Origin of the sequence: Riemerella anatipestifer (genome assembly GCF_009670965.2) — a bacterium.
Lineage (GTDB): Bacteria > Bacteroidota > Bacteroidia > Flavobacteriales > Weeksellaceae > Riemerella > Riemerella anatipestifer_B.
On record NZ_CP073239.1, the window covers coordinates 461,372 to 576,714 of the forward strand.

Below are 115,343 nucleotides of genomic sequence, written 5' to 3' on the forward strand. Positions count from 1 at the left end.
GGCCTCTTTGGCTTCCTTGTAAGGCAACACGTGATAGTCTAAAAAGTTTTTCATTTCGTCAAAGACCAAATTTTGTAGATAGGGGTGCAGCTTTCTTTCGGCAATGAACTGATTAAAACTGGCTAAATAGGCATTAGCTCTAGGGTTATGATACATATTTTTAATCGCCTCTTCTATACTTAGGTTATAGGTATCTACAAAATCCTGATGCAAATCGGCAGGGAGCTTCTTCATAAAAAATCGTCTTAAAAGGTGCTTCCCTAAAGCACTGCCACTCCCCTCATCACCGATTAAAAACCCTAAGGAGGGCAAATCGCTTCTCACATTTGTCCCATCAAAATAGCAAGAGTTGGAGCCTGTACCCAAAATACAAACAATGGCAGGTACGCCTCTATAAGCGGCATAGGCTGCTGCTGTAAGGTCTTCGCTCACTACTATTTTTGCATTGGTAAATACCTTTTTTAGCTGCTGCTCTACCACCGCCTTATTCTCTGCAATGCCACACCCCGAGCCATAAAAGAATACTTGGGTAACGCTAGACTGAAGTTGGCTTAAATCCTGATTTTTCATAATTTCTTTCGGAATTAAATCAATCTGAATGATATTAGGATTAAAACCAATGGTTTCTGTCTTGAGTTTGAAACTTCCGTTGGGGTTAAGAATTACCCAATCACATTTTGTGGAACCTCCGTCTACGATAGCAATCATATTATAATAAAATTGACGGGCTAAGTTAGGAAATATATTTTAAAACGCACTGAACCTTACAAGAAATTCTGTCAAATAGAATAAATTGATATTTGACTTAGTAATAAAAATTGGTGGGATACAAAACCATCAATTACTACTCCAAAAATCAAACAAGAGATAGAAGCCCCAACCTAACTACCTGCCGCTAAGCCACACACTTGCTAACGGCTGATTTTCCCTCTGTACTCGTACGACATTTTTAACCTTTTTGTTTCTAATAAGTATCCTAAAATATGGGAATTTACCATTTATTGATAAATCTTTTCCATTGTTACCTTTTCTAAATTTAATTATTTCGAATTGCTCTGGATTAAACTTATGTAAAAATGTTATAGGTACTCCCATCCCCCCATCATAGTCCAAAGGAATATCTTCTGTTTTATCTACATTGATACCATCATAATTATCATATTTTGGATATTTATTTTCATTCCCGAAATACGTTTTTGTTAGTTTAATATCTTCGTGTCTTTTAAAATTGTCTAAATTGGTTAACCATAAACAATTATTTGGAGATACGATTCTATTTCCAAAATCATCTATTCTAGCTTCTGTACCATATAATTCATAGTGTTCTGGTACAATAAAGCCAGAGATTCCTCTGCCAAGATTTATTCCTAGCCAAGCTTTATTTTCTTTAATTAACTTAAAAATTTCCTTATAAGTGATGGCATTTATATTCCCAATAATTAGAAATTTTTTATTGTATTTAATCAATTGCTCCACAAATTCTCTAAATAGGGAAAAAGGAGGATTAGTAACAACAATATCAGCCTGTTTTAATAACTCTATACTTTCAGAGCTACGAAAGTCACCATCTCCCTTAAATGATTTTACTTCAATTGGTTTATTCTGTCCTAAATATTCAAAGAAAAATCCATTCTTCACATTGGTTGCGCTAAACAAATCTGTTTCTTGCCTCTGGTAGCAGGCCGTTATCAATCTTCTAAGTCCTAATTCTTTAAAGTTTGAAGCAAAGTATTTGTAGAAATTACTTACTCTTGGGTCATCACAATTACAATAAACCACTTTATCTTGAAAATGGCTTTTATAATGTTGTAATTCACTTTCTATATCACAAAGCTGTGTATAAAACTCATCACTTTTAGATTTTTTTGCTTTTTGTAATAATTTATTTGTTGCGTTTCTTGCCACTATTCTTTGCTTATTTATTTTTGGTAATTTGATTAAATAAATCGCTCCCTAATACCTTAAGAGAGGTTTTTGAAATTGTAAGCATAATATCAAACATCTCCTTATTATCCCACTTTTCTCCTTTTCCTTGTGTATAAATAGATGTTGCTTGGAGCATAATTGTTTTATCCTTGTGTTTAATAAATTTATTTACACATAAATTGGTGTTAATAGGCATTCCGTAATTTGCAGCAGTTAGCCTATCCAATCTGTTTAATATCCCTGAATTGTATTCAAGTCTTACTATTCTTCCATCTGGTCTTTCAATTGACACAGTTTCTGTTAAAAAATTAGAGCCTTCTAAAAACAAAACATAAGGAAAATGAGATTCTAAAAGCATAAAATTGGCTATTTCTGATATATTCTTATGCGATCTTTCTATCGCATTTCCTGCCGCCATCAAATCCTGATTATTAGCCTTACCAACCAACCTTCCTTTCCTAATATTTTCTATATCTTTACCCTGATGTTTAGCTTCTGACACTAAAATTATCCTCCAATTGCCATTATCATCTTTCACTTCAATTATTCCTCCATCGGGTTTAACGCTTGAATTTGGAACAAAGAGGGTCTGCCCTAGCTCTCCATCAATTTTTCTTAACGCCTTGTTTATTTCTTCTTTTCGTATGCTTGTTTTATATTGAAATGTTAGCTGTGGGTATTCTTCTTCAAGTTGCTTAATCACGAGATGCGATATTTCACCAAGTGTTAAATCGTGTAATTTTGCTTTTTCACCAAAAATACCAACTACTCCTTGAGACTTTTTATGTTGAACTGTCAATCTTGTTGATTGGTTCTTCTTAGCCATTATTATTTTATTTGTTATGTTCTACAAAAATACAAATTTATCTTTTATAGGAAAGGTTTAGGCTTATCAACAATCATTTACCTTACACTTTCGCCCCGAAAAATCCCAAAGGGAAGCCCACTCTCGCCTATCACCCCCAAAACGGGCTTTGATGCTAGGGGAAGGTGGGGTAAGCCCAAGGGCTTATTGAGGTTCTCGGCGGGGTCTTAGTAGAAGTGGACTTGGTGGTTGAGCTAAAACTCTTCGTAGATAACGGCAAAATTGGGGTTCGTAACGTACTCCTCTGGGTCTTTAACCTCGTACACTTCCTAAAAAACCAACACAACTTTCTAAAAGACCAACTCTAGTAGGCTAAAGACCCCGTACACTTTCTAAAAAACCAACACAACTTTCTGAAAGACCAACTCTAGTAGGCTAAAGACCCTGTACACTTTCTAAAAAACCAAGTCAGCCTCGTAATTAGCGAGGCTGACTTGATTTTTTAGGAACTCAAAATTATTCTTTAGGAGCCGCAGCTTTGTCTGCCCTTCTGCCACGACTAGCGAAAAACTGTGCCAGCTCTCTCTGCTTGGCTTCGTAGCCTGGCGCCGAAGTCCCTACCATAAAATTGGTATAGGCATAATCTACCAAGGCGTCTTGATAGTTATCATAATCGTGGAGGGTTCTGGCATTTTTAAGGTTTTGTAGCAGCGTTTCTAGCCTGTCTATAATGTTGGTGAGATGGGTACGGCTGCTAAAGTCTTTATCAAACTCTGCCCAATCTACCTGTGGTGTCTGTAAGCTAGGCATACTTTTGTGAAAATCATTCACTCGATTAACGAAGAGCTTGTTTTGCTCATTGATGCTACCGTACCTCTTGCGGTCTTCCGAGGTTAGATTTACATTTACTTCTGCCAGTTCTGCCTCTAGTTTGGCTAATGCTTCTACCACCTTAGCTACTTTGTCTTCGCTTAGATGGCTGTTTCTTAAGTTACTTAAACTCATAATTCATTAGATTTTTAGGTTAATGACTGATGGGGTCTTTCGCTGTTTGCCACCAGCTTTTACTTTTTTATACTTTGCCTTAATGGAGATAAGGCGTGGCTAATATAATAAATAATAAACATTAAAAGGAGCAAAAATGCTCCTTTTTTCTTAAACTCCCTTAATGAAATTGGCTACTAAAGACCTTGGATAAGCCCTGTATCTTCTTTTTTATCTTTATTCAAAAGGTTCGGGGTTTCTTTTGCTAGGCGGTTTTTAGTTGGGATTTTGTAGTTTATAGAAAGTCCGAAGCTACGGCTGTCCCACTTATTAAAGAGTACAACATTGGGCGTTTGTGCTAGAGAACGCACCTGCATTCTTTGTCCGTTTAAAATATCATTAGCAAATACCGAAACACTCAAACGGTCGTGCATAAACTTCTTGGAAAGTGTAAGGTCTAGCGTGTTCATAAACGGTTTATCGGCTACAAAATAGTAGTAGTTTCCGTTTGTTGTAAGGTATCCAAAATTAGCTACTAGCTTGATATCTTTCGGAAGTATAAACTGCGACATCAGGTTCAAAATCCAAAATCCTTTGGTTTTCACTTCTGGAATTTCGTGTTTTTGGTAGCCCGCATAGAGGTACATAAAGTTGATTTTATCTGGATTAAAATTCATCTTCATCACCTCGCTTAACGGTTTATGGAATAGCATAAACGGCAACGGAAGCCCTACATTAAAGTTGTGGATTCTAAATTGCGATAAATTCTCCTGACGATGAACAATCACATCTCCCTGACGAATAATCATCTGAATGAGCTGATTTTTAGCCACGCTTACATTATAGCCGATAAAGGCATAGTCAAACGCGGAAAGTTTAGCCTCATAGTTGTCAAAAATCGTCGGTTGGAGTTCGGGATTACCCGTCGTCCAAAGGTTTCCGTTAGCAAAGGTATTGTTGTTAGGGTTAAGGGCAGAAATGCTAGGCAGCGTAATTTTTTTGTTATAGTTTAAAGCAAAATAAACCTGCTTACCAAAGTTGTACTGTACGCTTGCATTGGGGAAAAACCTAAACTGATTAAAAGGGATTAGTTGTTTATTAGACTTTGTAGTTACATTGTAAGCCTCTCCTGAAATATCGTAATCTTCGGCACGAGTTCCTGCTATGAAATCAAATTTCCCTAAAGTGGCTTGTAACTCTACATAAGACGAGGCGGTTTGCCTTTGATAATCTAAATTGGTAATACCTCCAGACTGAGTATTAAAGTCTAGCTTCTCGTACAACCCACCAAAACTGATTTTACCTTCATCTAAAATATTTATCGGTTGAGAGTAATCTACCTTAAAAGTAGAAATTCTGGCATCTGATAGATTGTCTAATGTCAATTCACTTCTTCCAACGCCGTTAAATATTTGATTTTCCTGCTGGAATTTGTTATCATTCTTATTGAATGAAAATTTAAAATCTAATTTTTTATTTTTATCATCGAATTTCTTCTGATAAGTGGCGATAAACTCGTGTCTATCTCCCAATGAATTGGTTTCGTCTAATCTTTCGTAAGGCACTCCTAAAATAATACCGCTACTATTTGTTCTAGCATCATTGTTATTATGGTTAAGGTCGTAGTTTAACAATAATCTGTCTTGACCAATATCCAGAGTCATTGCCGCTTTAATAAAAGAACCACGCCCCCATCGGTCGGTAAATACAGAGGTAATATTATCGGTATTCCCTCTAAGTAGAGATTCTCTGTAATTTTGCCCCACATTAAGCTGCCAACCAAACCATTTATTTTTAGCGTTAAGTAAAACGGAGTTATTAGTTCGGCTGCGTACTTTTTCTTCATTGGTAAAAGAGTAATTGCCAGAATAAGTAGCTGTAAGGTAGTTTTTAGCTGTTTTGGAAGTGATAATATTAAGGATTGCTCCTCCAGAAGTTGCAGGAAATTCTGCCCCTGGTTGTGTGATAATCTCTATTCGTTCTATAGAATTAGCTGGCATACCTTCTAGAAAGGCATTCAGTTCGTTACTGGAAATATTCAGCGGTCTGCCGTCCATAAAGACCTCTAGCATTTTACCTTGATAAAGCATACCTGCCACATCAGATGACACAAGCCCCGGTAATTTTTTTATCCCATCTAAAGCTGTCCCTGAATTAAGTTGAGGCTGTTCCGAAAAATCAAAAATTGTTCTATCTGCTTTTTGTTCTACTGCCTTTTTGGTTTTGGTAATGGTAACTTCTTCTATCTTTTTCTCTTTTGAGCCACCTTTCTCTTGTGCCATCACATAAAATGAACTCACTAAAGACAATAGAATTAATTGTTTTTTCATTGTGTTATATTTTATAGCATGGTAGGTCGCAAAGCGTTTAGCTTTTGTTACATTTTGTAAAAAATTCTGCTAGATTTTTTACATCTTTTAATTATTAAAGTTAAATTTGCCACTTTATGAAACAGCATCTACTGAAACAAAAACAAATTCTATTCTTTATTATAGCAGGTGGTTTGAGTGCTATAGTAGAGATAGGTTCTTTTAAGTTGCTTAGTATTATTATCCCACAATGGTTGCCCTTAGAACTAGATTTTATGGGCGTGCATTACCCTTTGAGTAATATTTTGTCTACTAGTAGTGGCATTATTACCAACTATTTCTTGAGTATTTGGTTTGTATTTCAGAGGGGCAAACATTCTAAGAAGAGAGAGTTCGCTTACTTTATGGGGGTTTCTGTTTTTTCTACTTTTTTGAGTCTTATATTCTTCCAAGTTTTCTTTTGGTGGGTTTTTGAAAGTTATCTTAAACTATGGTTCTTTACCTTCAGCCGAGAAATACTTAGCAAAGTATCAGCCATCGCTCTGGTATCTATACTCAACTATAGTGTGAAAAAACGAGTGGTATTCAACGGATAAAATTTTCAAAATTATGGTGGCACTGGTTTATCTATGGCGTTTATGGTTTGTGATACTAAACATTGTTCTAGTGCTAATACTAGGACCTTGGGTTTATCTTTTTTCATTTAGAAAGGGGCACTACAAAATTTGTTATTTTTTTATTAGACTTTGGGCGTTAGGCGTATTCTATGGTATGGGCTTTAGATACGAGTTGATTAAAAAAACTTCAAAAAGTCTTAATCCTAACATACAATACATCGTAATTGCCAACCATACTTCTGTGATTGATGTTATGCTGATGGTTATCTTATTACCTAATCACCCTATTTGTTTTGTAGGAAAAAAAGAATTGGTAAAAATCCCCATTTTCGGAACCATTTACAAGAGAGTAGCGGTGATGGTGGACAGAAACAGCCCGAAAAGCAGAGCCGAAGTGTACACAAGGTCTGCCGAAAGAATGAGAAGTGGACAAAATATGGTGATTTTCCCTGAAGGTGGCGTTCCTGATGACACAAGCATTGTTCTAGACAATTTTAAGAACGGAGCCTTCTCCCTAGCGGTGGAACATAGTATGCCACTAGCTATATTTACGTTCATCGGGCTTAAGGAAATGTTCCCTTTTGATAATTCTAAAGGTTATCCTGGTAAAATAAAAGTATTCTTGAATGAGATTATTGATAATCCTATAACCTATAATGTAGAGGAACTTAAAGTAAAGGCACATCAACTTATCAAAAACACACTAGAAGAAAACACTCTGTAATATAAAATAATAAATTATCTTTGCTCTTATAATTTTTAACAATGGAACAAAATACAGCACAAACCAAATGGTCTCAATTTATATCCCTAATTATTGTATTCTTCTTTTGGGGATTTGTAGCCGCAAGTAACGATATTCTTATTCCTGTTTTTAAGAAGAGTTTTACTCTTTCTCAGGTGCAGTCTCAACTAGTCGCGTGGGCGTTCTATGCGGCCTATTTCATAGGTTCGGTTATATTTTTCATTATATCGTTGTTTAGTGATATTCTGCAAAAATTTGGTTACAAGAAGACCTTAGCCTTCGGATTGGTAATTTCCGCGATTGGTGCCTTTTTATTTGTACCAGCAGCTAGTAATCATAGTTTTGGGTTCTTTTTAACAGCTTTGTTTATTGTAGGATTAGGATTTTCTGTTCAACAGATTGTTGCCAATCCTCTCGCTATTAAAATGGGAAGCCCCGAAACTGGTGCTCACAGACTAACCTTAGCAGGAGGCATCAACTCTTTGGGAACTACCATCGGTCCTATTTTATTAGGATTAGCTCTTTTCGGAACGGGAGGCAACGGAGATACTAGCCTAAACCTCAACGATGTTAAATTGCCGTTTATCATACTTGGTATTGCTTTTATACTAGTAGCGGTATTTATGCTATTTTCTAAAATAGAAGACCCCTCTAAAGACCTCACTTCAGATGAAGTAGATAATACAGATAAAGATTCCTCCTTCAATATCTTTAATTATCCGCAACTCCTATTAGGAATGCTTGCCATTTTCATTTATGTAGGTGTTGAGGTTTCTATTATTAGTAATTTACCTGCTTTATTACACACTGCAGAATTTGGTAATGTTTTAGAACATAATATTGCTCCTTTTGTATCGCTCTATTGGGGTAGCTTGATGATTGGAAGATGGAATGGAGGCATCAATGTTTTCAACACCTCGTCTTCTACTAATTTAGCTTTAAAATTTATTGTTCCGTTCATAGCATTCGGAATTATTTTAGGTGCTAACCATCTAAGTGGAAAAGATATTTCTGCATTTTACATTTACCCTATTTGGATTTTGATTTTTATCGTTATGAGTTTCCTAGGTGGCAAAAACGCAGGAAAAACACTAATGATTTTTGGCGTAGCTGGTGCAGTAATGATGATTTTAGGTTTATTTTACCCAGACAAAGAAATTGCTAAATATTTCTTTATTTCAGGTGGATTGTTTTGCTCTATTATGTGGCCTTCTATTTTTGACTTGGCAATCGCAGGGCTTGGTAAAAACACAGGTAAAGCCTCTTCGTTCTTAGTAATGATGATTCTAGGAGGTGGTGTTATCCCTTTGATACAAGGGTGGGTTTGCGACCACGACCTCACTTCTCCAAACGGAATTTTAGGAATGACTTATACGCATTTCTCGTACATTATTCCTGTGATATGCTTCAGTTATTTGGCATTTTATGGTTTCATTACTCCTAAAATCCTTAAAAAGAAAGGAGTTATCTTATCTGAGAACTCTAATGGTGCACACTAGTGATTTACATAAAAAGAAAAGATTTTGGGCAGGCGTTTTGTTTGCCCAATTTGTTTTATTCTATATTCTATCCAAAATTACTTTAGCCGTTGAATTCTTCAACTCTCTTTTTGAACTAAAAAAAGAAATACATCAATATCTTTCATCTTTGTTTCCGTTTTCTATTGGAGATATATTGTACATCGTTTTATTTGTAATCCTCATTTATAACTTAGTTTCAATATTTAAAAAGAAAAAACAATTATTACTAAAATTATTAGTGGGAGTTAATATATTCTATTTCATATATCAAAGTTTTTGGGGAATGACTTATTTTCAACCACCAATAATAAATCTTTTACCCAAAGAAGAACCTAGTATCAACGAGGCTAAAACTCTCGCTATTAAATACCTCAACTTATGTAAAGAAAGTAGAGCACAAGTCACCGAAGATTCTAACGGTATTTTTAAGATAAAAAATTTAAGTATTATAACCTCTGAAATTCTTAACCAACAGAAGCAACTTCCTTTAGGTTTAAACTCTAAAACAACAACTGACATCTCCAACTTCAAACCTAGTATTTTTTCCTTTATAATGAATGATACAGGTATTTTAGGATATTACAATCCTTTTTCTGCCGAAGCTCAATATACCCCTAATCTTCCTGACACCTATTTGCCATTTACTTTAGCCCACGAAAGTGCTCATCAGCTAGGTTACGCAAGGGAGCAAGAAGCTAATTTCATAGGTTATCTCATAGGAATCAATAGTGATAATATTGACCTAAAATATAGCACTCAATATTTTACTCTCAAAAGTTTACTTAACTCGTTAGTAGATACAGAACCTCAATTCGTTGAAAAAATCCTTAGTGAATATTCTGACGGAATGAAACGAGACCGAGCTTATGAGAAAGATTTTATAAATAAACATACAGGACTCATTTCTGATTTTTTCGGACTAACCAACCATCTATTTCTAAAGTCTAATCAGCAAGAAGGCAGAATTACTTACTCTTATTTCATTGAACTTTTAATCAAGTACGAACGACTTTCTATCACTAATTAAAAAGAGTCATACTGTAATAGCATGACTCTCTTAAAAACACAAATGATGAAAAAAAATATTACTCAAAGGAAAATTCCCTCCCTTTTCCTTAGGTCCCCCAAATATACATTTTTTTATTTATATTACAAATGCTAACAAATCATTTATGTAATGATTTATCATCAATCATTTATTTAGCAATGCTTTATAAAAAATCAATACGACTAACTTTACCCTTTCAATGACTTTAAGAAATGGTACTGTGAGAATTTGTTTATAATCATTTATTGTTAAATTTTGAACAAGACCTCTAGCACAGCCCTCTTGTAACATTTTTTTTATAATCCCAATAGCTCTTCGCTGCAAGATAACATGCATTTCGCTATCTCCTCTATAATAGAATAAAACTTCTCTCTCTTTATATAGTTGCATCAGTGACAACATCTTTTTTAAGTTCATTTTCGTATTGGTTATACTATTGTTAACCCTTCGATAAAAATATAATGGCTCATCATGAGTATAAACAACATTAAACTCTAAACCACGGTTTCCATATAAATCATTAAACAAAAACTCATCTTCATGTAACATTTTTTCTCTAAATCTCAATTCTTTGAATAAACTATGGGAATATAGTTTATTGCAAGTAATTACATTATTGACATGGTATACCTTGTTATAAAGTGTAGCAAAGAATTCATCTCTCGTAAACACTTCAAAAGAAGTTTCTTCTTTTAGAAGTTTAGTAGCATTAAATACTCCTGATATTTCTGCATAATCTGAAAACATATAATATTTACAACAGCTAACACTAGATTTAGTTTTTTGGATAAGATTATAAAGTATTTCCAAAAACTGCGGATGTATAATATCATCACTATCTATAAACGAAAAATAAATCCCTTTGGCATTTTCTATCCCCACATTGCGAGTGTTTGACAGACCTCCATTAGATTTATGTATTACCCTAACCCTACTATCCGTCATAGCGTATCTATCACAAATAGCTCCACTATTATCCGTAGAGCCATCATTTATCACTATAATTTCAATATTTCTATAAGTTTGATTAGAGATGGATTGTAAACATTCCTCTACATAATTTTCCGCATTGTAAACAGGTACAATTACAGAAATTAACGGATTCTCACCTTGACCTACATCCATAAATTAAATTTTCTATAATAAAAAAATCTATTCTTTTTGCTCTATTAACTATTATAAACCTTACTCTTTATTTCTTCAGTAACGAAACACAAATCATCGGGCATATTTGTTCCTAGCAAATACATATTTACAGATATTTTTTCCTTTGAATAAGCTGGTTGAATATAACTTTTATCCAAAATTACAAATCCGTTACGCTGGTAAAAATTCAATCTTCTAGAAGCCAATTCTCCTAAGCTATCAGGCTCTGATTCCAAGATTACCAATGGAAATTTATTTTTTAAATAATTCAATACTTGAGAGCCTAAATTTTGATTTCTAAAAGAAGTATATATTTCAAAATGTTCTACAAATAAGCATAAAGATAAATCCCACACTATAATATAACCTACACTATCTTCTCCCCTTATAATTTCTCTTATAGGAAAAAATTCTTTTCTAGCTAAAGCCCGAAAACCCGCTTCATCTCTGCGTTCGTCTTTTGGAAAAGTATTTATATAAGATTGACAGATTTTCTTTAGCTTAGTAATATTATTACTATCCACAGGCTTTATTTGTATCTCCATCATAAATCAAATACGCTAGGCCTTCTTACAATGAACATATCTTTTATCCAAAGAAGAAATGCCAACCCTAAATAAAGAAGGAAAAATACACCTGCCGTTGCAAATGTAGAATAAATGAAAAAAACTCTTAGCTTTGATACTGGAATTCCCAGCCTAGACCCCATTCTGGTAAGTACACCAAACCATTCACGCTCAAATCTATGTCTTAAATTTTCAAACATAAAGCCTCTATCTTTTTAAAAGTTGATATCCAATGCCGCAAGTTAGACATTTTTTCTGACTGCAAAAGTTTTTATACTGAAATAAATAAGCTTGACTATCCATCGCTGTCTTAACTGAAACCCCTAACGCTTCCCACTGCTCTATAATACTATTTTTTTCTGGTTTAATATCTTGGTAAAAATCTAAAATAGTTTCAGAAATTTCTTCCTCCGAATGTTTATGATAAGTATATTTTAAAGGGAGAACCGCATTAAGAATAACTAAATCCATGAAACTCTTCGTCAGTTTTTTAACTGATTTTTTATCCGTTGGTTTTCCGAAATTATAATGATTATCCCAATACTCCGATGCTTTAATTGGTGTAAACAATTCATAAAGTTCCTCAAGGCAAGACGCTTTAATTACCTTCGAAAATAAATTTTGATGCAAATGGTAAAGATGAGCCAACTGAGACAGCCTTATTGTAGGAAAATTCGCAGGTCTTAATCTTAAAAATTTAGGTGCTACAAAAGTGTCGCTCAACTGATATTTGGCTTTCAGAAAATCAAACTCTCTTTTCCATATCTCGGTTTCCGTATCGGAAGGTGTTTCTAGCCAGCCACTCAACCCGAAAAATAAGGCTTCTAATTGATTTTGATGGTGCCTTATTTTATTTACAATAGCAAAACCTACACTTTCCGCCATTTGTTTGAAAATGGAAGCGTTGATTTTAAGTCCAAAAGCATACGCTAAATTCCGAAACAAAATTTCTTCGTAATTATTTTTAGTTTTAGTAAGTTCTGTTTCTATTTCCAAGGATTTTTGGTCAAGTTTTTTGAGTAAAATTTCCTCTGAAAACTGAAACGGAATTTTAGAAACCTCTATCAACTTCTCACACGGAATAAACTCATTTTGAGCCTTTAACCGCTGATATTTCTCTAGTGTAGAAGTCTCTAAATAATCTTTAAGCTCTAATGTTGGGACATTTTTCTCAGCCAGCTCTTCCACATCTTTATCGTGAGTATAGACCACATGCAAAATAATATTATCGTATTGTCTATTCAAATGATGTTGATGTTTTTTATAATCCGAAGATTTCAAATGCAATTCTATACTCCCTGCTAAAACAATATTTTGATATTTAATTTTAGCAAACAAAAAATCGGCTCCTTCATCAGAATTCCATTGACCAAAATCTAAGACTTCTACCTTATTACCTTTAGTATCCTTAAAATCAAAAGTTTTAAAGATTTTAAAATTCCAAAGATATTGCAGTAGTTGCTCAGTCATACGAAAAGTTAAGGTTAGCTTTTAAAAGATTCTATTGTTTCACGATACATTTGCTCGTATTGTGGAAGAATATTTTTTAAATCAAAACGCAGGGCTACTTCTTTTGCTTTTTCTTTCATTTTTTGGAGCAAAGCATCGTCTTGCAAGAGATTGATGGTCTTTTTAGCCATAGTTTCCACATCGCCCACTTCCGTCAAAAAGCCTGTTTCTCCTTGTATGTTTACCTCTGGTATCCCTCCTGCATTACTACTAATCACCGCATTCCCTGCCGCCATTGCTTCCAACGCTGCCAAACCAAAACTCTCCTGCTCAGAAGGAAGCAGAAACACATCAGTACATTTTAAAATCTGGTACAAATCATTAGTTTTACCTAAGATCCTTATTTTGTCTATAAGATGTGGGTGAGCCATAAGAAAATCGTTAATCAGCTCCATATCAGGACCTTCACCAATAATAACCAGTTTACTTGGCACTTTTTCCTGCACTCTTTTAAATACCTCTAACACATCAGGAATTCTCTTAACTTTTCTTAAATTAGAAACATGAATCAGTAGTTTTTCGTCATCTTCCGCAAATTGTCTTCTACAACACCCTACAAAACTGTTATACAAATCGTTATCAATAAAATTTGGAATAACCTGTATTTCTTTTTTAATAGTAAAGGCTTTTAAAGTATCTTTTTTAAGACTTTCCGAAACAGAAGTTACTGCATCTGAATGATTGATAGAAAACTGAACCGCTGCCTTATAACTAGGATGTTGCCCCACCAAAGTAATATCGGTACCATGTAGTGTGGTAACTATGGGAATTAAAATACCTTCATCTCTCAGCATCTGCTTTGCCACAAAGGCTGCATAAGCATACGGAATAGCATAATGAGCATGTATGAGGTCTAATTTATAAAGTTTAACTACCTGATAAATAGCCGAAGACAATGCAATATCATACGGCTGATATTTAAACAATGGATAGGTTTCAACATTTACTTTATGAAAAAAAATGTTGGGATTAGTCATATCCAACCGTGCGGGAAGGTTAGAACTAATGAAGTGTACCTCATAACCTTTTTGAGCTAAACTCATTCCTAATTCGGTAGCCACAATACCGCTTCCTCCATAAGTAGGATAGCATAAAATACCTATTTTCATTTGCCTTTTAATATTAGTTTTTAACTTTAATACTACACTCATCCCCACTATTCACTGCTTCCACATCTATTCCCTCTCCTTCTTTTAAATCTTGATTTACCACCACAGGAAGTCGCCCATGTATTTTAGTTTTACCTAAAAGTCCTTTAGCTGTAGCTTTCATAGACAATTCATTATTTTCATAAGCTACAAGTACCGTTGGATAATTCTTTATATTTATATCTCTCAAAGCGTAAGGACTACCAAATACTACTAATATCAACTGGTGCTTAGCTGCTACCTTATCCAAAATTGCCTTAGACTTCGCCGATATTTTATAAGGTTTATATGCTGTGCTATTATCCTTATGAAGCCCAACGATAATTGGAGTATTTTGAGGTAAAGTATTTAATTTATCTTCTGTAATAAGCTCTACTTCTCTTCCGTTTTGAAGTTCTTTAATAAAGTCTTGATAAGGAGCTTCCTCCAAAGGTAAATAATAGTATTTTGATGATTTTAAAGGTAGAGCTTTTGCCTCATCTTTTATCAATGTTAAAGCGTTGGCGTATAGCTTTTCCGTTAATTTTTGATGAGTATCATTATTTAAATCTCTTTCTATGTTATTGGCATCAATGGGTTTAAAATCTTGTAGTCCTAATAGATACTTGGCCTCCAAAATTTTCATAACCGACTCTTTTAGTCTATCTTGAGAAATCTCGCCAGACTGCAAAGCCTTCTTAATTAACCTTTTACCAGAAGGTACATCTTGAGAGAACAGCATAATATCATTACCAGCTTTAAAAGCCCTTAAATCTAACTCTCCTGGATTGAACCTTTTTGCAACCGCATTCATATTAAGAGCATCGGTAATAATAAGCCCTTGATAGCCGTACTTATTTTTCAGCAAATTAGTTACAATATTATACGAAATAGAAGCTGGAATTCCCTTTTGGTTTTCCAAAGACGGAACATAGAGATGAGCCACCATAACACCGCCTATTTTTTTATCCATAAGTGCTTTAAATGGAGCTAACTCCACTTTATTAAGTCTGTATAATGAATGATTAACTACAGGTAAATCCAAATGAGAATCGGTATCGGTATCCCCATGACCTGGGAAATGCTTAATACTTGCCAAAACTCCATTATCCTGCAAACCATAACTGTAAGCCAACCCTTTCTCTATCACTTTTTTCACATTAGACCCAAAAGAACGATTACCTATAATGGGATTGATAGGATTGGTATTAACATCTACTACAGGAGCAAAGTCCCAATAAATTCCCATTCTTTTACAATCTTCAGCTATTTTGGCTGCCATTTCATAAATAAGCGTATTATCCTGAATCGCCCCAAGCGTCATTGCCCAAGGGAACTTATGTGCTATTGGAAGCCTTTGGTAAAGTCCCCACTCTGCATCCATACCTATCATCAAAGGTACTTTAGATTTACCTTGAAGTTCGTTTACTAGACTTATATGCCTACGTGTATCATCTTGCATCAATATAAGCCCTCCTATATTTTCCTTCTCCACCAATGTCTTGACTTGACTGATGAAAGGTTCCCCTTTATTAGTATATAATGCGACAATAAAAAGTTGCCCTATTTTCTCGTCTTCAGAAAGTTGTTGATAAGTTTTTTCAGCATAAACTTTGGCTTCTTTTTTTAGTATTTCAGTATTATTTTTAGGTATATATTGTGCTTTATTATTCCCAAAAATAAAAAATAACATCGCACAAACTAAGACTGTTCTAACATTTATATTCATTATACTCAAAGAAATTAGTTGGACCACAACAAATATACAATTTTATTATAAGCCTACTATTAAAAAAAATAAGAGCATCTTTTTAGTAAAAAAGAGCTCTTTAACCTTATATAATTGATATTATGATTATTTATTATCTTCTAGCAGGTGTCCAAAGTAAGTTTTTTTTACTTTTAAATAATCTGCATTAACTTCATTAGATGGTATCTGTAAAGGAACTCTCTCATTAAGCTTTATTGTACTATCCTCTACAAATTTCAATTTATCTGGATTATTAGTAAGCAGATTAATTTCTTTTATACCCAAACTGGTTAACATATCAATCGCTACACCAAAATCTCTCCCATCGGCAGGTAGTCCCAAATGTAGATTTGCCTGTACAGTATCCATTCCTTGCTCTTGTAAAGCATAAGCCTTAAGCTTATTGATAATCCCTATATTTCTACCTTCTTGCCTCAAATAAAGAATAATACCACCATTCTTCTGCATGTACTGCATCGCAGCATCTAGCTGCTGTCCACACTCACACTTTTTAGAATGAAATATCTCTCCAGTAATACACTCAGAATGAAACCTCACATTGACCACCTTAGAAAAGTCTGTATTTTCTGCAATCAACGCAATATGTGGTGTCCAATCCATTTCATTATCAGAAAATGCAATCATTTTAAAAACACCAAAATCGGTAGGGATATTAGCCTCAGCCTGTATTTTCAACATAAAATCAGTATGCCTTTACTTAAAAGTTATCAGAAGATGTTTTTATTGACTCTAACATAGTAATATTGGTCTTGATTTTAACCAAATAAAAATTAAGAGCTTCATCTTCTTCCAAAGAAAGATTTTTCCTCAGCCCTTGAAGTTTTTTGTAACTCTTTTGCAAACCGTCTAGCGTTCTTACCTTTCTATTTTCGTTGTGTTCCCTAAGTGCATAAAGATACTCAGAAACATTGAACTTTATTAAATCTATATGTTTATTTATTGCCGCATCTGAAAACCTCGGAAGTTTATCTGCCGCTGTTGATAGTTCAGAAGCATACTTTACTTGGCTAACATTCACACTTGCACTCATAACTATGGTGTCAGGTGAAGTTTTTGCCTCTCCTTTAGAAACAATCCCTTGTGAAAGAGGAGACAAGTTAACTTGCTCTACAGAACAAGAAACCAGTAAAAATATAGTGAATACTAAGGGTAAGAGATTTTTAAACATTTTTCTTTTGATATAAAACTGGGTTTAGACTATCATCATTATACATTTTCATTTGCTTATAAGTCTTTATTTTGTTGTTACCGCTCTCTATATCAAATAATAATCTATCTATAGCTGTGCTCAAGTCTACCTTCTGCTCCTCAAGAACAGCCAACTTATTAGAACACTTCAGTTTATGTTTCTCGTCTGCTGTATCTCTTAAGGTTTCTATCTTCATATGATAAATCTTAAGAGCTAATATAGACAATCTGTCGATAGCCCATGCTGGACTTTCTGTATTGATTTTAGCATCTTCCTTAGGCTTCACAGATTTATATTTTTCTAGAAAATAATCATCTATATACTCTACCAAATCTGTTCTATCTTGGTTAGATGAATCTATTCTCCTTTTAATCTTTAAAGCTTTCTCAGGAGATATGTTTTCATCACGAATAATATCCTCTAAATGCCACTGAACGGTATCAATCCAATTCTTCGAATACAAAAGTCGTTCCAAAGTATTTTCAGAGAACGGATTAGACTCAACTGCATCTACATCATCTGTTTTATGATAGTCTATAATAGCTTGATTAAAAATATCCCAAGCTTTTTCAGAAAAACTCATTTAATTTAAAATCTTACTTTTTAATTATGATTTTTTATTTTCTTCCTCTGTTGAAGGTTTGTTTTTATCATCTTCCTTTACCGCGTCTTTAAACTCTTTAATACCTGAGCCTAAGCCTTTCATAAGTTCTGGAATCTTCCTTCCTCCAAAAAAAAGCAATAATACAACCACGATGGCAACAATTTGCCAAGGTCCTATTGCTCCAAGAATAGCTACTAACATATATTTATCTTTATAGTATTAAAAACAAAATTTTGGTAAAGATAGCAAAATTTATACATATAAACTAATACGCTATCCTTACCAAAATTTAACCTTCTAATAGATTTGCTCTACTTTTTCTCTTCTTCTGTTGAAGGTTTTTCTTCCTCCTTTACTGCATCTTTAAATTCCTTAATACCTGAACCTAAACCCTTCATCAGCTCCGGAATCTTTTTCCCTCCAAACAATAAGAGTAGTATAACCAACACTATAAATATATGTTGTACCGATAGTGCTAAAATAGTCGTTAACATAATTTATCTATATTTTTATTCAATTTATAGTTAGTTTGAGACCCATCCCATAGGATCAACAGGTGTACTTCCATTCCAAATTTGGAAATCTAAAGAGTAAGCTCCCTCAAAATCCTGTGCTATAGTCCCAATTGTAGTTCCCGATGAAACCTTTTGATTAGGAGAAACCGAAACATCAGATAAGTTACTATATATGGTAAAATAGCTACCATGTTTTACAATAACCGTCTTAGTCCCCCCAACAAAAGAAATTCTTGACACTTCACCAGGGAAAACACATCTTGCCTTAGTACCAGGAGAAACTGCAATTCTAATCCCATTATTCTCCTCAACTATATTTTTAAATACAGGGTGTGGCTGCCTACCAAAACGGTGCGTTACCTGCCCTCTCTCCACTGGAAAGCCTATTCGCCCTCTATTTTCAGCAAAATTAGACCCTGTTGCTGCTCCCACACCAAACGCTGTCTTCGTTTTTTCCTCTGCTTTTTTCTTTTCCTCTTCTTTTCTCTTGGCTAGTTCTGCCTCAGCATCTCTTGCAGCCTTAGCTTTTTCTTCTGCAGCCTTAACTCTAGCAGCGGCTTCTCTAGCATCTTTTTCGGCAGCTATTCGGCGTGCTTCGTTCCTTGCATTTTCTTCCGCTTTTGCAAGTTCAGCTTGTTTTCTTGCATCATCTTGCTTCTTTCTTTCAATCTCTGCCAATCTAGCAGCTTCTGCTTCCGCTTTTTTTCTTTCTCTTTCTAGAGCTTCTGCCCTAGCTTTATTCTCGGCATCTATTCTAGCTTTTTCTCTAGCGGCTGCCTCTCTTGCAAGTCTTTCTCTCTCCAGTCTAGCTTTTCTCTCAGCTTCTTCTTTTGCCTTAGCAGCTGCTATTTCTTCGTTTATTATCTTTCGGATTTCGCCTTCAATTTTCTTAGCTTGCGCTTGCTTTTGTTTAAGCTCAGCCGTAAGGGCTGCCTCATTTTTCTTGAAATCTTCTAATAATAATTCCCTTTGTTTTCTATCATTTTGAATCACTAAAAGATCTTTCTGTTGCTGAGTAAGAATATTTTCTTTCTCTTTTACTGATTTTTGTTTCAGCTTTAAAGCTTGCTGAATTTCTGCAGCTTTACCGCTAATCTCTTTAGCTTTTTTATCCTGATAATCAGAGTATTGTTTAAGATACTGTACTCTTCTTAGAGCCTCTCCCAAATTTTTAGCCGATAGAATAAATGTAACTTTATTTTGAATACCTTTATTCTTATAAGCTTTTACTAATATCTCAGCATAGTTTTTTCTTAGTATAGCCAGTTCTTTTTTATACTTATTAATTTCTTTTTGACGAAGATAAATATCATCTTCAATCAGCCTTTTCTCCTTTTGTGTATTATTATAAACCTTCTCTCTTAACTGAATTTTTTTATTAACTTCATTAAGGTGTGCTATCGAAAGCCTTGCCTCCTTCTGAGTTTTAGCAAGATTAGAGTTGATAAGTGCAATTTGTTTTTTCAGTTCAGCACTTTCTCTCTGAAGCTGCTCTTTCTTCTGAGAAAAAAACAACCCAAAGCACAATACACTCAATAAAAAACTTAACTTCCTAAATATCATTTAATTTCCTTCTTTGTATAGTTACTTGGCACCGTGTATGGTGTATCCATAGTAGAGGAGTCAAATTTCGTGTTTTCTATGAAAATCTGGTCTGTTTTTTTTGCTTTTATAATAATTTTAACATTTTTAGGCAGATAATTTCCTTCAAAATTATCCCAATTGGTATAAAAAACTTCTAGATAATCAGGTGTTTTGGCATCAGATAACTTCACCCTACTAAGATTAAACATGGTGTCATAATCTAATTCCATTTTATATTCATTCACCTTACCATCTACTGTTATTTTTTGATTTTTAGCCGATGTTAAATGATAACCTTGTGCATTTTTAGTCAAATCAAAATCACCATCTTTAATAGGAACAAAAGTCCTCCCTACCAATAAATTCTGAAGAGCTGAATAATCAATAAAGTTAACATTCAGAAGTCGATTAAGATAAGAAAAATCCGAATCTATATAAGTTTTATTATACTTCTCATAACCTTTAACGCCTTCCGGCGTAGCGACACCTCTTGCTACATTAAAGAACAACGCTGAAAGATTTATCCAAACTTTCTTTTGATTTTCTATATAAACTAATGCGTCCAACGTAGGAATTGGACTCCCATTATCTACCTTAATTTTACTGGAAATCTTTAAATTTTTAAAAGCAGATTCTCTAAGGATATTATTGAAAAAAACTTGGTCTTTTTCTATCTTTTTATTTGTACTCACAGGTGGTGTGGACGGAACATTTTGCTGCGTTTTGCACGACACTAGCATAAGCACAGCTATCCCTAATAACCAAAGTTTATTCATAATATTGAATGTTAATTATCTAGCTATAACGAAAAAATAGTTAAAAACTTATACATCTATTTAGAAAGAAAATCTAGCACCGAATAGTCTCCTAGCGAAATTTCTCTAGATACTCCAAAATATTTGGCAGAGTTACCTATCATAGAGTTACTCAAATTACCATGATTAATCAGTGTTTTTTCCTGTATTAAAGAATTATCTATATTAGAATTAACTACCTCAGTATTATTTCCTAAAGAGACATTAGGTCCTATTTTAGAATTTTTAATAACCACATTTTCTCCAATAAAGCAAGGAGGAATAATAAGGCTATTTTCTATCTTAGCAGACGACGGGAACGAAGACATCTCGTCTTTCTCATACTGTAATATCTTACTATTGGTTTCTACCGTTGCATTTTTATTTCCACAATCCATCCAATCGTTTACTTTCCCTAAAGAAAACTTTGCTCCCTTCTGTCTTAAATTTTCTAAAGCTACGGTCAACTGATACTCCCCTCCTTGCATTATATTATTATCCATAATATAATTAATTTCCTCCATCAGTTTCTCAGCAGACTTAAAGTAATAAATCCCTATAATAGCTAAATCTGAAACAAAGGTCTGTGGCTTTTCTACAAAATCTGTAATAAAGCCATAATCATCTAGCTTAACCACTCCAAAAGCCGAAGGGTCTTCTACTTTTTTCACCCAAATTACACCGTCCGAATTAGTATCTAATACAAAATCAGCACGGAAAAGAGTATCCGCAAACGCTACTACCACATCTCCCTGCATAGAAGCTTCTGCACATTTTATTGCGTGAGCCGTACCTAGAGGCTCATCTTGAGTATAAACACTCCCTTTAGCCCCTAATTTTTCTGCAATTTGGATAAGAGATACTTTTACCTCATCACCAAAATCTCCAATAATGAAAGCCACTTCCTCTATAGGTTGTCCTGCTACTTTTGCGATATCTTCCACCAATCTTTGCACAATAGGCTTACCCGCAATAGGTATAAGTGGTTTTGGAACTGTAAGAGTATGTGGTCTCAATCGGGAACCTCGCCCCGCCATAGGTACTATTATTTTCATATTTTTATGATAAATTACTAATTAAACTCCAAATATAGTATTTTAATTTTTCTTCCTCCAAAAATAAACAGATGATTAAAATTAGCCTCTATTTTTGAACCTCGCTACCATTGATAAAATTAAGTTTCTCTCAGAAAAAACAATACCAAACCCAAAGATTAAGAATAAAATATTCCCAATCCATACATTTGCTTCAAATATCTGGTAAGATAAAAATGAAAATACCGACAATACCAAAAGCACCAACATTATTTTTTTCATATTATAAGGGATTGGATAATACTTCTGTCCCAAAAAGTAAGACACTAGCATCATTAAGAAATACACCAACAAGGTTACCCAAGCTGATACCATAAACCCATAATCTTTGAGCAATAACAAATTCAGCACAATGGTAATCGCTGCTCCTAGCCAAGAAATAAGCGTCCCAACAAAGGTTCTATCCGTAACTTTATACCAAGTAGATAAATTATAATAAATGCCAAAACACAAATTACCCACCACAATAATCGGTACTATATCCATAGCGATCCAATAAGAGTTATCTGTAATAAAAATTGATTTTAACCAACTGATATTTGCCACAATACCCAACGCTGCTACAGATGCGAATAATGTGAAATACTCCGTGATTTTTGCATAAGTTTTTGGTGCATTTGCATTATTCATTTGTTTAAAAAAGAATGGCTCAATACCCATTCTGTAAGCCGTAACAAATAGCGTCATTAGAACCGCCAACTTATAACAACCCCCATAAGCCCCTGCTTCTGCCTTAGAAATAATATTATACTGTACCGTTTTATCAAAGTTTTCGTTTACAACAAATGCTAATCCTGCCAACATCAGTGGATATGAATATTTTATCATTCGTTTAAACAAGTTCATAGAAAACTTAAACCTTATCTTGCTAACTACAGGAAGTAACATCACAAACACTACCACACTAGCTATAATATTACTTACGAATGCGTAGGATACCGATGTCTCCATACCCAAGCTCTGAGAAGTTTCTTTAGGTATAAATAGAAATAATGCCAAAACACTTAATACCTGCATCAGCACCTGTGCCACTCTAATAGCAGAATATTTTATTGGTTTATTGTTAAATCTAAGCCATGCCAACGGAATTACACAAATAGTATCAAAAAAGGCAATCCAAGCAAACCATTTAATATACTCAGGGTGAGCTGCATACCCTAATGAATCTGCTATACTTTGATTAAAAATATAAACTCCACCTAAAAATAAACTTGATGTAAAAAACAGAAACCAAAACGAAGTATAGAATGCCTTGTTTTCGTTTTCTTTCTCTGCCGAATAACGAAAAAAAGAGGTTTCAAACCCAAGTGTAAGCAGTATGTTCACATAAGACATCCAAGCATAAAGATTGGTAAACTGGGCAAACTCTTCCCTAGAGATATAGTAAATGAAAAAAGGATTAAGCAGGAAATAAATAACCCTCGGTAAGATAGCCCCGATACCGTAAATGATAGTCTCGTTGAGTAATTTTTTCAAAGCAAAAATTTCTGCAAAGATATAGAAAATATAAACTTCTAGTCTATACTACAGCCGAGGTTTCTATATTGATTTTTAAACTGCTCTACCCACTTATGATATTCGTTTTTATCCACCTTATCATCAAAGAAGGTTTCTAGATAATCAATAGAAAAGTCATTAGGATAGTTTTGCATACTATCTAACTTATCATTATACCAAGCCTCATTCAAAAGATAATTGATGTAGTTTATATCCACCTTAAACCCATATTCATGATAAGAATTGGTAGCAGAGCTTTGAAAGGTCGTTTTCATAGCTTCTTTAGAAAGCCTAGCTATAAAATTAGGATTATTTTTATGTTTATTATAGTAAGCAGCGGCGTTTCTTAGTTGTTGTTTTTCGTCCACCCTGCCCTTTGCATCTTTCCAGACTTCTAGCCAATACTCTTTTTTCCATAACCCCATTAAAATAGAGTTTAGAGACCAGTATTTTATTTTGGTATAATTATCAAAAATGCCTAATCTATAAGCAATACTAAAAAACTTATAACGGTTATAGAAAAATATATCCATTAGCCATTTAGAACCTAAAAACAAATCCTTAGGTCTATTAAAATTGACATCTTCATTAATTTTACCTATTTGAAGATATTCATCATCTTTAAAGTTACTTAGCCAACCTAATTTTAAAAGATTGATATTATTTTTCTCTGCTTCTGTTAGTAAATTTTCTACATCAATTGTTTCTGTAAACCATACATCATCTTCTGTAACGATACAATAATCTGTTCCATTCTCAACTGCTTCTATCCATAAATCGGTAGGAATATTAAAACTATCTATATTCTTCCCTAAGAAAATATTTTCTTCTACACCCTTTATTTTTCGGGAATAAGATTTAGATGTTTTAATATTTATTTGAGGATACTTTTCTTTTATTTTATCTAAATATTTTTGGGGAGTACCATCATCTAAAACCGTAATAGAATAAGTTCCCTTCACATTTCTTTCAATAGACGCTAGACAACGGTCTAGATAGTATGCTCTATTGAATGATTTTACATATATATTTATCATTTGATAAACTTTCTAATTAGTTTTTTCAAAAAAGAATTTTCCTTTTCAAAAAGAAATTTTGGCAGACACTCTATTTGTTTCACAGATACCCCATATAAAGTAGTGATTTTTCTTCTTTCCGTGGCTTTATAAAGAACTTGGTGCCAATGTTTGGTTTTCATTTCCATTCTATTGCTATCATGTGATAGTCCCTTATTGTGGACTCTATAAAAAAGTAAAGGTTGGTTTATATAAAAAATTTTTCCTTTTTCGTAAAGTTTTAAATATAAATCTTGATCTTCTGCCAATTTATATTCAGGAATAATACCTTCTGTCTCTAAATATTTGTCTCTTCTAAATGTAAAAAAGTGAGCTATCTCTAAATTAATATTAAAAAAATATGGATTATCACTTCTCACTTTTTTCGTGTTTTTAAAAATATGTTTAACAGACAAATGTTCATCACAAATATAAAATCTAGAGTAAGTTGCAACAGTTTGTTTATTTTCTTCATAGACCTCTACCGATCTACCAACTGCCTCTTTAGTAAGAGCATCATCTGGATCTACAAAACCACAAATATCTCCTGTCGCCAATTCTACACATTTTCTTTTGGTATAACCTACGCCCTTATTTTCCTCATTTTTAAAAACTTTAAACCTTATATCATTTTTTACTAAATTTTGTATTTTTTCAAAAGAACCATCATTAGAACAATCATCCACAAGTATAACTTCAAAATCTTGATAAGTTTGATTGATGATGCTTTTGTAACAATCTAGAAAATAATTATAATTATTATAATGAGCTACGAGTATTGAAAATTTCATAACTAAGTTTTATAATGCTCTACCAGTAACACCCTCCTTCTACCTCATTGTATCCTTTAGGAGTTTCTCTAGGTCTAATCCAATACGTTCCATTTTCTTTCCTCAGTGAAAGATAATCATTCCAACCTTCCCACCTTGCTCCTTTTATTCCAAAAAGAAGCTGAGTTACTCCACCCAAATGTATGGACTGTTTCCCTTTATTTTTTATATATGACGCCAAAGGTAAACCATAGGCACCACAGCCTATAATTGCTACATCAAAATCGACTAAGTCTATCTTATTTTTCATATCTTCCAACGCATCAAACCATGTCAAATAATCTACTTTTTCATTTGCTATAGACTGAACAGCTTTAATTATTTTTAAATCAAATTCTGGTAAGATATTTTCATTTTTATACAAATTAGTCCTATTTACTTCATATTGATATCTTATACTGTCTTCAAAAGGATGTATCACCAAAACTTTTTTCCCTTTCAAGCTAGAAGTCCATGGATTATTGAAAAACCAAGGTTCTAATTCTCTTAATTTAAATATAGAACAGTCCAAAGGAACTTCTGGTATATATTCCTCTAAACCATTCCAAACTCCCAAACCATCTATATCTTTGGAACATTCAATCATTAGATTTACAAAATCTTTTACTAAATCTTCCTCATTTGGAAAAAAACCAGCATTAAAACACAATTTATTTAATAATTTTTCATCTTTTTTCCAAAAAACATTTAACTTTCCTCTTATATGGCGAATAATAGCTTCTATATCACTCTGTTTTTTGTTAACTTCTAAAAAGTTTACTATCGTCTCCGCTTCAATACTTCCATACCTCCCCACCATAAAAGGCACTCCATCTCTAATTTTATTAGAAATAAATCTATTAGCTAAGTCTAACCTACCTTCTCTTGTTATCACTTTCGTAAATCTATTACTCTTTTTGATAAAAGGAGTAACCCTCTTAGAGAGCCTATGTATATAATGATAATTTTGCTTTGTTACCATATACTTAATAAATCTTGTTTATTAATCACTATACTATTTGCAGGAATATCTTTATATATAGTACATCCTGCTCCTATTATCACATTATCTCCTATCGTCACCCCTTTCAATATAATGCAATTCGCTCCTGTCCAAACATTATTACCAATTTTTATAGGTGCTGTATAAAATTCTGTTTTAGATACAGAAAAAGGTTCTTTGGTATAGTTATGATTATGGTCAAAAACCTTTAACCCTTCTCCCAAAATACAGTTTTCTCCAATGGTTATCTCTTCCAAACAAGAAATAGTAGCTCTAGTAATGTAAGTTTCTTTTCCTATACTCAATTTAGCTTCTTTCTTTACTGTAATAAAATTATTTTGATTTATCATCACGTTTTCTGCTATATTGAAAACAGCCTTAGAATGAATATCCAACACATTATCTGCCCCTAGCTTAAAAGAACTATGTATTTTGGATTGAGAATTTAAGAAGAACTTTTTTCTCAATAGAGAAACTTCCGAATACTTAAGAAATTTATAAAACTTATAAAACAAAAACAATATAAAATTTTTCATTTTTATAAAACTAAAACACAAATGTAACTTTAATCTACATCACAAATAGAATAATACTTAGACAAAATAGTTCTAAGATAGTTTTCTTTATCAAGAAGTTTATTTTGTATATAATAATTTTCCACTTCAGATGAGGTACTTATAGGATAACTCGCTCCTGCCTTTACAAGATTGAGATTGAGTCTAATTTTAAAAAAAGATTCTAATATTTCTAATATTTCAACAATAGTATAGTTTTCTAAATATGCTAAATTGATAATTTTGTTTATATTTTGAGTCTCAATTAAGCTCAACACTATTGCTCTCACATCATCTGCGTCTATCAAATTTCTAGTTGCTTTTGTGTGTACATTTATAACTTCTCCATTCATCACCGAACGCACCAGATAATTCATCAGTAAATTAGGGTTTCCTCCTTTTCCCACTACATTGCTTAATCTTAAAATTAAATATCTGCTACAATTGTTTGAGACAATATTCTCCATTTTTAATTTGTGACATACATAAGGGCTATCTACCTTAGAAGAGTCATATATACTACAGGTAGAAAAATACACCATTACCTTATCAGGATAGTTGCTAATAGTTTCTCTAACAAGATTCTCCTCACGCATAAACTCTTCCATCCTGACCTCTAGCGAATTAGAAACACCTGATGCAAAAAAAATGATATCTTCTCTATCTACATTCGTAAATAATGACGCTACAAGTCCTTTTCCAACAATCATAATACAAATAAACTATATTCAAATTAACAAATATCTATAAAAACTCTTACATAGATAATAGTTATGAACCTTTATGCATTTCAATAAAACTTTCAGTCCACTTCTTCCATTTATCAGCGAAGTGTTTATTTTCATTCTCTAGCAAAATTCTGTAAATATAATCTACCGAAAAGTCCTCTGGAAAGTTCTCGTAACTATCAAATTTCCCTTCATACCAAAGCTCGTTCAAAATATAATTAAATCTTACTAAATCAAAATGTTCCTCAATATTAAAAGAGTTGAACGATGCAGAACTGCGATACGAAGTAGCCATAACCCGGTTATTAAGCAATGTATATTTATGCATTCCCAACTCGCCCTGTGCAGAAAAGTTCAAATCCCAATCGACCGCATTTATCAGTTGTAAATCTTCAACTACTCTTTTGTACTGGTCTTTCCAAAGAAACTTCAAATAATCTTTGCGATACATTCCCATTGGAATATCGTACATTGTCCAAAGTTGTTTTCGCCAACCTTCCGGCAACAGATGCAGTTTTTCCAAGAATGTTTTTAATTTAAAACTATTTTTAAGTAACATTTTATAAAACCTAGCAGACCTAATAATATATTTAGGTTTATGGAAAGATATTTTTTCTGTGAGCTTTCTATTTTCTATGTACTGAGTATCTTTGCTTAAAATACGTCCTAATTTTAGAATCTGGATACCATACTTCTCCATTTCTTGCGCATAGAAATGCATATCAAAGTCGTCTATAAACCAAACATCATCCTCCGTCATTATCAAAATCTCCGAAGATTCTGAAACCGCTGTATACCATAAATCTGTTGGAATACGAGTATCTTGGTATTTCTCTATTCCTTGCAGGTGTTTTTCTATTTTTTGTATTTTTTCTTCTCGCCAATCAGAGAATTTAAAGGAAACCCTTGGGTATTTCTCTTGTATTTTATCCAAATATTTCTGAGGTGTTCCATCATCTAAAACATTGATATCTAAATACTTTGAATCATTAACTCTTTCGTAGATGCTTCTTAAACATCGGTCTAACAAATGGGGGCGATAGTATGTTTTTATTAATATATCCATAATATATCTATAATTTAAATCTATCTTTTATTTGATTTAAAACAAGTCTTTTTAAGGCATTATATTTTCTATACAATTCTATTTTAAAATTTATTTTTAACCCATTTTGTTTTTTATACTGATAATTTCGATAAAAATCATTACACTCAGTTAGTTTACTATAAATTATGTAACTTATTTTTTCAACAAAAATGTTTTTATGGGGAGAGTTTCTCATCCAGTATGCTCCACCAAAACGAGGGTGATATTTATCATGTAAAATTATTTTTATATCATCATTTGATTTTAAATACCCATAATCCTTATAATCAACCACATCCATCACTAAACCTTCGGGCCATGCATACTGCGGAGCAACGATAAGAGGCTCTTTATCCAATAAGTATTTATTGATGTGACTTTCATCATGCCAAACAGCAACTACTCCATTTTTCAAATCTTCCTTTGTGTTTGCATCTAGAATTCTTACCATATGTAAATAATCCTTTGCTTTTCCTCCATTTAATCCCCCCATAAAGTAATATTTTCCCTCATTAGGAGGAATATATGCTACTGATTTTGGATCTGACTCATAAGAAAATTCTTCTCTTAAACGATTATATTGTAGAGGATGCCTAATAGCCATCAAGCTTTCTCTTTTAGGTAAAATTTCTTCTCCAATAGGTTTAAGAACTTCCATATTAGCATTAAAGAAATATATATAGTCCATATTTTCTAGTTCTTTCTCTACTTTTAAGAACATATCAAATCGCATTAATGTATCATAAGGCCAGCCTAACTTTTCTTGATAAATTTTAGTTACATTTTCTTCTTCTCCTAAAATTTTAGTTTTTACATCACTAAATACAAAATAATGTTTTTCATGTTCTAGAAGTAAATATTTTTCAGCACTTTTATAAAAGCTGAATTCAACTTGCAAATGCAACAGAATTCTGATTAATAATTTGTTTAAATTTTTCGTTTGGCGTGAGGTATCCAAGTCTTTTACGAGGTCGATTATTGAGTTTATTTTCAATCCACTTAATCTGTTTGTTGGTTACTTCACTAAAGTCCTTACCCTTTGGGATATACTGCCTGATAAGCCCGTTGGTGTTTTCATTGGCACCACGTTCCCATGAGTGGTATGGTTTGCAAAAATAGAATTTTATTTCCAATTTTTGCGCAATTTCCTCGTGCTTTGCAAACTCCTTTCCATTGTCAGCCGTAATTGTGTGTATTAAGTTTTTCACTTTCCGCAGTGCCCATACTGCAATCTTAGCTACCGGGATGGCTTCTTTTCCCGACAACTTGCGTATCCAGACCCTGCTTGTTGCTCTGTCGTTAATGGTAAGAATGGCACCTTTGTGGTTCTTACCAATAATTGTATCTATCTCTAAATCACCAAATCTCTCCTTCAGTTCCACTATCTCGGGACGCTCATCAATATCCACCCTGCCTGGGATAAATCCTCGCCCTGCATTTTTAGAACCACGTTTGGCATACCTGCGACCTTGTCTGCGAAGATATTTGTGCAGTTTGCCACCCCGCCGCTTATCCTCCCAAATCCAGCGATATATCGTTTCGTGAGATACCATCGCAATTCCCTCCAAGCGGCTCCTGCCGACAATCTGCTCCGGGCTGAATCCTTTCTTCAACAGCTTTATTATCCGTTTTCTCATTGCCGGTGTAAGCACTTCCTTGCGATGTTTTTGCTGCTTGCGCCTGTCTGCTTTTCGCTGGGCAAGCTCCATGCTATAGCTACCACTTCGGGCGTCGCAATTGCGCTTTATCTCCCTGTAAACAGTGCTTTTATCTACTCCGATAGCTTCCGCTATTGCTTTTTTGCTCATCGGTATTTGCAACATCATAGAAATTGCATACCTTTGTTCCTCGGTTATATGTTTGCTCATCTGCAACTTTTTTTTCTTTGGACGGACAATTAAAGCAAAGATAGCAAACTTTATCCATTCAGAGTGAGAGAAAGGGGGACATTGTCTCTCTTTCCTCTCTGAAAAATAAATGTTTTTATTGCTTATTATCCGCACCCAAAAAGTTGCATTTATAAGTTGAACTCAAGAAATACCTTCCAAAAATTGATATAACGACCTGTGGCAATATACAAAATACCTATTTTCATAATCATTTATTTTTCAAATAATTAAACAAACTCTCCCATTTTTTCATTATATTAGACATTTCGTAGCGTTTTGATACTTTCAACGCCTCTTCTGACATTTCCTTTCTTAAAACCTCGCTCTCCATTAATTTGCTTAATTTTTCTGCAAAAGTTTCTACATCATTGGGTTCTACTAAAAAATCTTTCAATTTGTTGTCTCCCAACATTTGTTTAGGTCCATTTTTACAAGCAAATGCTACGGGAACAAGCCCTGAGGCTATAGACTCTATGAGAACAAGCGGAAACCCCTCAAAGCGAGAACTTAATGCAAAAATAGAATATTGCGCATAGACCTCATTAATGCTTTTACTTGGCGGAAATATATTGATACTCTGCTCCAAACCAAGCATTTTAATTTGAGAGTGAAGTTCTTCTTCCAAGTCGCCGTGTCCGTAAATATCTAACTGCCAATCCGGAAACTTTTTACTAGCAATAGCCCAAGCATCAATAAGATAATTGAAGCCTTTCTGATAGGTAAACCGCCCCACAGCAAGAACCTTTTTTGATTTATAGTCCGTGGTGATAGCCTCTATCGTGATAGGATTGGGTATATTGGTTACATTATCAAAATAGTGACTCCATGCTTTTTCGTCTTCTTCCGTAAGCACTACAATTTTATCAAACTTGTTGAGTGTTTTTTGGAAAAACCAAGTTTGGAGTTTCATTTTCAGATTTTTCAGCGTCCAATTAGCCTTAAGTTTTTTGCTTAGAGGCGTAATATCAAAATGAAAATGGTATTCTAATATTTTTTTACTCCCATCTTTTATCAAGGGTAAAAACTTGTGTTCCGCACCAAAATACATTGAAATCGCAATATCAGTAGGATTATGGTATAGATAATCTTCCACTTTTTTTCGGTAAGTTGCCATAAAGTTTTTATACAACTTTTTTCTCTCTGAACTGGGAAAGTTTTTCAAGTCTCGCGTAGGATCTGGAATATCAAAATGAATCATTTTTATTTTCTCACTAAATTTAAAGAAAATAGGATCATCATATTGTTTATATGTGATTATAGTTATATTATACCCTAATACATCTGCTAAATAGTTTGCTTTAACATTTAACATTCTTTCGGTACCTGCAGCATCCTTCAAGTTTGGAAAAAAATAAACAATATTCATTGTTGATATTATCTATAATTTTTTAGAATAGGTAAAAGCTTTTTATCCCTCAACACATGTTTATGATATTTTAGGATAAGTGGATGAAAAATTTGAACAAGATAAAAGTACGGCACTTCAAAATCCTGATTATCGCCATATTCATAGAAATAGTCATACAATTCATCCATCCTTTTATGTACTTCCTCATACCATTCTGTTGTAATCGGAGAATAAGGCTTACTAATAAATGAACCGTTACCTATAAGTAATGGCGTATATTTCATTAAGTCTTGCTGTAAATATTTCTCTACACTCATTTGCCTTTCATAATCTGTATAAAACTTTTTTTCAGCAAAAAATCTATGCTCTGCTGGTGCTATCCCTCCGTGCAATAATTCTGGATAACCAATAACATATTTGTTTTTTTGAGAGTTAAGTTTATTAAAGGCAAATTTCCAAGAATGTTCAAAAGGTTTTACATCTGCATAGCCTCCACCATAATGATGCATAAAATAACAGCGGAGATAATCTGATTTCATCGTTAAACTTAGAAAATCAAAGCCTTTATGTAATGGAGCATCTTCTTTTATATATTCTTGTAAGTTCTTTGGAGTAATGAGTTTTACAGGAACTCCTGCATTTTTTTCTAGAGCTTCCAGTCCTTTTTTTCTATTCTCACTCATTTCATTATCCCCCGTCCAAAAGCAATAAATAACTTCTGGAGCCTTTTGCTCCCTATAATTTCCTTGATAATGATTAGATAGAAAGCTACCTGGATATCTATCTTCTGAAAAGGTATAGTTATACCTACCCTGTTTTATGTTTAAAACTTTTTGATAGAAATCAGGAAAAGCTTTTTTAAACTTTAAAGCTATAGTATTGAGTAACATCATATCATAATTTTCTATGAAAAATATCTCATAAATAGTTTCCACCAAATAGAAAAGTACCTATTATTTTCCTTAATTATTTCTTCCACAAATTCCTTTGGAGGATTTACTTCATGTATAGAATATAAATATTTATAAAATAACATTCTATCTGGCCTTTGTGATTTCCAAGGTTTAGCCGCTTCTACGAAATGATATATAAAGAACGGTAATTTTTCTTTCTTGTTTAAATTGAAAATTTTCTTTATTCGAGAAAGTAAAACCTCTTTGTATGAATAATTGAGTGGGGCTGTCCTTATGTTTGCCATAAAATTATATTTATTACTAATAAACTTCACTCCACCCCACCTCGTTAAAACAGAATTGAGTATATCTTGATCAAGTAATTTAGGATTTTTAATCTCTTCCAATAGTGCAAATAGTTTATCCTGAATACATTGTTCCCTCATCATTTTTAAGTTAAACGCAATAACACCTGTATTAAAATATTGTTCAGGATTATTCATTTTTAAAATATCATAAAAGTAATCTTTTGTATACCAATCTTCGCCTCCTGATTTTATAAAATTACAGTGTTTTGTATCTTGTACAGCAATAACAGCGTTATTCTCAAAATCTATTGTTGTAAATTCTGAGATATCTGCTTCTACCACAACATCACCGTCAAGGTATAAAACTCTATCATACTGCTTAAATATTTCAGGAATATAGAATCGATAATATGTAACAGCAGAATAATAATCTTTAACATAAAACTGTTCTTTATTTAAGTTTGTTAGTATTATGAAATCTATACAACAATTTTTATGTTTAGAAACAAATTCTTTTAATAGCCTTTGGTTATAATCACTGATGTGATCTGCAAGTATATAAAATCTATAATTAAAATTTTTATTAGCATTTGAAATTATTGATGCAATCGTAACGCTAGTATACTTTATATATTTATCATCGCTAGTAAAAACAATTGGAAAGTCTGTCATTTTTTTCATTTATAAAGATTAGTATAACTTATTTTCTCCAAATAAATGAGGTATATCTAAATATAAAATAAGGCAATATATTATAATACTCCACTAATTTGATATCCGAAAACACCTCATATTCTGGTGTTTTTTTTACAAAAGAATGCCACTCCGCCAATTCTTTTTTTGCATCAGAAAAATCTAAATGAACCAAAATTTTATAGTACATTTGGAAAAAGGCCTTAACAGAGGACAAAACAAAGTTTCTCTTTTCTTCGGTCATTTGAGATTTATGTTGCGTATATTTTTGGTAATAATACCTGATAACCGTCTCTACTCCTTTCCTGTTTTTTCTGATGGTAGCAGGAGCTACGGTTTGTCCATCTCTTCCTATCAGGTATCTGTATAGAGGACTATCTGTGTAATATAAATCTTTAGCGAAAAAAAGAGGTAAAGAAGCAAAAAGAGTATCTGTATAAAATATTTTTTCCGGAAAATCTATCTGTGCCTGTCTTACCACATCTGTTTTATACGCTAATCTATGCATAACAAACGCTCCTTCTAATTCACTAATCTCTTTATCTAAACCATAAACTTTATTAGGTTTTACTTTTGGTAAACTAAATAATTCTGACCGATTTTCAAAAACATATTCCCTTACAAAATCCGTAACCACAACATCTGTATCGATAGTCTGCAATTGCTCTACAAACCTTTCGAACGATTGATTATCATACCAATCGTCAGAGTCTAGAACTTTACAATACTTGCCTTTTCCCTCCACTATTCCTCTTTTTAATACGGAACCATAGCCTCCATTTTCCTTGTTGATTACCCTAAAAGTTTGAGGGTATTTTTCCTCATACTCTCGCGCTATTTCCAGTGCATTATCTGGGCTTCCGTCTATAATCAGAAGCACTTCCAAAAGCGACATTAAATTTTCTCTAATTATCAGCGAGTTTAAGCACTTGGGCAAATATTCTTCTGTATTGTATATAGGAACTATAAGGGTTAGTAATTTTTCCATCTTTTATTTTGTTAAATAGATGCGATCATCTCTAGTGCCTTTGCGACCACTTGATGCATATCATAGTATTTATATTCCGCCAACCTTCCGCCAAAAATTACGTTTCCACATTCATCTGCCAAGGCTTTATATTTTTGATAAACCGCTTGGTTTCTCTCATCATTGATTGGGTAATACGCTTCCTCTCCTTCAGCCATATCTTGCGGATATTCTCTCGTAACAATGGTTTTAGGCTGTGTGCCAAATTCAAAATGTTTATGTTCTATAATTCTAGTAAATGGTATTTCTCTCTCAGTATAATTTACCACTGCATTCCCCTGATAATTGGCTTCATCTAAAATTTCCGTTTCAAATCTCAAACTACGATAATCGAGTGCTCCGTATTGAAAATCAAAAAACTCATCTATTTTACCTGTATAAACAACAGTTTCAGCAATAGAATCCCAATGTTCCCGATTTTTAAAATAATCAGTATTGAGCCTTACTTCTATCCCCTCTAACATTTTTTCTACCAGCAATGTATATCCTCCGTTAGGTACTCCTTGGTAAGTATCATTAAAATAATTATTATCAAATGTAAATCTAAAAGGAAGCCTCCTAATAATAAAAGCGGGTATCTCCGTAGCAGGTCTGCCCCATTGCTTCTCTGTATAGCCTTTTATCAATTTTTCATAGATATCTTTTCCTCCCAACACCAAGGCTTGTTCTTCAAGGTTTTTAGGCTCAACAATATGCTTATATTCTGCTCTTTGTTCCTCTATTTTTGCTCGAGCTTCAGCAGGGGTTTTAACTCCCCATAACTGATAGAAAGTATTCATATTAAAAGGGAGATTGTACAATTTCCCCTTATAGTTAGCTACCGGAGAGTTGGTGTATCGGTTAAATTCCACAAAAGAATTTACATAGTCCCAGACCTCTTTATTATTTGTATGAAAAATATGAGCACCATATTTATGGACATTAATACCCTCTATATTTTCCGTATAAATATTTCCTGCGATATGTTCACGACGCTCTATAACAAGACATTTCTTGCCTTTCTTCGTCATTTCGCAAGCAAATACCGCTCCGAATAAGCCACTCCCTACTATTAGATAATCATATTGTTTACTCATACTTTGGTTTAAACTTCTTGCAATTCTACCATTTTTTTAAATCTTTCAGACTTGTTTAGTAACTCACCAAAAGTCCCATGATTAATAATCTCCCCTTTTTCCATCAGATATACTTGGTCTACATTTTTGACAGTGGATAATCTATGAGCAATAATAATCATTGTAAACTTACCTTGTAGCATATCTATACTTTCCTTAATATGTTTTTCCGTTTCGGAATCCAAGGCAGAGGTTGCCTCATCCATCACCAATAACTCAACCTCTTTATAAAGTTCTCTGGCAATAGAAATCCTTTGTTTTTGACCTCCTGAAACTAAAATACCATTATTACCCAATCTTGCATCTTCTTTATTTTCTACACCCTCCACAAAAGTCTTCATAGAAACCATTTCCATGGTACGCCAAAATCGTTCTATATTTTTAGGTGTTTTTTCTGCCCAAAAGGTAACATTATTAAAAATACTATCGTCAAATATCACAGGCTCTTGAGTGATATAGCCTACCTTATCTCTAAAACTATTTAAATTACTATTATATAAGGATATATCATCTACAAAAACCTCTCCTTCATGAGGCGGTAACAAACCACACAATACATTGGCTAAAGTGGTTTTCCCTGCACCACTCTCTCCCACCAAAGCTATAGATGACTTTGAACTAATACTAAGATTAATATTTTTCAAAATAGGAGTTCGTCCATATGTAACACTAACATTTTTCGTATCAATAGTACTAATATTTTGAATTTCTCCCTGCAATTCTGGTTCTTGGTAATGTTTAAATTCAGAAAGAATAAGCTCTACCGATTCTAAACCAGCAGAAGTTCTCATAAAACCATTCCAAGAGTTTTGCATACTCACTAAGTGAGCCAAAGCTCTATAAAATAAAAGCAAACTCACTAAAATGGAACCAAAACTACCCCCCATAATATTTACCTGAACTAAAATCACGATTGCAATGATAATAATAATCATAGGCTCTCGTAAACTCTCAGCTATAGCTCCAATTTTCCCCATCTTAAAACTAATATCTTCTGATACCCAAATATTATTTTTCAGTTTCCTCTCATAAGTTTTAAAATAGTTTGTTGCTTTTAAATACTTAAAGTTGTTTATTGCCTGAATAAGATTACCATTAAAATCGTGTCCTATAAAAGACTGCTTTCTTGAATACTCTTTGGTTTTTTTATTGATATATTTATAGAAAATATTGGTTAGCCCACCTCCTATACCTACCATAATAGCAAATTGCCAATTAGATAAGAAAGCTAAAACCACATAGGTAAGTAGCATGACTACATGCTGAATGCTCACAAAATAGGTAACCATAGCATTAACCAACTTATCAACCTCACTTATCATATTATTTTGAACTCTTCCTGCATCTAGCTTAGTAAAGCCCTCATAAGATAAATCCTTAAAGCCTGACAGTAGATTCCATCTTATTTTCCGCATGGCTACTAGGCGTATTTTGGTAAAATAAATTGTTCTAATGTAGAAGAAAATACCTTTGAGAACGAATAAACTTATCATCAACCCAAGAGCTGTAGCTAGATTCAATTCAATTCCCAATCGTTTAATTGCTATAACTAAAAATTCTAATTGACCTAAAGACTCATTGTTAGTAGCATCTCCGGTGGCAATAGATAACAAAGGAATGAACATAGCTAACCCTAAACCATCAAGTATTCCGACCAAAAAGTTTAGTAGTATATAACCATAGATATGCCACCCTATTATTCTTCTAAAATAATTAAAAAATCCAAGGCTACTTGTCGTATTATTTTTCATTTTTGTATTCTAAAATCAGACTGATATCTAGCACTAAATAATTTTGTGCTAAAACCTCATGTAAATACTATTGCAAAGTTACGAATTTATTTTCAGTCCATTAATTTTTGTTCATAAATACCAGCTATCCAAAACCTCCTTTTAGAATTCCACGCTTCATTACTCCGAAGATTTTCTTAACTTTGCTCCCATTATAGCAATATATCATGAATAACCATTTTGATAATGATGACGATGTGTTTACAGGCAAAGAGCACACACCCCTAAGAGCTGATGCCTTTGAGAAGACAACCGAAGAAAAAATTGCCATTATAGAGAAACATTTTGCCGAAATCATGCAAACTTTAGGGCTAGATATGACAGATGACTCTCTAAAAGATTCGCCTAAGCGAGTAGCCAAAATGTATGTAAATGAGATTTTTGGTGGATTACTTCCAGAAAATAAGCCAGGTATCTCTACTTTTAGCAACAAGTATAAATACAGACAAATGCTTGTGGAAAAAGACATTACAGTCTATTCTTTTTGTGAGCATCATTTTTTGCCTATCATTGGTAGAGCTCATGTGGCTTATATCTCTAACGGAGAGGTGATTGGATTATCCAAAATCAATAGAATTGTAGATTACTACGCCAAACGCCCACAAGTGCAAGAAAGACTCACCATGCAAATAGTAGACGCTCTAAAAGAAGCTCTCGGCACTAATGATGTAGCTTGTATTATTGATGCTAAGCACCTCTGTGTTAATTGTAGAGGTATCAAAGACACGGCTAGTTCCACCATTACAGCGGAACTTAGTGGTATCTTTAGAACTAATCCTATCACTAGGCAAGAGTTTCTGCACTATGTTGGTAGTCATGCAAAACTAGATTAAATCTAATCTTTTCAAAACGAAAAAGATATGCTTAAAATATATAACTCTCTCACAGGAGAAAAAGAAGTCTTTAAACCTATTTTAGACCATAATGTAGGTATGTATGTGTGTGGTCCTACGGTATATAGCAATGTACACTTAGGCAATGTGCGTACTTTTATGTCCTTTGATTTTATTTACCGTACTTTAACCTATTTAGGCTACAAAGTGCGTTATGTAAGAAATATTACTGATGCAGGACACCTTACCGATGACGGCGATGTAAACAACGACCGCTTCGTAAAACAGTCAAGGTTAGAGAAACTAGAACCAATGGAAATTGTACAAAAATACACTGTAGATTTCCATAAAGTTTTAGAACTTTTCAATCTACTTCCTCCAACCATTGAACCTACCGCTACGGGACATATTGTGGAACAAATAGAACTCACACAAAAACTAATAGACAAGGGCTTCGCTTACGAAAGTAATGGTTCGGTTTATTTTGATGTAAAGGCTTACAACGAAAAAGGATTAAACTACGGTGAACTTTCCAGAAGAAACATAGAGGAACTTTTTGCCAACACTAGAGATTTAGACGGACAAGGCGAAAAGAAAAATCCACAAGATTTCGCATTATGGAAGAAAGCCTCTCCAGCTCATATTATGAGATGGAACTCTCCTTGGGGAGAAGGTTTCCCTGGTTGGCACTTAGAATGTACTGCTATGAGCACTAAATATTTAGGTGAAAAGTTTGATATACACGGAGGTGGAATGGATTTAAAATTCCCTCACCACGAATGTGAGGTTGCTCAAGGCAAAGCATGTAATGGAACTTCACCCGTAAACTATTGGATGCACGCCAATATGTTGACAATGAACGGACAGCGAATGAGTAAATCCACAGGAAACTATATCCTCCCAATGCAGCTTATTTCTGGCGAAAATGATTTTTTTGAAAAACCATTTCATCCATCAGTAGTGCGTTTTTGCTTTATGCAAGCCCATTATCGTAGCGTGTTAGACATTTCTAACGAAGCTATGATTGCCAGCGAAAAAGGCTTCCAAAGACTTATGGAGGCTATGAGTGTTTTAGAAAATTTATCAGCTAACAGCAACAACACTGCATTTAATATTGAAGATTGGAAATCTAAATGCCACGCTGCATTGCTAGATGATTTTAACGCTCCTATACTTATTGCCCATTTATTTGAGGCAGTTAAATTTATTTTTGCATTAAAAGATGGCAAAGAAAGTATAAGTGAAACAGATTTAATCTTATTAAAAGAAACTCTAAATAGTCTAGTATTTGATGTTTTAGGGCTTCAAAAAATAGAAGAAAATAATAACGAAAAGCTAGACCAAGCTCTTCAAATCCTAATCAACCTTAGAAACGAAGCTAGAAAAGCTAAAAATTGGGAATTAAGCGACCAGATTAGGGACCAACTGCTAGAAAAAGGCATTGAACTAAAAGATGGTAAAGAAGGGACGACTTATAGTTTGAGCTAACTCAATAATAGAAAAGGGACACTTTATAAAATGTCCCTTTTTCTTTTAATTTCATTTATCTACAAATAGTTCTAGGCTCCGCTTGTGCTTTAGGATAAATACAAAGCTCCGCTATAGAAACACGCTCTGGAGCGTTAATACAATATGCTACTGCATCTGCAATATCTTCAGCTTTCAAGGCTTCGTAACCTTCATAAACGGCTTTAGCCCTTGCTTCATCTCCTTTAAATCTCACTTTAGAGAAATCGGTTTCTACCGCTCCCGGCTGAATATTAGTCACTTTAATACCAAAACTAGTAAGCTCTATCCTCATACCTTCCGAAATCACATCTACCGCCCTTTTAGAAGCACAATAGACCACTCCATTAGCATAAGTTTGGCGAGCCGCAACGGAAGATATATTGATGATATGTCCTTTCTTAGCCTCTTTCATTCTAGAAATAATCGGTTTTGAGACATAAAGTAAACCTTTCACATTAGCGTCCATCATCATATCCCAATCGGAAATATTACCATCTGACAGAGGCTCTAATCCGTGAGCATTCCCCGCATTATTGATGAGTATATCTATATCCTTGAAACTCTCAGGCAAAGATGCTATGGAGCGTTCTACCTCATCAGCGTTTCTAACATCAAAAACTAAAGCATATACCTCTGTTTTTAAAGATAATTTTTCTTTAAGCTCTTCTAGAACTTCCGCTCTTCGTCCACAAATGATAAGTCTGTATCCCTGTTGAGCCAAAAGCTCTGCCGTAGCCTTCCCTATGCCCGATGTAGCTCCTGTTATAAATACCGTTCTTCCCATAAATAAATATTGTTTATTTAAAACCTTTTCTTTTAAGTTTAATCATTTTATATTTAAGATACCTGTTTAAGTCTTTATTCTTTACCGTTCTAGTATTTAATATCAAAATTGGAAAAACAACTCCAAACGCCAACACCAAAATAGTAAATCCTGCATTTAGCCCGTTATTGATAATCTCTATCAAATTCTCCACTGTGATAGAATTTTCTTTTTTAGACGATACAATGCGTATAATCCCCATCATAAAATTATACCCCAATGTCCCCGGTATCATATTGATAACCGCAGGTATTGTAAATACAATAGGTGGCGTGTGTACTCGGTGAGCAAAATATAACCCTGACAATCCCACAGCAGATGCCCCTAAAAGCGTTGCCATTACCACTTGTCCATTCAGTACATAAACTAACAGTATCGTCTTAATTCCAAAACCTAAAGCTCCCAGCAGTGCCACCGCCCACAGAGCCCTTCTTGGAGTATTAAAAAGTACCGCAAAACCTAACGATACAAATACTGCCCAAAATACCTTTTCTAAAATATCATACGCCATAAAATAACCTGAATACAAATACTGATAAATAATAACCTACTGCTATCATAAAAACAATCATTGTTCCTAAGGCTGCTTTAGCCCACCCTGAAACAATATGCCCCTCCAACAAGTCTAAAAATCCATTGATTAAAGGCACTCCTGGTATCAACCAAAGTACACATGCCGTAAGTGCTGCATGACCTTCTGGCAAACCAAAAACCAATGCCATTTTTACTACTGATACAGACACAAACGCCGAAACTAAGCTCTGCATAAACAGATTATATTCTTTTTTAATTAAAAATAATCTTACCCAAAAGCCAATGACACTCGCTAGAAATACTACTAAAAACTCTAAATAAGTCCCTGAAAACAACTGACTAAGAGCCGCTGTTGCCATACCAATCCACAGCATTTTAACCCACACAGAATAGTGAGGCTTACTTCTTATTTCGTCTAATCTTTTTTCTACTTCATCATAAGGAAGTTTGTGTGCTGCTATATCCCAACTAAGAACGCTAATATCCGAAATAAGATTAAAGTCTATACCGTGCTTATTGATAGTTTTCACTAATGTTTCTGTGTTATTTCCATCTTTATCATACAAGGATAGAAATATCCCCGAAAAAGAGAAAAACACTTCCACATGGTAGCCATAAGCTTCTGCAATACGCACTACATTTCGTTTTGTTCTGGTAGAGTTAGCACCATTAGAAATGAGAAGCGTAGCCACCTCTGTTAAAAGCTTTGCTAGTGTAGTTATAGACTGCTTGTTATTTTCCATACTATACTCCATACTATAAAAAAACAGATTGATATAGCTACCAATCTGTCTTATAATTATTTCTTGTCCGCTACTTCTTTAGTATCTGGAAATCTGTTTTGTGTAAAATCTCGTGATATAGCGGCTTTTTCAAATTTAAGTTTACCTGCCATAGTTTCTAGTATCACACCATCTTCTGTTACTTGTGAAACTCTACCGTGTATCCCAGATGTGGTAACCACCATTCTACCAGGTTTTAGAGATTCTTGGAAGTTTTTCTCTTGCTTCTGTTTTTTCATCTGTGGACGAATCATAAAAAAGTAAAAGAAAACTATCATACCTCCTATCATAATGAAAGTCGGCATTATAGATGGCTGTGCTTGTGCTTGAAGTAAAATAAGTAAATTCATGTTTTTTTAGTTTAATTTTATTTTTAATAGAGCTATTGTACATCTGCTGTAAAGCTCAATACAATAGGTGTTTTTTCTGTGTTAGCATAAACTTCCACAAATTTTTGCTGCATTCCTTGGAAACTACCCGAGTCAAATTTAAGAGTTACCTTTGCCACTTTACCTGGTAATATAGGCTCTTTAGTATAATCAGGAACAGTACAACCACAAGTAGGCTTAACATTAGAAATAATTAGTGGATTTTTACCTGTATTTGTAATTTCATAAGTATGCTCTACAATAGAACCTGATTTAACCACACCAAAATCAAAACTTGGAGCTGATAAAGCCACCGATGTTAATGGTGAAGATTGTGCTTGTTTTACCATATCAGATTGCTCTGTGTGCAGTTGCTCCTCAACTGAAATTTGTTCTGCAACTTCCGTTTCTGGATTAAGTACTTCTGGCTTTTCATTTTTATTACAAGCCGTTAGAGATAATACACTAAATCCCAAAAGGGCAGTTATTTTTGTAATTTTTCTCATTGTATATTATTTTAAAAACGATTGATGTCTTCTGCATATTTACCTAAAAGTCCGTTGATAAACACCTGACTTTTATCCGTAGAAAACGCCTTAGAAATTTCTATATATTCGTTGATAATCACTTTAGAAGGCGTTAGTGGGAAATGGTCTAATTCTGTGATAGCCGCTATCAAAATCACTCTATCCATAAGAGAAACTCGGTCTAATTCCCAGTTTTTAAGGCGTTCTTTTAGCTTTATTTCCGTATCTTCCCAATGGCTTAGACTGTATTGCAATAACTTTTGTGCAAAACTTCTGTCTTCCTCATCTTTAATAATTTTGATAAGTGTATGGCTTGGCTCACCTTCTCTTATAAAACCAATAGTCTTTTGTATCATCGTGTTAGAAATATGTAGGTCATCTACCCAGCTAATTTCTTTCTCTTCCATCAACTCATGGAATGCCTCATTCTCTGCCACATACCTCAAAAATAATTTCCCAAGGAATTTTTGGTCGTCTTCAAAAGACACTTCGTCATTCTGCATAAAATCTTGGTAACGCTTCCCTGCCTTCATCCTTTGGAAAGTCTTTACCAACAAATCGTCATCTAAGTCCCACTTTAGGTTTTGATGTTTTGAGGTAAACGAAAGTCGCTCCTGATTATTCTCTATATTTTCTAGAACTTGGTTTCTAATGAACTTCTGATTAGGATTAAGGTCTTCCTCGGTCTTTAAAAACTTACCTTTGCTTATTTCCATTTGGTGTTCTGCCAAATGCTTTAGACCAACTAAAAAATTAAGCTGATAAACATACAAATGATAAATCTTCTCTATTTCTGAGAACATTTTTCTTTGCAACGCATCTTGGCTAAGCGGATTTTGCTGGTAAGCATAAAGGGTTTGTACTACTTTTTCTCGTATTTGTCTTCTTCCTAACATTTCAAAGGTCTTTTTCGGTGGCAAAGATACGGATAAATGCCCAACCAACGAAAACTTGAAATCAAAAAAAGCACCACCTTAGTCAGATGATGCTTCTTTATTTTTAATTCTAAAAAGGATTATTTATTGTAGTTTTCTTCTACTTTATCCCAGTTAATCACTTCAAAGAAAGCCGTTACATAGTCTGGTCTTCTGTTTTGGTAATTAAGGTAATAAGCGTGTTCCCACACATCTAATCCCAAGATAGGTGTACCACCACAGCCTACATTTGGCATCAATGGGTTATCTTGATTAGCCGAAGAACATACTTCTAAAGACCCATCTGGCATTTTGCAAAGCCACGCCCAACCAGAACCAAATCTTGTTTTTGCCGCTTCCGAAAAATCTGTTTTGAATTTATCAAAACCTCCCATTTTCTCAATCTCTTCTTTCACTTTTCCTACAGGCTCTTTACTTCCCCCTGGAGTTAAAACTTCCCAAAAAAGAGTATGGTTAAAGTGCCCACCACCATTGTTTCTTACAGCTGGTTTATCACTTCCTAATTGGCAAACTTCCTCTATAGACTTGCCTTCTAACTCAGTTCCAGCAATTGCTTTATTAAGGTTATCTATATAGGCTTGATGGTGTTTGGTATGGTGTATTTCCATCGTTCTTGCATCAATGTGCGGCTCTAGAGCATCGTAAGCGTATCCTAGTTTTGGTAATTCAAATGACATAATAATTTTGTTTTTTAATTTAACTTTATCAATGTTTGCCTCCAAATTTAAGTAATTATTCCTCTATTCAGGAATGATTATTTAAAATTTTATAAAACTTTAACATAGATAAAATCTATCATTTAGCAATGAATGTAATTTACTTCTATAGATTAAAGGCTTCCTTAATATCCTCTACTCTATCTAACTTCTCCCAAGTAAAGAACTCTAAATCTTTTACCACAAGTTCGTTTTCTCTACCTTCATTAAATACCTTATCCGCGATATAAGACTCTCTACCCATATGCCCATAAGCTGCCGTTTCTCTGTAGATAGGATTTCTTAGTTTTAAATTAGTCTCTATGGCATAAGGTCTCAAATCAAAAATACCTTTTAATTTTTTTGCTATTTCCCCATCACTATAAGACACCTTAGAAGTTCCGTAGGTATTGATGTAAAGTCCGCAAGGTTCCGCCACACCAATAGCGTAAGATACTTGAACCAGCACCTCATCTGCTACCCCAGCAGCTACCAAGTTTTTAGCAATATGTCTCGTGGCATACGCCGCACTCCGGTCTACTTTAGAAGGGTCTTTACCAGAAAAAGCACCGCCACCGTGAGCTCCTTTACCACCGTAAGTATCTACAATGATTTTCCTACCCGTAAGCCCTGTATCGCCGTGTGGTCCCCCAATTACAAACTTCCCTGTAGGGTTGATATGGTATTTAATACCATTATTAAATAATTTCTGTATCTCTGGTTTTTGCTTAGCAACCACTCTAGGAATAAGAATTTCCGTTAAGTCTTTTCTAATTTGGGCTAACATAGTATCATCATCAGAAAACTCATCGTGCTGAGTGGATATTACAATGCTATCAATTCGGATAGGCTTATGGTCATCAGAATACTCTATAGTTACCTGACTTTTAGCATCGGGACGAAGGTATTTTATTTCCGCTCCTTCTCTTCTGATTGCAGAGAGTTCCCTCAAAATAGCGTGTGCCAAATCTAAAGCCAAAGGCATATAGTTATCGGTTTCGTTGGTTGCATAACCGAACATCATTCCTTGGTCGCCTGCCCCTTGAGCTTGAGCTTTTGCTTCAAAATTATCTTCAGCTACCACTCTATCAACCCCTTGGTTAATCTCTGGCGACTGTTCGTGGATGGCAGACAAAACCCCACAAGAGTCTCCATTAAACATATACTCGCCTTTGGTATAGCCTATCTCGTTAATAACTTCTCTAGCAATAGTTTGCACATCTAAGTAAGCCGAAGATTTAACCTCTCCCGCCAAAATAACCTGTCCTGTGGTTACTAAAGTTTCACAAGCCACCTTTGCCTTCTCATCGTAGGCAAGAAAATGGTCTATTAAAGCATCAGAAATTTGGTCTGCAATTTTATCAGGATGTCCTTCTGAAACGGATTCAGATGTGAATAAATACGGCATATTTTTTATTATTTAATTAAAATTTATACTAAAAATAAGACCGAAGAACATCAAAAAGAAACTAAAATAGAAATCTGTTTTAGCATTTTTTAGTGAGGTTGCAATCAGTCAAATTTTTCCTCTTTACTTTGAGTTTGCAAAGTTATAAAAGTTTTTATTTATAACAAAAACTATTTAAGCTCATCATACTTTATAGCTTTCATATCTAATTTTAAATATTTTCCTTGGTTATTAACTGCCTTAGGGTTACTTACACCCATAAGCTCTAAGATGGTTTTGTAGATCATGCTTGTTGATACAACTTTATTTACCTCAACACCTCTATTTTTAGTTTTGTATAGCGGTGAATACCAAATAAAGAAAGGCACCTGAACTGCTTCTCTATAATCTCCATGGATATATTTATCATCTTTTTTGATTTGACCATGGTCTGAAACATAAACTAATACGGAGTTAGTTTTCTCAATCCGCTTCATCACTTCCCCCATTACCTTATCGGTATATCTTATAGAATTGTCGTAACAATTATCCAATTGCCCTTGGTATTTCCAATATTCTTCTTTCTCCGGATATTTATCACAAGAATATGGGTGACTGCCATTGATATGCATTACAATAACCTTCCTCCTTTTTGAGTTTTTATTTAGAGACAGTATACTCGAAAGCTCTGGCAGCAAACTTTCATCAAACCCACTAATCCATTTTTTATTTTTAGAGAAAGAAGCTATTGCCGTTATCCCAGCCGCTCCACCTTGTGTACTTAACCAATAAGTATCATACCCTTGATGGTTAGCTACATTCACAATGTTATCGCTAATGGATAGTATATTTTCTTTATAGTTATCTATATCAATATTACTTAGAATAATAGGCACTGCCAAGTTGGTAATAGCCGCTGGAGAATATGCATTATTATAAACTTCCATATTATGCTTCTCAGAAACCGCTATAGGAGTAGTATTTCTCCTGTAGCCATACAACGACATATTTTGCTTTCTTGCAGATTCTCCAATTAAAATGACAATATTTTGAGGTAATTCCTCTCCACCATCTAGCGGAAATAAATTATAATGGACTTTATTCTCCGTTATTAGCTTTAGCTCTTCTCTTAGGTTATATGCTTTTTGTAGATCACTAGCATGGTAGAATACATTTTTAATCATACTCCCACCCCCTTTGTTACTAATATACTTATGTTTTGCATGAAAAAGCAGTGGCAACAATATCCAAACAAACGAATATAAATATATTGGTACTCTTTTGAATCTGTATATTTTTTTTGACAATTCTCTAATAAGCATAAATGCTAAAACCGCAAACAATACAGCCGCTATAATAGGTAGTATCAAAGTTTTAGACATACTAAGGCTTTCCGAGAGGTTCGTATCTAGTACACTCATTATCATTCCTACATTAAACCCTTGCTCATATATAAACAAACACGATGCAGAAATCATAAAATTAGCTCCGAACAAAATCAATAGTAAAAAAACTATCGATTTGAAAAAATAGTTTCCTCTATATAAAATACTACAAAAAGTAATTATCGAAAAAAACATCACACCATACTCCACAACATTCCTTACCACATCTAGTGTATTAACACTCTTAGTAGAACCGTCTAACAGATAAGGATACGACGAAAAAAAACCAACTATATACATCACAAAAGACAACAGCCCAAATAGATAGATTTTTTTACTATTAAATGTATTATAAAAGGAAGTCATATTCTTTTAATCTGGTCTAATATTAACATAATCTCTAGGAGCTTGCGTGTAGTTAAGTTTCGGCTGAACCGACTCTCTCACCACTTTTACAAACTCATCTAAAATTTTTTGTTTATAGGTAGGTTTATAATAGATTAAACTAATTTCTCTATAAGGAAAAGGCTTTCTAAATCTTGATATTTTAGCCTTTTGAGTATTCTCTAGCTGGTTAGCCGCAAGTTCAGGCAACAGCGTAATTCCTCCCACTCTATCCACAATTTGAAGTAAAGAACTGATACTCGTCGCTTTAAAATCAAGATTATTAGGTTTCAATCTATTCTCTTTAAGATTACATATATTCTCAAATTGAGTCGTCAGGCAATTTCCCTCTTCCAAAAGCCATATTTTATCCGCTTTTATATCTTGAGGAAGTACAAATTTACTCTCATTTTCCCCACCATACTCAGAAGAATACAGCATCAATTCTTCATTAAACAAAACATCTTTAAAAAACTCATCAGCATCGTGGTGAGGTGTCACAATGATACCTGCATCTATCTCGCCTGATTTCAATGCCTTTATCACACTGTCTGTATTAAGTTCCTTTACTTCCATTTCTATATTGGGATTCTGTGATAGAAAATCAAAAATTTCCACAGGAAGTATAAACGGAGACACCGTAGGGATAATACCCAGCACCACCTTACCCGCCAAAATATTATTGAGACTATTCGCCTTATTTTTCATCTCATTAATTTCATCAATAATCTTATAAGCGTGTTGCAGGATTTCCTTACCTGCATCTGTGGTTCTTATTGGATGTGCGGAGCGGTCAAATATTTTAACATCTAACTCTTCTTCCAATTTCTGTATCATCGCACTAAGGGTAGGTTGAGTGATAAAACACGCTTGAGCTGCTTTGCCAAAATGCTTGTGTTTATCCACAGAAATGAGGTATTCTAATTGCTGAACATTCATTATTTCATAGAATTGTAAATAAGGCTTTCCTAAAATTTTTCTACGCAAATATACTAATGTTTATTCATTTTATACCTAAATTTGTTTAATTTTACGAACCTACAATAGTGTAGTTTTAACCTAAAATAACGATAAAATAACAATATGTCTCATAAAAAACTTACCTCTACTTCTGGAAGTCCTTACTACGAATACGAAGACTCACAAACGGTAGGCTCTAGAGGTCCTGTCCTGCTACAAGATTTTGTTTTACAGGAAAAACTGGCACATTTCGTAAGAGAAAGAATACCAGAAAGGGTCGTACACGCAAAAGGGACAGGAGCTTACGGAACGTTTACCGTAACTAATGATATTACCAAATATACTAAAGCTAAACTCTTCTCTAAAGTAGGCAACACTTGCAAGATATTTGCTCGTTTCTCAACGGTTGGCGGCGAAAAAGGCAGTGCTGATACTGAAAGAGACCCTAGAGGCTTCGCTCTTAAATTTTATACAGAAGACGGAAATTGGGATTTGGTGGGCAACAATACCCCCGTGTTCTTTATCAAAGACGCTAAAAAATTCTCTGATTTCATTCATACACAGAAAAGACACCCAAAAACCAACCTCAAAAGCCACACGATGATGTGGGATTTTTGGTCGCTTAATCCCGAATCTCTTCACCAAGTACTTATACTAATGTCAGATAGAGGTACACCTTACGGCTATCGCCATATGCACGGTTTTGGCTCTCACACCTTTTCTATGATTAACGCTAATAATGAAAGGGTTTGGGTGAAATTCCATTTTAAAACCCAACAAGGCATTAAAAACTTCACCGATGAGGAAGCTGTGAAAATGAAAGGTGAAAATCCAGACTTTGCTCAAGAAGACCTTGTAAATGCAATAGAAAGTGGCAACTTCCCTAAATGGACACTCTACATACAGGTAATGACCGAAGAACAGGCTAATGAGTCTCGTTGGAATCCTTTTGATATAACCAAAGTTTGGCCTCATAGCGAGTTTCCTTTAATAGAAGTGGGAGAAATGGAACTCAACAAAATCCCTGATAATTATTTCGCTGAAGTGGAGCAGTCTATATTTGCTCCTAGCAATATCATTGACGGTATTGGACTTTCTCCCGACAAAATGCTACAAGGACGCATCTTCTCCTATCCAGATGCACATCGTTATAGAGTGGGCGTTAATGCTTATCAGTTGCAGGTTAATCGCTGTCCATTCTCGGTAAATCATTATCATAGAGATGGTGCAATGGCAGATGCTTCAAACTATAAAGATAGTCCAAACTATTATCCAAATAGCTTTGATGATATAAAACCTGACTCTTCCTATAAAGCCCACGAATATCATTTAGATAATAATAAAGTGGCTTTTTTCAACCGAAATGAAAATGATGATGACCATTTTACACAACCTGGATTACTTTATTCCAAAGCGATGGACGACCAAGCTAGAGCCAACCTTGTAAAAAATATTATAAACCATATGCAAAAAATTGATGGTGAAAGAAGAGAGGAAATCATCAATAGACAACTCTGCCATTTCTTCCGTGCTAATTTAGACTTAGGAATGAAAGTGGCTTCTGGACTTGGCATCAGCATCAATTTTAATGATATGCATCAGCAAAAGTAAAACTTTATTTTTTTTCGTATATTAGACACCAAACAAAAATATAGTAATATGAAAAGGAAAGAGTTTTTGCAGAATTTAGGTTTAGGCGTATTATCGGCAGCAGCAGTACCTACTACTTTGTTAGGTCAAAGCACTGTTGTAAACAATAAAGACAACGAAACCATTGATGGATATAATGAAGAAATGCCACCTCTAAACGACGGCAATAGCCTTAATAAAGTATTAGGACTTGGTGGCGTTCCATTAGCAGGAGCTTGGAAACCAACTTCGGAGGAAGACGCACTAAAAACTCTGGAAAAAGCGTGGGAATTAGGCATTCGTTATTATGATACATCTCCTAGATACGGTAACGGAATTAGCGAGAGAAGATTTGGTGTATTTTTAGACGGCAAACCTTCGGATAAATATATTTTATCCAGTAAAGTAGGGAGAATTTTAAAGCCTGGAGTTGCTCCAAAGGAACAAATTAAGCACCTTTGGAAAAACCCAATGAATGCCGTTTTCAATTACGATTACACAGCAAGTGGAGCTAGAAAATCAATAGAGGACAGCTTATTAAGGTTGGGAGTTCAGAAGTTAGATTTTGTTTTTATCCACGATTTAAACCCTGCTAATTTCGGTTCTAAAGAAGAGTATCAAAACTATTTTGAAGAAGCTAAAAAAGGAGCTATCCCCGAACTTGCCAAAATGAAAGAAGAAGGCATCATCAAAGGTTGGGGCTTTGGCATCAATCAGCCTGATGCGGTTCTAGAAGCATTGAATTTTTCGCAACCAGACATTTGTCTAATGGCTACACAATACTCTCTACTAGACCATAAGCAGGCTCTAAATGAAACCTTCCCTACCTTACAAAAAAATAAAGTAAAAATTGTACTTGGTTCTCCACTAAACTGTGGTTATCTTGCAGGAAATGAAACTTGGAACTACTCTCCAAATCCAGCTCCTAAAGAAATTACAGAAAAGAGAAAGCAACTACAAGCCGTAGCTGCTAAGTACGGTGTTGACCTAAGAACGGCTGCTCTACAATTTGCAATGGCACATCCTGCCGTAGTTTCTGTACTCACAGGTTGTAGAAATGCAGAACAGATTTACAAGAATTTTATTTCGTTACACGGAAACGAAATCATCAACAAAGCCTTTTGGGGTGAGTTAAAAGCTTTAGGACTAATTGAAAAAAACGCTCCTACTCCAACTGTTTAAAAACAGAAAATTATGTATCAATATCTTATCATAGAAAAAGAAGAAAAAATTGCTATTATTACTATCAATAGACCAGAGAGCCTTAACGCCCTTAATGCCACTACTATAAAAGAACTAAGCACCACTTTAGATGAGTTAGAATCTGACCAAAATATCAGGGTTATCATTCTCACAGGAAGTGGGTCTAAGTCTTTTGTTGCTGGGGCTGACATTAAAGAGTTTAGCGATTTCAATACACCAAAAGCAGAAGAATTAGCAAGAACAGGGCAAAATACATTATTCAACAAAATTGAACAACTCAAAAAACCTGTCATAGCTGCTGTAAATGGGTTCGCTCTTGGAGGTGGACTAGAACTAGCGATGGCGTGTCATATCCGCTATGCTTCAAATAATGCAAAGTTAGGTTTACCAGAAGTTACCTTAGGGCTTATCCCTGGTTATGGAGGCACTCAAAGACTACCTAAATTGGTAGGAAAAGGAGTTGCTAACGAGATGATATTTTCCGCAAAAATGATTTCGGCAGAAAAAGCTAAAGAAATTGGTTTAGTAAACGAAGTTTTCTCTCGAGAAGAACTTCTGCCTCAAACTAAACTATTAGCAGAGGCTATAGCTAAAAACTCACCACAAGGTATTAGTAAAGCAATAGAAGCCGTTAATGTGTCGGACAGTAACAACGGCTACGAAGTAGAAATAAAAGCCTTTGGAGAGTTATTTGAAATGGAAGATAAAAAGGAAGGTGTTACTGCTTTTCTAGAAAAAAGAAAACCTAACTTTTAGACGAAATCTCCAAAAAAAACATCTTAATGGAACCACATAATAAATTTGACATCGCTTACCTTAAAATGGCACAAGAATGGGCTAAACTTTCCTACTGCAAAAGAAAACAAGTGGGAGCACTTATTGTAAAAGACCGCACCATTATTTCAGATGGCTACAACGGTACACCTTCTGGGCTAGAAAATTGCTGTGAAGATGAACAAGGTCAAACCAAATGGTATGTATTACACGCCGAAGCTAACGCCATACTAAAACTCGCAAGAACCACACAAACTGCAGAAGGAGCTACACTTTACCTTACTCTTTCGCCTTGCAAAGAATGTAGCAAACTCATCTACCAATCAGGAATTAAAAGATTAGTTTATATAGACCATTATTCTGACGAAGAAGGACTTACTTTCCTTAAAAATGCAGGAGTGGAGGTAACTCAAATCACGCAAGATTTGCTAGAAAATTAAATGGATTGGAACGAGCGAATACAAGACTTTGCAAATGCTCTAAAGTTTGAAAAAAACCTTTCAAACAACACCATTGATGCCTATACTAGAGATATTAAAAAACTACAATCTTTCGCTGAAAATCAGCTAAACCATACTTCCGCTTTAGATATTTCTTACGAACAAATACAGGAATATCTTTACCAAATATCTAAAAACTACACCAATGAAAGAAGTCAATCTAGATGGATTTCTTCTATAAAGGCTTTTTTTAAATTTCTACACGAAGACGAACTAAGGACTGATAACCCCGCAAGACTTCTAGAAGTTCCCAAAATAGGCTTATACCTCCCTGATACTCTAAGTTTTGAAGAGATAGAACAACTTGTAAACGTCATAGATAAAACCAATCCTTTAGGTAAAAGAAACCATACCATTATAGAAACACTTTATGGCTGCGGACTAAGGGTTTCCGAATTGGTAGAACTAAAAATTTCCAACCTCAACTTTGAAGAGGAATTTATAATTGTGGACGGAAAAGGTGGCAAAACTCGCCTTGTTCCTTTAGCCCAATATACAGCAGAACTTATCAAGGATTACCTTTTAGAAGTTAGGTCAGAAATAAAAATCAATCCAAAGCATTCTGATATTTTATTTTTGAATAGGCGAGGCTCTAAGCTCACTCGTGTGATGGTATTTATCATCATTAAAGACTTAGCACTACAAGCCAACATCAAAAAAAATATTTCTCCACATACCTTTAGACATTCTTTCGCGACACATCTACTAAAAAATGGTGCTGACCTTAGATACATTCAGGAAATGTTGGGACACTCTAGCATTACAACCACAGAAATTTACACCCATCTAGACAACGAAGACCTCCGAGAAACTATTATGAAGTATCACCCAAGAAACAATACTAATTTTTAAACATATGGCACTAAAATATTGCCCCAAATGCGGGAAAGAAACATTAGTTTTTACCGACCTTAGAAAATTCTCCTGTAACGAATGTTCTTTCGTACTTTATCACAATTGTGCCGCTGCCGTAGCAGTACTCATTACTTACGGAGATGAAATTTTGTTCACTCGCAGAAATCAAAACCCTAAAAAAGGAATGCTAGACCTCCCTGGTGGTTTTTGCGACCCAAAAGAAACTGCAGAAAACACTTGCAAAAGAGAACTTTACGAAGAATTAAAACTAAATATAGACTTAAACAAACTCCGCTATCTATCTAGTCAAGATAACATTTACCACTATAAAGGTATAGATTATAATACTATGGACTTATTTTTTCAATACGAACTCACAGAAAAGCCCAAACTAGAGCTAGAACTAGGCGAAGTAAGTGAAATCATTTGGGTAAACAAAAATGATTTAAACATCGAAAACCTAGCCTTTGACTCCCAAAAAAGATTTTTTCAGAAATCAATACATTTAGTCTAAACACTCTATAGAAATTACATATTATTCTCTTAAACAAGGTTACAATATTTTCCTTAAATTTGTAGAAAATCTTAAATTATGATAAGTACAAAAATAGAACAACTCATTAACGAACAAATTACAAAAGAGCAATACGCCGCACAATATTATCTATCTATGGCTGCATGGTTTCACAACCAAGATTTAGATGGTATCGCTAATTATTTCCGTGTACAAGCAAAAGAAGAATTGATGCACGCAGATAAGATGTTTGACTTCCTTAATGATGTTGGTGGAAGAGTAATTTTAGGACAAGTAGATGCTCCACCTTATGAATTTAAAGATGCTTTAGATATATTTGAAAGAGCTTTGGCTCACGAGAAAGAAGTTACCAAAAGTATATTTAATATCTATAAAACTGCCAATGAAGAAGGAAGTTATGCTACGGCATCTTTTCTACAATGGTTCATCAATGAGCAAGTAGAGGAAGAAGCATCTGCATCTCAGTTGGTTGCTAAGATAAAAATGGTAAAAGACAACAACTCTGCACTCTATCTTTTTGACCAAGAATTAGGTCAGCGTACTTTCCAAGAAGGAGCTGAATAAAATTTTATTAAATTAAAATCTAAACATAAAAATCCTTACAGAATGAGAACTGTGAGGATTTTTTAGATTAACGAAATGAGTTGCTCCCAAACTCAATTTCACATTTATTCTTTAGTTTAATTTATAACAAAACCTTATCTTTGACCTCATATATTAGCAAGCTATGCCAGACTTCTTACATCCAGATAAAGAGAATTATTCAGCCGAAGAGCTTTTATTAGAAGAGCAAATACGCCCTCAATCATTCAAAGATTTTGCGGGGCAAAGGCGTACCTTGGATAATTTAGAAGTTTTTGTAGCAGCTGCCAAAAAACGAGGTTCTGCACTAGACCACACACTTTTGCATGGTCCTCCAGGGTTAGGAAAAACCACTCTAGCCCACATTATTGCTAATGAATTGGGCGTGGGTTTTAAAGTAACCTCTGGTCCCGTTTTAGACAAACCTGGAAGTTTGGCAGGACTCCTTACCAATTTAGAAGAAAACGATGTTCTTTTCATAGACGAAATACACCGTTTATCTCCCGTAGTAGAAGAATACCTTTATTCCGCTATGGAAGATTACAAGATAGATATTATGCTAGAAACAGGACCTAATGCCCGTTCAGTGCAAATCAATCTTAATCCGTTTACTTTAGTTGGAGCCACTACAAGAAGCGGTATGCTTACCAAACCAATGCTAGCAAGATTTGGAATACAATCTAGATTAGAGTACTACACAGTAGAACTTTTAGGTATGATTATAGAAAGAAGTGCTAGAGTGCTTGGCGTTCGCATTTATGAAGATGCCGCACTAGAAATAGCTAGAAGAAGCCGAGGCACTCCTAGAATTGCTAATGCTCTACTTCGCCGTGTGCGAGATTTTGCAGAAATAAAAGGCAATGGCGAGATAGAAATAAAGATAACCAAATTCGCACTAGATTCTCTCAATGTAGATGAGTTTGGGCTTGATGATATGGACAACAAAATTATGAGGGTAATGATAGAAAACTTCAAAGGAAAACCTGTAGGAATTTCTGCCTTAGCGACTTCCATCGGAGAAAATCCAGAGACTTTGGAAGAAGTCTATGAGCCTTTTTTAATTCAAGAAGGATTTATCATCAGAACGCCAAGAGGAAGAGAAGTTACCGATAAGGCTTACCAACACCTTAACATCAATAGAACTAAAAATATGGGAGAGCTTTTCTAACTCTATTTTAATTTAAACACTAAAAAACATAACTATATGAAACTATATCCTATCCAATGCGGAAAATTTAAACTAGACGGCGGTGCTATGTTTGGAGTTGTCCCTAAATCGCTTTGGCAAAAAACCAATCCTGCCGATGAGAAAAACCTCATAGAACTAGGTATGCGTTCACTATTGATAGAGGACGGCAAAAAACTCATCTTAGTAGATTGTGGTTTGGGAGACAAACAAGATGATAAATTCTTCGGGCACTATTCCCTTTGGGGTGATGATTCTTTGGATAAAAACCTTAGAAAATATGGTTTCGTAAGAGAGGATATTACCGATGTTTTTTTAACTCACCTTCATTTTGACCACTGTGGCGGTGCCATAGAGTGGAATGATGACAAGTCTGGCTATCGCCCTGCATTCAAAAATGCTAAATTTTGGTCCAACGAGAATCATTGGGATTGGGCGGTTAATCCTAATCCTAGAGAAAAGGCTTCTTTCTTAAAAGAAAACATTTTGCCTATACAAGAAAGTGGACAGTTAGACTTTTTGCCGCTTCCTAAAACAGGAAACTACGGTTTTGCTCCAGAGTTAAAAATGGACGTTATCTTCGTAGATGGGCATACCGAAAAACAAATGCTCCCTGTCATCAAGTATCAAGATAAAACCATTGTTTTTGCGGCGGACTTAATCCCTACCGTGGGGCATATTCCGTTGGTGTATGTTATGGGGTACGACACTCGCCCTCTTCTAACAATGGAAGAGAAAGAAAAGTTCTTAAAACAATGTGTAGACAATGAATATTTACTATTCTTTGAACACGATGCCTACCACGAACTAGCCTCTCTAAAAATGACCGAAAAAGGTGTAAGACTAGACGAAACCTTTAGCTTCAACGAAGTATTTGGCTACTAATCATTAAACCAATAAATGAAAAAAATAATTGGACTCACAGGCGGTATTGGTTCTGGAAAATCTACGGCAGCCCATTTCATAGAGAAAATGGGCTATCCTGTTTATTATTCAGATGCTAGAGCCAAAGCTATTGTTAATGATAATCTAACATTGAAAAATACGATTATCAATCTCCTCGGTAAAGAAGCCTATACTACCGATGGCATCTACAACAGAAAATGGGTTTCAGAACAGGTGTTTGACAACAAAGACTTATTGGAGAAACTAAACCAAATTATCCACCCAGCAGTAAAGCAAGACTTTGAAATATGGACTAATCAGCAGAATACCGAGTTTGTATTTAAAGAAACGGCTCTTTTGTTTGAGTTAGGGTTGCATCAATCTTGCTATCAATCAGTTTTGGTAACTAGTGAGGACAATCTCCGTATTAAAAGAGTGATGGATAGAGACCAAAAGACCTACCGAGAGGTTGAAAACATCATTAAACAACAAATGCCCGAAAAAGACAAAATAAAGTTAGCCGACTTTATCATTTATAATAATGGGACACTAGAAGAACTAGAGCAAAACACCATCACTGTTATCACACAACTCACCTCCGCTTAACCCTTTAATAAATATGACACCAGAGAAAAATAAATTTACCTTCCAGAGGAGTATTGCCTTTATAGGTGTGGCTTTATTCGTAGGAAAACTTATTGCGTGGCATCTTACCAACTCCGATGCCATCTTCTCTGATGCTATGGAGAGCATTGTAAACATCATTTCTGCTTTTATGGGGCTTTACTCTCTCTACCTTGCGGCAAAACCCAAAGACCACGACCACCCTTATGGGCACGGTAAGATAGAATTTCTAACCGCAGGAGCCGAAGGTATGCTCATCATCTTCGCAGGGACACTGATTATTGTACAGTCTGCCAACTCACTCCTTAATCAAAATACCCTTCAAAAGCTAGATTGGGGAATTGCCATTGTGGCTATTACCGCACTCATCAATTACATTATGGGATATATCTCTTACCAAAAAGGGAAAAGAGAAAATTCTCTAGTGCTGATGAGCTCGGGGAAGCATCTCCAGTCTGATACGCTAACCACCCTAGGCGTTGTATTGAGTTTAATTCTAGTTTATATTACTAAAGTGTATTGGCTAGATGCCGTAGTAGCTTTATTTTTTGGAGGATACATTATTGTCGTGGGGTACAAAATTGTAAGAAAAGCCCTAAGCGGCATTATGGACGAAAAAGACGAAGCCCTACTCTCCGAAATTGTAAAAGTATTGCAAGATTTCCGTCGCAACGAATGGATAGATATACATAATGTAAAGGTGCAACAGTTTGGAGCTCATCTGCATATAGATGCCCATATTACACTCCCCTACTACTACACCCTAAGAGAAGCTCACCAAGAAATGGAAAAAGCCATAAAACTACTCTTAGCACACACGGAACGGACGGTAGAGTTTAGCTTCCATATGGACGATTGCAAGCCTTTCTCCTGCGAAATTTGCCAGTTAGATTGTCCATTTCGTTCGGCTCCTTTTCAAAAACAAATCCATTGGGATATACACACCACTACACAAGTAGAGAAGCATCAACTAAGCCAAAAGTAAAATTTTGTACTTTTGTGAGGTGAATGAAACTTTAGAACTTCAGCTAAAAACTTTACCAAAAGAACCTGGCGTTTACCGTTATTATGACGAAGCGGGGCAACTGCTCTATGTAGGGAAAGCCAAAAACCTTAAAAATAGGGTGTTATCTTACTTCAATAAAAGTCAAGTAGGTTATAAGACCAAAATTATGGTTAAAAAAATCCACCGCTTGGAAATTACCATAGTTCCTAGTGAATACGACGCCCTCCTTTTAGAAAACAACCTCATCAAGGAACATCAGCCTTTCTACAATATTATGATGAAAGACGACAAAAGTTTCCCTTGGTTGTGCATCAAAAATGAACCTTTCCCTAGACTATTTCTTACCAGAAAACGCATTAAAGATGGCTCCGAATATTATGGTCCTTACGCTAAAGTAAAACCTGCCAAGGTACTTTTAGAAACCATTAAAAATCTCTATAAAATCAGGACTTGTACGCTTAATCTTTCTGAAGATAGAATAGAGAAAGCCAATTATAAAGTCTGTCTAGAATACCACATTAAGAACTGCGAAGGTCCTTGTGAAGGTTTGGAAAGCGAGGAAGATTACGAAAAGAAAATCAATGCTGTAAGAGGAATTATAAAAGGAGATTTCCGTTTGGCAAAAGCCTACTTAGAAGAGGAGATGCTAAAACACGCCTCCAATCTAGAGTTTGAAAAAGCTCAAATGGTAAAGGAAAAGTTGGCGTTTTTGGAAGATTATCAGGTTAAACATACCGTGGTTAATCCTAGTATAGACGATGTAGATGTCTTTGGTATGGTAAGCGATGAAACGGCAGCTTACATCAATTATTTTAAAATCAGAAATGGAAATATCGTTCAAAGTTATACTTCCGAATTCAGAAAAAAACTAGAAGAAAGCGACGAAGAAATACTAGAAGAAGCTGTAGTTGCAATTAGAGATAAATTTCTGTCTGAATCTAAGGAAATATTACTACCATTCCATTTAGGCACCGAAATTCCTCAAGTGAAACTCATCGTTCCAAAAGTGGGCGACAAAAAGAGAATTGTAGAACTCTCCGAAAAAAATGCGAGAGAATATCGTCTAGAAAAACTAAAGCAAATCCAAATTGTAGACCCTGACCGCCATACCAATCGTATTATGTCAGAAATGAAAACACTTCTTAGGCTTCCAGAGGAGCCAAGACACATTGAGGGGTTTGACAATTCTAATATCCAAGGGACTAACCCAGTATCTGCCTGTGTTGTCTTTAAAGACGGCAAACCAAGCAAGAAGGATTATCGTATTTTCCATATCAAAACCGTAGAAGGTCCTAACGACTTCGCTTCTATGGAAGAAGTGATTTACCGAAGATATAAAAGATATTTGGATGAGGGTGAGTCTCTACCTCAACTGATTTTGATAGACGGCGGTAAGGGGCAGCTAAGCTCTGCCGTTAAAAGTTTAAAAAAGTTAGATTTATATGGTAAAATCTCCATCATAGGTATTGCCAAAAGGTTGGAAGAGCTATTTTTCCCTAACGACCCTATTCCTTTATATTTAGACAAAACTTCGGAAACACTTAAAGTCTTACAAAGAGTGAGAGACGAAGCCCACCGTTTCGGAGTAAAGCACCACCGCACTAGAAGGACCAACAGCACCATAAAATCAGAATTAGAAGAAATCCCAGGCGTTGGAGCTAAATCCATAGAGCTATTGCTAAGTAAACTAAAATCGGTAAAGCGTATTAAAGAAGCCTCACAGGAAACTTTAGAGGAAATTTTGGGCAAGTCTAAAGGCAGTATAGTATGGCAGTATTTTAATGGATAATGGAACTAAAATTCATATATTTGTCCGTTAGCGGTAATCTAAACGCAGAATCAAGAATCTAAGGTAATTTTTAAGATAATTTATATGATAAAAAATTCAGAAACAGAAAATAATATTCCAAATCCATTATCAGCTTCTAAAAAGAATTCTTGGTTACAGACAACAATTTCCATAATTATTGGAGTTGTATTTACAATTGGTACAACTTGGTACACAATATATATCAATAAAGAAGAAGCTGAAAGATCTGAATTAGAAAGATATAATAAAGTAAAAGAAAATTTAGTTTCAATAATTGAAGAACATATAGTAAATAAAGATTCTATTGATTTCATAAGTCTAAATAGAATAATTAATAATAGGATAAAAGAAGAAAACTTATATAAAAAGCCTGAAATTATAGATTTATTATCTCTTGCAGAATATAATATTCAAAATAGTAGACATTTAAGTTTTGATAAAAAAATAGAATATTCAAGAATTTTGTCAAAACAATTCAGAAATATAAAAATTGACACTACATTACTTTTAGACAAAGTAAGATTTCCTGAAGAGATTAAAAACTTAAATGAAAATTTAAATAATATTAATTCCTCAAATGGAAAAGAAACACTCATTAAATTAATAAATAAATATGAAAATGAAATAACAGATTTACAAGAAAAGAAAATTAAAAAAGAAAGCCTTGCCGATTACTTTTTTAAATCTCCTACTCGAATCATTATAATATTTGCTGTCTATGCAGGAATTATGTTGTTTTACTTATATTACGTAAGATTACGTAGAAGAAAGAGACTTTTATATGAACACAGATATGAAATATACGAACTTGAAGCACAAAAAATAAGAGAAGAAATTGATTATCTTATTTCTAAAGCTAATGATGAAAAGACAAGTGACAAAGAGAGATTTCAATTGAATGAGAGAATTGACTATTTATTTGATAAATTGAAAAAAACAGATATAGACTACCGCTAACAGCAGTTTGCAAAAATGGCGGGTTTTGGGCTTAATTTAAAGTTGGTTTTGTACTTGCAAAGTCAGTGTTTAACCGAAAGTTTAGGCTTCCTTAATCCGCCACTTCTGCAAGCCGCCGAGCCATTAGCCGACATTTTAAAAGTTCTTATATATGAAAAAAAGTATCTTATTGTTGTTTAGTTTTATAATCACTTTTTTAAATGCACAGAATAAAACTAAAATTGAAATTCCTGAAACTTATGAATTATCAAATATAGTTTTAGCATTGACTAAATACGGAATTTCAGACGAATGGGAAGTTCAAAAAAGAACGGATTATTACAATAAAGTTTTGGATTATTTTCAAACAGTAAAAAATCATCCACTTTTAGATAGTGTTAATTATTCAAGAGAAAAATGGGAGGATTTTTTGAGTTTTAGAACCGATGCCGTTGCATTTTCTTTTGATGAAAAAGGAAATCTAAAAAGAGATTATGAATTTTATGCCAATGAAGGACACAAACCATTTGACCAAAACTTAGACTTGGTAAATGATTTTGTAAAAAAATCAAATTTCAGAGAATTCTATGCACAAAATAAACCTTTCTATGATAGAATTGTGAGAAATTATGAAGAGTATAATTATATTAATGAGTCTATAAAATTTTTAGACAAAATTTTTGATAAAAAAGATGTAAACTCTTCTGATTCAGAATATCTAGTAATTCTTTCTCCCTTGGTTTATAGGATGAATTGTCATAGAAAACTGTCTGAAAATATTACAGCAGATTTTCCATCTGCAACAGAAGATTTTGTTAATGGAGTTGAAAAAAATACAAATATTGAAGAACGGCTACATTCAAATCATTTAATTTTTACAGAAAAAGACCACGAATATGTTAATCCATTAACAAATATATATTTAAATATTGTAAACTCAAGTTTTGATACACAATTTTGGGATAAAAACTCGGGATATGAGGATCATAATTCTTTTAATGAGTATTTGACATGGGCGATTTATGATTTATTTGTTGCAGAAAATTTTCCAAAATATTCAAAGAGAGTTTCTATGCAATGGAAATATCAAAATATGACTCGTGGATTTATTGCTCAGAATATTTTTTCAGATAAGCTATTGGAGTTGTATAATAAAAGTAAATCAAAGAAAATTGAAGATATAATTAAGCCTCTTCTAAAATGGACTAAAGAAGTTGGAAAAACTATTACACTTCCAACTTTTCTAAATACAGATAAGAAAAACTTTGTAAAAACCAATCTTAATAACATTACTATTGAATTTTCAGAACCAATGAAGATGAAAAGCAGTATTGGTGCAGAAATTAGAGAGTACAAAGATGGAAAAGAGACTGGAAATAAAGAGTTCATAAATATTGAAAATCTTAAATGGCTAAACAATGGAAAAAAAATGAATTTCAAAATTGATACAAAATTTAAAGAATTTATATTGGTTTTTAATTGGTGGGGAATTGATAATCCTCTGGTTTCCCAAAAAGGGATTTTTTTAGAGCCTTTAAGTTATATAATGCTGAAGAAATAAAAAAACGTCGGCTAACATCGTATTTGCAAAAGGCGAGGAGAGGTGTTGAATTGAAAAGCATCTGCGGATAAATATTTCTGCTTTTCAAGCAACTTTTTTTAATAATTTAGTTTTATTTCATTAAAAAGTCAAAGCTATTGAAAACATTTCTATATTTTCTATTTTTTGCATTTTACTCTTTTTTAAATGCTCAAGACATAATAGCCTCTGAGAAGGAAGTGTTGGTTCAAATTTATCAGCAAACTGATGGCAAAAACTGGAATAGAACTTGGGATTTGTCTGCCAACCCTTCAGAATGGTTTGGTGTCAATACAAATAACGGAAGTGTTACAGAACTACGACTGAACGGAAATTTGCTTCACGGAAAGCTCCCTTCTCTTACAGGATTAAAAAACCTCAAAGTTTTAGACCTAAGTAGTAACCATTTATCTGGAGATGTATCTTCTATAAATAATTTGAATCAATTAGAACTACTAGATTTATCAAATAATAATTTTGAAGGAGATATTTCAAATCAGTTTACAAATTTAACTCAACTCCATACACTAATTTTAGGTGGTAATAGACTGTCTTTGTCCACACCTGATACTTTTTTAAACTCACTTTTTAATTTAAAAGCATTAGATTTATCTAACTTTAATTTACAGGAAATTCCCTCTAAAATTTCATCTTTAAACTTTATTCAAGAGCTTAATCTATCTAGTAATCCCATTAAGAGCGGGTTTTCTCATTTATCAAAACTAAAATCATTAAAAAAACTAGATTTATCTTCTACTCAAATGGAAGCTATTCCTGCAGAAGTCAACTCATTAACACAGTTAATCTCACTCAATTTAAGCAAAAACAATTTAAAAGAAAGTGGCATTAACGGTATTGAAAACATTAATCTATTAGAATGGCTTTCATTAGACCAAAACTATTTAAATAACATTCCGCCTATTTTAGGAAAACTAGAAAATCTAATACATCTCAACTTATCGAGTAATCACATAAAAGAGGGTATTTCTTTTATTAGCTCTCTTTCCTCTTTACAATATCTAAATCTTTCACACAATCAAATTGAAGGTAATGTTCCTAGCGAACTATTACAACTAGATAAACTTATGTTTTTATCTCTAAACGGAAATCAACTTACAGGAGAGTTGCCTAATCCATTGCCTCCTATTACGGATATTAGTAATAATAGATTTACATCAGCCCATATAAAAAATTACTTAACGCACTCCTCTCAAATAGTAGATTTTACATACTCTCCACAAAGGTATGACGAACCAGTAGTTATAAAAACTAAAATTGGAGCTTCTGTTAACTTAACTCAATCACTAGAATCTAGCCAAGGGTATTCTTTCCAATGGTTAAAAAACCTAGACACTGAAACCAATGTTAGCTCTGAAAACCTAAGACTAAATAATATTACAGATAAAGATTTCACACTATTTACTTGTGAAGCGTATCTATCCGACAAAGATATTGATATCTCTCTGTTTAGAGAACCCATCAGTATTAAAGATGGAGAACTTGGCATTGAAGAAGTTTCTAAATCTAAAATTTCTATCCACCCTAATCCTACATCAGACTTCATTAACATACACACCACCGAAACAGATATAGACTATACCGACATCTATGATTCTTCGGGAAAAAAGCTTAAAACCTCTCACCTTAAGTCTATAGACCTCTCTTATTTACCGTCAGGGGTTTACTTTATTAGTATCAAAACTAAAAATAAAGAAATTCATTTATTTAAAATTCTTAAGAAGTAGAAAACCCCACCTTTGTCTTATAAATCCAATAACCTAAAAGCATTCCAAAGGTATTTAGCAAAATATCATCTATATCAAACACACCTAGCCGTGTGAAATACTGCATACTTTCAACGAGAGTAATGGCAACGATAAAATCTAGCGAGAGTATCCTTAGGTTTTGATATTTAGGATCGCACCACCCTAAAAATCCAAACGGAATAAACATAATGATATTCCCTAAAATGTTAATAGCTACATTTTGCCACAGTACCGATTTCTGCACAAATTCTAATGTAGAGACCAATGGCGTTAGGCGTACTATATTATAATCGTAAGGCGTTCGCCCAAATCCTACAAACATAAAGTATAGAAGCAACAAAGTGTATGGTAGTATTAAAATTTGATACAGCTTTTTTAACATAGGTTACAAAAATATTCAATTTTAAAACACTAAATTTGTTTCTCCAAAAATAATAGAATGAAATATATTGTTCTAGCCCTTATATCAGGACTTTTATTCAGTGTTTCTTGGCCCACTTACGGTGTGCCGTTTTTTATATTTTTCGCCTTTGTGCCACTACTTATGGTAGAACACGATATTTCTAAATTCAGTAATATCAAAAGAAAAGGTTGGGCAGTTTTTGGCAGTTCTTACCTTGCCTTTTTAGTATGGAATAGCATTACCACAGGTTGGCTATATGAAGCCAGAAATCCCGATGGCTCTCACGCCGTTTTCGCTGTATTATTTCCAGTGTTAGTTAATTCACTTCTGATGAGTTTGGTGTTCCAATGTTATCACTGGTACAAAAATGCTAAAAGCACCTATTGGGGATTGGCTTTTTTTATTGTGATATGGATGGCTTTTGAGAAATTCCACCTTGAATGGGAATTTTCTTGGCCTTGGCTTCATCTAGGCAATGCCTTTGCCGACTATCCTAAACTCATACAATGGTACGATACATTAGGAGCTACTGGTGGCAGTTTTTGGATTTTAATCATCAATGTTCTCGCATTTTATACTCTAAGAATTTGGGAAGCAGGAAGGGTACGAAAAGATTTAATAAAAAACATTAGTATCGTTTCTGCTGTTATTGTTGTGCCTATGCTTATCTCTTTGGCTAAATATTACAACTTTAATGAAAAACCTATTGGGAAAGTTATAGCTATGATGCTACAACCAGACCTCAACCCTTATACCGAGAAATACCAAAAAGACAGTCTTCAAATAGTAGATGAACTGCTCCATCTCGCTAAAGAGCATCAGACCTCTAATATAGATTTCTATCTTGCTCCAGAGACTGCGTTCCCAGGATACGGAGGACTGTCAGAAAAAGGATTGAAGCAAAGCACCCTCATTAAAAAGGTAGAAGATTATCTTAGCCATCAGCCTAAATCGGTTTTTGTAGGTGGCGTTTCTACTTATAATGTGTTCTATAACGAGAATGAAGCTCCCAAAACAGCAAGCTATTATCCGTCCCAAGGGATTTGGGTAGAGAACTATAACTCTGCTATACAGATTGCTCCTTCTCTGCCCTATCAGCTTTACCATAAAGCCAAGCTCGTCCCAGGTGTAGAGATATTCCCTTATATTTCTGTATTAAAACCTTTATTGGGAGAGGCTATGCTTAATTTTGGAGGCACAATTTCGTCATTAGGAATGGATAAAGAACGAGCGGTGTTTACCAATCCTTATAATAAAGGTAAAATAGCACCAATTATCTGCTACGAAAGCATTTATGGTGAGTTTGTTACCGATTATGTAAAAAAAGGAGCTAACTTTTTAGGGATTCTTACCAACGACTCTTGGTGGGGCGTTACGCAAGGACATCGCCAGTTACTCGCTTATGCAAAACTAAGAGCCATAGAAACTAGACGAGAGGTGGCTCGTTCGGCAAATAGTGGTATATCTGCCCATATAGACGCTAGAGGAGAAATTGTAGCCGATACTTTCTACGGAGACCAAACCGCTTTGGTTGCCGATATTAACTTATACGACGGTACTACTTTCTACACTAGAACGGGAGATTTATTATCTAGAATTTCCATTTTTGTTTTAGGATTTTTGGTATGTTACCTTGTGATAGAAAAATTGATGAGTAAAACACCTCAACGCCAAAAATAGTTTTAATTCCATTAAATCAAAAAATATTATGAGTTTTCAATCGGTAAAACAATTCTTTGAAACCTATCTTGGCAATCCTGCCCAACATTTTGAAGCCTTACCTGCCAGTGGTTCTGCTCGGGTAAACTATGTAGGCATAAGCCATACGGGAGAAAAATACATCATCACTTACAACGAAAACTTAAGAGAAAATGAAGCATTCTTTTATTTTTCTTCTCTATTTTCTGATTTAAAACTGAACACACCCCAGCTTCTCAAAATCTCCGAAGATAGGACGACTTATATCCAAACCCACTTAGGCGACCATACTTTGTCAGAAATCATAAGTAAAGAAGGATTAAGCTACAGAGTGAAATTTTTGGTAAAAGAAACCTTAACGGCTCTGTACCATTTTCAGCAAAGCACTCTCAACCAAATAGACTACTCCAAAACTTTTGAATACGAAGCCTATGACGATTTGCCCATCACCCACGATTTATATTATTTCAAGAACTTTTTGGTAGATACTTTAGAACTTCATTACCATAAATCTACCCTCCTTAAAGAGTTTAAAGAAATTGTAAAGCGTATAGAACGCATAGAACCTCGTGGACTGATGATAAGGGATTTTCAATCTAGAAACATTATGGTAAACGCATCGGATAAGGTGTTTTTCATAGATTACCAGTCCGCAATGGAAGGACCTCTAATTTATGATGTTATTTCGATGCTTTACCAAGCAAAAGCCAACTTCCCTGAAGATTTTAGACAAGAAATGCTATATTTTTATTTCAATCTGTATCCTGAAAAAGAAACTCAAACCCAACTTAAAAATGGTGTAGAACTAATAAAACTCATTAGATTTATGCAAGTTTTGGGTGCTTATGGCTTTAGAGGACTGATACAAAGAAAGGCTCATTTTATAGAAAGTCTTCATCAAGGCATAGACAACCTCTACCAATTCTCCGAACAATGGGACGAAATGCCAAACTTTCCAGAACTAAAACAGGTGATTAAACAACTGAAAACCGCAGATTTTCAACTTTAAATTTTGGGGTAAAGTTCCGGCAACTTAGTCTTCCTCTTTGTGTTCCAAATAGCGATAATGATTGTCTAGCAATCTTATTTCGTGATATTCAAAATCATCTGGGAGGACTTTTTTCCATTCGGAGAGAGTGCCTTGTGGTGCTTGTTTAAAGGTTTCTTCAAAGGTTTTTATTTTTTCAGCACTTATCAATCTGGACAAGTCTAATAGCCCTTGCTCTGCAAATTTCGCCAAATGTCCGTAAACTGTAGATATTACCAAACCTCTCTCCTTGGCAATTTCGCCAATGGTTTTACCGTCTTCAAATAGTTGATAGGTCAGTACATGGGTAGGCACTTTTTTAATCTCTGTAGTAATGCTCTTCTCATTAGTTTCGTCAAAAAGAGGCGTATCTATTAAGAATACCGATTTTAAATCATTAAGATAATCTTCTAAATCGTCTAGCAATAGTTTGATTTCAGCGTTGTAAGTTTTAAGCCCTTTAACACCTTTGGTTTCAGCATAAAAATCTTTAAATGGAGTGAAAAAATGCTCCAAAGTTTGAGTAAAAAAATAATTAACCGCCCCTTTGGCTTTAGCTTCTATTTCGTCCCACTGCTCATCGCCTTTTATAAACTTTTGCGTTTTTTGCTTTAATACTCGTTCTAGTTTCTCAAATATCTTTACCCAATTCTCTATTTGAGGTTTTACTGATAGATAAATTTTCTTCGCTTTATTCTTATCTAAATCCCTAGTAATCAAAGCCTGATTATACCACTCCTCCAAAGCCTTGGTAAACCAGTTACAATCAATCCGCCTAAGTACCTTGCCTACACTATAATCGTGCTTTTCTGATTTTATAATTTCGCTGATGCGGTCGTTAGCATTGGTTTCTTTTTGAAACTCGGCAACCCTTTGGTCATTAAAAATAACCGCTTTGGATATTTGAGATTTAAGAACAATGCCTTCCAAAGTACGACACCTAGACAACGCCACATACACCTGCCCCGATGCAAAGGACTGCCCCGCATCTACAATCAACCTATCAAAAGTAAGCCCTTGACTCTTATGTATGGTAACCGCCCAAGCCAAACGAATAGGATATTGTTTAAAACTGCCCAACACTTCCTCCCTAATGTTTTTGTCTTTATCTAAGAAGTAGCGTTTTTGTTCCCAAAGCTCGTGTTTTATGGTAAACTCTTCGTCTTCGCCGTCTATAATCACTCTGATTTCGTCTTGGTCTAATGCTGTAACCTCCGCCAATTTACCATTAAAATAACGCTTCTCTGGACTAGCATCATTCCTAATAAACATCACTTGAGCCCCTACTTTCAGTTCTAGAATTTCCTCATTGGGATATTGATGTTCATTAAAATCATCTCGTACTTCCGCTCTATAAAAATAAGACCGCCCACCCAAAGCCTCCAATCGCTCTTTATTGATGCTGTCCGCCATACGATTGTGAGAAGTTAAATAAACATAAGTCTCATCTTTAGGGTCAAAATCGCTGATGTATCTTGAGTTGAGTTTTTCATAATTATCCTCGCTAAGATTGCCCTCTCTTATTTCATTGAGAATATTAAGGAAAGTTTCGTCCTGCTGACGGTAAACTTTAGTCAGCTCCACCGTTACTAAATCTATCCCACGAAGGGCGTGGGCACTAAAGAAAAACGGTGAGGTATAATACTTTTGCAAGCTGTGTTCATCTCTTACCACTGGTGGCAACTGGTACAAATCTCCAATAAAAAGCATCTGAACTCCACCAAACGGCAACCCATTTCTACGAATATGCCTAAGGGAAAAGTCCATCATATCCAAAACATCAGCTCTTAGCATTGAAACCTCATCTATAATAATGATTTCAACCTCTCTAAGTAGCTTTAGTTTGGAACTTCGGTATTTAAAGTGTTTTACAAGGTCTGGTATATTGTTTCCTAGATGACTGTCTATCCTTTCGGTAGTAGGAAAAAAAGGTCTCAACGGAAGCCCAAACATCGAGTGAATGGTAACACCACCTGCATTGATAGCCGCTATCCCCGTAGGAGCAACCACAATATGGCTTTTCTTGGTGTTTTTTACAAAATGATTGAGGAAGGTGGTCTTACCAGTCCCTGCCTTGCCTGTAAGGAATATATTTCTGTTGGTATGCTCTATGAGTTGAAAGACCTCGCTATTCATTCCCCAAAAGTACAAATTTTATAAGATTCTATTTATAAACCATATTCACTAATCTCCTTTTATTAGGTCTAGCAAAAGTACAGATACATTTATCTCCCTTCTTTTGTCTTGAAACAAAAGAAGCAAAAATTCAAGGTTGTGGTGGCTATGCCTAAAAAACACTCACAAAGGCTAAAAGTTTTAAAACTCGCCCTTCCTCGTTACCCAACGCCTGCTCAAACAGTAAAACTTTTTTAACGCCTTTGCTCCTATTTTTTTTAACGGCTACCCACCAAAGACCGTTTAAAGCAATGCTAAATTATTACCTCTCCACTCTCCGACCTAAGGGAACGAAGGTATTAGGTTTATTTCAAAGCAAAAAGCCAATTCCTAAAACTTATGCCTATAAAAATTATTTTTATGCTTATAAAAAAAAATCCGATGCCTATAAGTTTTAGATTTTATAGGCATCAGATTTTTGAAGAGTGCTTCGTGGCAGGAATGCCAACCACCAACCGCCGTACGGTTAATCCTTGAGGCAGCGGACGCTAAAGCCGTTTGCACGGCCGTAGCTGTAGCCCACGGTACTATTACCGCTATAGAACCACAGGTCCCACGAGGTGCTGCTATTGCTCTGATCGCTGCTCCACAGATTACCTATGTTGCTCTGATTGCTTAACATGGCATTGATGGTACCGCGGTAACCACTAACAGGAAGGCGGAGACCAGTTTCATTCCACATCTTATTAGAATTTGTAGATGAAGTACCTGCATCGTAACCTAAAATCGCATTATGCAAAGCCATCTGCTCGGTGTGAGTAGGAACGTGATAACCTACAGGACATGGATTATTGGATTGCCCTGACTGCCATAAATTCTTATTTGTAGAGGCATCATTTAAAGTATTATTTACCCACGGGTAAGGTAAACTATTGTTATAAATAAACTTATTAGTCCCTGCATTGGTCCAAGAATCAGATAAAGTAGTACCATATTTTGGTTCACCACTTGTGGTATTGTACCAATTGATGAGTTCGTGTCCATCAGGATTACGTTGCCATTGGAAGAGCGAACCATACGCACGCCAGTCTTTTTTAATCTGGTCGGCAGTAGGCGTATCTAGAACTACCGCAGTATTGGTATTCAAATAATCCAAGGCCCCTGCTTGATAAGTTAGGTCAAACCACGGTGAACCTACTTTAGCATAATCTGCACCTAGGTTATTGTTGAGCCAAGTTTTACCATCGGGTCCCGTGATTGGAAGATAGACAAAATTATGTTCTTTTTCACTTGCTCCATAACCCACACACTCCAATGTGGTCTTATCAAAGCAACGGTCAGGAATGCCTGTAATCGTTTTCACTTTGAGCGTAGTAGTACTGCTCCCATTCAGACTAATGGTATAAGCATTAGCATTGCTAATGGCATTATGATGTGTACCATCTTCTGGAGCTAAAGCAGGGTAATAAATAGCCCCACTTACATTCTTTAGTTTAGCTTGTATAGTACCTGTATCCCCCGTAAAACTACCTGCTGGGTAAGACAACTTAAAATCTTGCATATAGCCAATCCCATTTTTTAGAGCTAAGGTTTGTTCGTAAGCCGTATAATCTCCATTATTGGGCTGTGCATTGCTGTAAGGTATTTCTACTATTACTTCCTCATCATTGGCTATACCTCCTTCCAAAATCTTATTTCCCTGTACTAAATAGTTTTTACCGTTGTGTTTAAAGACCACTAGCTTAATATCTTGTACCGCTCCTAGAATGGCAGTAGCCGTAGCGGACGGATTGCTAATGGGGCTACCTGCATTGGCATTAGTACAAGTCCACTCGTGTACTCCATTGATAAGACCTCTGTACATTTCTATACAATTTTTGTCCTTATTGTAAATTAGAGTTCCCTTTTTAGCATTAGACGAAAAAGTAAGTCGTTCTTCCGTTGTAAATTCAGGGAACAGCACCCCTTGGGCATACCCATTAGGTAGAGTATTCAATTCTTTTCTAGAAATTTCTAAAGTAGCTTGGGGCGTAGTGGTATTGATGCCCACTCTGCTTCTGTAATCTTCTTGAGCGTTCAGCACCAAAGGCAGAAACACCGCACATAATAAAGTCTTGTTCATAAAATGTTATAGTTTATAGTTGTTAAATTGTTAAGATTGGATATTGGATTTAAGGAACTGAAGTTGTTCAAAGTTCTATGTTTATGGGTTAAGGAATATGTACGCCTATTCAACCTTAAACTTTGAACTTTAAACCTTGAACCCTTGCCTCTTGAACTAAATGAAAAAACGCCTTCCCTCTCTAAACACACACTAAAATTGAGAGGAAAGGCTGAAACAGAAAGAAAGCGAAAACTCTCTCCCTGAACACTAAAAGCACCTAACAAGAACGACCATGTTTTAAGACAAAACAACGGTGCTTTTAACATGTATTTATGAAAGCTAAATTTAGAATAGAATAAACGCCAAAAGCCCCCAACAAAAGTTGGCAGAATAATATTTTGGTTTAACGATAAAAGTCTAAGGAATTTACTAAATAGTCGGACGCATATACACGAAACTATCTGTGTGTGTGTGTGTGTGTGTGTGTGTTTACACAATTATTTGGAAGCACCAAATTTTCGTGTAAGTTTTTTTCACTTTTTTGTATGTTACTGGTATTGCGTTGCATAAAACTGGGGCAAATGTATAAGCTATTTTTTAGATATGCAAGTTTTTACCCTTTTTAGTTCTTTCTAACCCCCACTAATTATGTAGGTTTATTTTTGCTCATCATCTTTATACCAACTAGAGTATTTTACATAGCTGTTGGCAATTCTATTTACTTCGCCTTCTAGGAGTTCAGCGGACATATCTTTAATTTTTCTAGCTGGAATTCCGCCCCATACTTCGCCAGACTTAATATGTGTACCTTGTGTAACCACAGAGCCCGCCCCTACAATAGAGTTAGACTCCACCACGCAGTTATCCATCACAATAGCCCCCATACCTATAAGTACATTATCGTGCAAGGTACAGCCGTGCACAATGGCATTATGCCCAATAGAGACATTATTACCTATAACGAGTGGATATTTCTCGTAAGTGCAATGCAGCATAGCATTGTCCTGAACATTAACTCTGTTCCCCATTTTGATATAGTGTACATCTCCACGAATAACGGCATTATACCAAACGCTACATTCTGCCCCCATACTTACATCGCCTATAATAGTAGCGGTTTCTGCTAAAAAAGTATTTTCTCCTATCTGTGGAGTTTTTCCTAAAAGAGGTCTTATAAATGCCATATTTTCGGTTTTATTTTAATCTATTAAAATTGGTTTCTTCCTATAAATTGCAATCATTGAAAAAAACTAAACCTAGTATTCTATCGTCTAATTTGGTTTCCGTATTTTTGCGGTTCCAAATTTAATTTAAAAATGCGACAAATCATCATAGAAGCCACAGAAAATCCTAGAGTAATGAAGTTCGTTGCGGATTACAACCTAATCCCAGGCTCGTTGGAACTAGATAGAAACTCAGATATTTCGGAAATACCACTCGCCCAAGAACTTTTTAATTATCCTTTTGTAGATAAGGTTTTTATTACGGCTAATTTTATTGCTGTTGCTAAGCAAGATACCGTAGAATGGGAGCATGTAGTACAAAGTCTTAAAAATGTTATTGAAGACGAGCTTCTTGCTAACCCTAGAATCTATCGCCAACAGAGGAAAGAAGTGTATCAAATTTACGCCGAAATGACACCCAACCCTTCGGTAATGAAATTTGTAGCCTCAAGACTATTATTAGATGGTTTCGTGGAGGTTAAATCTCGTGAAGAAGCTACAGAAGTGCCTTTGGCTCAAGCTATTTTTAAAGAGTTTAGTTTTGCTCAAGAGGTCTTTATTTCGGATAACTTTGTTGCGGTTACCAAAGATGATTCTGTACAGTGGCACGAAGTGATGGTAGTTACTAGAGCTTTTATTGCTGAATATCTCCAAAATGGTGGCGAGGTTTCCCATAAAGAACCCCAAAAACACGAAAACCCAGTAGAAAAAATCATTAACAGAGAATATACCGATACGGAGCAGAAAATAAGTGATGTACTAAACGAGTATGTAGCTCCTGCCGTAGAAAACGATGGCGGGAAAATTTCTCTAATGGAGTACGACGAAAGTACCAAAACTGCCAAAATGCTACTACAAGGTGCTTGTAGCGGTTGCCCAAGTTCTACAGCTACGCTGAAAGGCGGTATAGAGAATGTACTAAAACAATTTCTGCCCGATTTGGTAGAAAAAGTGGAGGCTGTAAACGGCTAAAATTTAATCACACTAAAACAAAACTATGTCAAAAAAAGGGATATTATTAGTTAATTTAGGTTCGCCCAAATCCACCAAAGTGTCTGATGTTAAAGAATATCTAGACGAATTTTTGATGGACGAAAAGGTCATTGATTATCGTTGGTTTTTCCGTGCGTTATTGGTAAGAGGTATTATTCTCAAAACTAGACCTCCAAAGTCCGCAGCAGCTTACGAAACAGTGTGGACTCCAGAAGGCTCTCCCCTTATCGTAATCACAGAAAAAATAAAAACCAAACTACAAAAATTGGTAGATATCCCTGTGGAAATAGGTATGAGGTACGCCCAACCTAGTATAGAAAACGGTATGAGAAAACTCATAGAACAAGGCGTTACAGATATTGTTCTGTTTCCGTTGTATCCGCAATACGCTATGAGTACCACAGAAACCGTAATAGAAAAGGCAGAAGAGGTAAGAAAAAAACACTTCCCTAATGTGAGAGTTAATTATGTTCAGCCCTTCTATAACCGAGATATTTACATTAAATGTTTAGCTGATAGTATCCGAGAAAAATTGCCTCAAGATTTTGATGCTTTACAGTTTTCTTACCACGGCGTACCAGAAAGACACATCTACAAAACAGACCCTACCAAAACATGCAACCTTAATGATTGTTGCTCTCGCGAAAGCAACCCTAGTCATTCGTTTTGCTACCGTCATCAATGTTTTAAAACCACAGAATTGGTGATTGAACAGCTTAATTTACCAAAAGAGAAAACCATTGTATCCTTTCAATCTCGTTTAGGAAAAGACAAATGGATTGAACCTTACACAGATGAAACCTTAGAAAATCTACCTAAAAAAGGAGTTAAAAAATTGGCTATCTGTTGTCCTGCTTTCGTATCGGACTGTTTAGAAACCCTAGAAGAAATATCCGAAGAAGGTAAGGAAGAATTTTTACACGCAGGAGGAGAACAGTTCCATTACATCTCTTGCCTTAACGATGAAGACCGCTGGATAGAAGTCATTAAAACACTTTGTGAAGAAGAGTTAGAGAATTTCTATTTAAGCTAAAACATTCCCCACACCTGCTTGATAAGTGTGGGGCTTTTTATATCCATTAGTTATGAAACATCTCGGCATTATAGGTTGCGGCTGGCTAGGCGAACATTTGGTAGAGCATTTTGCTCCTGCCTACTCTATCCACACTACTAATACTTCTGAAATAAAAAACAACCTACTAAAAAACAAAGGTTGCCAAACGAATATCATCAATTTTGATAATCCCATTGATGCCCCTTGGGAAATTCTCTCAAAATTAGATGCTATTATTATTACGGTTCCGTTTTCAAAACGCACAGATTTAAACCTTCTTAAAACGAGGTTTCATAATATCAGTCGCTTTATTTTCGGTTTTGAAAATCCTATTTTTTTAATGAGTTCTATTGGTATTTATCCACAGATTGAAAGAATCATCAACGAAAATACACTAAACGAAGCTGATTTAGACCAACACATTCTATCCATTGAAAAACAAATGAAATCTAATTTCCCTCACCTAAACATTTTACGACTGGGTGGACTTATGGGCGGCAACCGAATGCTAAGCAACTACAAAGTAAACAACTTACACCAAGTGGTTAATCACATTCATTATAAAGATGTTTGCCTTGTTATAGAGAAAATGTTAAGCCGAAATTTAACCTCAAAAATATACAATATTGTAGCTCCCCTACACCCTACCAAGTTAGAAATCCTAAACCAACAAATAGGGAAAGCTGTCCCAACAACCCCACAAGAAACATTTGGGAGAATTATTTCTTCTCGCCTCTCCGAAATAGAAATCCCTTATAATTACCGCTATCCAGACCCTACAAAATTTGTATAAAACCCTTTTCTACTGAACAGGAGCTCTTAACTCTCCGTAGCCTAAAAGCCCATCATAATTAGCTCCGAAAGGTCTGTAATACAAAAACGCTTGATAAAGATTTTCGGTTTGCCAAAAATTACCATTTATTTCTCCATAGTTTAGCGTTGCTCCCTCTTTTTGTGTCGCTAAAATATAGTTGTAGAATCCTTGCTTCAGATAAATTTTTGCTACATACTGATGCCTATTTTCATCATAGTACATTTGGCTTTCCTCGTTTGCGATGTAATTGTTAAACTGTCCCAATACATAAATTTTACCCTGTATCGGCTCCGAATCTAAATAAAAATGTACCCAAGAATAGTCTGCTTCTCTATGAGCATCTCTTTCCAAACCTAAATCATTTCTTCTGAAATAAAATGCTCCATTAACATCTGGCTGATACTGATAATTGAGTGGATATGCCCAAACAGGGTGCAAGTAAGTATAATTAGTACCTTCCATCGTTTCAGCCCCTGCTACCATATCAAAAGCTCTACCCATATTCTTATTATCAAAGTAATAAAATTCGTTATTCCCTTCAAAAGCTAAATTCAGTTGCTGAAACATTAGCCCACTACCCAAAGTACTGCTAGGCTTCTGATTGTAAATTCCAATTTCCCAATTATTATTTTGAATTACATTCAAGGAAACAGAATTAACATTATTAAGTAAAGTTTGGTCTCCCATAGCCTTTACCTCTACCCTTTGATTAAGCTCTTGCCTTTTGCTATCCGAAAATCGGCTAAGATTAAGTGCTAAAGAAGCCTTATTTTCAACCACACAAAACCTCCTTTTAAACAAAGGCTTAGAGGGAGAATCTTTATAAACCACAATTTCAAAATTCCCCGAAATCTTAGGCTTTATCTGCTCATTAGGAAATACTAGCTCGTAATGCGTATATCTTTGTAAAGTATTAAAAGAGTATTGAAAGTTGTTGATAATCCCATTCAAATCGCCACTAGCATACTCGGTAAAAAATAGACCATCTTCCTGCCAATTCCTATCATAATGCTTCAGCGTATAGCGATAGATTGAACTCCCCCCCGACAAGTCATCAAATCTTAAAACCAACTGCTCCCCAATATTGATGACAGGTGTACCATCGTTAGTTTTAGGGTTAAATAATTGAATACTTTTTATATTCTGCCCAAAAATCATCTGCCCTAATAGCAGAAACATCAGTATTTTATTCATACCCACGAAGATAAACATTTTTTGAATATTGTAGATTTTATTTTTTTAACTACAAACCAAAATACTTCTCTCCCACCCTAAGTAAAAGAGAAGTTTTAACCTATTATTATTTATCCGTTTAGAATATATGATTGTTATCTTTCAAAGCATTCTGCCTAACCAATTTTCTCCTTTCCTCTGGCAAAGGTTTATTCAGCCTCTGTTCAAATCTTTGGATTATGGTTTCTGGCAGAACTTTTCTCATTTGCGAAAATTGTTCCATATTCACCTTAGCGGCGTTAGAACTGGGTTTAGCAAGTTCCAACTTATCTTTCTTAGCAAAATAGGTAAGTTCGTAAGTGTAATATTTCTTCTTGTCATAAACCTTAACTACCAATCCTGGCAAACCTTTAAATATATAAGGACCTTCTGAAATGGGTATCTCTTCTGTAAACCAAGCCTCATAATCTCTACCTCTATAATGAGATACCGCCTTTATACACCGATAAGAGTTGATAACTTCCTTCTCATTAGTTATGTTCCAAACGACCTTATCCGTTAATGGGAAGTAAAAATCATCTGTAAAAATCCTATCATACACCAACACTTCATCTCTCTGCCGAATAACTTCTTGTCTTAATTTGGGTTTTGGGACATTTGTAATATCTAGCACTACCTGCCCATCTTTTACGGTGCTTAAAGCATTCCTAATCTCCTTTTTAGAAAGGGAGTCCGACAATGATTTTACAGCACTCCTAAAAACAGACTGCTCTCCCACAATTTGCAAATCCATTACTTCCTCTAACGAATTAAAACTTAAAGTATCTTTGACAAAAGTCACCTGATACTTCGCTAAAAATGATTGAGCAAACACATTACAAGAATGGCAAAATAACAATATACAACCTATTTTAACAACTATTTTCATCTCAACTAAACAGATTATTCTATCACTAAACAAAAATGAAAAGTAAGTGTTTTTTCTTAATACAAAAAATTCCTCCTATATAAATAGAAGGAATTTGTATACAATAACAATGTTATTTATTATCAGGGTAAGTAACCGCTAAATTTAAGTCTATCGGATTATTATATTTTCTTAGATGATTTTGATATTTTAAGATTTGCTCTCTTTTATCAATTTTTGCTGGTTTACCATCTTTACCCATTACTATCAAGTTTTCTTGACCCTTTAGTGGATTATGATAATCATCTAACTTTAATTTCTGATAAACGCCCAATTTAATAGGAAGTGCTTTTTTGCCATAATTGGTTTCTAAAAAATTATCGGTTTCTACCTTTTCTTTTTTAGGCACAATCCGATTAACGGAAAATATAAAATTATCCTTTGTATCTCGTAATTCAAAGATAAGCCCAGGCAACCCTCTAAATTTATATGGTCCCTCTAAAACTGGGTATTTATCCGAAAACCAAGCCTCCCAATCTCTTTTACCAAATCGGGTTACGGCTTTTCTCAATACAATACCGTTAACGGTTTTGGTCTCATCTAGTATCGTCCAATTTTGGGTATCGTTAGACGATAACGCATAATAATCCATATAAACCGTAACATACTCTGTATTTTCAGAAGTATTAAGAGCCCTTTTAACTTTATACTTTAATTTGGGATAAGCAAAATTTGCTTTATTCGTTTGCTTTTGGATAGAGTCCGCTTTCAGATACTCTGTGGAATAAAATTTCACCTCATTTTTAGATATATCCAATACGGCTTCTTCCTTATTGAAGTGTTCTTGCAGAGAATCCAATTTAAAACTCACATTATAATACACCATTAACTCTTGAGCCGAAAGCCCAACGAAACCACAAAAGAATAAAAAGACTCCAATTAGTTTTTTCATCATAGCATTTATAAGATTTGATTTAAAACAATATTACAAAAAATATTCTACACAAAAAAACGCCTTCATCCAAATTCCCTATAGATGAAGGCGAAGATAAAATTTCCATTAGTTTAATAAAATAAACCCTGTGAAAATAAAAAGCTTAATAGTTATCCACCATAATTTTTGCTTTACTCCAACTCTATGGGATTGTACGGACGAGGTTTATTCCTAAGATTGATGGGATTTCCTCCTGCATCATAAGCCATTCCTTTAATGAATTGTCCAGGATTTTCGTGATACACCCGCTCCAGCTTTTTATATTTCTCACGCGTAACCTCAAGCACCTCTTTCCCGCTTCCTTTGGTCATCGCTGTATCAGATTTCTCAATTTTAAACAGCGTAAAGGCATAATGATTTGCGGTATCTCTAATCTCCAAAATCAGACCCGGCAAACCTTGAAACAAATAAGGTCCGTAAGAAAACGGTATTTCTTGAGTAAACCAAGCCTCATAATTTCTGCCCGAATAGCGGGTGGTTGCTTTTACAGCCAAATAATCGCCTATTTTTTTAGTTGTAGAACTTATGTTCCACTCTAACTTTGGGATAGGAGCCGTATAAGTATAAGCATGAGACAGCCTATTATTAAGCGTATAGACATTCTCTTTCGGATTGGAGTAAATCGTATAAGGAAACTTTGGTCTAAGGACCAAAAGTTGGTTAAACTCCTTAGTTCTTATAGATTTTAGATACTGAAACTCATTCCTAAGCGAATCTGATTTATAGGTATTAGCATCTGCAAACTTTACGAAATTATCCCCTATCTGCAAAATCGTTACAGCTTCCCTAAAAGACGATGGTTGGTCTGCATTAGGCAAAAATTTTAGTTCATAAAATACCTGATACCGCACACGGTCAATTTCTTTCTGTATAAACGGTTCTGGCGGAAAATTTAAGTTACCAGAAGCCGTAACTTGACTGTAAGCTAAATTGACAAATAGTAAACTAGCTATAAAACCAAACCAATTTTTAATTATTTTTATCATTATTAAAGCCTATATATCTTTGCCCAAATATAAAAAATTTCTAATTATTCATTATATCCAACAAAAAAACATCCCTCTACTTTTTTAGAGAGATGCTAAAAAATTTATTTAAGCAGAGGAAATACTTTTCTTCTCAAAATCCCTATATTATCTTGCCAAGTTTCATCCGAAAGTCTATCCTGCCAACTCGTTACTGCTAAGACATTAGCTCCTTTATCTAGCACAATATCTTTTCCAATACCTTCGTCTATTGGTTGGTCATTATAATTAAAAGTTTTTAAAAAGTTTTTATTTTTACGCCTAACCCCTCTTCCAAAATCTTCATCTTTTAGTACCAATATCTTTGCTTTAGGGTGTTTACCTATCAAATAGTCAATCGTAGGCTGAAGTCTTCTATTCCCTTCCGTTTCTATTAAAACATAATACAACTGGGTATTCCTATACTGACTCTCTACATCTATGTAATTTTTCATATTCATCCTACAAGGTTCACACCATATAGTAAAGGTTTTAAGTAAAGTTCTTTCTGACTTACTAGCAATAGACCTAATATCCTCCTTCCCTACATACTGCACACTCTGAGGATAGCCAAGACTAAAACTTAATAGCAAAAACAATCTAAACACTAATCCTTTCATAGTTTTTCTATTCTTAGTTCATACCCTCCATAATCTCCCAGTTTTTTTATCATAGGATACGCACCCGACTTGATAATATATTTATTATTAACATTTATATCTTCATCTACATACAGTGTAGTATCAAAACCTTCAATCTGAATTTTATCATCTAGAATCACATATCCAGTATATATTCTATCATCATTCTTAAAGTTATTAATATTTTCACTTTGTATATTTTTATTTTTAACAATAACGCCTTTAAATGTATTTGTAGTACCATTGGATTTTAAAGTATCTTTTGAGTTCCAAATATCAATCCAAATCATTGTAACTTCACAAATTCCAAAACCATGACAGTCTCTTGATTTACGACCAAGTACAAACTCAAAACCAGCACCCATTCCATTTTCAGAAATAATACCCGACTCCTCTAAAATTGTTTTTGTTTTAGAAAAATCAGAAAAACTAACTTGTTTTGAAATCAAAGCGGAGTTTGTTTGAAACTCATCCTTATCGACAAAACCTTTATCTTGTCTACAAGATACTAACAGAACACACGAAACTAAACATGTAAAAATCAATTTTTTCATAACATAATAATTTATTGGTTTAGCATATCACAAATATAAATGAATTTTTCAAAAACAAAAATTTTTATATGATAAAAATCATATTTAATTTGTTTATATAAGTTACAAATAATGTTTCAAACAAATAAAGCCGTCCAATATCGGTAGATTTTCCCTTCTAAAGTTTAATATTTTCCCTCAATTCCAAAAAATTTAGAAACTTTTTTTGCAGATATTTTATCAAAACACTTAGTTATATATCATATATACCTATAAAAAACTCCTCCCTTATATCTAAGGGAGGAGTTGATATCACAGCAAAGTTTATTTATCAAACTTTGATTTCTACATCTACACCGCTAGGAAGCTCTAACTTCATTAAAGCATCTACCGTTTTAGAAGAAGAAGAGTAGATATCCATCAATCTCTTGTGAGCTGAAAGTTGGAACTGCTCTCTCGCTTTCTTATTAACGTGCGGAGATCTAAGAACCGTAAAGATTCTTTTGTGAGTAGGTAATGGTATAGGACCATTCACTACAGCACCAGTAGATTTTACTGTTTTTACGATTTTCTCAGCAGACTTGTCCACCAAATTGTAATCGTAAGATTTTAGTTTTATTCTGATTCTTTGTGACATTTTAATTCTAAATTTTAAAAGATTAACCTTTTGCTTTTTCTATTACTTCGTCAGCCACGTTCTGAGGAGCTGGTTCGTACTTTTCAAACTCCATAGAAGATGTTGCTCTACCAGAAGAAAGCGTTCTAAGAGATGTTACATACCCGAACATTTCAGAAAGAGGAACAAATGCCTTGATAACCTTAGCGTTGTTTCTATCGTCCATACCGTTAATAGTACCTCTTCTTCTGTTAAGGTCTCCTACGATATCCCCCATATATTCTTCCGGAGTAACTACTTCAAGCTTCATAATAGGCTCCATAATTACAGCCTTCGCTGCTTTACCAGCCGCTTTGAAACCTAACTTAGCTGCTAATTCGAAAGAAAGTTGGTCAGAGTCTACCGCGTGGAAAGATCCATCTTTAAGGGTAATCTTCATTGCCTCAACTTCGAATCCTGCTAAAGGACCATTCTTCATAGCTTCCTTGAATCCTTTTTCTACAGAAGGGATAAATTCTTTAGGAATGTTACCACCTTTAATTTCGTTGATGAATTCAAGACCTGTTTTACCTTCATCAGCTGGACCGATTTCGAATACGATATCCGCAAACTTACCTCTACCACCCGATTGTTTCTTATAAACTTCTCTATGGTTAGCAGTAGCAGTAAGAGCTTCTTTGTACTCTACTTGTGGTTGACCCTGGTTAACCTCTACTTTGAATTCTCTCTTCAAACGATCCACAATGATATCTAAGTGAAGCTCACCCATACCAGAGATAATAGTTTGTCCAGAAGCCTCATCAGTTTTCACTTGGAAAGTTGGATCCTCTTCTGCTAATTTAGCAAGAGCGTTACCTAATTTATCTTGGTCTGCTTTAGTTTTAGGTTCTACTGCGATACCGATTACTGGATCTGGGAAAATCATAGATTCTAAAACGATAGGGTTCTTTTCATCAGAAAGTGTATCCCCAGTTTTAATATCTTTGAAACCTACCGCTGCACCAATATCTCCTGCTTCGATATATTCTACAGGATTTTGCTTATTAGCGTGCATTTGGTAAATTCTAGAAATTCTTTCTTTGTTTCCAGATCTTGTATTAAGTACATAAGAACCAGCATCTAGTCTTCCTGAATAAGCTCTAAAGAATGCTAATCTTCCCACGAATGGGTCAGTCGCAATCTTAAATGCTAATGCAGAGAAAGGCTCGTTTACATCTGGTTTTCTGCTGATTTCAGCATCTGTATTAGGATCTGTACCGTTGATATCATCTTTATCTAATGGGGAAGGTAAGTATCTACAAACCGCATCTAGCATAAACTGCACCCCTTTGTTCTTAAATGAAGAACCACAAGTCATTGGGATAATAGATAAATCGATAGTAGCTTTTCTAAGTGCTTCGTTAATTTCTTCTTCTGTAATAGAATCTGGATCTTCAAAGAACTTCTCCAATAAAGACTCATCGTATTCAGCTACAGCTTCTACTAAGTTTTGTCTGTAAGCTAATACATCATCTTTCATATCATCAGGAATAGGCACTACATCAAAAGTAGCTCCTTGAGTTTCCTCATGCCAAATGATAGCTCTATTCTTAATAAGGTCTACCACTCCTTTGAAGTCTTCTTCTGCACCAATAGGAAGCACGATAGGAACTGCGTTAGAACCTAACATTTCCTTAACTTGGTTTACTACATTAAGGAAGTCAGCACCTTGTCTGTCCATTTTGTTTACAAACCCCATTCTAGCCACTTTGTAGTTATCTGCTAGTCTCCAGTTTGTTTCAGACTGAGGCTCTACTCCGTCTACTGCAGAGAACAAGAATACTAGACCATCTAATACTCTAAGAGAACGGTTTACCTCCACGGTAAAGTCTACGTGTCCCGGTGTATCGATGATGTTAAAGTGATAATCTTTAGCGTCTGCTGTAGGCTTCCCATCATGTCTAGGAAATACCCAGTTACAAGTTGTAGCCGCAGAAGTAATTGTAATCCCTCTTTCAGCTTCTTGCTCCATCCAGTCCATAGTAGAAGCACCATCGTGTACCTCACCTATTTTGTGGGTTTTACCTGTATAGAATAGAATTCTTTCAGTAGTAGTGGTTTTACCAGCATCAATGTGAGCTGCAATACCAATATTTCTAGTGTATTTAAGATCTCTTCCCATTTCCTATTAGAATCTAAAGTGTGAGAATGCTTTGTTAGCCTCAGCCATTTTGTGAGTATCAGTTTTCTTTTTGAAGGCAGCACCTTCCTCCTTAGCAGCAGCAATAATTTCAGCAGCTAATTTCTGAGCCATAGACTTATCATTTCTCGCTTTAGCGTACTTAATAAGCCACTTCATTGCCATAGAGATTTTTCTATCTGCTCTAATAGGCATTGGGATTTGGAAGTTAGCACCACCAACTCTTCTTGAACGCACTTCTACATGAGGCATTACATTAGTTAGAGCATCTTTCCAAATTTCTAATGAAGTTTTTTCGTTTTCTCCTTTTTTAGCTTCCACGATGTCTAATGCATCATAGAAAATTCTGAATGCGATAGACTTTTTACCGTCTAGCATTAGGTTATTCACAAATCTAGTTACCAACTGATCATTAAATTTTGGATCTGGTAACAACGGTCTTTTTTTCGCTTTTGTTTTTCTCATTGTTCTGTTTCTTAAAATTTAATGATTACTTTTTAGCATCTTTAGGACGCTTAGCACCGTACTTAGATCTTCTCTGAAGTCTTCCGTTAACTCCAGCGGTATCTAAAGCACCACGAACAATGTGATAACGAACTCCCGGTAGGTCTTTCACCCTTCCGCCTCTTACCAATACTATCGAGTGCTCTTGGAGATTGTGTCCTTCGCCCGGGATATAAGCGTTTACTTCTTTACCGTTAGAAAGTCTTACCCTTGCTACTTTTCTAAGTGCAGAGTTAGGTTTCTTAGGTGTAGTTGTATATACTCTTGTACATACACCTCTCTTTTGTGGACAAGAATCCAAAGCAGCCGATTTGCTCTTCTTGGCAAGTGTGGCTCTTCCTTTTCTTACTAATTGTTGAATAGTAGGCATTTAATTGCTTTTATTTATTTTTAGTTTCAAGGTGCAAAAGTAATAATTTTATTTTAATCTGCAAACTCTTATTTATAGTATTTAAAAATCAGTATTTTATAATAATTCTTTATTAGTCAGAAACAACAACTTGAACACCGTATTCATCAAGTTTTTTTAAAATATCACCATTCAGTTTTTGGTCTGTGATAAGAAAATCTATTTCTTTCAAATCACACACCTTACCTAGACCTCTTTTACCAAACTTCGAGTGGTCAGATAATATGTATACTTTTCTAGAGCATTCTATCATTTGCTGATTAAGATAGGCTTCCCCTGTATTCGATGTAGAAACTCCAAAATCTACATCTAGACCGTCTACCCCTATAAATAATTTATTTGCAGAAAGCAACCTAAGTTGATGCTGTGATATAGGACCTACCGTTGATTGTGATGAGCGCCTTACATCTCCTCCTAGTTGTATTACCGTAATATTTTCATATTTACATAAAAGTGACGACACTATTAGAGAAGATGTGATAATCGTAAGTTTTTTATCCATTGGTAAATTTTCTACCATACTCAGCACTGTTGTCCCTGAGCCTAAAATTATCACATCATTTTCCTCTATAAAGGAAACTGCTTTTTTTGCAATTTTACTTTTTTCTAATGTGTTGATTTGTTGTTTATGACTCAATGGCTTATCAGATACATACGGATTTTCCCAACTTGCTCCACCGTGATTCCTAAACAATAAACCTTTATCTTCCAGCCCTCGTAAATCCTTTCTTATGGTAACTTCCGAAACTGATAGCTCTTTTGAAATATCCGAAACTAAAATATGTCCCTCTTTTTTTATTTTATCTAAAATGTACTGATGCCTTTTAGCTGTGCTCATATCCTAATTTTTCATCGATTTTGCCAAATATAAATATTTTCTCATTACCCTACAATATGGAAAAACTATAATCCAAGATGATAAACTTCATATTGTTTCGATTAGTTTCGACAATGTATATTTGTGGTCTAAATTTTTAGTTACAAAAAACTTTTTGAAATAACACAAAAGTATTTTACACAAAAAAATAATAAACACTTTAATACAGTATATGAAATCTTTTTTATCTCCTGCTAAACATCTGCCTCTTCTACCAAAAGAGAAAATAGATAGCATTTATAAGAGTAAGCGTTTTCAAGTTTTTATAGGTATATTTATAGGGTATGCTGGCTATTATTTAGTCCGAAAAAATTTCTCTCTGGCAATGCCTTATTTAGAGAATGAAGGTTTTACAAAAGCAAGTCTAGGCTTTGCTCTTTCTGCCAACGCAATAGCTTACGGTTTATCCAAATTTTTCATGGGAGGTGTATCCGATAGAAGTGATGCTAGAAAATTTCTAGCCCTAGGTCTTATTTTATCATCTCTTGTTACTTTAGTCTTAGGAACTAGCCTTGGGGTTTCCTCTATTACCATCATGTTTATTTTACAATTTTTAATTGGCTGGTTTCAGGGTATGGGTTGGCCTCCTTGCGGAAGAGTAATGACCCATTGGTTTTCTCAAAATGAACGAGGCACAAAAATGTCTTTTTGGAATATAGCACATAATGTTGGAGGTGGCTTATTAGCACCATTAGTGGGATATGCTACTCTATGGTTTGGCTCTTGGCAAGTGGGTACATTTTGGGTTCCTGCTATAGTAGGGATTGCAATAGCCCTCACCTCTCTTTTACTAGTGAGAGATACTCCTCAATCTTGTGGACTTCCTCCCATTGAAGAATATAGAAATGACTACCCTAAAAACTACTCGAAAAACTCAGAGGAAGAACTTTCAACAAAAGATATATTCTTTACCTATGTTTTAAACAATAGAACCCTTTGGTTTATAGCTATAGCTAATGCATTTGTTTATTTGGTAAGATACGGTGTTTTAGACTGGGCTCCTACCTACTTACAAGCCGTAAAACACTATGATATAAAAGAAGTTAGCTGGGCATACTCTGCTTACGAATGGGCTGCTATACCTGGAACTATTTTATGTGGATGGTTAAGTGATAAAATTTTCAAAGGTAAGAGATCTTTAATTACCATAATCTATATGGCTCTAGTTACTGTATTTGTATTTATCTACTGGAAAAATATGGATAACAAAGTTCTTGACGGTATAGCCCTTATAGCCATAGGATTTTTAATTTATGGTCCCGTAATGCTGATTGGTGTTCAAGCTCTAGATTTAGCACCCAAAAAAGCTGCTGGTACCGCTGCTGGACTCACAGGTCTCCTAGGTTATCTCTTAGGAACGGCTATCCTAGCTAATATTACCATGGGATACCTTGTAGAATATTTTGGTTGGGACTCTGGCTTTATCCTACTTATTATAGCATGTTTGCTATCTATCATTTTCATAAGCTTTACTATAAAAGACGAGAAAAATTTAAACCCTTAAAATAAAAGATAATTATGTTAAAAAATGTATTTAGAGCTAGCATGGCTGCGTGTGTTTTCACCATGCTTGCGTGTAATTCAGATCGGGAAGTAAGTAATCCTGATATTGATGTAAGTAAAGTAGAAGTAAAACAACTCTCTCCTGAAATGATAAAAGTGAGAGATTATGTTCCTGAAAATGCTGTTATTGCACACCGTGGTTCGACATTTTGGACACCTGAAGAAACGGAGGCTGCTTTTAGATGGGGTAGAGAGATTGGGGCAGATTATCTAGAGGCAGATTTGCAGGTATCAAAAGATGGAGTAGTTTTAGCATTACACGATGACAACCTAAAACGAACTACCAACATTGAAATAGTGTATGGAGAACATCTCCCTTCTACTAGAAAGCAATATTATTTAGATTTAGGGTATTCATCTGATGAAGCGGACAAAATGGTGGAAATAGACAGAAAAAATTTCTACCCTAACCTTCCAAGTTCTTACACATACGAAGAATTGTTAAAATTAGACGCTGGAACATGGTTTAATGAAACCAACCCTGAACAAGCAAGAGCTGGATTTACCACTCAACGCCAATATATATCTTCTTTAGAGGATATGATTATGTACTCTAGAGGATATAAATTAAAAAGAAATGCTGATGGTACGAGAGCTGAAACAACTAAAAAATTGACTGACAAAACAATGTCACACCCACTTTCTGGTGTTAAAGAAAAAATCGTAAAATATACTACTCAGTATGTAAAAGACGAACAAGACACAGGGCATAGACCTGGTATTTATGTTGAGTTTAAAGAACCTTGGTTAAACCCTTCTGAGTTCGAAAAAATGGTTTACGATGAGTTAGACCTTTACGGTATGAATATCATCACTAAGCCTGAAGCGGAAAACTCTCCGTTCTATGTTAATGGTAAAGTTAATGTAGGTAATACTAACGGTAAAGTTATCCTACAAACATTCTCATTACAAAGTTTAAAACGAATTAAAGACTTCTATCAAGGTAAGGTACCTATGTGTTTCCTACTTTGGAAAGGAAATGGAGCTACCGATATGTCTGATGACTCTCCAGAAGGATATGCTTCTTTTATCAATCTAGGTGTAGAGAACTTAGCTCACTTCGCTGGACCATCTATCTCTGGAGCACCTAACAACTACCCTGAGATGTTAAAACCTTGGCAAGCAGATCTTATCAGACGCTCTAACATGAAAATTCACCCATATTCATTTGACACTAAAGACCAAATGAAAAAATACTTCGGTGATTATAATTATGGTAATAGTATAGGTAATCTTTCTGCTCCACCTTATTGTGACGCTATGTTTACCAATAGAGCTGAAGAAACATTACACTACTACATAGAAAAAAATGCTAGAGATAAAAACGCAGCTCAATCTGTAGAAAACTCTTCAGACCTACTTAAAAGGCTAGGGTACTAAACTTTATAAAAACAAACCATAATATATTAAATAATTAAACTCATGAAAAAGAATATTATATTAGCTTCTTTATTCACTCTAGGAGCGTTAGGTAATCTGTACGCTCAGGATAAGGCAGCTATCAAACCATATACTATATATGAAGATAAAGAGAACGATGTTCAAGTAATGTTGGGGGCTAGATTTATTACAGATTTGTCATTTAGTTCTAGTGACTATACCCCTGTAAGATCTGGAGCTGATATCTCTGATGCTAGAATCAGAACATCTCTAAATTATAAAAAATGGTATTTCTATGGAGACTTCGATTTTGGTGGTGGTAAATTTCATCAAAGAAACTTATTCGTAAGATATTTCTTAAAAAATGACGAACAAAGCTCTAAGAGTATTAAGTTTGGTTACTATGCGGAGCCTTTCTCTATGAACTTAAACACTAGTGAATACGCTATGAAGTTCATGAATCGTCCTTCATCTGTAAATGCATTAGGAAACTTCAGAGCTCTTGGTATTACTTATAAATACTTCAACAACAGATTCTTCTCTGACCAAGGTTTATTTACAGAAGATGTATTAGAACAAAAGAAACCTGCAGGAAACCAAAGCTGGAATCTTACAGGTAGATATGTTTACTTACCTATTAGCAACTCTGATATGACCCTTCACCTAGGAGGTTCTCTTAGATACAGACAAATCAACGGAGGAGAGCTTATCAATGAAGGTAAAACTCTAAAAACTAATCTTAGTATTGCTTCTCCACTAGAGCTTGGTATAGACCACAACAATAGTTTTGTAAACGCTGATGTTCCATGGGCTAAAAACTTATACAAAGCAGGATTCGAAGCTTTATTAAAAACACCAAAATTCTTTATTAGAGGTGAATATGTTATCCAAAAAGTGAAAAAACAAAGACCTGATAAAGAGTTATTCGAAGCTCAACTTGGAGGTATTTGGAGTTGGACTACTTTAGAAAGCTGGCAAAAAGCAAATCCTCTAGGAGATTCTCACTTTGATGGAGGATATGTAGAAGTAGGATATCTACTAAATAATAAGTCTAAATACAAGTACAATAAAGAGTTTGCCCTTATCAGTGGTAACTATGATGAAGGTACTCTAGAAGCTGTTGCAAGGTATAACTATACCAACTTAAATGATATAGCACCTGGAGATGTATTCTTAAAAGGTAAAGATAAATTCTATCCTAATGGTAATATAACAGACTATCCTAATGAATCTTTAACTATTGCTGGAGGTAGAGTTCACTCTGCTACTGTAGGATTAAACTATACTTTCAACAGACACGCAATTCTTTCTGCGGGATATACTTATAGCCATTTAGACAATCCTTATTTCCCTAATGATAAGAATTTCCACTCTGTACAAGCTAGAATGATGTTCTCATTCTAAAAACAAGTAATATCTTACTTTTTTAAAGGGCTCGTTAATATTAACGAGTCCTTTTTTTATTTAAACTTAAATCTCTATTCTCCCAATAGTTTTTTACTATCATATTATTTATGAAGCAAATAGGAGTAAACCCTACCTTTGTACCAAGTTAATTCAATAATAAAAAAATACTATTATGAAAAATTCTAAAATTATAGGGTTAAAAGAGTCCGATTGCCAAAATATCACTGAAAAACTAAATATACTCTTAGCCAATTATTCTATTTTTTATCAAAATACAAGAGGTGCTCATTGGAATATCAAAGGGGCAGATTTCTTTACACTTCACCCTAAATTTGAAGAGCTTTACGACTCTTTAGTTCTTAAAATAGATGAAATTGCAGAAAGAATTTTAACACTAGGTGCTACACCTAACCACAATTATTCAGATTATTTAAAGGTTTCTTCCATCAAAGAAAGTAAAGAAGTAACCGACGGAAACAAATGTGTAGAACAAATTCTAGGAGCTTTTAAAATAGTGATTGACCTACAAAGAGAAATCTTAGAAATTGCTGGTGAAGCTGGGGATGAGGGTACTAACTCTCAAATGAGCGACTACATTAAAGAACAAGAAAAAGAAGTTTGGATGTACAATGCTTTCTTAGGTAAATAAAAGTTAAGTTCATTTTTATACTAAAAGCGTTCGTTTTAATTAAAACGAACGCTTTTTAATTTATTTCAAACTATGCTATTTAATAAATTGAAATATTCACTTTTATTTCTTGATAAATTTCTTAGTAACCTTACCATTGGTTGTCATCATATTTATTATATATACACCTGGTGTAAGCCCAGATACATCAACCGATTGTGAGAAATTACTATTTATAGTTTGAATTAATCTTCCCGACATATCATACATATACACAGGAGAAGTGATTAATTGAGGGTTAACAAAAATAATATTAGAAGTTACCACAACATCTTGTAGTGTGACCTCATTATTCTGAGTACTCAACACGAGATTAGTATATCCAGAAACTATAATGCTATAATCTTGCGATTGAGTTTCAGCTCCTGAATTATTAAGTATTTTACCTTTATGAGAAACCTCCACTCTATATGTCCCTGAAGACGGTGTGTCTATTAAAACCTGTTCTACATTATCTACCGTATTGTCTCCCTTAGTTGCAGCAGCCATTGGGCTATTGATATTCAGCTTCCAAGGATAATATATCTCTCCCGTTTTTTCATTAATGATTCTCAAGTCCAAATCATTTACTAGTTTAGAAGTTCTATTATTATGAGCATCTCCATAAGTCTCGGGCAGTGTTTTATAAGAAGGATCTACCCAACTTATAGTTACCTTAAGTGGCTGTTTACCATCAGTACTTAACGCTATTGACTCCTTACTTCCACTTGTCAATTTTTTATTTTCAAAAATAACCTCTCCATTACTTTTCTTTACTATAAGTTCTGCTCCTTTTTGGGCATTAGCAAATCCCCAACCAAACCAAGCATCTGGACCTATATTTCCTGCTTCGTCCGCAGAATGTACTAAAAGTGTTTTCGCTGATGCAGCATCTAAACTAGAACCATTAAATAAATCTTTATAGATTTGTATCCATAGCCCTATAATCCCTGTAACTTGAGGAGCTGAATAAGAAGTTCCACTTCCATAAGCCCACTCATTACTTCCCGTACTAGATGACGATGCAGAAAAAATATCACTCCCCACACCCGCAATATCAGGTTTTACAGCACCATCATCTCTAGGACCTGCACTACTATAATCAGCTTTTACTACATCGGTAGATTGACTATATCTTTTATTATTTGAGGTTATTTTTTCCGTAGCACTAACTACTATAATATTTTTAGCCAAAGAACCAGGTCCTATACAGTCATAACCTTCAGAACAGTTATTACTAGGTAAAGTATCAGCCTGCGTAAACTGAACATAATTTCCATTATCATCTTCATAATAAGAGTTTAGACTGGTACCTGAAGGACCATCACCAAAGGAATTCCCTGCTGATTTAACTAAAATCATAGAAGGATTTTCATAAACTATATCATCATATTTTTGGTCATTACTAAAATAGGTTCCATTCAAATCGTAAGACAATTTAGTTGCTGTATCATAAGCACCTCCCCAATAGAAGCCTTTTCCCATGTCACCTGCCTCTTCGTAACTCCAACCTGGATTTATACCATACGAATGGTTAGAAAGATAGGCCTTAGAAAGTAATATTTTTTGATATACTGTTTTATCCGCACTCTCCCCATCTAAAGTAGAGGTCATAAAACTATAACTATCAAAAGTAGCTTTAGGCATAATCCCTTTAGTATTGCCAGAAATAGTCCCATCACCTATAGTATGTCCTATACCTCCCATCATACTAGTGACTGCTGTTGCGTGTGCACTATAATCTGAAGAAATCTGCTCTTTATTAGCTATTCTGGTGCTTGTAGTACCTCCAAAGTCATCGTGTTTCTCATAGACTTTCCCTCCGTCAAATACAGATACCTTTATGTTTTCCCCATTATAAGCTTTTGCAAGTCCTGAAACTTTACCATCTTGAATGAAATCAGCATTAGAATTCTGAATTTGATCTAAATCTTTAATATTCAAAAAATAAGGCTTACCAGCAAAAAAGAAATCAATTTTTTTCCTTTTACTAAGTAATTTACTCTCTAGGTTTTTTACAGTTACTGTAGAAAGATTTTTATCTAAAGTTTTATTAGAAAGCAACCTATTTCTATAAAAATCAAATTGTGAAAACAGATTGTTTTTGTCCTGTTCTAATTTTTTTTCAAGAGAAGTATTTCGGTTTTGAGCAGCAATAACTCCACTAAAACTTACATAAATTACAAATATAATTTTTTTCATTTCATTTTTTTTCACTCACAAAGGTACTTATTTATTATTAAGTTTCTAATTTTAACTTTAAATAAATTATAAACTACTACATTTTATTACTTCTTTCCTCACCCCCAACAAACAAAAAAAGCCTCTAGCAGTATTGCTAGAGGCTTTTCAAAAATAAAAACTGGCGGCGACCTACTCTCCCACTTTCGTAGTACCATCGGCGCTGGTGGGCTTAACTTCTGTGTTCGGAATGGGAACAGGTGAGCCCCACCGCTAAAACCACCCTAAAGGTCTTTATAAGAGATTAGAGGTTCGATATTAGAACTTAGAGTTTGAAAACGGTTGTTGTAACCATTTCTATTATACTAACGTCCAATATCTTTAATCTAACGTCTATTTTATCGGTAATTTTCATCACAAAGACAAAACCTTGCTCGCACTTATAAGGCTTCTTTAACATAACCCATTAGGCTATAAATCTACGGGTAATTAGTACTACTCGGCTATGCTGTTACCAACTTTACACCTGTAGCCTATCAACGTGGTCATCTCCCACGACCCTTAAAAGATGTCTCATCTTGAGGCAGGTTTCGCACTTATATGCCTTCAGTGCTTATCCTTACCAAACTTAGCTACTCTGCGGTGCGCCTGGCGGCACAACAGATACACCAGAGGTTTGTTCAAATCGGTCCTCTCGTACTAGATTCAAGCCCTCTCAAACATCTAACGCCCGCAATAGATAGAGACCGAACTGTCTCACGACGTTCTGAACCCAGCTCGCGTGCCACTTTAATGGGCGAACAGCCCAACCCTTGGGACCTTCTCCAGCCCCAGGATGTGACGAGCCGACATCGAGGTGCCGAACCTCCCCGTCGATGTGAGCTCTTGGGGGAGACTAGCCTGTTATCCCCGGAGTACCTTTTATCCTATGAGCGATGGCCCTTCCATACGGAACCACCGGATCACTATGTCCTGCTTTCGCACCTGATCGACTTGTAGGTCTCACAGTCAAGCACCCTTATGCCATTACACTCTACGCACGGTTACCAAGCGTGCTGAGGGTACCTTTGAAAGCCTCCGTTACTCTTTTGGAGGCGACCACCCCAGTCAAACTACCCACCACGCAATGTCCTCGTTTCCGAGTTAGGCTCTAAGTAAACAAAGGGTGGTATTTCAACAACGGCTCCACCAACACTAGCGTGCCAGCTTCATAGCCTCCCACCTATCCTACACATTGTTTACTCAAAGTCAATACGAAGTTATAGTAAAGGTTCACAGGGTCTTTTCGTCCCATTGCGGGTAATCGGCATCTTCACCGATACTACAATTTCACCGAGCTCGTGGCTGAGACAGTGCCCAGATCGTTACACCATTCGTGCAGGTCGGAACTTACCCGACAAGGAATTTCGCTACCTTAGGACCGTTATAGTTACGGCCGCCGTTTACTGGGGCTTCAGTTAATGCCTTCGCTTACGCTAAGCACCTTCCTTAACCTTCCAGCACCGGGCAGGTGTCAGACCCTATACAGCATCTTTCGATTTAGCAGAGTCCTGTGTTTTTGATAAACAGTCGCCTGGGCCTCTTCACTGCGGCCAACATTACTGTTGGCGTCTCTTCTTCCGAAGTTACGAGACTATTTTGCCTAGTTCCTTAGCCACGACTCACTCGAGCACCTTAGGATTCTCTCCTCGACTACCTGTGTCGGTTTTGGTACGGGTTGCTTCACTTCGGCTTTTCTTGGAACTGCTTTCCCTACAACAACTTCGCCCGTAGGCTAGGTCTCAACTATTCCGTCAGTCTTCAGTAAGTACGGCAATCCGTCCCCTTTTTAGTGTGAGCAAGTATGGGAATATTAACCCATTGTCCATCCACTTCCCCTTTCGGGTACGCGTTAGGTCCCGACTAACCCTCAGCTGATTAGCATGGCTGAGGAAACCTTAGTCTTTCGGTGAGGGGGTTTCTCGCCCCCTTTATCGTTACTTATGCCTACATTTTCTTTTCTATAAGCTCCACAATACCTCACGATACTGCTTCTGCGCCGATAGAATGCTCTCCTACCGATGTATTAATACATCCCATAGCTTCGGTAATATGCTTATGCCCGATTATTATCCATGCCGGACCGCTCGACTAGTGAGCTGTTACGCACTCTTTAAATGAATGGCTGCTTCCAAGCCAACATCCTAGCTGTCAATGCAGTCCAACCGCGTTATTTCAACTTAGCATATATTTAGGGACCTTAGCTGTTGGTCCGGGTTCTTTCCCTCTCGGACATGGACCTTAGCACCCATGCCCTCACTGCTGATGAACATTTATTAGCATTCGGAGTTTGTCAGGAATTGGTAGGCGGTGAAACCCCCGCATCCAATCAGTAGCTCTACCTCTAATAAACTTAACATCAACGCTGCACCTAAATGCATTTCGGAGAGTACGAGCTATCTCCCAGTTTGATTGGCCTTTCACCCCTACCCACAGGTCATCCGAAGACTTTTCAACGTCAACCGGTTCGGTCCTCCACTTTGTGTTACCAAAGCTTCAACCTGCCCATGGGTAGATCACAAGGTTTCGCGTCTAATCCTACTAACTATTCGCCCTATTCAGACTCGCTTTCGCTTCGGCTCCGTAACTTAATTACTTAACCTCGCTAGTAAAATTAACTCGTAGGCTCATTATGCAAAAGGCACGCCGTCACAGCACTAAGCTGCTCCGACCGCTTGTAGGCGTACGGTTTCAGGTTCTCTTTCACCCTTCTATTCGAAGTGCTTTTCACCTTTCCTTCACAGTACTTGTTCACTATCGGTCTTTCAGGAGTATTTAGCCTTGGAGGATGGTCCCCCCATATTCAGACAGGATTTCACGTGTCCCGCCCTACTCTTTTATCACTTATGTATGCCTTTCATGTACGGGGCTATCACCCTCTATGGCCACTCTTTCCAAAGTGTTCTATTAAACATATAAAAGCTTTTGGGCTAATCCGCTTTCGCTCGCCACTACTTACGGAATCTCTTCGATTTCTTTTCCTCCGGGTACTTAGATGTTTCAGTTCTCCGGGTTTGCTCTGCTTACGCAGTAATACATCTTCAATGTATTGGGTTGCCCCATTCGGATATCTACGGATCAATTCGTGTGTGCCAATCCCCGTAGCTTTTCGCAGCTTACCACGTCCTTCGTCGCCTCTGAAAGCCTAGGCATCCGCCATACGCCCTTAACGATTTCTTTCCTAATATTTTTGGTTACTCAAGCACTTATAAGTGCTCGGTTTTCTCTTTGTGATGTCTTTTACCGTTAATGTCAATGTGCTTTACGCTCGCTAAATATTTAATGAACTGATGTTGTGTTTGGCTCCATCTGTCACTTTTAAATTAAATATCTAACCCTAGTGGAGAATAAGGGAGTCGAACCCTTGACCTCCTGCGTGCAAGGCAGGCGCTCTAGCCAGCTGAGCTAATTCCCCCATTAGTGTAGATGTTAGATTTCAGATGTTAGATTTTAGACATTCAACTTCTTCTAAATTCTAACTTCTAGTATCCAACCTCTATTAATTAGTAGTCTCGGGCAGGCTCGAACTGCCGACCTCTACATTATCAGTGTAGCGCTCTAACCAGCTGAGCTACGAGACTGTCTTAGATGTCAGAGTTTAGATTGTTAGAATTTAGATTCTCATCCTTATTTCTAACTTCCAACTTCTAGTTTCTAATCTCTTTCTTATCCCTGATACTAATCTTAGGGGTTATTTCTTTATATACCAACCAGTAAAAAAACCAAAGCTACTTTAAGTAAGCTTTCTTATTTTTGTTTATACTCCAAATGAGTCTCTAAAATGAGATGTTCCAGCCGCACCTTCCGGTACGGCTACCTTGTTACGACTTAGCCCTAGTTACTAGTTTTACCCTAGGCAGCTCCTTTTACGGTCACCGACTTCAGGTACCCCCAGCTTCCATGGCTTGACGGGCGGTGTGTACAAGGCCCGGGAACGTATTCACCGCGCCATGGCTGATGCGCGATTACTAGCGATTCCAGCTTCATAGAGTCGAGTTGCAGACTCCAATCCGAACTGAGACCGGCTTTCGAGATTTGCATCACTTCGCAGTGTAGCTGCCCTCTGTACCGGCCATTGTATCACGTGTGTGGCCCAAGGCGTAAGGGCCGTGATGATTTGACGTCATCCCCACCTTCCTCTCTACTTGCGTAGGCAGTCTCACTAGAGTCCCCAACTTAATGATGGCAACTAGTGACAGGGGTTGCGCTCGTTGCAGGACTTAACCTAACACCTCACGGCACGAGCTGACGACAACCATGCAGCACCTTGAAAATTGTCCGAAGAAAACCGTATTTCTACAGCTGTCAATTCCCATTTAAGCCTTGGTAAGGTTCCTCGCGTATCATCGAATTAAACCACATGATCCACCGCTTGTGCGGGCCCCCGTCAATTCCTTTGAGTTTCAACCTTGCGGTCGTACTCCCCAGGTGGCTAACTTATCACTTTCGCTTAGTCTCTGAACCCTAAAGCCCAAAAACGAGTTAGCATCGTTTACGGCGTGGACTACCAGGGTATCTAATCCTGTTCGCTCCCCACGCTTTCGTCCCTCAGCGTCAGTTATAACTTGGTAACCTGCCTTCGCAATCGGTGTTCTGAGTAATATCTATGCATTTCACCGCTACACTACTCATTCCAGCTACCTCAACTATACTCAAGACTAGCAGTATCAACGGCAGTTCTACAGTTAAGCTGTAGGCTTTCACCACTGACTTACTAGCCCGCCTGCGGACCCTTTAAACCCAATAAATCCGGATAACGCTCGCACCCTCCGTATTACCGCGGCTGCTGGCACGGAGTTAGCCGGTGCTTATTCGTACAGTACCTTCAGCTACCCTCACGAGGGTAGGTTTATCCCTGTACAAAAGAAGTTTACAACCCATAGGGCCGTCGTCCTTCACGCGGGATGGCTGGATCAGGCTTGCACCCATTGTCCAATATTCCTCACTGCTGCCTCCCGTAGGAGTCTGGTCCGTGTCTCAGTACCAGTGTGGGGGATCACCCTCTCAGGCCCCCTAAAGATCATTGACTTGGTGAGCCGTTACCTCACCAACTATCTAATCTTGCGCGTGCCCATCCTTATCCACCGGAGTTTTCAATATTAACTGATGCCAATCAATATATTATGGGGTATTAATCTTCCTTTCGAAAGGCTATCCCCCAGATAAGGGCAGGTTGCACACGTGTTCCGCACCCGTACGCCGCTCTCAAGTATCCGAAGATACTCTACCGCTCGGCTTGCATGTGTTAGGCCTCCCGCTAGCGTTCATCCTGAGCCAGGATCAAACTCTCCATTGTATATTTTTCCTGTCTCACTCAAAGTTTTGTTACGCTTTGGTTTTTTCCTTACTTGGTTGTTATAGTATCTTTCAATGTTCTCTATTCTTCTCGCTAAATCCCTCACTGATTACCTCAGTTCCGATTTGCGAGTGCAAAAGTAAAAAGTTTTTTTTAATTGACCAAATGTTTTTTGAAAAAATTTTTAAATATTTTTTCTCAACACCGCTAAACACCTCTCGCAACACTCCTCCTTATTCTTAAGGCTTATTACTACTAAGTATTTAATCTAATCAATCTACTCCTACTCTCTCGTATCGAGGCTGCAAAAATACATATTCTTCGGAATTAACTCCAAATGTTTTATATCCTTTTTTTATCCATAATATATAATCGATTGATATACAAAATGAAAAAATTTCCAATAGAATCTAGATGTATATAATCCACCTTATAATAATATATGACAATTTTTAGATTATAATCTAAGACTAAGTATAGTTTGCCAATGATTCTTTCAATTGGCTTTTAATAATATCTACAAAAGATTTTGGTTGTAGTACTTTTACTCTTTTACCATATGATAAAATTTCTTGCCAAAAATCGTAGGTAGGAACTAGAAATACACTGATGATGGTTTCTGTATCCGTTTCCTTCTCCACTTTTTGAGAATGATGTATAGGTAGTCTTTTAACATAACTACCCTGTTGCTTATCAAAAGAAAGGATTATTTTCTCGGGAGGTATTCCGTTAGGCAACACAATACCGAAGGAGTCTTTATAAAGGTTTTCTATGTCTATAATTTCAGGAACAAATGAGGAGGAAGATACTTCTAAATCGCTTATCCTATCTAAGCCATACGCTGTAATTTCTTTGGAAGTTTTACCATCGTCATAGGCTTGACCTAAGACATACCAACGGTATCTAAATTCTTTAAGAGCGTAAGGTTTTATTTTTTTCAGTTTGGGAATTTCATCATTATTCCATAAGCTATAATGTTTAAAGCTAATGATTTTATGTTTGTTAATTGCATTTAGTAAATCTTCAAGATTTTCGGTAATACCTCTAGGTGAACGATTTTCGAAGAGCAAAATATCTGCATTCTTTTTTGAGGAGCGGTACGCATTTAACAATAACAACGATTCAAAATATTCTTCTGGTTCTTCATCAGAAATAATATAGACTTTTTTATTTTTATCATAGCTAATATTTATTCCTGATAATTTTTCAATTAGTTTTTTATCTCTGAGGAAAGTACGATTGGTAAAACTTAAATCTAAATCTTCATTTATAAAGCGTTTGGATAAGTATTCAAAAATCTCTTGGTAAGACGCTCCTCTATCTTTTCGTCTTTTCAAAAATTCTTCTATATACTTTAGCCTAAATATTTGCTCAATTACCATAATAATTGTTTTTTACAAAAATACACTTTTAACACGACAAAATATGTCAGTATTAAAACATTTGGTCAATGGGTAGTTCGCAGTAGTTTTTTCGTCCGCAATTTTTACAGTGTAATCCCGTCCATACATCATCAAACTGTTGCATGGCATTTTGTACAAGTTCGGCTTCATTGGTAAGAATTCCTGCTTCAAAATTTCTATTCTGTTCGGATTTCATTCCCAATCCTGCTCCTGTAAGATTGGCAGAGCCGATATAAACTTCATTACAATCAAAAACCAATATTTTAAAATGAACTCTAGGGCAAGTGGCTTTTTCTAGATGTTCTATAAGTAGTGGGTATTTATCAAAATCGTTTTTGAAATTTCGTCTAGGCTCTTTTGCGAATAATAGCCTAACCTCAACATTTCTTTGTACCAACTTAGATAATCCTGCCAAAAAGGGTTGTGTGCCTTTAATGCCTTCCTTTATATAAAGGTCTTTTATGTCTGCTGTGCCTATCCAGAGGGAACGCCGAACATTTAAAGCTTTTTCTATAACTTGGTAATAGTGGTCTTCGTTTTTAATATAGGTTATCATAATTTATACATTGTTCTATTACTCAAGGTTTTCTATGAGGACATTCCATACAGGAGTGTCGTTTTCTGTGTGGATATTGTATTGTCCATTGCAAAAATCTGGGCGTACCCATTTAGCGATAAAATCCACTTCGTCCTTTCTTTCCATTCTATATACCATACCTTCTGGCAGTTCTACGCTTTCTATCGTGGGTGTTTTTTGGTTCAGTATCGGAATTAAAAGTTCAGTAGAAATGGCGTCGCCTTTATGGAGTAGTCTTGGACTGTTCAGTTCGTAGTGGTTCAGTTTTTCTAATAGATTGTTTTGTGTCCAACGCTTATTTTCGGGGCTAAAATAGTCAAAAAAAACGATAGGTTCGGTATTTATTTTATAGCGTATGCCATGGGCTTGTGTAAGCCATTCGCCCACGACTCTTTCGCCCTCTTGGAGCATAGATTCAAAGGTTGCTTTTCGTCTTTCTACCCATAAGGCAAACAGTTGATGTTGTTTAAACCTACTGTCTTTTGCCAGTCTTCCAGAGCGTGTTAGTGCCAGTATTTGGTTATTCCATTTAATGATTCCCACATTAGAGCCATCGTATTTCTCGTGTACAAATACGGTATCCCAAGCATCTCTTTTCTTTTCGGTTAAAAGTCGTACCTGCCCAGCACCTATATGGTGGTCGCCTGTTCCGAGTTTAGAATTAGGGAAATGCCCTATGGAACCGTAGTTTTTGATGTTAAAAGTTTTCATATATTGTATTTTGATACAAAGAAAAGGATTAAAGCAGACGGAATATGTCGTAGTGAAATATTTAATTTAACGGTCAGATTTTGTCACCACCATTATTTACCTTTGCTAAAAATTATATTATGAAAAACGAAATAAAGTTTCAGCCATTTGTTGGCAAGTCTTATCATAAAAACCCGTTTAAAATTTTAGTTTTAGGAGAAAGCCACTATTTTGGTGATGAAGATTTAAAAGCATTTATTGAAGGGAATACTTCTAAAATCAATGGTGTAACCCAAGAGGTGGTACAGCGATTTATAGCCTATAAAAACGGTAGTGGCTCGTTTGAAACTTGGATGAATACTTTTACTAGATTTTCTAACCTGTTATCTAGGAAGAAGCTTGATGATTTGGAGACTGTGGAAGTATGGCAAAATTTAGCGTTTTATAATTTCGTACAGTTCCCTATGGGCGGTCCTCGTGAAACTCCAACCACAGAAGAGTTTATAAAAAGTGAGCCTGCTTTTAAAGAAATATTAAAGAAACTACAACCTCATCTGATTATATTCTGGGGACACCGCTTATGGAATAATTTCCCTAAAAAGGCTTACTATAAAAAAGGTAATCTCCACTTATTATCTTATGAGTGCGATTACCCCATTTTTGTAGTGCCACACCCAAGTAGCCAACCTAAAAATACTAATGAAAAGTATGAGGAACTAAAAGCGTATATGAAAATGTTATAAGTTCTACATCATTTATACTCGAAACACTTCCGTAGTTACACTAATAGGTTCTTATAATTAGTGCCTCTTATATTCGTTTTTTAATAACTCTCGCTTAATTATTAGATTTTTCTATTTAATAACCTTTGGGTAGTATTTACTTACCCAAAGGTTAATATTATTGTTTATTTTTCTAAGAGCTGAATAACTTAACTATTAGTGTTCCTAATAAAACAATAAGCAATATCATAATGACCCCAAAAATAATGGCTATCCATTTAAACAACTTAACGATATTGGCTAGATGAGTATTATAACCTCGCCAGTAGGATTCTATAAGATTAAGACCTCCAGCTAAGACTACTAAAACATCATCCACCCAACCAACCACAGGAACATCTGGAATAGCATCTATTGGGCTAATAACATATAACATAGATAACACCAATAGCACCCACTGAGGAATATGATAATTAGGCTTAGTTAGATTGGCAGGTAACTGCGTATTGGATATGTTTTGTTTTTTCATTTTAAACATTTTTTCAATTAATATACATAATTTCCATTTTCATCTGTAAAAACACCACTTATTTTACCTGCTGTAATTTGGTCATTATTTCTTTTGAAATGCCCATAAGCACCCCTTATATAATTATGTATATTCCTACCATTTTTTTCAACACCTAATATATTTGCTAACTCCGAAATTTTAATCGGTCTTTTAGCATTTAAAGCAATATCTGCTATTTTGTTGTATAAATCTATTTGGTTCATTTTATTTTTTTACATGAAAGATAATTAAAATATAAACTCAATATCCACTTCTATTTCATTTACATTTTTAACACTATTTTTAACCTTAGAATTAAGTTCAAAAACAGGCGTTGCCGCTAAATTAAAAGCAAACTCACTCGCTCTTCTATATTCTGATGTTATAGTTGACTTTACTCTAGTTTTACTATTAAAAACACCTCCATCCCTAGAATCTCTTTCCCTCACTAAACTAACTAGCTCTGTTTCATGATAAAGATTAAGATTATCTATTCTTTTTTTTAACTCGTCTATGTTATTACACAAATTAAAATTATCACTTTTTTCGTATTCTTTACTAATTTCAATAGTACTAGTTAACTTTTTCTCTTCCTCTTTCTTGTATGATGAATCAATGTTTACCACCTTGTATTTTACCTCACCAGAAGCGTCCATTTCTCTTTCTTCTGATTTAAAGGAAGTAACTTTAACATTTATTGATTTTGCTCCAAGTAACCTCCCAAAATCCATATATAAGTTAAGTTTTTCTTTTAAAAAAAAACTCTCAATATTATCAATATCGCCATTTATATATGTATTTTCCTGATAGGGATGTTTATACAATACTGTTTGTAATCTTGGATTACCACCAATAATATGAAATTCATTTCTCACGTCTTCTAAATCAAACTCATATGATTTAACCGCTATATCAGAAGGTAAATTTTTAGTTTCTGAAAGATATGGATACCCTAATGCTATTTCATCTTCTTGAAATACTATAAGTTCTGGATTCTCTGTTTTCATATTTTTATCAATGGATTTTCTTAAAAAAATAATATAACACAACTATTCCCAAAACGATAGACATCCCCAAAAACAACTTGGATAGTCTATTTTTTAAAATTTCATTTGTCTTTATTTGTTCTATGATGTTTCGTATTTTGTCCTTTTCAATTTGCCTATCTAAAACTTCAGAATCTTTTTCTAAATAAGATAAAACAATATCTAAATTATCTTTTGCGTCTATCAAATAAGTGTAGTGAATTCTTCTGCCTACATTATCTTTATTCGTATAATAAGAACTTAGGTACAGACGATTATCTTTTACTTTTACTTTAACAAAATCGTCTTTGTATACTTGCTTAAAATCATCGTTATAAATAACTTTTTTCGCATGTTTTAAAACCTCATTTTTATCTGTAATTAACAGACCATTGTAAACTAGCAACTCATTAGTACTAGCGTCTTCTCGTTGTGAAATAAGTATTCTTTCCATATTATGCAAAAATTTTTTCTACTATTAGTTTTAACTCCTCATCTTTAGTTGTATCAATTAACAATACATTATCTTTAAAATTCTTATATTTCTTTTTTTCAATCAACTGTTTAAATTTTTTCAGAGCCTCTGTTTCGGAAATAGTCAATAAATCCTTATGCGTACCGAACAAAATTATTTTCTTTTTTCTACCTCCACTTTTTTTTGTATTTTCAAAATCCATAAATATTTGTAAAAACCTACTATTGCACTTTCTTTGATATTCTTCTTCATTCTCAAGATATTGTTTTATATTAAAGAAAAAGAAAATATACTGAGAATCTTCAATAAGTGAGGAATATTTTTCTCTATAAGTATCCATACCTCCCAAATCTGTGGCTTTTTTTATATTAATCTCAATCTCATTTTTAAGCCTAATAACAAAATCCTCATGAGTCTCCTCGTCTGTACTAACTCCCAAAAAAGGGATTCTTCTTAGATAGCTAAGAAATCTCGTTTTCCCTGCTTGGGGCATCCCTATAACACAGAGATTATCTCCATTTTTTGCATCTTTAAAGAAGTCTTTAAATAGAAAAAAAAATAATGCTACTACTCCTATTATAATTGGTATCATATAATTTTATTTTAATTATTAAATTTAATTACAACTTCACAATTTCCAAAAACTCTTTAGGTATAGTTCCGTTTAGAGTGTTTTTACCATACTTTGCATTCAGTGCATTTCTGATATCTTCCTGCATCGGGATTTGGCTATTGTTTTGGAAGAGCAACTCTATCCACATACCCGAGGCTACGGTTCCGTACTTTTTCTTTACTGTAACACGCCATAATACTGCCATAATCTTATTTTTTTATTGGTTTTGCTGAAAACAAAAAGGACACAGCACTTGCTTTTGTCCATATTATTCGGTTGGGTTCTGGTAAACCTGAGATGAAAATAGGAAAAAACAGCCTGCGTCCCTATAAAAGGGAGCAATCACGCCTTTGCCCATTATACTTCATCTTTTGTTTAAATGTACCAGATTTAACCGAATGAAATAATGGTAAGCACCTTATGCTCTATATATCGTTTTAATTATTATCTTTTCATAATTATCTTATGTTTTCACAACAAAGATAATATTTATTTTAAAACAGACCTATATACGCAGGCTAAAACCCTATATATCTGCAATATTACTACTTTATATCGTCAAAATATGTCGTTCTTGTTTTTTATTTTGAGTACACATCCTTTTTTAATTGTTCAAAAAAAAGCCCGATGACCATCGCACCGAGCTTAAAGAATTTCTCTATTTATGAATTTAAAATTTTACTTTCTTGTAATTTTAATATATACATAATAGGCTAGTACCATGCCTATGGTATCTGCTAAAAGGTCTAGCCACTCAGCAGAACGCCCAAGTGCCATAACTTGCTGAAAAATTTCGGTAAGAATAGCGTAAGCAACAAGGATAAAATAGTAGGTATATACACTAGCCTTGGGATACGCCCAACGAAATAGAAAACCTAACACGAAAAACATACTAAAATGAACTACTTTATCTATCCCTTGAAATAGGAACCAATAGTCTTTATGCTCTCCCACAGGTTTGAGAAGGACATAAGTAAGTAATGCCCAATAAATGGGCATTACTATTTTTATAATATGGTGGTATTTTTTAACCAATGACTTCTTGATATTGTTCAGAAGATAATAGTTCTGATTGGTCAACGCCTTCTGCAATTTCTAGTTTTATAATCCAACCTTTTCCGTAAGGATCTGTGTTTACCAATTCTGGCTCATCTTCTAACGCTTCGTTGAACTCCACTACTTTTCCTGATAATGGTAAATAAAGGTCTGAAACCGTTTTAACCGCTTCTACGCTACCGAAAACTTCACCTGAATTTAGAGTTTCGTCTATGCTATCCACATCTACAAAAACAATATCGCCTAGCTCAGACTGTGCAAAATCTGTAATGCCGACTGTAGCTATATTACCTTCAACTTTTACCCATTCGTGGTCTTTAGTGTACTTTAGTTCTGCTGGTGTATTCATTTTGTATATTTTATTTTTCTTCAAAAATAACTTAATTATATTATATGTTCAAAATTTTATAGAGTTTTTCAAACAAAGTATTTTAATCTTATGATTTAAAGAACTTTATTATTTATTATCTTTCTCTAATACCACACTAGCTCCTTGAACTTCTCCTCTCATAGGTGGTGATTTTTTGGTAATTTTAACCTTAATATGTGTAATCTGAGGATATTTAGTCAGAATAGTTTTAATAATGCGTCCTGCCACATGCTCTAACAATTTAGAGCTAACACTCATCTCCTGATGTACTATATCATTAAGCTCCGCATAGCTGATGGTATCTTCCAAATTATCCGTTTGAGCTGCATTCCATAAATCCACATCACACTCTAAATTAACTAGATAATAAGTCCCTACAACATTCTCTTCTGGCAAAACTCCATGGTAGGCATAGATTTTAATATCCTCTAAAATGATTTTTGACACCATAACTGTTTATTTTTGATAATTTACCAAAAGAGAATCGTCTTCTAATTCCACGATTGGATATTCATACTTAAGACTAAGGTAAACTTCTCTTAAAGTATCATAAAAATCTTCTTCCAAAGTACCTTTACTCACTTCCTTAGGTATCCAAAAAGTAGTGTTTGGGAATAGACCTTTAAGAACCCCTGCTTGGAACATCGTCCCTGAAAATAGAACTTTTGTCCATTTTCTTTCTTCTATTTTTTTTGCTATTTCTAAAAGATTGCCCGAAGCGTCTGATACTTTTTCTAAAAATACTGCCCCGTATAAACTATGAGCTAATATTGGGATTTGTTTTTCCTGTTTCAGCTTCAATATTTCTTCTTCTAAACGGTCATCTGCTGGCATCTGAAACTCTTGATATTTTAAAAAATCTGGAACTGGTAGATTAGTCTTGGTATTTTTTTTATTTTCTTCCATTAGTTTAAAAATTGATGAATCACTTGTTCTACTTCTTTCTGAGCTATGGATAAATCATCGTTAATGATAATTTTATCGAATTTATCTTGATAAGAAAGTTCCTCCGCTGCTTTATCTACTCTGATTTTAATGGTCGCCTCATCATCAGTTCCCCTAGAAATAAGTCTGTTTTTTAACTCCTCAATGCTTGGCGGTGCAATGAATATAGAAAGAGCTTTTTCTCCAAAAATATTTTTAAGATTAACACCTCCCACTACATCTACATCAAAAATAACGGTATTGCCCAATTTCCAAATACGCTCCACTTCCGATTTTAATGTGCCATAAAACTTATCCGTATAGACTTCTTCGTACTCGACAAAAGCTTCTTCTGAAATCAGTTGTTTAAACTTTTCTAAACTTAAAAAATGATAATCTTTACCATCTTGCTCTGCACCTCTCGGCTGTCTTGTCGTAGCAGATATAGAAAACTCCAAATTGGAAAATTTCTCTAAACAATACTTTACCAATGTGGTTTTACCACTCCCCGATGGTGCCGAAAATATAATAACTTTATCCAATGTTTTACCTTTTTATTATCGTTTACAATACATTAAGCGTTTGTTCTTTAATTTTTTCCAAATCGTCTTTCATCAATACTACCAATTTCTGAATTTCTGCGTGGTTAGCTTTAGAACCTAATGTATTGATTTCTCGCCCTATCTCTTGGGCTATAAAACCTAATTTCTTACCATTAAATTCATCTTGAAGCATCGTATCTTGATAGTATTTAAGATGCTGAACAAGTCTTACTTTTTCTTCTGAAACATCTAACTTTTCGGTGTAATAAGCCATCTCTTGGTAGAATCTAGTCTCATCTACATTCTCAAAATCTTGCAACGCTTTCTGATATTTTTCTTTAATATTAGCCAACCGTTCTGCCTCAAATGGTGTTACTTTTTCTAAATTCAGACCTATATTGGTAATGTTTTTTTGTAATTCTTCTTGCAGAGACAATCCTTCGGTTTTTCTAAACTCTGTAAAGCTATTGATGGCTTCTAATAATAATTTTTCTATAAAACTCCATTCCTCGTCTGACATTTCCTCGGCGTTGTAAGTTGTGGCATCAGGCAACCTCATCGCCATTTTTAGAAGTTCAAAGTCTGGTGTATCTTCTGAAACGACCTCTTTAAATTGAGCAATATAATTTTGAATTATCTCTTTATTTAGTACCAATTGGCTCTCTTTAACCAAATTTTCTACATTGATACAACAGTCAACCTTCCCTCTTAAAACCATTTCTGAGATTATTTTTTTTATCAGAAATTCTTTTTCTCTATATATTGAGGGCATTCTGAGATTGATGTCTAAACCTTTACTATTAACAGATTTAATATCTATACTTATTTTTTTATTCTCAAAAGTACCTTCGGCTCTCCCAAAGCCTGTCATAGATAATACCATATATAAAAGATGAATTGAAAAATTTTAATACTTACTTACCTTTATATTGAGGCTTCCTTTTTTCTAAAAAAGCTCTTATCCCTTCTTGAAAATCCCAAGTTTCTGCGGCGTCTTGCTGGAGAATACTCTCTAAGTCTAATTGTTCTGATAGGCTATTCTGATAAGATTTGTTAAAGGCTTTTTTTGTAAGCCCCAATGCCACAGTAGGCTGATGAGTAATATGTTCTAGGACTTGTAAAGATTGTTCCGAAAAAGTAACATCTGAAAAAACATCTGCCACCAAACCTCTTTCTAAGGACTCTTTAGCTGATAATTTCTTCCCTGTAAATGCCAAATAACTCGCTAAGGAACGCCCTAACAATTTAGGCAAATAGTATGTTCCTGCCGTATCTGGCACTAACCCTATGTTAGAAAAAGCTAATGAAAAATACGCTGACTCTGACGCCACTGCAAAATCACAGATGAGAGCTAACATTGCTCCTGCACCAACTGCAGGACCATTAACCAATGCAATTACTGGTTTTTTAGCATAAACAATAGCCTTCACTAACGGATTATAATAATCTATCACAATACTTTGGATAAAGCGTTCCTCATTGGCTTCTGCTTTATAATCTAAAGCCTCCTTTAAATTCTGACCAGAACAAAACGCCTTACCTTTGCCACTAATTGCAACACAGCGTACACTAGAATCTGCATCACAAGCTTTTACAAAGTGCAATAACTCTTCTAAAACAACCTTGTTAAGACTATTAAACGATTCTGGTTGATTGATATATGCGATTTGAAGCTTTCCTTCAAAATGGTTATCTACATCTATTAATTTGTACATAAAGTAAGTTTATTATTCCCAAAGATAAAAAAACTTCCACATATGAAAAAAGCTCATACACAGAAGTTTTATCAGTTAAGATTTTTAAAAATTTGTAATCAACCCTATCGTTGTAATTTTTCTCCGTAACTTAAATCCCCAGCATCTCCTAATCCTGGAGTAATGTAGCCTTTGTCCGTCAGTTTTTCATCCACTGCACCTACCCAAATATAGGCTTCTGGATATGCTTTTTGAAGAGTTTCTACGCCTTCTTTGCTCGCTATAGCGGCTACTATATGAATTTGTGAAGGATTACCATTAGTAAGTAAATCTTTAATAGCTTCGATTAGCGAAGCTCCTGTAGCTAGCATTGGGTCTGCCACAATAAGTGGTCGCCCCTCAATATTAGGACAAGTAAGATAATCTTGTTTTATACTAAAATAGTCATTAGCATCGTGCTTTCTATACGCTGCTACAAAACCACAATCTGCTTTATCAAAATAATTGAGCACGCCTTGAAACAGAGGCACACCCGCTCTCAAAATAGTTGTAATAACAGGTTGAGTTTCTATTTCTCTTGAAACAATTTTATCTAGTGGTGTGGTAATCTCTACTTCTTTATAAGGTAAATGTTTACTAATTTCAAAAGCGGCTATTTCGCCTACTCTTTCCATATTCCGACGAAACTTCATTCTGTCCGTTTGTACGGAAACATTTCTTAAATCGTTAATCCATTCTGTAACTAATGAAAACTCTTCTGATAATACTGTAAACATCTTATTTCTTACTTTTATTATGATACAAATTTCGGTATTTTTTAACAATAGACCTAGTAAGTTTCTCTATTTTTTATTCAATAATATGAAAAGCGAGAAGATAATAAATATCCTCTCGCTCTATCTTTTAGATTTAGAATTCTACTATTGATCTTTTAAAGCCGCTTTTACTTTAGAAGTTGGTAAGAAAATTTGGAATCCTACATTAAGTCCTAGGTTTCCGTTACCTGCTGTATTACCACCACCTGTTACGGTATCAAATTTTAATAAAGCATCTAAACTTACATTTTTAGTAATAAAATAAGAGTAACCAGCTCCTACACCTAAGTTAACACCATTAGTTGTACTTCCAGCACTGTTATTGATTCCACCGAAACCTACAGTACCTTCTGCGAAGAATCTACCATTTTTAAGTAAGCTTTCAATCTCATTACTTCCGAAGTAATATCTTGTAAATCCACCCAATGTCCAATTAGTGGTAGTACCAGTACCTCCTCCTGCACTAGCAACATCTAAACCTACCTGTGCACCTACAGCCCAATTGTCTTTCACAAAGTAACCCACTTGAGGCGTCAGATTTAAATTTACTCCATTGGTAAATCTCATTTTAGCTACCTGACCACCTACCATTCAGTTTCCTTCTTGAATCTGTGCGTTAGCCGTACCAAACAATCCTGCTGCAAATACCACAGCTCCTAAAAATAATTTTTTCATAAATATAGTTTAAATTAATTTATTATGCTAAGAACAATAATTATACCAAAACTCCTTTTATGACAATATTTCTTGTAATTCTAGCCACCTCATCTCTATTCTCTCTAACTCTTTGGCGTTTTTTTCTAACAATTCTGATAGACTAGCCACTTTCTCATAATCTGTCTCTCCGTTGAGCTGTGTGAGTATAGTTTCTCTTTCCTCTTCCAGCTTTGGTAATTGTTTTTCTATTTCTTCTAGTTCTCTCTGTTCTTTAAAAGATAGTTTTTTCTTAGGTAAAGGTTCTTTTCTTTCTGTCTGAGGAATTTCAACTTTTTCTTTTTCCTTATTATTTTGTTTTAGCTCTAAATCTTTAGCGGTTCTATATTCCGTAAAGTTGCCTGTAAAATCTCTTACTTTACCATCTCCCTCAAATGCCAAAACATGGTCTACCACTCTATCCATAAAGTATCTATCGTGAGATACTATAGCTAATGTACCTTGAAAGTTTTGTAAAAAGTTTTCCAAAACGCTTAAGGTAGGTAAATCCAAATCATTGGTAGGTTCATCAAAAATTAAAAAGTTAGGGTTTTGATACAACACATACATTAAATGTAACCTTCTCTTCTCTCCTCCAGAAAGTTTAGAAATGGGTGAGTACTGAGCTTGGTCATCAAATAAAAATAATCGTAAAAATTGTGACGCAGAAATAGTTCTACCATTGGCTAATGGAAAGTTTTCAGATATTTCTTTGATGAAATCAATTACTCTTTCGTCTTCCTTATAGGTAAGTCCTTTTTGAGAAAAATAGCCAAATTTTATAGTTTCTCCCGTTTCTATCTCTCCACTATCATAGTTTTCTAACCCTTGGATAATATTAAGCAGTGTGGATTTACCCGCTCCATTTTGCCCTACAATCCCCACCTTTTCGCCTCGCTGAAACTGATAAGAAAAATCCTTTAATATCACTTTATCATCATACTTTTTGTTGATATTTCTAAGCTCAAGAATCTTTTTGCCCAAACGCTCCATTTTAAAATCTAGCTCCAAACTGTCTTTTCTAGTATCTGTCTTAGCAACTTTTTCTGTTTCGTAGAAAGCCTCTATTCTACTTTTAGATTTTGTAGTTCGTGCTTTGGGCTGCCTTCTCATCCATTCCAATTCTTTGCGGTAAAGATTATTGGCTTTATCTATAGTAGATTGTAGATTTTCTTCCCTAATCATTTTATTTTCTAAATAAGTGGCATAACTCCCCTGATGAATGTATAGTTGCTGGTCTTCCATCTCCCAAATTACATCACAAACACTATCTAAAAAGTATCTATCGTGTGTTACTAGCAAAAGAGTAATCCTCGCTTTGGAAAGGTAATTTTCTAACCACTCCACCATATCCACATCTAAATGGTTGGTAGGCTCGTCCATAATCAAAAGCGTATGTTTATGCTCTGCCCTAGTTTCTGTAAGCAATTTTGCCAATGCAACTCTCTTTACTTGCCCTCCTGACAATGTTCCCATTTTGGCATTAAGGTCTGTAATTTTGAGCTGAAAGAGAATTTGTTTCATTTCATTTTCTAAATCCCACGCTTTATGAATTTCCATATCTGCGAGAGCCTGCTCAATAAACGCTGTATCCGTAGATTGTAAGGACAGATAGTAATTTCTAACGGCTTTTATGGGTTCTGAATCTAGCTTCATCATAAATTCTTCCACAGTATCCTCCGCATCAAAAGTAATTTCTTGGTCAAAAAGCACCACTTGTATATCTTTATTTACCAATACCGAACCACTATCAGGAATTTCTCTTCCTAAAATAATTTTTAGAAGAGTAGATTTCCCACTTCCATTTTTAGCAACAATGGCGATTTTATCTCCTTCATTGATGTTAAAAGAAATATCTTGAAATAGAGTTTTAATTCCGTAAGATTTGGTAAGATTTTCAGCAGTGATGTAATTCATTCTCTAGAAAATTGAAATTGAGTGCAAAGATAGCATAAAAAAACCGTTTCAGTTGGGCATTTCCCTTCTAAAACGGTTCTAAAAATAGTATGGAATATTCTACTAAAAGCTATACTTAATGGTAGTCCCTCCGAAGAAATAGGCTCTTGCTGGACCAGGATTAACATCGGTAGTTACCCCAACAGGATAGCCATTACCTAAATCAGTATCGCCTATCGCATTCCCTACAAATAGAAAGGTATAGTTGACTCTATTCGTTAAATTATTCCCTGCTACATAAGCGTCTAAACTCCACTTACCAAACTCCTTTTTATAACCTATCTTGGCATTGTATTGATGAAAACCTTTTACATTGATTTCGTTGGCAAAATCAGTATAAACATCACTTAAATAATTGAATGTATTTCTAACATAAAGTCCAAAACGCGTATCAAAATCTAACCCTAAGGAGTATTTTACCGAAGGTACACCTACCACCTTTTTACCTGAATAATCTTCACCTAACATACTAAAGGACTGATATTTAAAATCATATTTAGAAAGATTAAAATACGGTAACACTTTATTTATAAAATTATTAGATGTATAAGAATAGCCTAGACTCAACTCTAGTCCTCTATTGAACTGATTTCCTGTATTCCCCCAATAAGAGTACATATCTCCAGCACCATCGCTAGCCCAAAGCTGTGTTAGCTTATCTTGAACTCTGATATCAAACAAGGATATTTGATAATCAAATTTCGTTTTTCCTAGCAATCCGTGTACTGAAAAATCCCACATTTTAGCACGCTCTGCTTTGAGTAAATCATTAGTTTTTCCTGTAGCAGAAACAAATGCTGTGGAAGCTGTAGGTGCGTTATAACCCTCACTATAGCTTAAATTAAATAATTGATTCTTCCATTTTTTTTGTAATGCTATATGAGGGGTTAAAACCATAGAAAAATCTTTCTTGAATGACGCATCTTGTTTGTAGCCTTCTAACAGTCCAGGATAAGCCAACAAGTCTGTTCTATCATAACCTTGCTTATTGCCACTCACACCCAAAAGAAGAGATAAGTCTAAAGGTTGATAGGTTAATCTATTGGTAAGAAATACCGAAAAATTATAATTATCATACTTAAAATAAGTACCTCTTTTAGATAATGGTCGAGTCTGTAAATCTGGTTTATCCAAACTGCCGTCAAAACGATAATTAGAGATTAAAGCTCTAGAAATAAGATATTCTCCACCTGTTTCCATTTCATTTTTAAAATCTTCAGAAATAGGATAACTCCATTTTAGCTCAGACCTCACACCATAGCTTGGTTGTTGAGAGTTTTCTGCCGCTCCTGCAGCCGTTCGCTTAGTATCTAAATGATGATAAAATAAAGAGGTATTATAGGTAACATTAGGATTGATTTTCCACTGATGCCCTATAATAGTTCTGGTTGCAATGAAATGGTTTGCCGCATTTTTTCTTGCATAAGCTGCATTGCCAGGGTCTTTTCCATCGTAATAATCCTGAAGAGAAATCTGTCCTGTAACGCCTTCATAGGAATTGTTATGACTCGCATACACCATTAAACTATGAGTTTGTGCCAGTTTAAAATTCCCCATAAAGGCATAGTTATTTTTCCTAGTATTGCCTCTAGGACGGTAGCCATCACTCCCTATATGCCCATAGTTGAACATAATATTTGCGTTATCTGTTACAGTTTCTACCTTGGTATTAGACTGAAACAAACCAAACGAACCAAAAGCCAAAGATTCTGATAAATGAGTCCCTTTTTTAGTTTCTGGACGCATATAGAACCTCACGGCTCCACCTGTACCTCCACCATAAAGTGTAGAGGCAGGACCTTTAACGACCTCAATATTATTGATAAGAGAAAAATCTATATCTTCTAAAACAGTAACACCATCGGCATTAGTAATTGGTGCCGAATTGAGGTAAAACTTCACTCCCCAGTTATTGAATTTCTGGTCGTTACCATAACCTCTCAAAATAACTCTTTGCCCTCCAAATTGAGTTCTTTTTTCTACCTGAACTCCTGCCATTGTTCCTAGTGATTGCTCTATAAAGTGAGGATTATTTCTTTCCACTTCGTAAGCGGATATAATTTCTGTAGATTGGGCTTGTTTAAAAAACTCTCTCCTCTCTTGCTTTACTTTTTGCCTTGCACTTATGACAACACTGTCTACAACTTTTTCTTTTTCTACATTCTGTGCAATAGCTTTTGTTACTAATAAAAAAGTGATAAAAGTGGTTAATTTATTCATTATTATTCTCTTTTGATTAAAATGAAAATACCTTGGTAGGAAATAAACTCCTACCAAAGTATCAATTTTAAATACTATTTCTGCTAGATGTATCTACAAATGATTTTATTTCTATTCTGTAAATTTCTCTACTTAGCTTTTTATCCTTATAAACAATATAATATTTATTGAGATTTTCCTTATTAGTTTTATTTCCTTTATCAGGATAAGTCATTTCGGTTCTAGGGTAGGTATAGCTGGCTTCCAATAAATATCTATTGGTATCTCCTGTTTCTAAACATTTAACTTTAGTTGGCAATAAAGTTCCTCCCATTTCAAACCCTAGAAAATCTATATTTACCTTTTGAGAACTGTATAAAATAACTTTATAACTTTCTCCTCTCACCCCTTTGATTCCTCCAAACCATAAAGACTTTTCTGCAGATATAATTTCCATATTAACAGCTTTGTTTTCCTGAGATTTGCAGAAATAAAGTATCAGCAATAAAGATAATCTCAATAAATACTTCATTTTTTATTTGATGATTAGTGTTGATGTATAAAATACCTTCCCTTGACTCTCTGCACTAAGTACAT

At 34.9% G+C, this 115,343-nt stretch carries 112 protein-coding genes, 2 tRNA genes, 3 rRNA genes and 1 pseudogene (2 of these 118 running past the window's edge); 31 read left to right on the plus strand and 87 right to left on the minus strand.

What is annotated here, in order from left to right:
* From D1J36_RS02140 to D1J36_RS02160, 5 genes are all read right to left on the minus strand, one after another.
* A protein-coding gene (locus D1J36_RS02140) for a BadF/BadG/BcrA/BcrD ATPase family protein (protein WP_004916658.1) crosses the window boundary here: on the minus strand, positions 1-708 show its 5' portion. 150 nt of this gene lie to the left of the window's left edge; only the first 708 of its 858 coding nucleotides appear in the window; it begins with the start codon at positions 706-708; its stop codon lies off the left edge, out of view.
* Positions 709-885: 177 nt separating this feature from the next.
* Positions 886-1,905, minus strand: a complete 1,020-nt coding sequence (locus D1J36_RS02145; protein WP_252339411.1) for an adenine-specific methyltransferase EcoRI family protein — start codon at positions 1,903-1,905, stop codon at positions 886-888.
* A 10-nt stretch (positions 1,906-1,915) separates the two neighbouring features.
* Entirely contained in the window at positions 1,916-2,752 is an 837-nt protein-coding gene (locus tag D1J36_RS02150) for an EcoRI family type II restriction endonuclease (protein WP_004916653.1), read from the minus strand.
* 495 nt (positions 2,753-3,247) lie between these two features.
* Complete coding sequence (locus tag D1J36_RS02155; protein ID WP_004916652.1) at positions 3,248-3,736, minus strand: hypothetical protein; 489 nt, start codon at positions 3,734-3,736, stop codon at positions 3,248-3,250.
* 176 nt (positions 3,737-3,912) lie between these two features.
* A complete protein-coding gene (locus D1J36_RS02160; protein ID WP_154137269.1) occupies positions 3,913-6,045 on the minus strand; it encodes an outer membrane beta-barrel protein in 2,133 nt (710 codons plus the stop codon).
* A gap of 116 nt (positions 6,046-6,161) precedes the next feature.
* On the opposite strand from D1J36_RS02160, the gene D1J36_RS02165 reads away from it, so the two are divergent.
* The 4 genes from D1J36_RS02165 to D1J36_RS02180 are packed head-to-tail and all read left to right on the plus strand — an operon-like array spanning position 6,162 to position 9,933.
* Positions 6,162-6,620 (plus strand): GtrA family protein, encoded by a 459-nt coding sequence (locus tag D1J36_RS02165; protein ID WP_014937461.1) that lies wholly within the window; start codon positions 6,162-6,164, stop codon positions 6,618-6,620.
* 13 nt (positions 6,621-6,633) lie between these two features.
* Positions 6,634-7,365 carry a lysophospholipid acyltransferase family protein gene (locus tag D1J36_RS02170; protein WP_154137270.1) on the plus strand — a complete coding sequence of 244 codons (732 nt, stop codon included), beginning with the start codon at positions 6,634-6,636 and terminating at the stop codon, positions 7,363-7,365.
* Positions 7,366-7,406: 41 nt separating this feature from the next.
* Positions 7,407-8,885, plus strand: coding sequence for an MFS transporter (locus tag D1J36_RS02175; protein WP_154137271.1), 1,479 nt, complete (start codon positions 7,407-7,409; stop codon positions 8,883-8,885).
* Positions 8,875-9,933: a DUF3810 domain-containing protein gene (locus tag D1J36_RS02180; RefSeq protein ID WP_252339435.1), complete on the plus strand. Its 1,059-nt coding sequence runs from the start codon at positions 8,875-8,877 to the stop codon at positions 9,931-9,933. The genes D1J36_RS02175 and D1J36_RS02180 overlap by 11 nt, the downstream gene beginning before the upstream one ends.
* A gap of 165 nt (positions 9,934-10,098) precedes the next feature.
* Here D1J36_RS02180 and D1J36_RS02185 read toward each other — a convergent pair whose 3' ends face one another.
* The 29 genes from D1J36_RS02185 to D1J36_RS02325 all read right to left on the minus strand — a co-directional run bounded on the left by D1J36_RS02185 (position 10,099) and on the right by D1J36_RS02325 (position 37,610).
* Positions 10,099-11,079: a glycosyltransferase family 2 protein gene (locus D1J36_RS02185; protein ID WP_154137273.1), complete on the minus strand. Its 981-nt coding sequence runs from the start codon at positions 11,077-11,079 to the stop codon at positions 10,099-10,101.
* Positions 11,080-11,123: 44 nt separating this feature from the next.
* Positions 11,124-11,624, minus strand: a complete 501-nt coding sequence (locus D1J36_RS02190; protein WP_252339412.1) for a GNAT family N-acetyltransferase — start codon at positions 11,622-11,624, stop codon at positions 11,124-11,126.
* A gap of 20 nt (positions 11,625-11,644) precedes the next feature.
* Entirely contained in the window at positions 11,645-11,866 is a 222-nt protein-coding gene (locus tag D1J36_RS02195) for a PspC family transcriptional regulator (RefSeq protein ID WP_154137275.1), read from the minus strand.
* Positions 11,867-11,873: 7 nt separating this feature from the next.
* Entirely contained in the window at positions 11,874-13,136 is a 1,263-nt protein-coding gene (locus tag D1J36_RS02200; protein WP_154137276.1) for a DUF2851 family protein, read from the minus strand.
* Between the two features lie 14 nt (positions 13,137-13,150).
* A complete protein-coding gene (bshA, locus tag D1J36_RS02205) occupies positions 13,151-14,284 on the minus strand; it encodes an N-acetyl-alpha-D-glucosaminyl L-malate synthase BshA (RefSeq protein ID WP_154137277.1) in 1,134 nt (377 codons plus the stop codon).
* Between the two features lie 13 nt (positions 14,285-14,297).
* A complete protein-coding gene (locus D1J36_RS02210; protein WP_154137302.1) occupies positions 14,298-15,995 on the minus strand; it encodes a glycoside hydrolase family 3 protein in 1,698 nt (565 codons plus the stop codon).
* Positions 15,996-16,157: 162 nt separating this feature from the next.
* A complete protein-coding gene (gene ribA, locus D1J36_RS02215; protein WP_154137278.1) occupies positions 16,158-16,751 on the minus strand; it encodes a GTP cyclohydrolase II in 594 nt (197 codons plus the stop codon).
* 19 nt (positions 16,752-16,770) lie between these two features.
* Entirely contained in the window at positions 16,771-17,241 is a 471-nt protein-coding gene (locus tag D1J36_RS02220) for a hypothetical protein (RefSeq protein WP_154137279.1), read from the minus strand.
* Positions 17,234-17,845: a DUF4254 domain-containing protein gene (locus tag D1J36_RS02225; protein ID WP_154137280.1), complete on the minus strand. Its 612-nt coding sequence runs from the start codon at positions 17,843-17,845 to the stop codon at positions 17,234-17,236. Before D1J36_RS02225 ends, D1J36_RS02220 begins: the two co-directional genes overlap by 8 nt.
* Before the next feature lie 24 nt (positions 17,846-17,869).
* Positions 17,870-18,067: a Sec-independent protein translocase subunit TatA/TatB gene (locus tag D1J36_RS02230; RefSeq protein WP_154137281.1), complete on the minus strand. Its 198-nt coding sequence runs from the start codon at positions 18,065-18,067 to the stop codon at positions 17,870-17,872.
* Positions 18,068-18,177: 110 nt separating this feature from the next.
* A complete protein-coding gene (locus D1J36_RS02235; RefSeq protein WP_154137282.1) occupies positions 18,178-18,360 on the minus strand; it encodes a Sec-independent protein translocase subunit TatA/TatB in 183 nt (60 codons plus the stop codon).
* 30 nt (positions 18,361-18,390) lie between these two features.
* Positions 18,391-19,944 carry a M23 family metallopeptidase gene (locus D1J36_RS02240; protein WP_154137283.1) on the minus strand — a complete coding sequence of 518 codons (1,554 nt, stop codon included), beginning with the start codon at positions 19,942-19,944 and terminating at the stop codon, positions 18,391-18,393.
* Positions 19,941-20,741 carry a DUF4292 domain-containing protein gene (locus D1J36_RS02245; RefSeq protein WP_154137284.1) on the minus strand — a complete coding sequence of 267 codons (801 nt, stop codon included), beginning with the start codon at positions 20,739-20,741 and terminating at the stop codon, positions 19,941-19,943. Before D1J36_RS02245 ends, D1J36_RS02240 begins: the two co-directional genes overlap by 4 nt.
* Before the next feature lie 56 nt (positions 20,742-20,797).
* The gene (locus D1J36_RS02250; protein WP_154137285.1) at positions 20,798-21,814 is read right to left on the minus strand and encodes a sugar phosphate nucleotidyltransferase; all 1,017 of its coding nucleotides are present in this window, start codon (positions 21,812-21,814) and stop codon (positions 20,798-20,800) included.
* 81 nt (positions 21,815-21,895) lie between these two features.
* On the minus strand, positions 21,896-23,329 hold the full coding sequence (locus D1J36_RS02255) for a lipopolysaccharide biosynthesis protein (protein WP_154137286.1): 1,434 nt from the start codon (positions 23,327-23,329) through the stop codon (positions 21,896-21,898).
* A gap of 38 nt (positions 23,330-23,367) precedes the next feature.
* Positions 23,368-24,387, minus strand: coding sequence for a glycosyltransferase family 2 protein (locus D1J36_RS02260; RefSeq protein ID WP_154137287.1), 1,020 nt, complete (start codon positions 24,385-24,387; stop codon positions 23,368-23,370).
* Entirely contained in the window at positions 24,384-25,196 is an 813-nt protein-coding gene (locus D1J36_RS02265) for a glycosyltransferase family 2 protein (protein ID WP_154137288.1), read from the minus strand. The genes D1J36_RS02260 and D1J36_RS02265 overlap by 4 nt, the downstream gene beginning before the upstream one ends.
* A 19-nt stretch (positions 25,197-25,215) precedes the next feature.
* A complete protein-coding gene (locus D1J36_RS02270) occupies positions 25,216-26,109 on the minus strand; it encodes a hypothetical protein (protein WP_154137289.1) in 894 nt (297 codons plus the stop codon).
* A gap of 80 nt (positions 26,110-26,189) precedes the next feature.
* Entirely contained in the window at positions 26,190-26,753 is a 564-nt protein-coding gene (locus D1J36_RS02275) for an acyltransferase (RefSeq protein ID WP_229578684.1), read from the minus strand.
* Positions 26,754-26,782: 29 nt separating this feature from the next.
* On the minus strand, positions 26,783-27,481 hold the full coding sequence (locus tag D1J36_RS02280; protein WP_154137290.1) for an NAD-dependent epimerase/dehydratase family protein: 699 nt from the start codon (positions 27,479-27,481) through the stop codon (positions 26,783-26,785).
* A gap of 61 nt (positions 27,482-27,542) precedes the next feature.
* The gene (locus D1J36_RS02285; protein WP_154137291.1) at positions 27,543-28,565 is read right to left on the minus strand and encodes a hypothetical protein; all 1,023 of its coding nucleotides are present in this window, start codon (positions 28,563-28,565) and stop codon (positions 27,543-27,545) included.
* A gap of 7 nt (positions 28,566-28,572) precedes the next feature.
* A complete protein-coding gene (locus D1J36_RS02290) occupies positions 28,573-29,490 on the minus strand; it encodes a family 6 glucosyltransferase (RefSeq protein WP_185147735.1) in 918 nt (305 codons plus the stop codon).
* Positions 29,474-30,454, minus strand: a complete 981-nt coding sequence (locus D1J36_RS02295; RefSeq protein ID WP_005794072.1) for an IS30-like element IS4351 family transposase — start codon at positions 30,452-30,454, stop codon at positions 29,474-29,476. Before D1J36_RS02295 ends, D1J36_RS02290 begins: the two co-directional genes overlap by 17 nt.
* A 229-nt stretch (positions 30,455-30,683) precedes the next feature.
* The gene (locus D1J36_RS02300) at positions 30,684-31,841 is read right to left on the minus strand and encodes a glycosyltransferase family 4 protein (protein ID WP_154138198.1); all 1,158 of its coding nucleotides are present in this window, start codon (positions 31,839-31,841) and stop codon (positions 30,684-30,686) included.
* Between the two features lie 8 nt (positions 31,842-31,849).
* On the minus strand, positions 31,850-32,758 hold the full coding sequence (locus D1J36_RS02305) for a capsular polysaccharide synthesis protein (RefSeq protein ID WP_252339413.1): 909 nt from the start codon (positions 32,756-32,758) through the stop codon (positions 31,850-31,852).
* Positions 32,728-33,705, minus strand: coding sequence for a glycosyltransferase family 8 protein (locus D1J36_RS02310; protein WP_154138200.1), 978 nt, complete (start codon positions 33,703-33,705; stop codon positions 32,728-32,730). The genes D1J36_RS02305 and D1J36_RS02310 overlap by 31 nt, the downstream gene beginning before the upstream one ends.
* Positions 33,706-33,724: 19 nt before the next feature.
* Entirely contained in the window at positions 33,725-34,705 is a 981-nt protein-coding gene (locus tag D1J36_RS02315; protein WP_154138201.1) for a glycosyltransferase family 2 protein, read from the minus strand.
* An 11-nt stretch (positions 34,706-34,716) separates the two neighbouring features.
* Positions 34,717-35,820 carry a UDP-galactopyranose mutase gene (gene glf / locus D1J36_RS02320; RefSeq protein ID WP_154138202.1) on the minus strand — a complete coding sequence of 368 codons (1,104 nt, stop codon included), beginning with the start codon at positions 35,818-35,820 and terminating at the stop codon, positions 34,717-34,719.
* 8 nt (positions 35,821-35,828) lie between these two features.
* A complete protein-coding gene (locus D1J36_RS02325; protein WP_154138203.1) occupies positions 35,829-37,610 on the minus strand; it encodes an ABC transporter ATP-binding protein in 1,782 nt (593 codons plus the stop codon).
* A 206-nt stretch (positions 37,611-37,816) separates the two neighbouring features.
* Between D1J36_RS02325 and folE the strand changes: the two genes are divergently transcribed.
* Positions 37,817-38,482, plus strand: a complete 666-nt coding sequence (folE, locus tag D1J36_RS02330) for a GTP cyclohydrolase I FolE (RefSeq protein ID WP_154138204.1) — start codon at positions 37,817-37,819, stop codon at positions 38,480-38,482.
* A 27-nt stretch (positions 38,483-38,509) separates the two neighbouring features.
* Positions 38,510-39,970 carry a cysteine--tRNA ligase gene (gene cysS, locus D1J36_RS02335; protein WP_154138205.1) on the plus strand — a complete coding sequence of 487 codons (1,461 nt, stop codon included), beginning with the start codon at positions 38,510-38,512 and terminating at the stop codon, positions 39,968-39,970.
* 55 nt (positions 39,971-40,025) lie between these two features.
* Here the strand turns inward: cysS and D1J36_RS02340 are convergent, their stop codons facing one another.
* From D1J36_RS02340 to D1J36_RS02385, 10 genes are all read right to left on the minus strand, one after another.
* Positions 40,026-40,775: an SDR family NAD(P)-dependent oxidoreductase gene (locus tag D1J36_RS02340; protein ID WP_154138206.1), complete on the minus strand. Its 750-nt coding sequence runs from the start codon at positions 40,773-40,775 to the stop codon at positions 40,026-40,028.
* Positions 40,776-40,788: 13 nt separating this feature from the next.
* Entirely contained in the window at positions 40,789-41,325 is a 537-nt protein-coding gene (locus D1J36_RS02345) for a threonine/serine exporter family protein (RefSeq protein ID WP_154138207.1), read from the minus strand.
* Positions 41,315-42,091 (minus strand): threonine/serine ThrE exporter family protein, encoded by a 777-nt coding sequence (locus D1J36_RS02350; protein WP_252339414.1) that lies wholly within the window; start codon positions 42,089-42,091, stop codon positions 41,315-41,317. Before D1J36_RS02350 ends, D1J36_RS02345 begins: the two co-directional genes overlap by 11 nt.
* A 56-nt stretch (positions 42,092-42,147) precedes the next feature.
* Positions 42,148-42,480, minus strand: a complete 333-nt coding sequence (gene yajC, locus D1J36_RS02355; RefSeq protein WP_154138209.1) for a preprotein translocase subunit YajC — start codon at positions 42,478-42,480, stop codon at positions 42,148-42,150.
* A 32-nt stretch (positions 42,481-42,512) separates the two neighbouring features.
* The gene (locus tag D1J36_RS02360) at positions 42,513-43,004 is read right to left on the minus strand and encodes a DUF1573 domain-containing protein (RefSeq protein WP_153935710.1); all 492 of its coding nucleotides are present in this window, start codon (positions 43,002-43,004) and stop codon (positions 42,513-42,515) included.
* An 11-nt stretch (positions 43,005-43,015) separates the two neighbouring features.
* A complete protein-coding gene (nusB, locus tag D1J36_RS02365; RefSeq protein WP_154138210.1) occupies positions 43,016-43,921 on the minus strand; it encodes a transcription antitermination factor NusB in 906 nt (301 codons plus the stop codon).
* A 119-nt stretch (positions 43,922-44,040) separates the two neighbouring features.
* Positions 44,041-44,637: a superoxide dismutase gene (locus D1J36_RS02370; protein ID WP_154138211.1), complete on the minus strand. Its 597-nt coding sequence runs from the start codon at positions 44,635-44,637 to the stop codon at positions 44,041-44,043.
* A gap of 145 nt (positions 44,638-44,782) precedes the next feature.
* Positions 44,783-46,063, minus strand: coding sequence for a methionine adenosyltransferase (metK, locus tag D1J36_RS02375; RefSeq protein ID WP_154138212.1), 1,281 nt, complete (start codon positions 46,061-46,063; stop codon positions 44,783-44,785).
* Between the two features lie 170 nt (positions 46,064-46,233).
* Complete coding sequence (locus D1J36_RS02380) at positions 46,234-47,793, minus strand: phosphoethanolamine transferase (RefSeq protein ID WP_154138213.1); 1,560 nt, start codon at positions 47,791-47,793, stop codon at positions 46,234-46,236.
* A gap of 6 nt (positions 47,794-47,799) precedes the next feature.
* Positions 47,800-48,750, minus strand: a complete 951-nt coding sequence (locus tag D1J36_RS02385; RefSeq protein ID WP_154138248.1) for a hydrogen peroxide-inducible genes activator — start codon at positions 48,748-48,750, stop codon at positions 47,800-47,802.
* Between the two features lie 144 nt (positions 48,751-48,894).
* On the opposite strand from D1J36_RS02385, the gene D1J36_RS02390 reads away from it, so the two are divergent.
* The 15 genes from D1J36_RS02390 to D1J36_RS02460 all read left to right on the plus strand — a co-directional run bounded on the left by D1J36_RS02390 (position 48,895) and on the right by D1J36_RS02460 (position 64,620).
* Positions 48,895-50,382: a catalase gene (locus tag D1J36_RS02390; RefSeq protein WP_154138214.1), complete on the plus strand. Its 1,488-nt coding sequence runs from the start codon at positions 48,895-48,897 to the stop codon at positions 50,380-50,382.
* 48 nt (positions 50,383-50,430) lie between these two features.
* Positions 50,431-51,582 (plus strand): aldo/keto reductase, encoded by a 1,152-nt coding sequence (locus tag D1J36_RS02395; RefSeq protein WP_154138215.1) that lies wholly within the window; start codon positions 50,431-50,433, stop codon positions 51,580-51,582.
* 12 nt (positions 51,583-51,594) lie between these two features.
* Positions 51,595-52,359 (plus strand): enoyl-CoA hydratase/isomerase family protein, encoded by a 765-nt coding sequence (locus D1J36_RS02400; protein ID WP_154138216.1) that lies wholly within the window; start codon positions 51,595-51,597, stop codon positions 52,357-52,359.
* A gap of 26 nt (positions 52,360-52,385) precedes the next feature.
* Entirely contained in the window at positions 52,386-52,817 is a 432-nt protein-coding gene (locus D1J36_RS02405; RefSeq protein ID WP_154138217.1) for a deoxycytidylate deaminase, read from the plus strand.
* Positions 52,818-53,729, plus strand: coding sequence for a site-specific tyrosine recombinase XerD (xerD, locus tag D1J36_RS02410; RefSeq protein ID WP_154138218.1), 912 nt, complete (start codon positions 52,818-52,820; stop codon positions 53,727-53,729).
* A 4-nt stretch (positions 53,730-53,733) separates the two neighbouring features.
* Complete coding sequence (locus tag D1J36_RS02415) at positions 53,734-54,246, plus strand: NUDIX hydrolase (RefSeq protein ID WP_154138219.1); 513 nt, start codon at positions 53,734-53,736, stop codon at positions 54,244-54,246.
* 78 nt (positions 54,247-54,324) lie between these two features.
* Positions 54,325-54,831, plus strand: coding sequence for a ferritin (locus D1J36_RS02420; RefSeq protein WP_079207465.1), 507 nt, complete (start codon positions 54,325-54,327; stop codon positions 54,829-54,831).
* Between the two features lie 163 nt (positions 54,832-54,994).
* Positions 54,995-56,017: a Holliday junction branch migration DNA helicase RuvB gene (gene ruvB, locus D1J36_RS02425; RefSeq protein ID WP_154138220.1), complete on the plus strand. Its 1,023-nt coding sequence runs from the start codon at positions 54,995-54,997 to the stop codon at positions 56,015-56,017.
* 36 nt (positions 56,018-56,053) lie between these two features.
* Entirely contained in the window at positions 56,054-56,920 is an 867-nt protein-coding gene (locus D1J36_RS02430; protein WP_154138221.1) for an MBL fold metallo-hydrolase, read from the plus strand.
* Between the two features lie 15 nt (positions 56,921-56,935).
* Positions 56,936-57,526 (plus strand): dephospho-CoA kinase, encoded by a 591-nt coding sequence (gene coaE, locus D1J36_RS02435; RefSeq protein ID WP_154138222.1) that lies wholly within the window; start codon positions 56,936-56,938, stop codon positions 57,524-57,526.
* A gap of 13 nt (positions 57,527-57,539) precedes the next feature.
* Positions 57,540-58,529 (plus strand): cation diffusion facilitator family transporter, encoded by a 990-nt coding sequence (locus D1J36_RS02440; RefSeq protein ID WP_154138223.1) that lies wholly within the window; start codon positions 57,540-57,542, stop codon positions 58,527-58,529.
* Between the two features lie 19 nt (positions 58,530-58,548).
* Positions 58,549-60,339 (plus strand): excinuclease ABC subunit UvrC, encoded by a 1,791-nt coding sequence (gene uvrC, locus D1J36_RS02445; RefSeq protein ID WP_252339415.1) that lies wholly within the window; start codon positions 58,549-58,551, stop codon positions 60,337-60,339.
* 84 nt (positions 60,340-60,423) lie between these two features.
* Entirely contained in the window at positions 60,424-61,317 is an 894-nt protein-coding gene (locus D1J36_RS02450; protein ID WP_154138225.1) for a hypothetical protein, read from the plus strand.
* A 151-nt stretch (positions 61,318-61,468) separates the two neighbouring features.
* Positions 61,469-62,857, plus strand: a complete 1,389-nt coding sequence (locus tag D1J36_RS02455) for a DUF4932 domain-containing protein (RefSeq protein ID WP_154138226.1) — start codon at positions 61,469-61,471, stop codon at positions 62,855-62,857.
* A 137-nt stretch (positions 62,858-62,994) separates the two neighbouring features.
* Positions 62,995-64,620 carry a leucine-rich repeat domain-containing protein gene (locus D1J36_RS02460; RefSeq protein WP_154138227.1) on the plus strand — a complete coding sequence of 542 codons (1,626 nt, stop codon included), beginning with the start codon at positions 62,995-62,997 and terminating at the stop codon, positions 64,618-64,620.
* Here D1J36_RS02460 and D1J36_RS02465 read toward each other — a convergent pair.
* Positions 64,610-65,023, minus strand: a complete 414-nt coding sequence (locus D1J36_RS02465; protein WP_154138228.1) for a VanZ family protein — start codon at positions 65,021-65,023, stop codon at positions 64,610-64,612. The two genes, D1J36_RS02460 and D1J36_RS02465, sit on opposite strands and share 11 nt — an antisense overlap.
* Before the next feature lie 57 nt (positions 65,024-65,080).
* On the opposite strand from D1J36_RS02465, the gene lnt reads away from it, so the two are divergent.
* Positions 65,081-66,724, plus strand: a complete 1,644-nt coding sequence (lnt, locus tag D1J36_RS02470) for an apolipoprotein N-acyltransferase (protein WP_154138229.1) — start codon at positions 65,081-65,083, stop codon at positions 66,722-66,724.
* Positions 66,725-66,752: 28 nt separating this feature from the next.
* Positions 66,753-67,751, plus strand: a complete 999-nt coding sequence (locus tag D1J36_RS02475) for an aminoglycoside phosphotransferase family protein (RefSeq protein WP_154138230.1) — start codon at positions 66,753-66,755, stop codon at positions 67,749-67,751.
* A 24-nt stretch (positions 67,752-67,775) separates the two neighbouring features.
* Here the strand turns inward: D1J36_RS02475 and D1J36_RS02480 are convergent, their stop codons facing one another.
* The 3 genes from D1J36_RS02480 to D1J36_RS02490 form a co-directional block, all read right to left on the minus strand.
* A complete protein-coding gene (locus D1J36_RS02480; protein ID WP_154138231.1) occupies positions 67,776-69,905 on the minus strand; it encodes a helix-turn-helix domain-containing protein in 2,130 nt (709 codons plus the stop codon).
* Positions 69,906-70,410: 505 nt separating this feature from the next.
* Complete coding sequence (locus D1J36_RS02485) at positions 70,411-72,006, minus strand: FISUMP domain-containing protein (protein ID WP_154138232.1); 1,596 nt, start codon at positions 72,004-72,006, stop codon at positions 70,411-70,413.
* A 638-nt stretch (positions 72,007-72,644) separates the two neighbouring features.
* Positions 72,645-73,172 (minus strand): gamma carbonic anhydrase family protein, encoded by a 528-nt coding sequence (locus D1J36_RS02490; RefSeq protein ID WP_154138233.1) that lies wholly within the window; start codon positions 73,170-73,172, stop codon positions 72,645-72,647.
* A gap of 132 nt (positions 73,173-73,304) precedes the next feature.
* On the opposite strand from D1J36_RS02490, the gene D1J36_RS02495 reads away from it, so the two are divergent.
* From D1J36_RS02495 to D1J36_RS02505, 3 genes are read left to right on the plus strand one after another with little or no spacing between them, the layout of a single operon-like run.
* Entirely contained in the window at positions 73,305-74,183 is an 879-nt protein-coding gene (locus D1J36_RS02495) for a NifU family protein (protein WP_154138234.1), read from the plus strand.
* A gap of 25 nt (positions 74,184-74,208) precedes the next feature.
* On the plus strand, positions 74,209-75,237 hold the full coding sequence (gene hemH / locus D1J36_RS02500; protein ID WP_154138235.1) for a ferrochelatase: 1,029 nt from the start codon (positions 74,209-74,211) through the stop codon (positions 75,235-75,237).
* 52 nt (positions 75,238-75,289) lie between these two features.
* Entirely contained in the window at positions 75,290-76,051 is a 762-nt protein-coding gene (locus D1J36_RS02505) for an epimerase (RefSeq protein ID WP_154138236.1), read from the plus strand.
* Between the two features lie 9 nt (positions 76,052-76,060).
* Here D1J36_RS02505 and D1J36_RS02510 read toward each other — a convergent pair whose 3' ends face one another.
* The 11 genes from D1J36_RS02510 to D1J36_RS02560 all read right to left on the minus strand — a co-directional run bounded on the left by D1J36_RS02510 (position 76,061) and on the right by D1J36_RS02560 (position 85,870).
* Positions 76,061-77,284 (minus strand): DUF5103 domain-containing protein, encoded by a 1,224-nt coding sequence (locus D1J36_RS02510; protein ID WP_154138237.1) that lies wholly within the window; start codon positions 77,282-77,284, stop codon positions 76,061-76,063.
* Positions 77,285-77,384: 100 nt separating this feature from the next.
* Positions 77,385-78,173 (minus strand): GLPGLI family protein, encoded by a 789-nt coding sequence (locus D1J36_RS02515; RefSeq protein ID WP_154138238.1) that lies wholly within the window; start codon positions 78,171-78,173, stop codon positions 77,385-77,387.
* Between the two features lie 112 nt (positions 78,174-78,285).
* Complete coding sequence (locus D1J36_RS02520) at positions 78,286-79,107, minus strand: GLPGLI family protein (protein WP_154138239.1); 822 nt, start codon at positions 79,105-79,107, stop codon at positions 78,286-78,288.
* Positions 79,108-79,277: 170 nt separating this feature from the next.
* Complete coding sequence (locus tag D1J36_RS02525) at positions 79,278-80,132, minus strand: GLPGLI family protein (protein WP_154138240.1); 855 nt, start codon at positions 80,130-80,132, stop codon at positions 79,278-79,280.
* Positions 80,133-80,236: 104 nt separating this feature from the next.
* A complete protein-coding gene (locus D1J36_RS02530; protein ID WP_004916468.1) occupies positions 80,237-80,770 on the minus strand; it encodes a hypothetical protein in 534 nt (177 codons plus the stop codon).
* Positions 80,767-81,345 carry a hypothetical protein gene (locus D1J36_RS02535; protein WP_154138241.1) on the minus strand — a complete coding sequence of 193 codons (579 nt, stop codon included), beginning with the start codon at positions 81,343-81,345 and terminating at the stop codon, positions 80,767-80,769. The genes D1J36_RS02530 and D1J36_RS02535 overlap by 4 nt, the downstream gene beginning before the upstream one ends.
* Positions 81,346-81,655: 310 nt before the next feature.
* Positions 81,656-81,961 carry a 30S ribosomal protein S10 gene (gene rpsJ, locus D1J36_RS02540; RefSeq protein ID WP_004916455.1) on the minus strand — a complete coding sequence of 102 codons (306 nt, stop codon included), beginning with the start codon at positions 81,959-81,961 and terminating at the stop codon, positions 81,656-81,658.
* 22 nt (positions 81,962-81,983) lie between these two features.
* Positions 81,984-84,101 carry an elongation factor G gene (gene fusA / locus D1J36_RS02545; protein WP_004916453.1) on the minus strand — a complete coding sequence of 706 codons (2,118 nt, stop codon included), beginning with the start codon at positions 84,099-84,101 and terminating at the stop codon, positions 81,984-81,986.
* A 6-nt stretch (positions 84,102-84,107) separates the two neighbouring features.
* The gene (rpsG, locus tag D1J36_RS02550; protein WP_004916451.1) at positions 84,108-84,584 is read right to left on the minus strand and encodes a 30S ribosomal protein S7; all 477 of its coding nucleotides are present in this window, start codon (positions 84,582-84,584) and stop codon (positions 84,108-84,110) included.
* A gap of 25 nt (positions 84,585-84,609) precedes the next feature.
* A complete protein-coding gene (gene rpsL, locus D1J36_RS02555; RefSeq protein ID WP_004916448.1) occupies positions 84,610-84,993 on the minus strand; it encodes a 30S ribosomal protein S12 in 384 nt (127 codons plus the stop codon).
* A gap of 112 nt (positions 84,994-85,105) precedes the next feature.
* Complete coding sequence (locus tag D1J36_RS02560; RefSeq protein ID WP_154138242.1) at positions 85,106-85,870, minus strand: DeoR/GlpR family DNA-binding transcription regulator; 765 nt, start codon at positions 85,868-85,870, stop codon at positions 85,106-85,108.
* A gap of 211 nt (positions 85,871-86,081) precedes the next feature.
* On the opposite strand from D1J36_RS02560, the gene glpT reads away from it, so the two are divergent.
* The 4 genes from glpT (at position 86,082) to D1J36_RS02580 (ending at position 90,908) form a co-directional block, all read left to right on the plus strand.
* Complete coding sequence (gene glpT, locus D1J36_RS02565) at positions 86,082-87,413, plus strand: glycerol-3-phosphate transporter (protein ID WP_154138243.1); 1,332 nt, start codon at positions 86,082-86,084, stop codon at positions 87,411-87,413.
* 14 nt (positions 87,414-87,427) lie between these two features.
* The gene (locus D1J36_RS02570; protein ID WP_154138244.1) at positions 87,428-88,852 is read left to right on the plus strand and encodes a glycerophosphodiester phosphodiesterase family protein; all 1,425 of its coding nucleotides are present in this window, start codon (positions 87,428-87,430) and stop codon (positions 88,850-88,852) included.
* A 42-nt stretch (positions 88,853-88,894) separates the two neighbouring features.
* Complete coding sequence (locus D1J36_RS02575; protein WP_154138245.1) at positions 88,895-90,256, plus strand: porin; 1,362 nt, start codon at positions 88,895-88,897, stop codon at positions 90,254-90,256.
* 175 nt (positions 90,257-90,431) lie between these two features.
* The gene (locus D1J36_RS02580) at positions 90,432-90,908 is read left to right on the plus strand and encodes a Dps family protein (protein ID WP_154138246.1); all 477 of its coding nucleotides are present in this window, start codon (positions 90,432-90,434) and stop codon (positions 90,906-90,908) included.
* 102 nt (positions 90,909-91,010) lie between these two features.
* Here D1J36_RS02580 and D1J36_RS02585 read toward each other — a convergent pair whose 3' ends face one another.
* The 9 genes from D1J36_RS02585 to D1J36_RS02625 form a co-directional block, all read right to left on the minus strand.
* Positions 91,011-93,128, minus strand: a complete 2,118-nt coding sequence (locus D1J36_RS02585) for a S8 family peptidase (protein ID WP_154138247.1) — start codon at positions 93,126-93,128, stop codon at positions 91,011-91,013.
* 158 nt (positions 93,129-93,286) lie between these two features.
* Positions 93,287-93,394: ribosomal RNA gene (rrf, locus tag D1J36_RS02590) — 5S ribosomal RNA — on the minus strand.
* A gap of 182 nt (positions 93,395-93,576) precedes the next feature.
* Positions 93,577-96,326 (minus strand): 23S ribosomal RNA (locus D1J36_RS02595).
* A gap of 161 nt (positions 96,327-96,487) precedes the next feature.
* Positions 96,488-96,561 (minus strand) — tRNA-Ala (locus D1J36_RS02600).
* Positions 96,562-96,653: 92 nt separating this feature from the next.
* A tRNA-Ile gene (locus tag D1J36_RS02605) sits at positions 96,654-96,727 on the minus strand.
* Positions 96,728-96,925: 198 nt separating this feature from the next.
* Positions 96,926-98,442: ribosomal RNA gene (locus tag D1J36_RS02610) — 16S ribosomal RNA — on the minus strand.
* The 16S, 23S and 5S rRNA genes sit together here with 2 tRNA genes alongside, the layout of an rRNA operon.
* A gap of 470 nt (positions 98,443-98,912) precedes the next feature.
* Positions 98,913-99,824 carry a WYL domain-containing protein gene (locus tag D1J36_RS02615; protein ID WP_154137880.1) on the minus strand — a complete coding sequence of 304 codons (912 nt, stop codon included), beginning with the start codon at positions 99,822-99,824 and terminating at the stop codon, positions 98,913-98,915.
* A gap of 52 nt (positions 99,825-99,876) precedes the next feature.
* A complete protein-coding gene (locus tag D1J36_RS02620; protein ID WP_154137879.1) occupies positions 99,877-100,401 on the minus strand; it encodes a phospholipase D-like domain-containing protein in 525 nt (174 codons plus the stop codon).
* Between the two features lie 18 nt (positions 100,402-100,419).
* Complete coding sequence (locus D1J36_RS02625) at positions 100,420-101,133, minus strand: RNA ligase family protein (RefSeq protein ID WP_154137878.1); 714 nt, start codon at positions 101,131-101,133, stop codon at positions 100,420-100,422.
* Between the two features lie 119 nt (positions 101,134-101,252).
* Here D1J36_RS02625 and D1J36_RS02630 point away from each other — a divergent pair, with 119 nt between their 5' ends.
* Positions 101,253-101,855: a uracil-DNA glycosylase family protein gene (locus tag D1J36_RS02630; RefSeq protein WP_154137877.1), complete on the plus strand. Its 603-nt coding sequence runs from the start codon at positions 101,253-101,255 to the stop codon at positions 101,853-101,855.
* Between the two features lie 172 nt (positions 101,856-102,027).
* On the opposite strand, the gene D1J36_RS02635 is transcribed toward D1J36_RS02630, so the two are convergent.
* From D1J36_RS02635 to D1J36_RS02725, 19 genes and pseudogenes are all read right to left on the minus strand, one after another.
* On the minus strand, positions 102,028-102,363 hold the full coding sequence (locus tag D1J36_RS02635) for a YkvA family protein (RefSeq protein ID WP_252339417.1): 336 nt from the start codon (positions 102,361-102,363) through the stop codon (positions 102,028-102,030).
* Positions 102,364-102,380: 17 nt separating this feature from the next.
* Positions 102,381-102,608 (minus strand): hypothetical protein, encoded by a 228-nt coding sequence (locus tag D1J36_RS02640; RefSeq protein WP_064970830.1) that lies wholly within the window; start codon positions 102,606-102,608, stop codon positions 102,381-102,383.
* Positions 102,609-102,632: 24 nt separating this feature from the next.
* The gene (locus tag D1J36_RS02645) at positions 102,633-103,391 is read right to left on the minus strand and encodes a hypothetical protein (protein ID WP_014937404.1); all 759 of its coding nucleotides are present in this window, start codon (positions 103,389-103,391) and stop codon (positions 102,633-102,635) included.
* A gap of 7 nt (positions 103,392-103,398) precedes the next feature.
* Positions 103,399-103,863 (minus strand): hypothetical protein, encoded by a 465-nt coding sequence (locus tag D1J36_RS02650; protein ID WP_154137875.1) that lies wholly within the window; start codon positions 103,861-103,863, stop codon positions 103,399-103,401.
* Position 103,864: 1 nt separating this feature from the next.
* On the minus strand, positions 103,865-104,476 hold the full coding sequence (locus D1J36_RS02655) for a GTPase domain-containing protein (protein ID WP_154137874.1): 612 nt from the start codon (positions 104,474-104,476) through the stop codon (positions 103,865-103,867).
* 28 nt (positions 104,477-104,504) lie between these two features.
* Positions 104,505-104,702, minus strand: coding sequence for a hypothetical protein (locus D1J36_RS02660; RefSeq protein ID WP_004916839.1), 198 nt, complete (start codon positions 104,700-104,702; stop codon positions 104,505-104,507).
* Positions 104,703-105,175: 473 nt separating this feature from the next.
* A complete protein-coding gene (locus D1J36_RS02665; RefSeq protein ID WP_154137873.1) occupies positions 105,176-105,496 on the minus strand; it encodes a VanZ family protein in 321 nt (106 codons plus the stop codon).
* 28 nt (positions 105,497-105,524) lie between these two features.
* Positions 105,525-105,902 carry a glycine cleavage system protein GcvH gene (gene gcvH, locus D1J36_RS02670; protein WP_154137872.1) on the minus strand — a complete coding sequence of 126 codons (378 nt, stop codon included), beginning with the start codon at positions 105,900-105,902 and terminating at the stop codon, positions 105,525-105,527.
* Positions 105,903-106,010: 108 nt separating this feature from the next.
* Positions 106,011-106,373 (minus strand): dihydroneopterin aldolase, encoded by a 363-nt coding sequence (gene folB, locus D1J36_RS02675; protein WP_154137871.1) that lies wholly within the window; start codon positions 106,371-106,373, stop codon positions 106,011-106,013.
* Between the two features lie 6 nt (positions 106,374-106,379).
* Positions 106,380-106,829 (minus strand): quinolinate synthase NadA, encoded by a 450-nt coding sequence (gene nadA, locus D1J36_RS02680; RefSeq protein ID WP_154137870.1) that lies wholly within the window; start codon positions 106,827-106,829, stop codon positions 106,380-106,382.
* A complete protein-coding gene (gene gmk, locus D1J36_RS02685) occupies positions 106,829-107,389 on the minus strand; it encodes a guanylate kinase (RefSeq protein ID WP_154137869.1) in 561 nt (186 codons plus the stop codon). Before gmk ends, nadA begins: the two co-directional genes overlap by 1 nt.
* 22 nt (positions 107,390-107,411) lie before the next feature.
* Positions 107,412-108,260: a YicC/YloC family endoribonuclease gene (locus D1J36_RS02690; RefSeq protein WP_154137868.1), complete on the minus strand. Its 849-nt coding sequence runs from the start codon at positions 108,258-108,260 to the stop codon at positions 107,412-107,414.
* A gap of 43 nt (positions 108,261-108,303) precedes the next feature.
* Positions 108,304-109,104, minus strand: coding sequence for an enoyl-CoA hydratase/isomerase family protein (locus D1J36_RS02695; RefSeq protein ID WP_154137867.1), 801 nt, complete (start codon positions 109,102-109,104; stop codon positions 108,304-108,306).
* Positions 109,105-109,208: 104 nt separating this feature from the next.
* Positions 109,209-109,859 (minus strand): uracil phosphoribosyltransferase, encoded by a 651-nt coding sequence (gene upp / locus D1J36_RS02700; RefSeq protein WP_064970840.1) that lies wholly within the window; start codon positions 109,857-109,859, stop codon positions 109,209-109,211.
* Positions 109,860-110,003: 144 nt separating this feature from the next.
* Positions 110,004-110,573: pseudogene (locus D1J36_RS02705) on the minus strand (hypothetical protein).
* 57 nt (positions 110,574-110,630) lie between these two features.
* Complete coding sequence (locus tag D1J36_RS02710; protein WP_154137866.1) at positions 110,631-112,508, minus strand: ABC-F family ATP-binding cassette domain-containing protein; 1,878 nt, start codon at positions 112,506-112,508, stop codon at positions 110,631-110,633.
* 102 nt (positions 112,509-112,610) lie between these two features.
* The gene (locus D1J36_RS02715) at positions 112,611-114,767 is read right to left on the minus strand and encodes a TonB-dependent receptor (RefSeq protein ID WP_154137865.1); all 2,157 of its coding nucleotides are present in this window, start codon (positions 114,765-114,767) and stop codon (positions 112,611-112,613) included.
* A gap of 67 nt (positions 114,768-114,834) precedes the next feature.
* The gene (locus D1J36_RS02720) at positions 114,835-115,278 is read right to left on the minus strand and encodes a hypothetical protein (protein ID WP_154137864.1); all 444 of its coding nucleotides are present in this window, start codon (positions 115,276-115,278) and stop codon (positions 114,835-114,837) included.
* Positions 115,279-115,281: 3 nt separating this feature from the next.
* A protein-coding gene (locus D1J36_RS02725; RefSeq protein WP_154137863.1) for a T9SS type A sorting domain-containing protein crosses the window boundary here: on the minus strand, positions 115,282-115,343 show its 3' end. 2,725 nt of this gene lie beyond the right edge of the window; only the last 62 of its 2,787 coding nucleotides appear in the window; its start codon lies beyond the right edge, outside the window; it ends in the stop codon at positions 115,282-115,284.

Excerpts from the sequence above, each read along its gene's own strand:
- D1J36_RS02150 (WP_004916653.1), bottom strand. The coding sequence starts at position 2,752 with ATGGCTAAGAAGAACCAATCAACAAGATTGACAGTTCAACATAAAAAG.
- D1J36_RS02155 (WP_004916652.1), bottom strand. The coding sequence starts at position 3,736 with ATGAGTTTAAGTAACTTAAGAAACAGCCATCTAAGCGAAGACAAAGTA.
- D1J36_RS02160 (WP_154137269.1), bottom strand. The coding sequence starts at position 6,045 with ATGAAAAAACAATTAATTCTATTGTCTTTAGTGAGTTCATTTTATGTG.
- D1J36_RS02165 (WP_014937461.1), top strand. The coding sequence starts at position 6,162 with ATGAAACAGCATCTACTGAAACAAAAACAAATTCTATTCTTTATTATA.
- D1J36_RS02170 (WP_154137270.1), top strand. The coding sequence starts at position 6,634 with ATGGTGGCACTGGTTTATCTATGGCGTTTATGGTTTGTGATACTAAAC.
- D1J36_RS02175 (WP_154137271.1), top strand. The coding sequence starts at position 7,407 with ATGGAACAAAATACAGCACAAACCAAATGGTCTCAATTTATATCCCTA.
- D1J36_RS02185 (WP_154137273.1), bottom strand. The coding sequence starts at position 11,079 with ATGGATGTAGGTCAAGGTGAGAATCCGTTAATTTCTGTAATTGTACCT.
- D1J36_RS02195 (WP_154137275.1), bottom strand. The coding sequence starts at position 11,866 with ATGTTTGAAAATTTAAGACATAGATTTGAGCGTGAATGGTTTGGTGTA.
- D1J36_RS02200 (WP_154137276.1), bottom strand. The coding sequence starts at position 13,136 with ATGACTGAGCAACTACTGCAATATCTTTGGAATTTTAAAATCTTTAAA.
- bshA (WP_154137277.1), bottom strand. The coding sequence starts at position 14,284 with ATGAAAATAGGTATTTTATGCTATCCTACTTATGGAGGAAGCGGTATT.
- D1J36_RS02210 (WP_154137302.1), bottom strand. The coding sequence starts at position 15,995 with ATGTTATTTTTTATTTTTGGGAATAATAAAGCACAATATATACCTAAA.
- ribA (WP_154137278.1), bottom strand. The coding sequence starts at position 16,751 with ATGTTGAAAATACAGGCTGAGGCTAATATCCCTACCGATTTTGGTGTT.
- D1J36_RS02220 (WP_154137279.1), bottom strand. The coding sequence starts at position 17,241 with ATGTTTAAAAATCTCTTACCCTTAGTATTCACTATATTTTTACTGGTT.
- D1J36_RS02225 (WP_154137280.1), bottom strand. The coding sequence starts at position 17,845 with ATGAGTTTTTCTGAAAAAGCTTGGGATATTTTTAATCAAGCTATTATA.
- D1J36_RS02230 (WP_154137281.1), bottom strand. The coding sequence starts at position 18,067 with ATGTTAGTAGCTATTCTTGGAGCAATAGGACCTTGGCAAATTGTTGCC.
- D1J36_RS02235 (WP_154137282.1), bottom strand. The coding sequence starts at position 18,360 with ATGTTAACGACTATTTTAGCACTATCGGTACAACATATATTTATAGTG.
- D1J36_RS02240 (WP_154137283.1), bottom strand. The coding sequence starts at position 19,944 with ATGATATTTAGGAAGTTAAGTTTTTTATTGAGTGTATTGTGCTTTGGG.
- D1J36_RS02245 (WP_154137284.1), bottom strand. The coding sequence starts at position 20,741 with ATGAATAAACTTTGGTTATTAGGGATAGCTGTGCTTATGCTAGTGTCG.
- D1J36_RS02250 (WP_154137285.1), bottom strand. The coding sequence starts at position 21,814 with ATGAAAATAATAGTACCTATGGCGGGGCGAGGTTCCCGATTGAGACCA.
- D1J36_RS02260 (WP_154137287.1), bottom strand. The coding sequence starts at position 24,387 with ATGATAAATATATATGTAAAATCATTCAATAGAGCATACTATCTAGAC.
- D1J36_RS02265 (WP_154137288.1), bottom strand. The coding sequence starts at position 25,196 with ATGAAATTTTCAATACTCGTAGCTCATTATAATAATTATAATTATTTT.
- D1J36_RS02275 (WP_229578684.1), bottom strand. The coding sequence starts at position 26,753 with ATGAAAAATTTTATATTGTTTTTGTTTTATAAGTTTTATAAATTTCTT.
- D1J36_RS02280 (WP_154137290.1), bottom strand. The coding sequence starts at position 27,481 with ATGATTGTTGGAAAAGGACTTGTAGCGTCATTATTTACGAATGTAGAT.
- D1J36_RS02285 (WP_154137291.1), bottom strand. The coding sequence starts at position 28,565 with ATGGATATATTAATAAAAACATACTATCGCCCCCATTTGTTAGACCGA.
- D1J36_RS02295 (WP_005794072.1), bottom strand. The coding sequence starts at position 30,454 with ATGAGCAAACATATAACCGAGGAACAAAGGTATGCAATTTCTATGATG.
- D1J36_RS02300 (WP_154138198.1), bottom strand. The coding sequence starts at position 31,841 with ATGAATATTGTTTATTTTTTTCCAAACTTGAAGGATGCTGCAGGTACC.
- D1J36_RS02310 (WP_154138200.1), bottom strand. The coding sequence starts at position 33,705 with ATGAAAAAAATGACAGACTTTCCAATTGTTTTTACTAGCGATGATAAA.
- D1J36_RS02315 (WP_154138201.1), bottom strand. The coding sequence starts at position 34,705 with ATGGAAAAATTACTAACCCTTATAGTTCCTATATACAATACAGAAGAA.
- glf (WP_154138202.1), bottom strand. The coding sequence starts at position 35,820 with ATGAGTAAACAATATGATTATCTAATAGTAGGGAGTGGCTTATTCGGA.
- D1J36_RS02325 (WP_154138203.1), bottom strand. The coding sequence starts at position 37,610 with ATGAAAAATAATACGACAAGTAGCCTTGGATTTTTTAATTATTTTAGA.
- folE (WP_154138204.1), top strand. The coding sequence starts at position 37,817 with ATGAATAACCATTTTGATAATGATGACGATGTGTTTACAGGCAAAGAG.
- cysS (WP_154138205.1), top strand. The coding sequence starts at position 38,510 with ATGCTTAAAATATATAACTCTCTCACAGGAGAAAAAGAAGTCTTTAAA.
- D1J36_RS02340 (WP_154138206.1), bottom strand. The coding sequence starts at position 40,775 with ATGGGAAGAACGGTATTTATAACAGGAGCTACATCGGGCATAGGGAAG.
- D1J36_RS02345 (WP_154138207.1), bottom strand. The coding sequence starts at position 41,325 with ATGGCGTATGATATTTTAGAAAAGGTATTTTGGGCAGTATTTGTATCG.
- D1J36_RS02350 (WP_252339414.1), bottom strand. The coding sequence starts at position 42,091 with ATGGAAAATAACAAGCAGTCTATAACTACACTAGCAAAGCTTTTAACA.
- yajC (WP_154138209.1), bottom strand. The coding sequence starts at position 42,480 with ATGAATTTACTTATTTTACTTCAAGCACAAGCACAGCCATCTATAATG.
- D1J36_RS02360 (WP_153935710.1), bottom strand. The coding sequence starts at position 43,004 with ATGAGAAAAATTACAAAAATAACTGCCCTTTTGGGATTTAGTGTATTA.
- nusB (WP_154138210.1), bottom strand. The coding sequence starts at position 43,921 with ATGTTAGGAAGAAGACAAATACGAGAAAAAGTAGTACAAACCCTTTAT.
- D1J36_RS02370 (WP_154138211.1), bottom strand. The coding sequence starts at position 44,637 with ATGTCATTTGAATTACCAAAACTAGGATACGCTTACGATGCTCTAGAG.
- metK (WP_154138212.1), bottom strand. The coding sequence starts at position 46,063 with ATGCCGTATTTATTCACATCTGAATCCGTTTCAGAAGGACATCCTGAT.
- D1J36_RS02380 (WP_154138213.1), bottom strand. The coding sequence starts at position 47,793 with ATGACTTCCTTTTATAATACATTTAATAGTAAAAAAATCTATCTATTT.
- D1J36_RS02385 (WP_154138248.1), bottom strand. The coding sequence starts at position 48,750 with ATGAATGTTCAGCAATTAGAATACCTCATTTCTGTGGATAAACACAAG.
- D1J36_RS02390 (WP_154138214.1), top strand. The coding sequence starts at position 48,895 with ATGTCTCATAAAAAACTTACCTCTACTTCTGGAAGTCCTTACTACGAA.
- D1J36_RS02395 (WP_154138215.1), top strand. The coding sequence starts at position 50,431 with ATGAAAAGGAAAGAGTTTTTGCAGAATTTAGGTTTAGGCGTATTATCG.
- D1J36_RS02400 (WP_154138216.1), top strand. The coding sequence starts at position 51,595 with ATGTATCAATATCTTATCATAGAAAAAGAAGAAAAAATTGCTATTATT.
- D1J36_RS02405 (WP_154138217.1), top strand. The coding sequence starts at position 52,386 with ATGGAACCACATAATAAATTTGACATCGCTTACCTTAAAATGGCACAA.
- xerD (WP_154138218.1), top strand. The coding sequence starts at position 52,818 with ATGGATTGGAACGAGCGAATACAAGACTTTGCAAATGCTCTAAAGTTT.
- D1J36_RS02415 (WP_154138219.1), top strand. The coding sequence starts at position 53,734 with ATGGCACTAAAATATTGCCCCAAATGCGGGAAAGAAACATTAGTTTTT.
- D1J36_RS02420 (WP_079207465.1), top strand. The coding sequence starts at position 54,325 with ATGATAAGTACAAAAATAGAACAACTCATTAACGAACAAATTACAAAA.
- ruvB (WP_154138220.1), top strand. The coding sequence starts at position 54,995 with ATGCCAGACTTCTTACATCCAGATAAAGAGAATTATTCAGCCGAAGAG.
- D1J36_RS02430 (WP_154138221.1), top strand. The coding sequence starts at position 56,054 with ATGAAACTATATCCTATCCAATGCGGAAAATTTAAACTAGACGGCGGT.
- coaE (WP_154138222.1), top strand. The coding sequence starts at position 56,936 with ATGAAAAAAATAATTGGACTCACAGGCGGTATTGGTTCTGGAAAATCT.
- D1J36_RS02440 (WP_154138223.1), top strand. The coding sequence starts at position 57,540 with ATGACACCAGAGAAAAATAAATTTACCTTCCAGAGGAGTATTGCCTTT.
- D1J36_RS02450 (WP_154138225.1), top strand. The coding sequence starts at position 60,424 with ATGATAAAAAATTCAGAAACAGAAAATAATATTCCAAATCCATTATCA.
- D1J36_RS02455 (WP_154138226.1), top strand. The coding sequence starts at position 61,469 with ATGAAAAAAAGTATCTTATTGTTGTTTAGTTTTATAATCACTTTTTTA.
- D1J36_RS02465 (WP_154138228.1), bottom strand. The coding sequence starts at position 65,023 with ATGTTAAAAAAGCTGTATCAAATTTTAATACTACCATACACTTTGTTG.
- lnt (WP_154138229.1), top strand. The coding sequence starts at position 65,081 with ATGAAATATATTGTTCTAGCCCTTATATCAGGACTTTTATTCAGTGTT.
- D1J36_RS02475 (WP_154138230.1), top strand. The coding sequence starts at position 66,753 with ATGAGTTTTCAATCGGTAAAACAATTCTTTGAAACCTATCTTGGCAAT.
- D1J36_RS02480 (WP_154138231.1), bottom strand. The coding sequence starts at position 69,905 with ATGAATAGCGAGGTCTTTCAACTCATAGAGCATACCAACAGAAATATA.
- D1J36_RS02485 (WP_154138232.1), bottom strand. The coding sequence starts at position 72,006 with ATGAACAAGACTTTATTATGTGCGGTGTTTCTGCCTTTGGTGCTGAAC.
- D1J36_RS02490 (WP_154138233.1), bottom strand. The coding sequence starts at position 73,172 with ATGGCATTTATAAGACCTCTTTTAGGAAAAACTCCACAGATAGGAGAA.
- D1J36_RS02495 (WP_154138234.1), top strand. The coding sequence starts at position 73,305 with ATGCGACAAATCATCATAGAAGCCACAGAAAATCCTAGAGTAATGAAG.
- hemH (WP_154138235.1), top strand. The coding sequence starts at position 74,209 with ATGTCAAAAAAAGGGATATTATTAGTTAATTTAGGTTCGCCCAAATCC.
- D1J36_RS02505 (WP_154138236.1), top strand. The coding sequence starts at position 75,290 with ATGAAACATCTCGGCATTATAGGTTGCGGCTGGCTAGGCGAACATTTG.
- D1J36_RS02510 (WP_154138237.1), bottom strand. The coding sequence starts at position 77,284 with ATGTTTATCTTCGTGGGTATGAATAAAATACTGATGTTTCTGCTATTA.
- D1J36_RS02515 (WP_154138238.1), bottom strand. The coding sequence starts at position 78,173 with ATGAAAATAGTTGTTAAAATAGGTTGTATATTGTTATTTTGCCATTCT.
- D1J36_RS02520 (WP_154138239.1), bottom strand. The coding sequence starts at position 79,107 with ATGATGAAAAAACTAATTGGAGTCTTTTTATTCTTTTGTGGTTTCGTT.
- D1J36_RS02525 (WP_154138240.1), bottom strand. The coding sequence starts at position 80,132 with ATGATAAAAATAATTAAAAATTGGTTTGGTTTTATAGCTAGTTTACTA.
- D1J36_RS02530 (WP_004916468.1), bottom strand. The coding sequence starts at position 80,770 with ATGAAAGGATTAGTGTTTAGATTGTTTTTGCTATTAAGTTTTAGTCTT.
- D1J36_RS02535 (WP_154138241.1), bottom strand. The coding sequence starts at position 81,345 with ATGAAAAAATTGATTTTTACATGTTTAGTTTCGTGTGTTCTGTTAGTA.
- rpsJ (WP_004916455.1), bottom strand. The coding sequence starts at position 81,961 with ATGTCACAAAGAATCAGAATAAAACTAAAATCTTACGATTACAATTTG.
- fusA (WP_004916453.1), bottom strand. The coding sequence starts at position 84,101 with ATGGGAAGAGATCTTAAATACACTAGAAATATTGGTATTGCAGCTCAC.
- rpsG (WP_004916451.1), bottom strand. The coding sequence starts at position 84,584 with ATGAGAAAAACAAAAGCGAAAAAAAGACCGTTGTTACCAGATCCAAAA.
- rpsL (WP_004916448.1), bottom strand. The coding sequence starts at position 84,993 with ATGCCTACTATTCAACAATTAGTAAGAAAAGGAAGAGCCACACTTGCC.
- D1J36_RS02560 (WP_154138242.1), bottom strand. The coding sequence starts at position 85,870 with ATGAGCACAGCTAAAAGGCATCAGTACATTTTAGATAAAATAAAAAAA.
- glpT (WP_154138243.1), top strand. The coding sequence starts at position 86,082 with ATGAAATCTTTTTTATCTCCTGCTAAACATCTGCCTCTTCTACCAAAA.
- D1J36_RS02570 (WP_154138244.1), top strand. The coding sequence starts at position 87,428 with ATGTTAAAAAATGTATTTAGAGCTAGCATGGCTGCGTGTGTTTTCACC.
- D1J36_RS02575 (WP_154138245.1), top strand. The coding sequence starts at position 88,895 with ATGAAAAAGAATATTATATTAGCTTCTTTATTCACTCTAGGAGCGTTA.
- D1J36_RS02580 (WP_154138246.1), top strand. The coding sequence starts at position 90,432 with ATGAAAAATTCTAAAATTATAGGGTTAAAAGAGTCCGATTGCCAAAAT.
- D1J36_RS02585 (WP_154138247.1), bottom strand. The coding sequence starts at position 93,128 with ATGAAAAAAATTATATTTGTAATTTATGTAAGTTTTAGTGGAGTTATT.
- D1J36_RS02615 (WP_154137880.1), bottom strand. The coding sequence starts at position 99,824 with ATGGTAATTGAGCAAATATTTAGGCTAAAGTATATAGAAGAATTTTTG.
- D1J36_RS02620 (WP_154137879.1), bottom strand. The coding sequence starts at position 100,401 with ATGATAACCTATATTAAAAACGAAGACCACTATTACCAAGTTATAGAA.
- D1J36_RS02625 (WP_154137878.1), bottom strand. The coding sequence starts at position 101,133 with ATGAAAACTTTTAACATCAAAAACTACGGTTCCATAGGGCATTTCCCT.
- D1J36_RS02630 (WP_154137877.1), top strand. The coding sequence starts at position 101,253 with ATGAAAAACGAAATAAAGTTTCAGCCATTTGTTGGCAAGTCTTATCAT.
- D1J36_RS02635 (WP_252339417.1), bottom strand. The coding sequence starts at position 102,363 with ATGAAAAAACAAAACATATCCAATACGCAGTTACCTGCCAATCTAACT.
- D1J36_RS02640 (WP_064970830.1), bottom strand. The coding sequence starts at position 102,608 with ATGAACCAAATAGATTTATACAACAAAATAGCAGATATTGCTTTAAAT.
- D1J36_RS02645 (WP_014937404.1), bottom strand. The coding sequence starts at position 103,391 with ATGAAAACAGAGAATCCAGAACTTATAGTATTTCAAGAAGATGAAATA.
- D1J36_RS02650 (WP_154137875.1), bottom strand. The coding sequence starts at position 103,863 with ATGGAAAGAATACTTATTTCACAACGAGAAGACGCTAGTACTAATGAG.
- D1J36_RS02655 (WP_154137874.1), bottom strand. The coding sequence starts at position 104,476 with ATGATACCAATTATAATAGGAGTAGTAGCATTATTTTTTTTTCTATTT.
- D1J36_RS02660 (WP_004916839.1), bottom strand. The coding sequence starts at position 104,702 with ATGGCAGTATTATGGCGTGTTACAGTAAAGAAAAAGTACGGAACCGTA.
- D1J36_RS02665 (WP_154137873.1), bottom strand. The coding sequence starts at position 105,496 with ATGCCCATTTATTGGGCATTACTTACTTATGTCCTTCTCAAACCTGTG.
- gcvH (WP_154137872.1), bottom strand. The coding sequence starts at position 105,902 with ATGAATACACCAGCAGAACTAAAGTACACTAAAGACCACGAATGGGTA.
- folB (WP_154137871.1), bottom strand. The coding sequence starts at position 106,373 with ATGGTGTCAAAAATCATTTTAGAGGATATTAAAATCTATGCCTACCAT.
- nadA (WP_154137870.1), bottom strand. The coding sequence starts at position 106,829 with ATGGAAGAAAATAAAAAAAATACCAAGACTAATCTACCAGTTCCAGAT.
- D1J36_RS02690 (WP_154137868.1), bottom strand. The coding sequence starts at position 108,260 with ATGACAGGCTTTGGGAGAGCCGAAGGTACTTTTGAGAATAAAAAAATA.
- D1J36_RS02695 (WP_154137867.1), bottom strand. The coding sequence starts at position 109,104 with ATGTACAAATTAATAGATGTAGATAACCATTTTGAAGGAAAGCTTCAA.
- upp (WP_064970840.1), bottom strand. The coding sequence starts at position 109,859 with ATGTTTACAGTATTATCAGAAGAGTTTTCATTAGTTACAGAATGGATT.
- D1J36_RS02710 (WP_154137866.1), bottom strand. The coding sequence starts at position 112,508 with ATGAATTACATCACTGCTGAAAATCTTACCAAATCTTACGGAATTAAA.
- D1J36_RS02715 (WP_154137865.1), bottom strand. The coding sequence starts at position 114,767 with ATGAATAAATTAACCACTTTTATCACTTTTTTATTAGTAACAAAAGCT.
- D1J36_RS02720 (WP_154137864.1), bottom strand. The coding sequence starts at position 115,278 with ATGAAGTATTTATTGAGATTATCTTTATTGCTGATACTTTATTTCTGC.